The following is an 89,456-nucleotide window of genomic DNA, read 5'->3' as shown; positions in this document are numbered from 1 at the left end:
CCTCGGTAGCTCAATGGTGGAGCACTCGGCTGTTAACCGATAGGTTGGAGGTTCGAGTCCTCTCCGAGGAGCCATTTTTTTAAAAAGAGTTATTAAAGAAGATATGTATGTCTTTTTTAATAACTCTTTTTTTTATTTTAAAAGGAATTTTTAAATTTATGTGGAATAATAAAAATATAAAGAAATTGTAAATTTATATTATAGTTGTTAATTATTTAAATAATTATAATTATATATTTAATTTATACAAGTACTTTAAAGGGATATATATAGAAAGTTATATAATAATTTTTATATAAAAAGAATATATTTAGGTATAATAAGTTTTAACATGTTTTATAAAAAAATATTAAAATACTATTTTAAGCACTTTTAGAAATCAAAAGAGTATAAAGTGAGTTTATATTTATCTTAATTTTTTAATTAAGAATTTTAACTTAAAATAATTTAGGTTAATTTATTTAGTTTTTGCATAAGGGATTTAATAAAGTTTAAGGTGTATATTACTTTATAGTCAATAGGAATATATGCAGACATTAAAAATTTACTAATACTAATTTTCTAGAAAGGTGGTGAATGCTACTTATATTTTGATATGTAAACATTATCAAAGTTGTAGCAGAAATTATGAAAGGGTATAAAATTGAGAATTTAAGAAATATAGGCATTATAGGACATAGTGATTCTGGTAAAACTGCTTTATCAGAAGCATTACTTTATTATACAAAAACTACAGATAGATTAGGTACTTGTGAAGAAGGAAATACTATAAGTGATTATGATAATGAAGAAAAGAAAAGAAAAATTTCATTATCACTATCTATTATTCCTTTTGAATATGATAAAGTTAAAGTTAATTTATTAGATACTCCTGGATATTTTGATTTTATTGGAGAACAAATAGAAGGAATAAAAGCTTCTGATTCAGCAATAATTACTGTCTGTGGCGTTACAGGAGTTCAAGTTGGAACTGAAAAGGCTTGGGACTGTTGTGAAAAAGAAAAGTTGCCTAGAGCTTTCTTTATAAATAAGTTAGATAGAGAGAATTCTGATTTTGATAAAGTTTTAGAAAATATAAGAGAAATTTTTGGAAGTAAGGCTATTGCAACTCAATATCCTATTGGAAAAGAAAAAAATTTCAAAGGTATTATAAATCTTATAACTAATGAAGCTTATGAATTAGATAGAAAGACTTATAAAATAAAAAAAATAGATATTCCTCAAGAACTTCAAGATAAAGTAGTTGAATATAGAACTTTTTTAATGGAAGCTGTTGCTGAGACTAATGAAGATTTATTAGATAAATATTTATCAGAGGGAGAATTAACAAAGGATGAAATATATAAAGGACTTTCTATAGGTTTTGAAGAAGGTGATATAGCACCAGTTATGTGTGGAAGTTCTTTAACTACCGTTGGAATGAATAGTTTACTAGAATCTATTAAAGGATATTTTCCTTCACCAGATAAAAGTAGAGTTAAGGTAGCTATAAATGATAAGAATGAAGATATGTTAGTTAAAGCAGATGAAAATATGCCATTTTCAGCTTTTATTTTTAAAACTATAGCAGACCCATTTGTAGGAAAGCTTTCAATTTTTAAAGTTCAAACAGGTGAATTAAAAAATGATAAAGTAATATTAAATTCTAAAAATAATAAAATAGAAAAGGTTAGTTCCTTATGTTTTTTAAGAGGGAAGAAACAGATTCCAACTGATAAAATAGGGACAGGTGATATAGGGGCTATTACAAAACTTCAATATACTTCTACAGGAGATACTTTATGCGAAAGTAATTTTAAAGTAATATATGAAGCCTTTGAGTTTCCTAAAGCTGTTATGACTATGGCTGTTTTACCAAAGAGTAAGGGAGATGAAGAAAAAATATCTCAAGGTCTTTCAAAGCTTTTAGAAGAAGACCCAACTTTTAAGGTTTCTAGAGATAAAGAGAATGCAGAAACTTTAATTTCAGGAATAGGTGAAACTCATATTGAAGTTTTAGCTAGTAAATTAAAAAATAAATTTGGAATTGATGTAATTTTAAATGAGCCTAAGGTTCCTTATAGAGAAACAATTAAAGGTATTTCAGATGTCCAAGGAAAGCATAAAAAGCAATCAGGAGGACATGGACAATATGGAGATGTAAAAATTAAATTTGAGCCTAGAAAAGATGGAGAAAGCGATTTAGAATTTGTAGATAAGGTTGTTGGAGGTGTTGTTCCTAGAAATTATATACCAGCTGTTGAAAAGGGCTTAAGAGATTGTCTAAAAAAAGGAGTTTTAGCTGGCTATCCAGTTATAGGCATTAAAGCAACCTTGCATGATGGTTCATATCATCCTGTAGATTCATCAGAAATGGCTTTTAAAGTTGCAGCCTCTTTAGCCTATAAGAAAGGAATTGAAAATGCTAAGCCTACATTATTAGAGCCTATAATGAAGGTTGAGGTAATAATTCCAGATGAATATATGGGTGATATAATAAGTGATATAAATAAAAAGAGAGGAAGAGTAATGGGCATGGAACCTTGTGAAGGTAAGGAGAAAGTTGTAGCTTATATTCCTTTAGCAGAGATGTTTAAATATGCTACAGACCTACGTTCAATTACACAAGGCAGAGGAAGTTTTGATATGGAGTTTGAAAAATATGAAGAGGTGCCTTCTACAGAGGTAGATAAAATAATCGAAGAGGCAAGAAAGATGAAGGAAGCTAAAGAAGCTTAATTAAATATTAAAGTACCATCTTAAAATAAAAAGATGGTACTTTTTATGTATACAAGGAAAAAAATGTGGTTAAATTATTATTATTGTAGGTATTATCACCTTGATTTAAGGAAATAATTTAGAAAAAAGTAAAAAATAGAATAAAACTTTTTATAATAGAATATAAATTGTATATAAAATATGAAATTTAAAACTTATCATATAAAACAGTTTTTTTATTTATAAAATTCTTTTATATATTAACTAAATGAGGTGTAATTAATGTGTAATTATAGAATGGATATAAAGGGGAAAATAGGTTTAAGTGATTATAGCAATATATTTGATTATATAAATATTGTTGGTGTTTATGATAGATTTATGATATACATGTATTCTTTAGATGAGGATAATATAGGAATTATTTGTTCAATGCTTAAAGATAATAATTTTAATATAAAAAATCAAGGATACGATAAGGATGGAATCTATTATATTAATGCAAAAAAAATAGGATAAACAAAAATAATAGTATTTTTTATATAAATAATTGTAAAAATATATAATTTAAAAATGGTAGAACTTTAAATATGTAAAGGTAAGTACATTTATGATATAATTTACTTTGTGTTAAATAAATTTATTAATAAGTTATAATTTTAGTTGTCATACAATAATACATTAATTTGACAAGGTGAGTTCTAAGAGTAATTTTATCAAGAAAACACTTATAGTTGAATTAAACCATAAGAACATGGGGGAGGATTTTTTAAATGAAGAATTACGTTGTTGGAATAGATCTAGGAGGAACAAAAATTAGCTGTGCTCTTGCTGATCTAGAAGGAAATGTTAAAGCTCAACATACAACTCCAACTAATGCTCATGAAGGGGAGCAAGCAGTTTTAGATAGAATAATTAGCTGTGTTGAAACTGTAATATGTGAAGGTAAAGTAACTATTGATGAAGTAGAAGCAATAGGAATTGGATCACCAGGACCTTTAGATTCTAGAACTGGTATAATAATAACTACTCCAAACTTACCTTTTAAAAACTTTGATTTAGTTTCACCATTAAAAGCTAAATTCGGTATTCCTGTTTACTTAGATAATGATGCTAATGTTGCAGCTATAGGAGAATTTATGCTAGGTGCTGGAAAAGGTACTGAAAATATGATTTATATAACTGTAAGTACTGGTGTAGGTGGAGGAGCAATCCTTAATGGTAAAATATACAGAGGAAGTACTTCAAATGCATTAGAAATTGGACATACAACTGTTGCACCAGGAACTGTTAGATGTAACTGTGGTAATATGGGATGTTTAGAAGCTGTATCTTCAGGAACAGCTATAGGAAAAAGAGGAAGAGAAGCTGTTGCTACAAATGTAGAAACAAGTTTAAAAAATTATGACAATGTAACTTCATATGAAGTTTTTGTTGAAGCTAATAAAGGCGATAGAGTTGCAAAATCAATAATAAGTGAAGCTTTAAATTACTTAGGAATTGGTGTCGCAAATGCAATAGCAACCTTTGACCCAGATATGGTTGTTATAGGTGGCGGTGTTTCAAAGGCTGGAGATGTTGTTTTTGAAACAGTTCAAGATGTTGTTAATGAAAGATGCTTTAAAGCAATGAGTGAACATTGCAAAATAGTACCTGCTGGATTAGGAACTGATGCAGGTGTTATAGGTGCTGTAGCCTTAGCTTTATTAGAGTGTAAATAATTAAAATTTATATAAATAAGTTAGAAGTTAAAAGCTTCTAACTTTATTTTTTATTTAAAAATAAGAAAATGGTTATATAAAATGTTATAAATTTATAAACAGAGAAAATAAAATAATTAAATACTAGAAAAAAAGTTTATTTTATGATAAAACTATATTGAAAATGGTAAATATAGGTCATAACCACATATTGTGATTTCTAATAGAGACATTATATATTTTTATATAATGTCTCTAAATTTCACTTAGAAAATATTTATAATTTTTTAGGAAAAATTATAAATAACTATTGCTAAACAATAATTATTATTATATAATAATAACATAAGGTTGATGAAGATACATCAATAATAAATAATGAAATTTTTAAATTGAAATATAAATTGAAATTAGATAAATTGTTTGTTTTGTAGGAGGAATAAATTATGAAAAAATTTGTTTGTACAGTATGTGGATATGTTTATGAAGGAGAAAAAGCACCAGAAAAATGCCCAGTATGTGGTGTTGGAGCTGATAAATTCGTAGAGCAAAGTGGAGAATTAACTTTTGCTGATGAGCACAGAATCGGTGTTGCTAAAGGTGTTGACGAAAGAGTAATTGAAGGATTACAAGCTAACTTCGTTGGAGAGTGTACAGAAGTAGGAATGTACTTAGCTATGTCAAGACAAGCTGATAGAGAAGGATTCCCAGAAGTTGCAGAAGCTTATCAAAGAATAGCTTTCGAAGAAGCAGAGCACGCTGCTAAATTTGCTGAAATGTTAGGAGAAGTTGTAGAAGCTGATACAAAGGCTAACTTACAAGCAAGAGTAAATGCAGAGCATGGAGCATGTCAAGGTAAGAAAGACTTAGCTACATTAGCAAAACAATTAAACTTAGATGCAATCCACGACACAGTACACGAAATGTGTAAAGACGAAGCTAGACACGGAAGAGCTTTCGAAGGATTATTAAACAGATACTTTAAATAAGATATAAATTACACGCTTTATAAATTATAAATTTAGTTACTTCCTTAAAAAAGAGATACCAGAAGGTATCTCTTTTTACTTATTATTAAAAACTTTTATTATAAAAATTTAAAGATAAGTTATATAATTATTTAAGGTACTATAATGTTTTAAGAGGAGTAGAAGGGAGAAGGTTTTTAAATGAAGATATACTTTACAAGACATGGAGAAACTTTATGGAATTTAGAACATAGATTTCAAGGATGGAAGGATTCAGAACTTACTGAAAATGGTGTTAAGAGAGCTGAACTTTTAGGAAATAGATTTAAGGATATTAAGGTAGATAAAATTTTTACAAGTCCTATTAAGAGAGCTAAAAGAACAGCATATTTAATAAAAGGTGATAAAGATATAGAGGTTGAAGAAGTTTATGGATTAAAGGAAATAAGCTTTGGAGAATGGGAAGGAATGACTACAGAAGAGATAAAAAGTAATGAAAAGTATGTAGATGAATTAGATAATTTATTTAATAGACCTTTTTCATATGAAAGTTTTGGAGGAGAAAATATAAAAGAGTTTACAGATAGACTTTTTAAGGCTGTTGATGACATAATAAAAGAAAATGAAGATAAGGACATATTAATAGTTACTCATGGTATGTGTGTAAGATACTTAATAGCATATTTTAAAAAGCAGTTTGAGGAAAAAGAAATCATATCACAACCCATATTTCATCAAGCAAGTTATAATGAAGTACAATGGGATGGGAAGAATTTTGAAATAATAGATTTAAATAATATAGACCATTATGAATAAAAATTTAAAAGTTGCACATATTATTATTGAAATTTGTGCTACAATCTTAAATTTTAAGCTTAGGATTATTTAATCTATTTTCTTCATTTTATTGGGAAGAAGATATTAAGCTTAAAATAAGATTTTTAAATATTGAGGTGCCATAAAAGAGCACCTCCTTAACTCTAGTATTAATAAGTCTTAAAAGAAAACTTAAATAACTTTTCCTTTGTATAATTAAGGAGAAGAAATTACACTTTAAATACTATTATAAAAGCACATTAAAATAGGGATATCTCTATCCCTATTTTTTTATTTTTCATTTTCGCATATTTTTAGTTTTATATTATTGTTTTTGAAAAATTCTATGTACTCTTCACTAGGGAGAGAATCAGTTATAATGTAATCTAAATCATTAAGTTCACAAAAAGTAATTAAGGATACATGGTCAAATTTTGAGCTATCAGCTAAAAGAAAAGCTTTAGCACTTCTAGAAATAGCTATTTTTTTAAGCTTAACTTCCTCTTTGTTAGAATTAGTTACTCCTCTTTTTATAGATATTCCATTACAGGATATGAAACATTTATTTATATTATAGTTTTTTAAGATATCTTGACTATTAAGTCCTACAAAGGATTTAGTTCTTCTATTTAAAATTCCAGATAAGCAAACTATGTTTAAGTTTTCTAGTTGAATTCCTTTACATAAAGCTATAACATTGTTTGTAAATATAGTTATGTCTTTCTTGTCCTTTAAAAAATCAATAATATTAACTACAGTTGTACCAGAATCTAAAAATATACTATCTCCATCTTCTATAAATTCAGAGGCTATTTTTCCTAGATTAATCTTAGCCTTGCTATTTATACTACTTCTTTCATCAAAGGAGCCAGGGCTTTTAATATCATTAGCCACAACCCCTCCATAAACTTTTTTTATAGTACCTTTATCAACTAAAACATTTAAATCTCTTCTTATAGTATTTTTAGATACATTAAAGACTTCACAGAGTTTATCAATAGATACTGTTTTATTGTTAATTATATAATCTTCTACTAGTTCTATTCTTTTTGAACGCATAAGAAATTTTGTTGCTCGTAAATTTTAAGTTTAATTAATTACTATAAATTTAATCTAAATAATATGAACTTTACAAGGTATACGAAGACCTTAGACTTATATTTTTATAGTATAAGCAATGGATTAATTCATATGTAAGTTAAAATATTATAAGGATTAAACTATATCTCTTACAGCGAATACCTACTGCAACAAGTCTTCATCTCCTTTCTTTTTGTTATATTTTGTTATTTAATTATAAATTAAATTTTTAATAAATGAAAGGATTAAGCTTATTTATTTGAGTAAATTTTGGTTATTTTATTAATACATTATGAGTATATTATAGAATTTGATATGACAATTCAGATTTTAAAGCAATTATTTTTTTATTTATATAAAAATAAAGTAGCTAAAAATTAGCTACTTTATTTGAAGAATATTAACTTTGAATATTAACTTTATTTATTTAAAAAACTAAATTATGTACTATATAGACTAAAAATTATTAGTTATTTTCTTTTTCTTGTTTAGCTTCTTCTTTTGCTTCCTTTTTAGCTTCTTTAGCTTGCTCTTTAGCTTCTTTTTTAGCTTCTCTTTCTTTTTCTTTTTCTTCTTTAGCTTCTTCTTTAGCAGCTTTTTTAGCTTCTTTTTCTTTTTCTTTTTCTTTTCTTTCTTCTTCTTTAGCTTCTTCTTTCATTTGCTTTTTTAATTCTTTAGCAAAATCTTTTTCATTTCTTCTTTCTTCTTTTTCACTTTCTTCTATTTCATCATTTACAAGTTTTCCTACGTTGTCTTTTAATTTTTCTTCTAATCTTTCTTCTTTTTTAAGTTCGTGCTTTATTTCCATTTCTTTGATTTTTTCTTTTAAGCTCATTGTATGATACCTCCAAAACAAAACATCTTATAAGTACATTATATAACAAAAAAATTATGATTTTATTTAAAATATTTAAAACTTTCTATAAGTACATTTAGTTTAATGTTAAAAAATTTTTAATAATTACATAAAAAAATCTATGTCTTTGGACATAGATTTTAAGAAAATTTTAAAGGGTAGTGAGTTATGTTAAATTTTATGGCTTGATATATAAATATCCTTCTGATTGTTTTTCAGCAAGTTCAAGTATTCCAGCTGGAACTACTCTACAGAAAGAAAATAATTCATCTTTTGCTATATTGAACTTATCAAGAGAGTTGTTACATACTGCAAAAACTACTCCTTGTTCAGCTTTATCAATAATTTGATCTAAAAGATGAGTATTTCTAGCGATTAATTCTGTTAACTGAAAAACTGCCATAGAATTTGCTAGCACTTCTAATTCGTACTTTTTATTATTTTCTTTAGCGTTGTTTAATATATTTTTTAAATTTTCCAAGACCATAGGCCATTTATTTGGTTCATCAATATGAAATATAATTTTCAAACTAATCACTTCCAAAATCACATTAATTATTTTAAGATGTTATATCATATTAAATTTTATTTAAAGTTGTTGATGTTAGCTCTTTGTTCTATAACCACTTACAGAAGTGTACTACTTCTTAGTAAATAGATTGTTTTAGTCTAAATTTACTAAGCGAATTTAAACAATACTTTGAACAAAATTTATAACATCAACAACCTTGTCTTTAATATATTACTTTAATAAAAAATAATCAAATTAACTAAAAAATAATATTTTTAAAATTAAAGGATTATTTTAATAATTTTTATATTTATATTAAAATTAAATTTCTACTTTTCAATAAATTGTATTTAAAACTTAAATATGTGTATTTTTAGTATAATTGACAAAAAGCAATGAAAATTGTACTTTATTGAGTTTTATTTCTATAAAGGTTTTAAAAGTCCTATAAAATTATGTAAACTATTGCAAGAGGTTTATATTGTCCAATATTATATCAATAAACTTCAATGTAATAGTTTCCATAGAGGTTTATAATAGCATCATAAGATTTAGTAAAGATTTTAATTGAGGAGATGATTTTATGAGAAAGGCTTTTATATGCCCAACAAAATATGTTCAAGGGGAAAATGAATTACTTAATTTAGGATATTTTGTAGAGACTTATGGAAAATCAGCACTTTTAATAGCACATCCAGAGGATATAAAAAGAGTTAAAGATAAATTAGATAAAACAGCAGAGAAATTTAATATAAGCTTTGTAGAAGGTGGATTTAAGGGAGAATGCTCAAGACAGGAAGTTAAGAGACTTCAAAATCTTGCAAAGGAAATGAATTGTGATTGTACAGTAGGACTTGGTGGAGGAAAAGCTTTAGATACAGCTAAGTGTGTTGCTGAAGGAGAAAAGCTTATAGTAGTTCCAACAATAGCAGCTACAGATGCACCAACTAGTCATTCAGCAGTTTTATACACAGAGGATGGAGCTTTTGATGATTATGCATATTTCAAAGCAAGTCCAAGTGTTGTCTTAGTAGATACTGATGTTATAGCAAAGGCACCAACTCGTTTCTTAGTAGCTGGTATGGGAGATGCTTTATCAACTTATTTTGAAGCAAGAGCAACTTCAAGTTCTTTTACTAAGGTAAATGCAGGTTTACCATGTGGAGTAAGAGAAGGAAAATGTAGAGAAGCTATAGGAACAAATGCTTCTTTAGCACTTGCTAAACTTTGTTATGAAACATTATTAGAGGACGGAAAGAAAGCTAAGGATGCTTGTGATTGTAATTGTGTTACTAAATCCTTAGAGAATATAGTAGAGACAAATATATTATTATCAGGTTTAGGTTTTGAAAGTGGTGGATTAGCTGCTGCTCATGCTATACATGATGGATTAACAATATTAGAAGGTACACATGGATATTTCCATGGAGAAAAGGTTGCTTTTGGAACAATTGCTCAATTAGTTCTTGAAAATGCTCCAAAGAAAGAGTTATATGAAGTTTTAGATTTTTGTTTAGAAATAGGACTTCCTGTATGTCTTGAAGATATAGGAGTTACAGAGGTTTCAGAGGAAGAATTATTTGAAGTTGCTAAAAAGGCTTGTATAGAAGAAGAATCAATTTACTCAATGCCATTTGGAATAGAGGTTTCAGAAGTAGTATCAGCAATTAAATTAGCGGATAAGATAGGTAAAGACTATAAAAATAGAAGATAATTTTAGTAGCAAGGGAGAATTTTAAAATGAAAAAAATAATGAATTCAGCAGAAACACTAGTTAGAGAAATGTGCAATGGAATGGTTATGGCACACCCAGAGTTAGAATTTTTAAGCAAGTATAAGATTGTTAAAAAAAGAAATATAAACAAAGATAAGGTAACACTTATAAGTGGTGGTGGAAGTGGTCATGAGCCAGCTCATGCAGGATTTATAGGAAAAGGTATGTTAGATGTGGCTGTATGTGGAGATGTTTTTGCATCACCTTCACAAATACAAATTTATCAAGGAATAAAGTCAGCTGAGAGTAACAAGGGTACACTTCTTATAATAAAGAACTATAGTGGAGATATGATGAACTTTAAAAATGGAGCTCACCTTGCTACAGAAGATGGAATAAAGGTTGATTATATAAAGGTTGATGATGATATTGCTGTTGAGGATAGTCTTTATACTGTAGGACGTAGAGGTGTTGCTGGAACTGTTTTAGTACATAAAGTAGCGGGAGCTTCTGCTGAAAGAGGAAATAGCTTAGAGGAAGTTAAGAGAGTAGCTGAAAAAGCTGCAAAAAATGTAAAGAGTATAGGATTTGCTTTTACATCTTGTACTGTTCCAGCTAAAGGAACTCCAACTTTTGAACTAGGTGAGGATGAGATGGAGTATGGAGTTGGAATACATGGAGAACCTGGTATTCGTAGAGAAAAGATAGCTACAGCAGATGAATTAGCTGAAAGAATGGTTAATCAACTTATAAATGAATTAGAGTGTAATGGTGAGGAAGTAGTTGTTCTTGTAAATGGCTTTGGAGCTACACCACTTCAAGAGTTATACTTATTAAATAATTCAGTATTTAGAGAATTAAACAAAAGAGGAATTAAGGCTTGTAAAAACTTTGTTGGTAACTATATGACAAGTATAGATATGGCAGGGGCTTCACTATCAATAATGAAGCTTGATGAAGAATTAAAAGAGTTAATAAAAGATAAATGTGATGCTCCAGCTTTAAAGGTTTGTAATCATTTAGAGGTTCCTAAGTATGAAGAGGTTATAATTAAGGAAAAAGAAGGAAAGGTTTCATATAAAGTTGAAACTTGTGAAGAATTTAAGGAAATAAAAAATGAAAAGATTTCACTTAAAAATATGATTTATATATTAGATAAGATGAGTGAAGTAATAATTGATAATGAAGTTCCATTCTGTGAACTAGATTCTCATGCAGGTGATGGAGATTTTGGAATGAGTGTTGCTAAAGGTTTTAGAATACTTAAAAAGGAATGGAAAGACATATTAAATATAGAGAATTTAAATATATCAGAGTTCTTAAATGCTTGTTCATTAGTTATAATGGAGCATTGTGGTGGTGCTTCAGGACCAATATGGGGTTCAGCTTTTAGAGCGGCAAGTAAAAATGTTATAGGTAAAGATGAGTTAACAGTTAATGATTTTGCAGAAATGATGCAAGCTGCTGTACTTGGAATTCAAAAGACTGGAGAACGTTCTTTTGGAAGAGGAGCTGTAGTTGGTGATAAAACATTAATAGATGCTTTAGTACCTTGTGCAGATGCATGGATAGAAAGTGCAAAGGAAGGACTAAACTTTAAAGAAGCCTTTAAAAAGGGTGCAGAAGCAGCAGTTTTAGGAGCTAAGAAAACAGAGGAAATAGTTGCTCGTATGGGTAGAGCAGGTACAGTTGGAGAGAGAAGTATTGGATACCCAGATGCAGGAGCCTATGGATTAGGAGTAATATTTACTGAGATTTCAAAGGATATTAAATAATTAAATATACGTAAAAAATAAATATTTATATAGTATAAAGAATGTATTAAGGAATTAAACTTGTTTTAATAAGCATCTCACAATTGCCCTTAATACATTCTTTTTTTATTTTGCTTTATTTTTTTAGATTAATAAATTTATTAGATAAGTTGTTTTTTAAAAGTATTTTTTTATATGTTTATTTAAAATAATGTTTATATTAATTAATTTTATATTTAATAATAATTTTTTTATGCTTTGAATAATTTCATATTTTTTAACTTAAAAATAAAGTTTATGAAAGGAGATATAATATAGTTAAACTTATGAAAGGAGTTATGTTGTATGAAAGCTATAGTTAAAAGTAGTGGAAACAGTAAGGAAGGTAGCTATAATAAATGGGCTATATTGTTTTGTGTTGTAATTATGACATTTATGTCCTGTATAGACGGAAGTATAGTAAATGTAGCCTTACCTACAATTTCTTATGACTTAAAAAGACCAATATTAGATACTCAATGGATTGTAACTACATATCTTATGGTAATATCAGCTCTGGTTTTACTATGTGGAAGAATTGGAGACATAAAAGGTAAGTGTAAGGTATTTAAGGCTGGAGTTTTAATTTTTACAATTGGCTCTTTATTTAGTGGCTTATCAAAGGATTTAACACTTCTTATAGTTTCTAGAGCTATACAAGGTGTTGGTGGAGCCTGTGCAATGGCAACTGGAATGGGAATAATAACAGCTTTTTTTGATGAAAAAGAGAGAGGAAGAGCTATGGGGCTATCTGCAAGTGCTGTTGCTATGGGAGTAATGATTGGACCAGCTTTAGGAGGGATTTTGGTTTCTATAAGATGGGATCTTATTTTTTGGATTAATGTTCCTATTGGAATAGTAGCTTTAATTCTTTCTATGATATATCTTCCTAAGATGGAGACAAATTCAAAAGAAAAAATTGATATAAAGGGTACTATAGTTTTTGCAATCTTTATAGTATCTAGTATGTTATCCATAACTAAGGGAGAATCCTTAGGATATACAAATAAGTACATAATTTTAGGATTTATAATAGCTATAGTTTCTCTTTGTTTATTTATATATTTAGAAAAAACTGTTGAATCACCTGTGTTAGATTTAAATTTATTCAAAAATAAGTTATTTTCTTTAAGTATAGCTTGTTCTGCTTTATCATTTTTAGCTATAAGTAGTATGAATATTATTATTCCTCTTTATCTAGAACAAGCACTACAAATGAGTTCTTTATATGCAGGGTTATTTTTAATGATATATCCTTTATGTTTATCTTTAGTTGCACCTTTAAGTGGTTCTCTTGCAGATAGATTTAATGGAAGATTAATTTCCTTAATAGGAGTATCTATGTTAACTATTGCTCTATTTTTCATGGGAAGAATAAATATAAATAGTACCTTAATTTATTTAGGTATTTGTTGTGCTGTTATGGGTGTTGGAAATGGTATATTTAAGTCAACAAATAATGCTTTAGTTATGGAAAAGATACCTAAAAATAGACTAGGCATAGCAGGAAGTGTAAATTCTTTAGTATCTAACTTAGCCATGGCTTATGGTTTTACTTTTGCTACAACTATATTGTATGGAAGGATGAGTTATAAATTAGGCTATAGGGTTTCAAATTATGTGCAAGGACAAGAGAGTGCTTTCTTATATGGATTAGATTGTGTATTTTTTTCAGCTACAATAATGTGTTTAATTGCAACTTTTGTAGCCTTTATAAGATATAAAAAGAAGGATATATAAAATAAATTTTTAAAATTATACTCTTATTCTAGAAATTTGGAAATCTAAATTTTAAAAAAATAAATAGTACAGTTAAAAATTTTCAATTTTTTTTAGAAAATAGTGATAAATTTTAAGGAAATAGGGTTAAAATTGACGAAATAACAATTATTACTAAGAAGTATTTATTTCTTATTTTAGGAGTGCTATAATCAAGCTGTAAGAAGTATTAATATGAATTAATAAGAAATTGATTAATTATATTTGTTTTTAGGAGGGTTATAAAATGAGTAAAAAAGTTGAAGAATTAAAAAATGAAGTTATGGCTGATATAGAAGAGTCTTGCGTAGAAGAAATAAAAGCTCATATGATTAATAAATTAGAAGAAGATGTAAAGGTTCTTGACGAAGATAGCAAGGAATATAAAGAAGATGAAAAAGAAGCTGAAAGATTAGGAAAAGCTATCAATAAAGAAATAGACAGAGAAATCAAAGAAGAAGCTGAAAATGCAAAAGAATTTGCAAAAGAATTAAAAGCTGATATAGAATCAAGAGAATAATAAAAAGTATTTACGCTTTAAAATAGAGGGACTGTATGTATATTAAATAATTACATACAGTCTTTTTATTTTTTTATTTAGTTTATTCTCTCTTTTTTTCTTTTTTCATAATGTTTAAATGCTAAATATATTAAAAGCGCTATTAATAAAACCACAACTATTATTATTGAGTATTTTTTAAACATAGCATCTATGGCTTGATAGTTTTTAGCGTAAATTGTTCCAAGTTTAATAAGGGTAAAATCCCATATAGTCATTCCTAAGGCAGAGAAAAATAAGAATCTATCTAATTTCATTCCTATAATACCAGCTACTATTGAGGTAAAGGTTCTAGCTAAAGGAACTGTTCTAGAAATGAATACTCCAATATATCTATATTTAAAAAGTAATTTTTCTGCTTTTCCTAGGGATTCATCTAATTTGGCATGTTTTTTTCTTAATTTTTCAAGAAGATTTTTAAGTATGTACTTTCCTAATAAAAACATTATTAAAGAACCTAGTGTCCCTCCAAGAACACATACAAGTGTTAAAAAGTATATATTTTGGTTGTTACTTTTAGCTATAGCTCCAACAAAGGGGAGTATAACTTCACTTGGAATGGGAAGAGCTAGATATTCTAAGGTGCTTGTACAAAATATACTTATGGCACCATATTTTTGAATAAACATTTTGATTAAAAGTATGTAATTCATAAACAATCTCCATTCTATAAAATTCTTATATAAATTATATCAACAAAATTAAAATGTAAATAATTTAGTATAAAATTAAAATGTAAATAATTTATGTTTATTTTAATAAAATATACAAAAAAAGAACCTAAGGAAAAAATTTTTTTAATAAATTTCTCCTTTAGGTTCCTATGTTATTAAAAGGGTATGTATAAATTAAGGAATATAAATTGATTAGCATTGAAGCTAATTAATATTCAAATTTCTTTGAATATTAATTAATTTCAATGATTTTAAAATATACTAAGTAGCACTTAAGACTACTTAGTATATTTTTTTAAGCTAATTCTGAATTAGCTATATGACCTTTTAAAATTTCGGCTGATTTTATAAGGTTTTCTTTTTCTTCTTTTGATATAGGGACATCTAGAATTTGTCTAGCTCCACATCTATCGATTATTGTAGGCATTGCTAAATAAACATTATCAATTCCATACTGACCTTCAAATAGAGAAGAAACAGTTAAAATAGCATTCTCGTCACGAAGAATGGCTTCTACTATCCTTGTAACAGAAAGGGCCACGGCATAGTTAGTATATCCTTTACTGTTTATTATTTCGTAGGCAGCATTTTTAACTTTTTCTGGGAGGTCTTTTTTGAAGGAGCCATCACAGTTATCACAAACTGTTTTGCAGTATTCTTCTACATTAGCTCCTGCAATGTTTGTTAAACTCCAAGCTGTTATTTCTGAATCTCCATGCTCACCAATTATATATGTGTGAACATTTCTAGCATCTATTTTAAAGTGTTCTGAAAGCATATATTTTAGTCTTGAAGTATCTAAAACAGTTCCAGAACCTAAGACACGCTCCTTTGGAAATCCAGAAAGCTTGTAAGTTATGTAAGTTAAAATATCAACTGGATTTGAAACTACTAAAAGTATAGAATTTGGACTATATTTAACTACTTCAGGTACTATACTTTTAAATATTTTTAGGTTTTTGTTTATAATATCTAATCTTGTTTCGCCAGGTTTTGGTCCAACTCCAGCTGTTATTATTACTATGTCAGAGTCTTTTGTATCTTCATAGTCCCCAGCTTTTATATCAACAGATTTAACAAAGGCAGCACCTTGTGCTAAGTCCATAGCCTCAGCGTGAGCCTTATCTTTATTTATATCAACAATTACTATTTCTGATGCTAATCCATCTTGCATTAAGGCAAAAGCTGTTGTAGAACCTACAAAACCTGCACCTATTATTGAGATTTTATTTGTTTTTTCTCTTATCATATAATTTATCATCTCCTAAACTAATTCCTAGTTAACCACTCTGAATTACAAAGATATTATATAATAGATAATTATTATTATCAAGTAGTTTTTATATTATTTTTTAGAGTTATTAACTATAAAGGATTATTTTTCTCAAAATATACATAGTTAGCTTTTCAAATTAAATACTTATTTATTCAAGGGGGAAGGTTGAATTTTGTTATAGGTATTATGTTATATAGAAAATATATGTGAAATGAAATTTTATTAAAAATACTTAAGAAAAAGTTATAAAATTAAATAATTTTCTTAAAAAAACATCTTTTTTCTAAATTTTATATATAACTTTTTAATTATTATATAATTAATATAATAATATGCAATTATAAAGTGATATCTTGGGAAAAATAGTATATAATTGAATAGATAAAGGTAATTATAAATTTTAAAAGGAGTGAGCATCTTTGATAAATTTTAAAAAGAGAAAGATTGATGAAGATGCTGAAAAAAAGTGTGAGGTAAAATTTTATAGGTATTTAGTACTGATTTTAATCATTCTCTTTTCTTGTATATTTACTTTTAGCAATTTGATAAACCCTGAAGAAACTAGAGATTTAATATGGGAGTTAGTTAGAAGGGATTATAATGATTTTTTTAGATATGAAATAGAAAATAATGAAAGTTCTATTGATGAGATTTATGAGTTGTATTCTAAAAATAAAGATATAGAAGTTGAAACTCTTATGGCACTAAATACAATGTATTTTGGAAAATATGAAAACAGGTATTTAGAGGCATATATTAGACCGTACATAGATAGATTTGATTTAAAGCAGGATGAAAGAATTAAGCTTTATAAAAAGGTAAATACAGAAATTAAAAATATTGAAAGAAAATATACTTGTATATTAAGTTTTAAGAGATTTTTACCCTATATAGTATCTCTTATATTTTTAATAGTTCTTATGTATATATCTTCAATTATACATAAATTTGATAATAACAATAAGCGGATTATTACTCTTTTACTCTTTTTTATAGGAGGGCTTATTTGTATATTTTCAATTTTAAATTTAAAAGAAGGTATATGGATAAACATAGCTATTTTACTAGGGCTTATAGAATTTACTATTGAAAATAAGATTAATATAGTAAAGTATATGGGGGGAGCTTTAGCCTTAATTATTTTATCCTTAAGTATTTTTAGAATTCAATATGATAGAAATAACATTGCATCCTATGATGCAGATAACTTATTTTTATCAAGTAACCTTGAGAAGGTTGAGTTAGTTGAAGAGGAACAGGACATCCAAAGAGGCGGACAAGCATTATATTCTGAGATAAAAAAAGAAAAACTTATTTTAATAGGTAGCACCACAGAGGAATTAAAGAACTTAGTGGAGAATGAAAGTAAGGTTGTGTTTATAAGTAAAGAAGATAACATGCCTATTTTTTATTTATGTTTATATAACGGATTACCTGTATATAGATTAGTATTTGTTAAGGATGGATATATTGAAAGGGTATATGAAGGAGTTTTAAATCCCTATATGAAAAGCACACTTAGAAGTTTAGAAAAGTTTGATGATTCTGAGGAAATTACTCCCTTAAGTAAGTCTTTAAAAGATGAAAAATAGCTTTTAATTTTATGTAAATTAAGCTTAAAAAAAACATAAGGATATATTAAATAGAATATGAATATACTAAGAGAATTTTTTATCTTAGTATATTTTTTTTGGAGTGATTTAGGTGGAGTATAAAAAAGGTCAGTTTGATGAAAAGGTTTTAAATGACTTTATTACTAAAGAACAATGGGTTAGTATTTTAAAAGATGGTAATTTGGTTGGGTTAAAGGACATGAAGATACTACTTGATTTATATTCTAATTATGGAAAACCTATTAAGAGAGCTTTAATAGGAGAGGGACTAGAGTTTAGTGATGTTGATATGCGAATTCAAAATATGTGTAAAAGAATTGCTAAGGAATTAGATTATACTTTTTGTGAAAATGATATTGGTAGCTTTCAGTATAAATTTAGATATTGGTTTATTATGTTAGATGGAATGAATACAAAGGATGAAAAGGGAGAACCTTGTTTTGTTTGGAATTTAAAAAAGGAAGTTAAGGAGGCTATAGATAGTTTACTTTTTAATTAAAGAAAGTTTTATCCTTATAACTATAGATAATTAGAGATTTAAATCTTTATTTTTTTATAAAGGTTTTAAATCTCTTTTTTATTATATAAATATTTTAATTATTTGACATAATTTGTATTGGAATGTACTATTTTATTAAGTTTATAACTTAAGAAGGGAGAATACAAATGACTAGAAAAGAGATAAAAGCTTTATCAAAGTCTAAGTTAAAGGGAAGATGGTTAAATATTGTATTATTAACTTTAATAATTGCAATAATTGAATTAGTAGCAAGTGAAATAGTTCAAGAAACAGATGGAATGCTTTCAAGTATTTTAAGTATAGCTAATAGCTTTTTATTAATGCCTTGCCTTACAGCTTCAGGAATAATTTATACAATTAAGTTTGTTAAGGAAAAAGAAAAGGTTGCTTTAAAGGAAGCTATACCAAGTGTTAGAACTTGGGGTAGATTTATACTTAATATGCTAGTCCTTATTATATTTGGTATACCTATATTACTTGTTGCTTTTTTAGGAAATATATTCTTATTTATGTCAATAACTTCTTTGCATACTTCAATGCTTACAGGGGCTATAACAATAAATCCTATGATAATAATTTGGGGTATTGCAATTTTAATAATTTTAGTGGTTTTATTTTTAACTATGATAATGGGTATATTATTATTCCCTATGCCATATATAATGGCAGAGGAACCTCTTGGTGTTTTTGATGCTATTAGAAAAAGCTTTAGTATAATGAAAGGTCATAAAATAGAACTTTTTGTTTTAGGACTAAGCTTTATAGGATGGGGATTATTATCTTTATTAACTTTAGGAATTGGATTTTTATGGCTTCTTCCATATATTCAAGTTACTCTAAGAGTTTATTATCTTTCAATTACTGAAAGAGAAGATGAGTTAAAATAAGAGGATTTAGACTGTATCTTTAAGGTACAGTCTTTTTATTAGATTTACAAAATTGACATATATTTTGAGTAATGTTAATCTTTTATTAAAAATATAAGGATGTGAATAATAGATGACGAGAAAAGAGATAAAATCCTTAGCCTTAGATAAGTTAAGGAATAGATGGACAAACTTTATATTATTAGTATTAATAGTTTGGATTGTTCAAGCTTTAGCAAGTTTTTTAATATCATTGGTAGAGAATATAGAAATGAGCTCTATTTTAGGACTATGTAATACCTTTCTTTTAACACCCTTTTTAGAATCTTTAAGTATAATTTATGTAATTAAATTTATAGATAGGGATGAAAAAATCTCCTTAAAGGAATCTTTACCTTCCTTTAAAGTTTGGAGAAACTTTATAAAGAAAATGTTAGCCTTAATATTATTTGAATTACCAGGTTCACTTATTTCAGTAATTGCAATAATTATTATATTTATTAATTTATTTTCAAATCATATTTATGAATACTTATTTATTGGATATATTAACTACGATAGTATGATGAGTGAAACTTTAGGAATGTTTATTATAGTAATGATATTCTTATGTGTTTATAATATTATAATTTCATTATACTTTTTCCCAGTTAAATACATAATAGCAGAGGAAACAGAACTTGGAATATGGGAAGCTGTAGGTAAAGCTTTTAAAATGATGAAGGGACATAAATGGGAGTTATTCCTTTTAAATCTTAGCTTAATTGGATGGGCTATATTAGGTTTTATACCTGTAGTTTTAGGAATTATAATTGTTTTTGTTTTTAATTTAAGTATGTATATACTACCTATTTTCTTTATACCTTTATTATGGCTTATAGTTTATGTTTATACTATATATAGAGTTTACTATCTTTCAATTTCAGAAAGAGCTTTAGAAATTGGTAGAGACCAATTAAATAGAGAGATAGAAGTTCAAGAAGAGGACTTTGATATTAAAGAGTAATTTAAAAGCCTAAGAAATAAATTATATTATTTCTTAGGCTTTTTATAATTTTAATTTTTATTTTAAAGGTTCCATAACTCTGTCTAAGATGCTATTTATTTCAGCTATTGAAGTTCCGAAGTTTGTTATTGGAACTAAGGCATCATCACAGATGCTTATTCTATTCATTATTTCAGCTTTATTAAACATACAGCCACCACAATGTATTACAAGGGAATACTCACTAAGATTTTTTGGGAAGTCCTTACCTGAACAGTTATCAACTATTATTCCATTGCAGGTTTCTTCAAGCCAAGTAGGAAGCTTTTCTCTTGCTATATCTCCCTTTAGTTGATGGTGAGTACAAGCTTCGGCAATTAAAACTTTATCTCCAGCTTTAAGGTTCTTTATTGCTTTTGCTCCCTTATAAAATTTATCTAAATCTCCCTTATATCTAGCCATTAATATTGAAAAAGAGGTTAAAGGCACATCTCTAGATATTTTTGAATTAACTTGTTTAAAAACTTGAGAGTCTGTAATTACTAAATCTGGTTTTCCATTAAAAATCTTTAGTGCATCCTCTAGTTTATCAAGAGTAACCATAGTTGGTATTCCACCATAATCTAATATATCTCTTAAAACCTGTACTTGAGGAAGAATAAGTCTACCCTTAGGTGCTTGTATATCCTGTGGAGCTACTAAAAGTACTTTATCTCCAGGTTTAATTTTATCTCCAATTATAGGAGTTTCAGTTATTGATTCAGGAGAAACTGATACAAGTAAGTTTTTTAATTCTTGTATGTTTAAATTTTCTTTAGCACTTATACATACATAAGGTATGTTTAAAAGAGTTCCTATTTTTTCTAAAAGTTTATTTAAGTTATCATCAGAAAAATAATTTTTATTTATATTATTTTCTTTATTTAATTCTTTTAAATCAGTATTTGATTTAGGTAGATTATTTTTAGCTAAATCACTTTTATTAATTACTAATATAACTTTCTTTTTAGCTTTTTTTAATTTATTAAGCCATAGTATTTCCTTAGAAATAGCATCTTTAATATCTAAATTATTATTTAATATGTTTAGTATTTCTTTTAAAGAAATAGTTAAAAGGGCTACATCAGTTTTTCCTATAACCTCTTCAGTTTTTTCAACTCTAAGCTTACCTATGTCTCCTTCATCATCAAAACCAGCAGTATCAACAAAAACTACTGGTCCTAAGGGTAAAAGTTCCATAGCTTTATAAACTGGGTCTGTAGTTGTCCCTTTAAAATCTGATACTAGGGATATGTTTTGTCCAGTTAGGGAATTTATTATGCTTGATTTTCCTGAGTTTGTTTTTCCAAAAAGAGAAATATGAATTCTACTTCCTCTAGGTGTTTCGTTTAAATTGCTCATAAGTTCTTCTATTATTGCAAGATGTTAATAATAGAATTGCACCTCCTTACATTTATTATTATGTGAAAATATTTTCAGTTGTGAATAAACCTGTGGATAACTTTTTTGATGAATTTTAGCCTTCAAATTCTAATTAAATGATGAAAATAATTAAGTAAAAAAGTAAAAAAATTACAGGTTAAAAAGGCTATATTAAGCCATTTGTAGCAACTTTTAGCTTTTAGTTAAATCTCTTTTTTCATTAATAATTTTTATTAAAAAATAGCCGTAAAAAATATATTATTTTCATTTAATAATATAGTTATCCACATGGGGATGTGGATAACTTTTAAGTTATTCACAATATATAGTTGTGTCAAATTTATATACATACTAAATATTGATATGGTAAAAAATTAAAGTTTAATTTTTTGTAAAAAAAAGGTGTAAAAAATATTAATATTCTCTTTTGAGAATAAAAAAATATTATATTTATAATGTATAAAATAATATTTTGAATAAAAAGAAAGAAATATAAACTTAATATAAGATATTTTTATTAATAAATTTAGCTTTATTAAATTTTCTATATATAATTAAGTTTATTTTATCTTTTATATTATTAAATCCTATTCAAGAATAATTATATATTTTAAGAGAAAATATTAGAAGAAAAATTTTAATTAATAAAATTTATAAACTTAATTAGTTAAATCCTTGTTTATTTAAGGAATTAATTAATTAAAAGGAATACATTAAATTAATTCTCATATGTATTTTAGGGAAAACCCCTCCTATTTATATAATTTGGTATAAAGGAGAGGGGATAATATGATATAATTAATGGAATATTAGTTTATTTTATGTATTTTAATACATTTATAGAAAAATAAACTTTATAGTAATTTTTTTTAGTTATTTTCATTAAAATATTATATAAAATAAATATTTTATTATATAAATTTATGAAACTTAGGAGGACTGATGAATAACAGGTACGTAAGATTTTTGCTATTTACTTTAGCAGGTAAATTAATAAGCGAAATTATGGTTAAAGAAAAGAAAAAGAGCAAAAACTCATTGAATTTACCAAGTTTTATGGGGGTTATAGAAGTTAAACATAGCATAGAAGGAAGAATAAGACTTTATATACCTCTTTTAAAGAAGGATAAGTCTAGTAGTGAGATTTTACTTAATCAGCTAGGAAGAGTTGAGAGTATAAAACATATTGAAATAAATAATATTACAGGAAGCTTAACTATAATATATGACAAGGATAAGATAGAACCATCTTTATTAATTGGTGTTATAGCTAAGTTACTTCAGTTAGAGGGAGAACTTTTAAGAAAAAAAGAGTCCCTTGTAACTCGTGAACTAGGAAATATGAAGGAAGCAGTAAACTTAGCTATTTATAATAAGACAAAAGGTCTTTTAGATATGAAGGCTATATACATAATTGCTGTTTTATTCTTTGCTTTAAGAGGAATAAAATTAATGCCAAAAGCATTGCCAAATGGATATACTATGCTTAAATGGGCTTATTCAGATTTATAGGGAGGAACCTAAATAATGTTTAAAAAATTTATTATATCTCAACTAGCTAAAATAAAGGTATCTCATAGCATACCAGGAAGAATTAGATTTAAGGTTAATTCTTTAAAGATGATTCCAGAGGAGTATGTAGTTTATGAAAAGTTTCTTCATCAAGCACTTAAAAAGTTAGATGGTATAGAAACTATAGAGGTTAATACTGTAACAGGAAGTATATTAGTTACCTACGATATAAATAAAGTTTATGAAAAGAGAATTTTAAAGTGGGTAGATAAGATTAAGGAAATTGGAATAAAGAACTATGACTTAATTGAAAAGTATGGTGAAAGTAACTTAGACTATGTTGTTAAAACAATAGAGCAACAATTAGATGAAGCAATAAAAGAAATCTAATATAAAGGGAGTAGTGAATAGTATGAGAAAAAAGGATTTACTACTAAAGAGTACTGTAAAACATAGCATTTTAGGAAGAATTAGACTTAAGTGTGAAGGATTAAAGTATTTAGGTCAATATAAGAGGGAAATTGAAGATAAAATTGCTAATAGTAGAGCTATAAATTACTTAGAAATAAATACTACTACAGGTTCAATTTTAATAAATTATGATAAGAACACAAGTGAAGATAAAATAATACATAGAGTAGATAGCATCTTAGAAGAATACTCCTTAAAGGTCTTTACTTCTTTAAGGGAAAGACAAAAGATAAGTGTAGAAAGTAGTGAAAAGGATGAGGAAACTTCACTTGATATATTAAAAAGATTAGCTATAAATGTTGGTGTTTTAGGATATTCAGTAGTAAAAGAAAAGCTTAATTTAAAAGATTTATATAATGTGGACAAGTTTGGAGTTTTAGGTAAGTTTTTAACTATACCTGCTTTAGCTAGTATATATTTAAATAAGGGATTAATAAATAATGGAATTAAGGGTGCAATAAAGAATAAAAGACCTAATGCAGATACCTTAACTTTGACTTCTATAGTTGCAAGTTTGCTTTTAGGAAATGATAAATCAGCTCTTATGGTTACATTATTATCAGATGTAGCAGAACTTATGACTATATATACTATGGAGAAAACTAGAGATTCTATAAAGAATATGCTTTCTGTATCAGAGGAAGAGGTATGGAAAATAGATAATGAAGGAAACTTAAAGAAGGTTTCAATAGATACAATTGTAAAAGATGATAAGGTTGTTATTTATACAGGAGAAAAAATCTGTGTAGATGGTGAAGTTATAGAGGGAGATGCAGTTGTTGACCAAGCTTCTGTAACTGGAGAGTTTGTGCCAGTTATTAAGAAGAAAGGAGATAGTGTCTTTGCAGGTACTGTTATTAAAAGTGGTAGCATAACTGTTAGAACTGAAAAAGCAGGAGATGATACTGTTGTTTCTAGAATTATTCACCTAGTTGAAGATGCAGCATCTAAAAAAGCTCCTATACAAGATTATGCAGATAAGTTCTCAAGTTATTTAGTACCTTTTAACTTCTTATTTGCAGGGCTTACTTACTTATTTACAAAGAGTGCAAGTAGGGCTTTAAATATGATGATTATTGATTATTCTTGTGGAATAAAATTATCTACAGCTACTGCCTTCTCTGCTTCTATAAATAACGCTGTTAGAAATGGAGTTTTAGTTAAGGGTGGAAACTATTTAGAGGCTTTATCAAATTCAGATACATTAATTTTAGATAAAACAGGAACTTTAACAGAAGGAAAACCAGCTGTTACAGGTATAAGCATTATTGATGAAAAGTTTAAGGAAGAGGATGTTTTAAAGGTAGCTGGTGCAGCTGAAGAAACTTCTTCTCATCCTATGTCAACTGCAATAATGGCTAAGGTTATTGAAAAGGGAATTGAGGTTCCTAAGCATGGACCTGTTATAACTCATATTGCAAGAGGTATGGAAACTGATTTAGAGGGAAAGAAAGTCTTAGTTGGAAGTAAGGTTTTCTTAGAGGAGAATGATGTTGATACCTTAAAGGCTGAAATTTATGAGGAAGAATTAAGTAATAGCAGTTCAAATCTTATATATGTATCTTATGACGGAAACTTAATTGCAATAATATCAATTAAGGATAAGATGAGAGAAAATATGAGAAAATCAATAAATAATTTAAGATATCAAGGAGTAGATAATATCTTACTTTTAACTGGTGATTTAGAGGACCAAGCTAAAGAGGTTGCAATGCTTATGGGTGTTGATGGATATAAAGCTGAACTTTTACCTTCAGATAAGGCAGAGGAAGTTTTAAAATATCAAGCAAATGGCTCAAGAGTAATGATGGTTGGTGATGGAATAAATGATGCACCTGCCTTAGCTTATGCTGATGTTGGTATAGCTTTAGGTGGAGGAAGTACAGATGTTGCTATGGAAGCTGCTGATATAACAATACAAGGTGATAATCCAATGATGTTACCAACTATAATGGAACTTTCTAAGAAGACTATGAATGTTGTTAAACAAAACTTTGGTTTAGTTATAGGAATTAATAGTGCTGGTCTTATATTAAGTGCAGCTGGAGTTTTACCAGTATTTTTTGGAGCAGTTTTACACAACTCTAGTACAATATTAGTTGTGGCAAACTCTTTAAGACTTATGTTCTTTAATATGGAGAGAGGTGTTTAAATATGAATAACCCTACTATAGTGGTTGCACATAAAATTTTAGGGAGAGTTAGATTTAAACTTTCTCATCCAATTAAAAACAGCTTAGATACTATGGAGGAGTTAACTAAAAAAGAAGGAATAACTGAAGCTAGATATACAGATATAACAAAGTCTATTGTTGTTTCTTATAATCCTTATAAAATTCCAGAGGAGGAAGTTATAATGAGGGTTATAGCAATGTATTCAAAAAATTATGATTTAATACCTATTAGGCTTATTTATAATTCAAAGAAGAAGAATATGCCTCCTATGGCGTATTACTCACTTCTTACTTTGATAATAGGAGGAATTAGTAGATACATTCCTATGAATCCTAAAATCTCAGAGATTATTAACTGGGCTGTTGTGGGAACTACAATAGGTGCTATTGGAGAACATGCTTATAAGGAAATTAACGAGAAGGGATATTTTGACCCAGAGGTTGTTTCTGTTATGTATTTAGTAAATTCTATAGGAAAAGGAAAGTTTTTAATTCCCTCTGCAATTACATGGGGTGCTACTTTTGGTAGACACATATTAGAGATGTCTTATGGAAGAATGCTTATTTCAGTTAAGGAATTTAAGAATAAATATTCTAATGAAACTTATTATGATATTTCAGTAATGCCAGATAATGAATCATCTAAAAGTGCCAATATGATTAGAGTATTTTTAGAGAAATTTATAGAAACAGAAGGAAATACTATAGGAAAATCCTTTATGATTTCTAACAAGGGAATGTCAAAGCATGAAGGAAGTTTATTTGCAGGTTTTGAAAATGGACCTTCTTTTATGGGGATGAATGACAAAAGTAGAGAAATGTATAGAAATGCTATAAATTAAATTTAAATAAATTATAGAAAAACAAATCAAGGAGGAGTTTTGTATGATACAAGGGATAAATAAGGACCATATAACAGGAGCATTAGTTGGAGTTGGTATATGTGCAGCAGGATACTACATATATAAGAAAAACCAAGCTAAAGTTGATGATTTTTTAAGAAAGCAAGGAATAAATGTTTCTAATGATTTAGGAAAAGATTACGCTTCAATGTCTTTAGAAGAGTTAATGGAAACTAAGGAAAACTTAGAAGATTTAATTGCAGAAAGAGAATTAGCAATAACAAGTGCAGCTAATGAGGAAGCTATAATAGTTGAATAGTATTTATAAAAATAGGTGGCTTAAAAAGTTGCCTATTTTTTTATAAAAAAAAGCCAGCTTCGCTGGCTAATAATGAATATAAGTTTTTGTTACCGTTTCTTTAAATTAAGATTTTTACTAAAAGAAAGAACATAAATTATAAAGTGGAGTTAATTTATGTCTTTCTAAAAATACATGAATAAAATAATTTAAAATAAATAAAATTTTAGAATCTTAAATCTCTAGTTCCGTTACTTATTTTATTTATTTTCTCTTCAACTGATTTTTTAAATGCCTCATTATCTATTTCTTCTATAGATTTTTTGATTAATTTATCTCCAATTTCTCTTGTTCTGTCTGTTCCGTAATCGTCAATAAATTCTTTTAAAGTTATTAAAGCATTAGCTTCACATATTTTATAAAGCTCTCCGCTTTTAACTATATCCATAAATCTTTCGCCAGTTCTTCCTTCTCTATAACAAGCTGTACAGTAACTTGGAATATATCCAGCTTCCATAAGGCTTTCAATCATTTCAACTGGTGATCTATGGTCTCCCACCTCAAATTGTGGCTTCTCTTCAGGGTCGCTGTAAGTTTCTGAATATCCGCCAACACCTGTGCATGAACCCGTACTTACTTGAGATACTCCAAGAGCTATTATTTCGTCTCTTAAAGCTGGTTCTTCTCTTGTTGAAAGAATAAGTCCTGCGTAAGGAACTGCTAATCTTAATATAGCAACAATCTTTTTAAAGTCCTCATCATCAACTAAATAAGGATAGTTTTCTAAGCTAACATTTTCAGCAGGTCTTAATCTTGGAACAGATAAAGTATGTGGACCAACTCCTGTTGTTTCTTCTAAGTCCATAGCATGCATAAGCATTGCTAAAGTTTCATACTTATAGTCATAAAGACCATATAAAACTCCCATTCCTATATCATCTATACCAGCTTCTCTTGCTCTATGCATAGCAGTTGTGTGGTAGTTATAGTTATGCTTTGGACCACTTACATGTAATCTTTCGTAAGTTGGCTTGTGGTAAGTTTCTTGGAATAGGATATATGTTCCAATTTCAGCATCTTTAAGTCTCTTATAGTTTTCAACTGTTGTAGCTGCTATATTTACATTTATTCTTCTTATAGAACCATTGTCAAATTTAATTGAGTATATAGTTTTTATGCAGTCTAAAATGTAATCAAGTGGAGCATTTACTGGGTCTTCTCCAGCTTCAAGAGCTATTCTTTTATGTCCTAAACTTTCAAGAACTTTAACTTCTTCAATAAGTTGTTCCTTGTTAAGTTTTTTTCTTTTTAATTCCTCATTACAATGCTTATAACCACAGTAAGTACAATTGTTTACGCAGTAGTTACTTATGTATAATGGTGCAAAAACAACAAGTCTTTTACCATATAGTTTTTCTTTAACTTCTCTAGCTGCTTTAAACATCTCTTCAATAAGTTCTTTATCTTCAAGATTAAGAAGAATAGCAGTTTCTTCAGGAGTTAAACCCTCTGCATTTTTACTTTTTTCAATGATTTCTTTAACTAACTCTTTATCAGAAACAAGCTCCTCACCTTTTTTTATAAGGCTATTAATTTCATCATCTTTAATAAAATCTAAAGCATTATACTTTTCGTTATCTTTTAACATAAAAAATCTCCTTTAAAATTACTTTATATGTTAAAAAATAATATGAAATACTAAAATATACTTCTGGGAACTAAAGGATTAAGAATTTAAAGTTTTTAAAAACTTCTTTTAGATATGGCAGCTTTAACAGATACTCCCTTTAATTTGCCTATTTTTCCTGTTATCGCTGAGATTTCATCGGTGGTTCCATCTACTACAATGGATATAACTCTAATGTTTTTTTCCTTGTAGGGTAGTCCCATTCTTCCGACAATTAATTTATCGTATTCACTTAAGATAGAGTTTACTTCTTTTATATTATCAAGGCTTTCAATAACAATGCCAATTACGGCAATTCTAGTGCTCATCTTGTCATCAAACCTTTCTAAATTGGAAATTTTATTACCTTTTTGTTCAGAGAAAATTGTCCTTACAATTAGGAATTAAGTATATTCATATTATATTTTAACTGTTTCTCGGTTGAAAGAAATGGTTAAAATCTCGCAACAAAGAAAACATATTATAATTATACTACAAAATTTTAAAAAATATAGATTAAATTTCTAAGAGGAAAAAGTGAATTTTTCTAAGGATTTTATAACTGATTAGAAGGAAAAGAAGTATTTATATATTGAAGGGAGTTGATAAGTATGGCAAATGCAATCTTAACTAAGAAAAGCTTAATTTTAAAGTATCAAAATGGGGAGAGTGATTTAGGTGCTCCTAAGTTTTCTACACAAAGTTTTTCTAATATAAAGGTTGATGCAGAGGATGAAAGACTTTACGAAGTGGGACAAGCTTTGGGGGCTCTTTTAACATCAAGAGTTATTTCTGTTTTAAAGGAAGATAACTTTAATTTTGTGGAGGATGACCTAGTAATCTAATTTTATTAGAGAGAAGGTGAACTGCTGATTTTTTAGGCTTTAAAAAAATAAAAAGCTTTTTAAATCTTACATTAGTAGTTTTAAAAATCATAGAAAAAGCACTTATTTTTTTAAAGAGGTTTTTAGAGTACATTGAAAAAGTTTTTTTATATGTTTAAAGTACTTTTAAGATGACTTTTAGGAAAAGAACAAAAGATGCAACATAATAAATTTTTTTTTGGAGGTTTTAAGGTGGATATGGAGAAGGAGAAATATCTTGTTATGTCTTTTAAGAATGAAGGGGGAAGTACAAGTAAATTAACCCTTAAGCATATTAAGGATGAAGTTAGCGAAGAAGAAGTAGAGGCTTTAATGGATGCTATAATAAGTGCTAATATTTTTATATCTAAGGGTGGAGATTTAGTATCTAAAGTTAAAGGGGAAGTTGTTGAGAAGAATACAGAAAGCTTTGATATGCTTTAATATAAAAAAGGTGGAATTTATTCCACCTTTTTTATCTAGAAGCTTCAATTTCATTTATTAATTTTACATTTTCTACTTCATAATTATTTAGCTCGCTATCATTTCCTGTAAAGTAAGGGTCTGGTTTATACCATGATTTTGATTCAAAATATTTTTTAAACTTAGGCTCTTTAAAAACATATCCATGACGGGCATATATTTCATTTTTTATTAAGTCAAGAGTAGTATTGTTATAACTACATATATTATATTTTGCTAGGTATGCACTATCACTATCTGGCATTATAAAATCATAGGGATAGTCATATATATTTCCTGAAAACTCTGAAGGGCTTTCATTTTTGTAACTAAATATATTGGAAGAATTATTCTTTTTATTAGATGAAATATTTTTTTCTTCCTTTAGTTTCTTTTCTAAAGCATCATACTGTAAAAAGTCTTTTTTAGTGTAGCCATATTTTACAGCTAAGTTTAAGTTAGAATCACAACTTTTATAGTCTTTATTTTCAAAATCTAAGGAGGCTTTATTTACATATATCTTTGCCATTAACTTATTTTTTTCCAGTGCTTTTAAGTTTGATAGTATTTTAGCATTATCAACAAAGTCAGTATCTGCTTTTAAGGTTTCATAAATAGAATTTAGTAAGTCCTCATTTTTTGAGTAGGATAGAGCCTTATTATAATTTTCTAATTTTTCAATTACTGATGAAGATTTTAAGGCTGAGTTATAGTAATATTTATAAAGCACAGGATTTTTTAAAAAGTATATTGAACTTACTAGGAGTAAAAGAATTATAAATAAGAAAAATATTTTTATAATTCTTTTTATAACACCCTTATTTCTTGGCTTTTCATATTCCTCAAAGGAGGAAGGTTCTTTATTTAAATTCTTCACCTTTTCTTTTTTAAAGTTATTAAAAGAGGTGTCTATAATAGGATTATTGCTAATAGAATTTTTAGGTAAGACATCTTTTTTTGTTCCTAAGAGATTTTTATCCTTATCTAAATTTTCCTCTTCTTTATTTTCTTCTTTATTAAAAGGAACTAATTCACATCCACATTTATTACAAAATTTCATTGAGTTACTTAATTTGTTACCACAATTATTGCAGATTTTCATTTAATCACCTCTTACTCTTTTAAGTCAACAAGAACTAGAGAACCATTTGGAAGTCTTTTAAAGGTATAAACATTTTTAAATTCTTGACGTTTTGCAATATTTACTCCCTGTGCTACAGAGTAAATTTCATTACAAGTAACTTCTCCAAGGTCAGTATCATTGTTGAAGGTATAGTTTAATATTTCTGTGCTTTCAAATTTTTCTTTTATATCTTGGTTGTGTATATAAGGTACAACTCTTTTTTGTTTTTTATAAAGGGGACCATCAAATTCAAGATATCTTTCTATATAGTTAAAGTTATCTGCATTTACTGCATAGGCAAAGTCCTCTGAATAATTTTTTAGTAAGTAATAAAGCTCTTTTTGGAAATTAGCTTCTGTAGCCTTTGCTGAGGCAAAGTTTATATCTATATTTTTAGAGTTTTCTATATCATATTTGTTACTTATTATGTTTTTATCTCCATCCTTTGCAATGGCATAAATTATACTATTTGGGTCAATTGGATCAAGATTTTTGGCTTCTTTAACAGTTAGTCCTGTATCTTTATTGTTTACATATAATTCAGCATTTGGCATATCACTACTAATATTGACCTTAACAAAGTTTTTAAAAGGAGTTATTTCTTGATTTGAATCCTTAAAGGTGTTTACAGGAATATCTTCAGACTTGTTTATATATGAATTTGATACTTCTGCATGAATGTTATAACTTCCTGGCATTAAAGGTCCTAGTTCTTTTTTTTCTGATATGTCTACAAGGTTATTATCTAAGCAAGAAACCTTTAAATCCTTTAGGTATGTATTTACTTTTACAAAGCTTGGCTTTACAACTACTTTATAAACAGGGATTAGGAAGAAATCCTTTCTAACTTCTTCTATAGAAAGAGGAGAGTTTGTATTTTTATATTCTCCATTTTTAAAAGCTTCATTTATTGAAGAAAATTTAGAGGGGTTTTTGGTAAGGTAATCTATTAAAATATTAGAATTACTTTTGTTTATTGGTAAAGAACTATCATAACAGTAAAGTATTTTGCTAAGTTCTTCAGGTTTTGAAGATGAAATAGAATTTGAAAATGCAAGGGCTATTTCACTTTCTGATTTAGATGTTACTTTTAAATATAAAAATGTACCAGAAAAACCTAATGCTATTAAAATTAATAAGCTTATTAGGATTTTATGTTTTTTATTATTTTTTTTCATGCTTTTTTTTAGGCTTTTTGAGCAAGTTGGACACACTCCATTTATTAACCTAGAACCACATTTATTACAAAATTTCATTTTAAATCCTCCTTTAAAAATTAACAATTCAAAATATAATTTAACATTTTTTTAAACAATTTACAAATTTATTAACAAATATTTCTTAGTTTCAATGGGTGCTTATGGAGTGAATTTATATTTTATATACAATAATATAGCATCTATTATTTATAAGTCCTTGGACAGTATAATGTATTTTTAATATTTAAGTTTAGGAGATACCTTTTTTAGGTATCTCCTTTTAATTTTATATTTAATTGTTTTTTTGTATGATTTATTATGGTAGTTTTTTATAAAAGGGAATATTTGTGGTATTAATTTTAAGAGTTAAGTAAAAAACTAATTTTGTTATACAATTAAAGAGTATTTATTTTAAAGTTTTTATGATATTTTCTTTAGGTTTTAGGGTGTAAAATTTTAATAAGAGGTGAGGTATATGCAAAGGAATAAAATTTTTATTATTGAAGATGAGGAAAAGATAAGAGAGGAACTTACTAAGTTTTTAGAAAAGTATGGCTATTCAATTGAAACTTCAGAGGATTTTGAGAATATTGTTGAACTTGCTTTAAAGAGCAATTCAGATATGATTTTGCTAGATATAAATCTTCCATATTATGATGGATATTATATTTGTAGGGAAATAAGAAAGAGAAGTGAAGTGCCTATTATAGTGGTAACTAGTAGACAAAGTGAAGTTGATGAGCTTATGAGTATGAATTTAGGAGCAGATGATTTTGTAACTAAGCCTTATAATACTCAAATACTTTTAGCTAGAATATCTTCAATTATGAAGAGGGCTTATGGAGGAGTAAAAGAGGAGACAGAGGAATTTATTTTAAGAGGGTTAAAATATAATATGTCAACTAGTGAGGTTTCTTATAATGGGCAGGTTATGGAACTTACTAAAAATGAAAGTAAGATTTTAAATATATTAATGAGGAATAAGGGAAAAATAGTTTCTAGAGATAATATTATTAAGTTTTTATGGCAAAGTGATGAGTTTATAGATGACAATACCTTAACGGTAAATGTAAATAGACTTAGAAAAAAATTAGAGAGTATTGGTGCTTTAGGATATTTGCAGACTAAGAGAGGGCAGGGGTATATGCTAGCATGAGTTTGGTTGAATTTATTAAGGAAAGAATATTATTTATTTTTATAAATTTATTAATACTTGCTTTTACTGCTACCTTGCTTAAAAGTTTAGGAGTAAATAATTTTGCTATTTTGTTTATTTTTATTATAAATCTTATTGGTGTACTGGTTTTTCATGTTTTTGATTATTTTAGAAAGAAACAGTATTATAGTGAAATAATTAAAAATCTAGAGGCTTTAGATAAGAAATATTTAATATCAGAAATGATTGATGAAGGCTCTTTTGCTGAAAGCAAGATAGTATATGATGTTATTTGTAAAAGTAATAAGTCTATGAATGATGAAATAGGTGTTTTTAAAAATGATATAAATGATTATAAGGAGTATATAGAGCTTTGGGTTCATGAGATAAAGACACCAATTGCAACTTGTAAGCTTTTAATAGAAAATAATGAATCACCTCTTACAGAAAGTATTTTAGAGGAAGTTTGTAAGATTGAGAATTATATAGACCAAGCACTTTTCTATACTAGGAGTAATAATGTTGAAAAGGATTATATAATTAAGAAGATAAATTTATCCTATGTAGTAAATAATGTTTTAAAAAATAATGCAGATGCATTGATTAAAAATAGAGTTAAAATAACTTTAGGAGACTTAGATAAGGAGGTTTACTCTGATAATAAGTGGCTTGAGTTTATCTTAGGACAGATAATATCTAATTCTATTAAGTATATGAATAAGAGTTTTAAGGAACTTAAAATATATTCTGAAAACAATAAGGATTGTATTTTTTTAAATATTGAAGATAATGGAGTGGGAATCCCAAGTCAGGATATTGGAATGGTTTTTAATAAAGGTTTTACAGGAGAGAATGGGCGTAAGTTTAAAAAGTCTACAGGAATAGGACTTTATCTTTGTACTAAGCTTTGTACTAAGCTTGGCTTAGATATTAGTATATGTTCTGAGGAAGGGATTTTTACAAGGGTTTCAATTATTTTTCCTATAAATAAAATGATGACTTTTGATTAAGTTTACTTTAGAAATATTTTTTGTTATATACAATAGCTATAAAGCTATTGTATATAACAGGTTTATTATTTTTAATTAATAGATTTATTCAAATTCATAGCTTATAATTTCGCCATTAGTTGCATTAATTTCATATTTAAATTCTTTATTGTTATGATAAAACTCAATTTCATATTTTTCTATTCCGTCATCATGTTCTTTACTAGCTTTAACAAATGAAACTTCATCACTTGTTAGGTTAGCATCTTTTAAGGCTATTTCTTTAGCCTTGTCTAGTGATATAACACTTTCCTTTGAGCCTTTATTTGAATTATTAATATTAGAATTTTCTACATCACAACTATAATCAATAATATCTCCATTGTTAGCATTTATTTCATAGTCATATTCTTTATTATCATGATAAAATTCAATTTCATATTTTTCTATTCCGTCATCATGCTCTTTGTTTGTCTTACCAAAGGAAACCTCATTACTTGTTAAATTAGCATGTTTTAAGGCTATTTCTTTAGCTTCTTCTAGGGAGATGGTTTCCTTATTTTCTTTATTTTGAACCACTTCTTGACTGGTAGACTGTGCCTTTGAATGGTCTACATCATTACAAGATATTAAGCTTAAACTAGATATAATAAGTATTGTTCCTATTAAAAATTTTTTCATATATTCCTCCAAGCTAATAAAATTGTTATTTAAAAATATAAAAAATTTTTTTGCATATGTCAATTTTAAATTTTATTATTACATTTTTGTTAGTTTACTGTTATGTACTTCTATGGATTGAATTTTTTAAAAAATATAAACTAAGAGTGTAAAGAGAAAAGAACTACTTTAGTTTTAGCAAGAAATTTATTTTTAGTTTTTATTTTTAAGGAAGTAGTTAGTAAATTTAAGTTTAAGGAGTGTAATTTTATGAGTAGAGAAGTTTTGAATATAAGTAATATAGAAAAATATTATGGTAAAAAGGGGAATGTTACAAAGGCTATAGATAATATTAGCTTTACTGTAAAGGAGGGGGAATTTGTTGGAATAATGGGTGCTTCAGGAAGTGGTAAGACAACTCTTTTAAATTGTATATCTACAATAGATAAGGTAACTAGTGGACATATATATTTAGAGGGAGAGGATGTTACAAAGTTTAGCCAAAATAAGTTAGCTAAATTTAGAAGAGAAAAGATAGGATTTATATTTCAAGATTTTAATCTTTTAGACACTTTAACATCTTATGAAAACATAGCTTTAGCACTTACTATTCAAAGAGTTAATCCTAAGGAGATTGATAAGAGAGTTAGAAGTATTGCAGAGGCTTTAAATATAACTTCTGAACTTAATAAATATCCTTATGAAATGTCTGGTGGACAAAGACAGAGAGTTGCTTCAGCTAGGGCAATAGTTACAAAGCCTTCTTTAATTTTAGCTGATGAGCCTACTGGAGCTTTAGATTCAAAGGCAGCTACAAAGCTTCTTGAAAGTTTAGAGGATTTAAATAAAAATTTAAAGGCTACAATTATGATGGTAACTCATGATGCCTTTACAGCAAGTTATGCTAGTAGAATTTTGTTTATTAAGGATGGAAAGATTTTTAATGAACTTATAAGAGGAACAGATAGTAGAAAAGAGTTTTTTAATAGAATTATTGAGGTGGTAGCACTTCTTGGAGGTGATAGCAATAATGTATTTTAAATTAGCTTTAAAAAATATAAAGAATAGTTATAAAAATTACGTTATATACTTTTTAACCTTGATTTTTACTGTTAGTATATTTTATACCTTTAACTCTATAGAATCACAGAGTTTAATGATGTCTATTAATGAACAAAAGAGAGAAGCCTTTATTGTAGCAGATAGGCTTATGGGATATTTCTCTACTTTCATAGCTTTTGTCTTAGGATTTTTGATAGTTTATGCTAATAATTATTTAATAAAGAGAAGAAAAAAAGAATTTGGAGTTTATATGATTCTTGGAATGGAAAAGAGAAAATTATCAGGAATGATATTTTTAGAAAGCTTTATTATAGGAGCTATCTCTCTAGTTTTTGGACTTTTTTTAGGGATTATTTTATCTCAAGCTTTATCAGTTTTAACAGCTTATATGTTCCAAGTTGATTTTAAAAGCTTTAAGTTTGTTTTTTCTCCTAGTGGATTTAAAAAGACTGTTCTTTGTTTTTCCATTATATATATTGTTGTATTATTTTTTAACTACATAAGTGTTAGAAAGGTTAAGTTAATAGAGTTATTAAATGCTTCAAGAAAGAATGAAAAACCTACTATTAAAAATTTATGGTTTTCAGTAATACTTTTTGTACTTAGCTTAGTTATGTTAGTAGTTGCTTATTATACTGTTTTAGAAAAGGGCGTGGGACTTCTTGACTTTAAATCCATTGGATTACCTATAATACTTGGAATTTTGGGAACATTTTTGTTTTTCTATTCTTTAACAGGATTCTTTTTAAAGTTTATTCAAGGAAACAAAAGATTTTATTTAAGAGATTTAAATATGTTTGTTATGAAACAAGTAAGCAGTAGAATAAATACAACCTTTGTTTCACTTTCTTTTACATGTTTAATGTTATTTTTATCTATATGTATATTTTCAGGGGGACTTGGAATAAATAAAGCAATGAACTCTGACCTAGAAGATTTAACTAAGTTTGATGCTACTTTTTCTAATTATAATGAAGTAAATATTGGAGAGGTTTTAAAGGAAAAGAATATTGATATCTCAGAGTTCTGTAAGGGATATGCAAATTTAACTATGTATGATAGTGAGGTTAAATTTAATAAATTTTTAAGTGATAAAGCTTTAGAGAGTTTAAAAAATTATTACCAAGTTTCTAATGGGGCAGGAATTTTAGCAATTGGAGAAAGTGATTATAATAGTGCTTTAAAACTTCTTAATATGGAGCCTGTTACTTTAGATAAAAATCAATACTTAGCAGTTGGAAATGTTGGTGAAGCTAAGAAATGGGTTGAACAGAGTTTAGAAGAGGGAAAAGAAATAACTATTTCAGGAGAAAAATTATATCCTAAAAATAAAACCTATGAGGATATAACTCTTTATAACTCTACCATAAAGGGAGATATATTAATCTTTGTTGTGAAGGATTCTCTTCTTTCTAATTTAAAACCTGAGGCTAGTTATTTTGATGTAATGATGAAAGAGGGAGCAGAGGAAAAGGAAGAATTTAAAAAGATTCAAAAGGAGCTTGTAGAGGATGATATTTATTGTATATCAAAGAAAGATATATATACTAGTGCAACAGGCTTAGGAGCAACAATGGCTTATTTAGGAATATACCTAGGGCTTATATTTATAATTACATCAGCTTTAATCTTATCTATTCAACAACTTACAGAATCTACTGATAACATAGAAAGGTATAGACTTTTAAAGGAAATTGGTGTAGATAAGAAAATGATAAACAAGGCTATATTTACTCAAGTGGCTATTTATTTTATATTGCCATTATCTCTTGCTATAGTTCATTCAATAGTTGGATTAAAGGTGGCTTCAAACATAGTAAGTGTCTTGGGAAATTCTAATATTATGCCAAATATAATAATAACTTCAATAATCTTTGTTATAATTTACGGAGGATATTTCATAGCAACTTATTTAGGGTTTAAGAAAAATATAAATGAAAGAGCGTAAGTAGGGTTAAAAAATTAAATTTATGGAAATACTATAAGGTATCATATTTAACTCTCTATATAACTTAAATAAAAAAGGTAGAACTAAATTTAGTTCTACCTTTTTTAATTTTAATTTTAAAGTAAGTGTATAAAACTTATAATTTTAAGAAATATATTTTATTAATAATAAAGTGAGGAGTCTTTTTCAAAGAACTTTATAAGTTTATGGGCTCCTATTATTATTAAAACAACTGACACTATTATAAAAAGTACTTCCATAACCATAATTGGTGCAATTTCTAAGTATGAAAGGGTTAATGGAATTACAAGAAAAGAAAAAAACTTATATGTTATGTTAGCAACAAGGGAAGCATATAAGGAGTTTGTAGAATAAAAGAATATTCCTAAAAATAATCCTAATATAAAGGCGTAAATTCCCTGTATTAAGTTGCAATGACATATAGCAAAGATAAAGGCTTGTAAAACTAGGGCTAGGGCTAAGCTGTAATTATCTCTTAAAAATCCAAAAATAACTCCTCTAAAGAAAATCTCTTCAAATATAGGTATTAGTAAAATAACAACTACAAGAGATAGTATAGAGTTTTTAGTTAAGGCCATAGCACTTTCAACTATGGAGTAACTTTCAAAGATACTTGGAAATAAGGGTGTTAATATTACCATAGAAAATAATATTAGCATGGATAGTCCTATGGAAAAAATAATCATATAAAATAATACCTTTAGGTTAACCTTGTTAAACCTGCATACTTTAAATAAATTTTTCTTTAAAGCTAAAAATATAAAAAATACTATTATAAACATTATTAAGTCTGAAATTATGGTTAAGTTATAAATAACAGGAGTTAGGATTTCAAGTATATTGAAGGTATTTGGACCTACTTGATTTACGATATAATAAACTCCTACATAAACTCCCGAAACTAAAGTTGATAAAAAAATATAAAGTAGGGGTAGACCAATTACAAATCCTAATGTTTTTAAAACCTTTTTCATGAGTTTTCCCTCCTTTTTCATATCATTTAAATATTAGTATTCTAAAGAAAAATATCTATAAAAAGTAAAAAATATGAAATCGTTATTAATATTGTATCAAAAAAAACAAAATATGTATATAATGTAAACAAAGTTTAAAGAAAAAATTAATAAAATCTAATTTTTCGTGGTTTTTATAACTTTAAACTTATATATATTATAGAAGAAATGTATTTTAGCTTATTACAGAAATGGTATATAATAGAATTATCAAGTGAGTAGGATGTGATGATGGAACAGATGAAAAAGTATTTAGATAAGCTTCAAAATATGCCAATTGGAATCAGTGGGACTTGCTTGGCATTTATAACATTAAGTAACTCATGGAAATTAAAAGGAATAAATTACTTTAAACCAATAGCAATATTTTTAGCAGTCTGTATGCTTGCTTTAATGATTTTAAGAGTTATAAGATTTCCAAAGGTTGTGTATAATGAACTTAAAAATCCAGTAACAGGTACTTTTTACCCGACACTAGGAATGGTTCTTTGGTTAGTATCAGGATTCTTCTATCCATACTTCCCAGTATTATGTAGTTGGCTTTGGATAGCAGCTGTTATATATCATTATGGTATAGTCATATTCTATACAATAACAAGAATTAGAGAAAGAAAATTTGAAAATATAATGCCTACTTGTTTCATAGTTTATACAGGTATGATAACAGGTAGTGTGGCAAGTAAAGGAATGGATGGGGTAATACCTCAAATTCCACAAATAGCGCATTTTATGCTAATGTTTGGATTTGTATTCTATACACTTCTATTACCATTAGTTCTATATATAGTATTTAAGAGTGAAATCTTAGATGACCACAAGTTGCCAACAGTAGGTATAATTTGTTCACCAGCTCCCCTTGGAATAGTTGGTATATTAACAATTGAACCTAATCCTAATCCATACATGTTGGCTTGGTTAATAATAACAGGTTTAGTTTTACTTGTAGTTGTCTACGGATATATCTTAAAGTTATTTAAAGAAGGCTTTAAGCCATCTTATGCAGCCTTTACCTTCCCCTTAGCAATTGCCACTTTATCAGCATTTAAGTTATCAACTTATTTTACTGATTTAGGATATGCTAAGATGGCTAGCTTATTTAAATTCTTTGGAGATGTAGAAATATTCGTAGCAACATATGTAATATTCTTTATATTACTTAACTTCTTAAATATGTTCTTCAAAGCTATTAACCCTAGATTTGGAAAACATCTAGAAGAAGAAGAAGAATTAATAAGTGGAACTCTTTATTCAAAATAGTTTTTGGGTAGAGTTTATATAAATAAACCTCAGGCTTTATTCGCAGAGAATTTAGTCGGAAATTTCTAAAATAATGCTCAGATTTTAGAAATTAAACTCTTATATCTTTATTGTTATAAGATAAACTTTTAGTTAAACAACATAATAAAAATCTCAATCACTTTAAAGTATTTTATAAAAAAGATTATGGGTTAAGATTATTTAAACGTTAAGTCAAACTCCCACCGACTTTATAAATGATAAAATAGACAAATTAGCCTCATACGACTCATAATCTTTTTATAAGATGCTCCCAAAATAATGTGTCATGCTGTATTTTCTAGTTGAAAATATGAAAGATAAGTGGAAGGATTAGCCCCTTCCACTTATTTTTTTGTGTTTTTTTATTTTAGGGAAAGATATTTCTTTTAGAGAATTTAATTTTCTTTTAGGGCATATAACTTATAGATAGGGCGTTTTTAGGAGGGTTATTTATATGATACAAGAGGCTTTGAGATTTGGATATGAGCAATGTGCAAGTATTGGATACTCTATGGGCTTTGGAGCAAGAGAGGGGCTTATTTTAGAACTTGCTCTTTTAAGTGTATTTATAGTTAGGTTATATAATATGAAAGAATCTAAAAAATAAAGGGGGTATCAAGAAAATTAATAAATTATTAAATTGTTTAACATTGATTTTTATATGATAACAAATTATAATTAATTGATTTCATTATAAAATAATAATTATTTTTGCATTTACAAAAAAGAAAAAAAGCTGTTTTAAACAGCTTTTTTCTTTATAATTTTTTTAATCTAAAGAGGGAATTATTTCATTTCCTTCTTTTTTCTTTTTTTTCTTACCTCCTAAAATGTTTAGTATTGAGGAGCCAACTATTATTACATATCCAACAAAGGATAGGAAATCTGGTATTTCTCTAAAGAAAATAAATCCATAAAAGGCAGCTATTATTAATCCTATATAGTCATACATTGATATTTCTGAGGCAGGTGCATTTTTATAGGCTATGGTTAAGGAAACTTGTCCTAAAGTAAATGCTATACCAGCAGAAACAAGTAAAAGTACATTTTTTAGGGTTAAGGCCTCTGTGTTCATAAACATTGAAGGGAACATTACTATAGTTGCTATGGCTGTAAAGGAAAGGATTATTGTCCAAAAGTCCTCCTTATCTCCAAGCACTCTTATCATTGTGTATGCCATTCCTGCAAAGGCAGCAGATAAAACTCCTACAAGAGAAGGGATTATTGCTGTACTAAATTGAGGTTTTATTACAAATAAACTTCCTAAAAAAGCTATTATTAAAAGAGTAAATTGTTTTTTTGTAATTTTTTCTTTTAATAATAGGTAACAAAATATTATTGTGAAAAAAGGTGCTAATTTAGTAAGTATTGTGGCATCTGATAAGAACATTTTATCTAGAGCGTAATAGTTTGTTAGTATGGATAGGGTTCCAACTACCCCTCTAATTAATAAGTATTTTCTGCTTTCTTTTTTTCCAAAGAAGGAGCCTTTTTTATAAAATATTATAAAGCAAACAATTATTGTTGCTACTACATTTGTCAAAAAGGTTTTTTGATAGGAATTAACTCCTACAGCTAGCTTACTAAGAAGGTTCATAGTAGCAAAGGCTGCTGAGGCAAGTATCATAAAGATAATACCTTTAAATTTTGAATTCATTTTTTACCTCCTTAATTTTACTTGTTTTTTTATTTAGTTTTATTATTCTTTTAGAGGTTTTTAATATTTTTGCTTCATATTAAAAAGATTATTAAGAATAAACAAAGACTATTATAGAACTAAGCAAATAAGAGGTCAAATTTGTAATTGATTATTCATATAATAATTAGAAATTATAGAAAAAATATGTATAAAACTTAGGACATAGAGTGAAAAGTAGAGTAAAATTATTTCTTAGGGGATAATAATTTTATAGTGCAAAATTTAATTTTAAGAAGGTGATTTTTTGAAAGCTGAAATAATGGCAATTGGGACAGAAATACTTTTAGGAGATATTATAAATACTAATGCACAGTTTTTATCAAAGGAGATGGCAAACCTTGGTATTAATGTTTATAATCAATCTGTAGTAGGGGATAACCCTAAAAGAATATTGGAAGCTTTTCATAAGGCTTTTGAAAACTGTGATACCATAATTACTACTGGAGGTTTAGGACCTACAAAGGATGATTTAAGCAAGGAGCTGGCAGCTAAGTATTTTAATATGGAGCTTTCTTTAAGGGAAGATATTCTTTTAGAGTTAGAGAAGTATTTTAAAGATAATAATTTAGAGATGAGTGAGAATAATAAAAAACAATGTTATTTTCCAAAGGAAGCTATAATACTTAAGAATAATAATGGAACAGCACCAGGAGCTATTTTAGAAGGACCTAATAATAAGAGAATAATTCTTCTTCCAGGACCTCCAAGAGAAATGGAGCCTATGTTTAGAGATTATGTAGTTCCTTATTTAAGTAAGTTTAGTGATGGTGTTTTACTTTCTAAGGTTCTAAGAATTTTTGGCTTAGGAGAAAGTGAAATGGAGGTTTTAGTTTCTGACCTTTTAGATAGTGAAAATCCAACAGTTGCTCCTTATGCAAAGAATATAGATGTTATTTTAAGAATTACAGCTAAGGGAAAGGATGAAGAAGAGGCTAAAAGACTTATTGCTCCTATGGAGGAGGAAATAAGGAGAAGGCTTTTAGACAATGTTTATGGAGAAGGAGAAACTACCTTAGAAGAGGTTGTTGGAAAGCTTTTAGTTCATAAACATATGACAGTTTCTACAGCAGAATCCTGTACTGGAGGAATGGTTGCAAGTACACTTATAAATTATCCTGGAATATCTGAGGTCTTTATGGAAGGGGCTGTTACTTATTCTAATGAAGCTAAAATGAAAAGGCTTGGAGTAAGGAAGGAAACCTTAGAGAATTTTGGAGCCGTTAGTGAAGAATGTGCTAGAGAAATGGCAGAGGGTATAGCTAGAAATGCTAATACTAAAATAGGAATATCTACAACAGGAATAGCAGGTCCTGGTGGAGGAACTTTAGAAAAACCTGTTGGATTAGTTTATGCAGCCTTACATATTAATGGAGTAACAAAGGTTAGAAAGTTTAATTTTAAGGATGAAAGACAGGTAGTTAGAAGAAAAACTGTAATGTATGTTTTAGACTGGCTAAGAAGAGAACTTCAAGATATGAAATAGGGCTTAAAGGTATTTTTGTTTAAAAAATTACCCATTAAGAAAACTTAATGGGTAATTTATATGTGCTTAGTTTTATTTTAAAGCTATGCTTTAATATGTCTGAATTTTAAAAATGGAGAGAGTATTTTTCCATACTCTCTGCTTTTAAAACATGAAGAAAATTTATTACATTATAAGGGTTTTAAGGGGGAGACAGTTTCGTTAGACTGTATTCTATCGAAACTGTCAGTATAAATAAAATGGGGGAGAGGCTATTATAAGATTGAAGCTTATTGCCTCAGTAAATAGTATTGACCGTATTGATTTTTTTATACAATTTAAAATAAATATTTTTATTTTTTTATGGAGAATTTAATAAAGAGGTATGTCTATAAAACTTATAATTTTATCTTTCTTTTAATAAGTTTAATAGAAAGAACTTTAGAATAAAAAATGATTAATTAGTAATATGCGATTAAATATGTTATATTTTAAAATGATTAAGTATGTTTTAAGATAATTTATATTTTATAATTTATATTTTAGTAATGATTTATAGAAGGGAGAAATAAGATGAAGCCTATATTTAAAGTCGATCTATATTTTCTTATAGTATTAGTTTTATCTATAGTAGGACCTATGTTTGTAACGCCAATGCTGTATAGGATGGGGATTATACCACCTTTAGTTCTTATGGCAGTACATATAATATTTTTTATAGTTCCAGCAATTATTTATATATTTGTAACTAAGAGTAACTATAAAAGAGTTTTTAGTTTTAAAAAACCAAAGGGAAAAGATATATTTTATTCAGTTTTAATAGCTGCTTTAGCTTTACCTGTAATGACATTTTTTTCATATATATCAAGTTTATTTTCTACAAATGAGGTGGCTATAGCCTTAGAGCAAATGAGAAGTTATCCTTTATGGCTTATGATATTAGTAGTTGGAGTAACACCAGCTATTACAGAGGAGCTTACTATGAGAGGGATTGTTCTTTCTGGTTTTGAGTTTAAGAGCAAGAATGTAGCTGCAGTTATGACTGGTATAATGTTTGGTATTTTACATTTAAATGCTCATCAATTTTTATATGCTACAGTTATGGGTATAATTTTAGCCTATGTAGTTAGAGCTACAGGAAGTATATTCTTATCTATGATAATGCACTTTTTAATAAATACCTTTAACTTAATTCAGCAAAGAATTATGAGTGAAGGAATAAAGCCAGAGGATTTACTTCATTCTATAAATAATGTAAATACATTAGCTACTGGTATAAAGGTTGAGCTATTTTTATATTATTTAGTTTTAGCAGTAGTGGCTTCTTTCTTAATTATTTATTTAATAAGAAAGATGGAAAAGAGAAACTTTGATATAACTTTAGATGAGTTAGATGTAGCAACAAGAGTTTCTTATAAGGAAGAAAGAGTAATAAATATTCCTTTTGTATTAAGCGTTATAGTATTTATTGTTTATACCTTCTTTCTGGTCTAAATAGGCAAGGGTTAATTTTTAGAGAGGTATTTAATTTATTGCTTTTAGATTTTTAAAAAGAGGGAGAATTTAAATAGAATATTTTTAAAAAGAAAAAGGAACTGTTTTGGGATACAGTTCCTTTTTTATTAAGTTGTGTGGTTAACTTAAGAGTGTATTAAGCTATTTATATTATTAACTTAATCCTTAGGAAATATACATCTCTTAAAATTAATACACCTTAAATTTTTTTCCTAAGATAGTTCTTTTGTATTCTATAGTTGCATCAGTAAAAAAGTGAGAAATACTTTTATCTGCTACTATTTTTACTCCTCTATCTATGGAAACATCATCATTTTCACGCTGTTCATCCAGAACAACTTCAATATTTAAGCCTGCTCAACAAGATGAGTTAGCTTCTATTCTAAGGGCATCTTTTCCACTAGAAGATAACATATCTTTTACTTTTTCTATGGTGTTATCATGTATTTTAACCTTCATAAAGCCTATATCCTCCTTATAGTTTTTTTATTTAATTGTATAGATTTAGTTTATTAAGATAAAAAATAAATATTAAAAAAATAAAAGTTAAAGAAATCTTGTTTAGGTATATTATACCTAATAATTATTTTTAAATACAGAAAAGACTTTTATTAAAAAAACTTTAAATAATTATTATTTATGTAGAATAATATTTAATAAATTCTGAAATAATAAAAAAGAATGGTAAAAAGAAATAAACTTAACAAAAAATTCAAAGACTTATTGAATTTTCTTGGAAAAGTGATAATATAAAATATGTAAGAAATAATAGTTATTAATTAACATAACTTAAATATTATTTATTTGTGAAAATAATTTTAAAGTGTTTTTTCAAGTAAGTAATTGTAGGAGGTTTTTTATGAAAAGTTTAAAAGGAACTAAAACAGCAGAAAATCTAATGAAATCCTTTGCAGGTGAGTGTCAAGCTAGAACTAGATACACATATTTCTCTAGCATGGCTAAAAAAGAAGGATATGTTCAAATAGCAAATATATTTACAGAAACTGCAGACAATGAAAAGGAACATGCAAAAAGATTTTATAAATTCTTAAAAGATGACCTACAAGGAGAAGCTGTAGAAATAAATGCTGCTTATCCTGTTGAATTGCCTACAGATACTTTAACTAACTTAAAATATGCAGCTAGCGGAGAGCATGATGAATTAAGCAACCTTTATCCATCTTTTGCTGATGTAGCTGAGGAAGAAGGATTCCCAGAAATTGCAGTAGCTTTTAGAATGATAGCTAAAGCAGAAACAGCTCACTACAATAGATTTACTAAGTTAGCTAAAAATATGGAAGAAGGAAAAGTATTTAAAAAGGACGAAGTGGTTCTTTGGAAATGTGGAAACTGTGGATTTATCTTTGAAGGAGCAGAAGCACCTTTAAAATGTCCTGCTTGTTTACATCCACAAGGATACTTTGAAGTTTTTAAAGAAACTTATTAAAATTGTTTATTCATGCACAACTCATTTTATATATAAACTAAACTTTTTCAGAGAGAAAGAAATTTCTCTCTGATTTTTTTTCTTATGTTAGTGGGTAGTTAAAGACTACCATTTTACTTTCATCATTTATAGGTCTCCAAAATTGAATAGCATCAATTAAAAGTTCCCTATCAAAATGATAATCTTGAAGCTTTGTGTATGCTGATTCAAATTCATCTTCTCCCCAAACTCTTTGTGCAAAGTATGGGTTAGCTAAGGAAACATGAAGTTGCCATGTATCAGGATTTGAAGTTACCTTAAAGCCTGCCTCTACTAAGTCCTTATAAAGTTCTCTAGATAAATCCTTTATTATTCCACTTTCTTCATCTACCTTTAAATTTACAGACCTATAAGGGTCTCCAAATTTTATTAGTCCATTTAAATGAACCTCAAATTTTTTATATGATTTTAATGTGTTTTTTACCACTTCATTTAGTTTGTTCATATCTGGATCTTCAATTACGGCTAAGGTAATATGAAGCATTGGAAGATTCTCATAAAGCTTATATTCATTTGAAATGGATTCTTGTAATGGCTTTATTATTCCATAGGAATACTTATCAAAAAGTGCCACTAAGTAATACAGCATAAATAAACCCCTTTCTTACTAGTTTGTGTAATTTATACCAAAGTATTTAGTCTATTATAACATATTAAAACTTAGAAAGACTATAAGGGGTCTTTTCCATAAAGGCTTAAAGCCCTCTAATCTTTCCTCTTTCTTAAAATATATAATTAAAAAATAAGAAATATTTATTTAATTAAAAAATTTTAGAACAAATTTCTCTTTTTTGCATAAAGTACTTAGGGAGGATTTAATTCTTCTTTTGAAATTTTTTAGTAAAGACCTAGTAAAAAAGAAGTTAATTTTATTAATAGGAAGAAAAATATATTTGAAAAACTAAAGAGAGATAATATACTATATATAATGTATTAGATAGAATTAAAATTTTTTATAGATTTACTTAGAAATTTTGAAAGGTGGAGTAGGGAAATGGTAGAAAGCAGAGTGAGTAGATTAAACAAAAAGAAATCTTCTAGATTGTCTGTTTTATACAATGTAGTTGGTATTAGCTTTTTAGCTTTAATTTTATTTTTTGGTAGCCGTATATTTTTAAAATAAAGAATTTTAATTAAAGCTTTAGGAGTATTTCTAAAGAAAAATATTTTCTTTAGAAATATTTAAATACTTACATAGGGTAATAAATATAATTAAGCAGGAAGGGAGAGCTACTTTTTTGGTAGCGAAAATAGGAATTAAATGAGTATTTTAATAGTTAAGAATATGAATCATGGCTTTGGTGATAGAGCTATTTTTGAAGATGTTTCTTTTAGACTTTTAAAGGGGGAACATGTTGGACTTATTGGAGCTAATGGAGAAGGTAAGTCTACCTTTATGAATATAATAACTGGTAAGCTTATGCCAGATGAGGGCGATGTTCAATGGAGTAATAAGGTTAGAGTTGGTTATATGGACCAACATGCTAAGCTTGAGAAAGGAAAGACTATTAGAGAAGTTTTAAGAGAGGCTTTTCAATATCTTTTTGACATGGAAGCTGAGATGAATTCTCTTTATGAAAGAATGGGAGAAATGTCTGAAGAGGAGATGAATAAGGCTTTAGAGAGAACAGCTACAATTCAAGATATGTTAGACCATAATGGTTTTTATATGATAGATGCAAAGATTGAGGAAGTTGCATCAGGTTTAGGACTTAAAGATGTAGGACTAGATAAAGATGTTACTGATTTAAGTGGAGGACAAAGAACTAAGGTTTTATTAGCTAAGCTTTTATTAGAAACACCAGATATATTACTGCTAGATGAGCCTACAAACTATTTAGATGAAGAACATATAGAATGGCTTAAGAATTATTTAATAGGTTATGAAAATGCCTTTATTTTAATATCTCATGACATTCCATTTTTAAATAGTGTTGTAAATGTAATATACCATGTAGAAAATAGAGCCTTAACTAGATATACTGGGGACTATGATAACTTCATGAGAGTTTATGAAGCTAATAAGAAGCAGTTAGAGGCAGCTTATGAAAGACAACAAGCTGAAATTGCTAAGCTTGAGGATTTTGTTGCTAGAAATAAGGCTAGAGTTGCAACAACAGGAATGGCAAGGGCTAGACAGAAGAAGTTAGATAAGATGGATAGAATTGAACTTGCTTCTGAAAAACCAAAACCAGAGTTTAATTTTAAGCAAGGAAGAACTTCAGGAAAGCTTATTTTTGAGGCTAAGGACTTAGTTATAGGTTATGATGAGCCCCTTAGTAAACCACTTAACATAAGAATGGAAAGAGGACAAAAAATAGCCCTAGTTGGTGCTAATGGACTTGGAAAATCAACTCTTTTAAAAAGCTTAATGGGACTTATAAAGCCAATAAGTGGAGAGGTTGAAACAGGAGATTATCAAAGTATTGGATATTTTGAGCAGGAAATAAAAGAAGCAAATTACAATACTTGCATAGAGGAAGTTTGGCAAGAGTTCCCTGGATATACTCAATATGAAGTAAGAAGTGCTTTAGCTAAATGTGGATTAACAACTAAGCATATTGAAAGTTCTGTTGCTGTATTAAGTGGAGGAGAACAAGCTAAGGTAAGACTTTGTAAGCTTATAAATAAAGAAACAAATATACTTATACTAGATGAGCCTACAAACCATTTAGATGTTGAGGCAAAGGAAGAATTAAAGAGAGCCTTAAAGGAGTATAAGGGTAGCATACTTTTAGTTTGCCATGAACCTGAGTTTTATAAAGATGTAGTAACAGATATATGGAACTGTGAGGAGTGGACTACTAAAATAGTTTAATAAAAATAAAAGCTATGGATTTTATTCCATAGCTTTTTTATTATACCTTAATAAAGTTAGTAAATTTTTTTTATAAAGGTAATTTTATCAGTATTTTTATATTAGAGGAAGTTTTTTATAAAAGGGGAAGTTAATTAAATGTTCAAATTTAATGACTACTTTTAAGTTTTTTGCCAGACTTTCTAATTAAGATGCCAGAGTTAAAACCAGAGATTTTTTAGTTATTTCAAGGCTTTTGCCATAGTTGCCAGAGTTTTATTATTTCTATATATAGGGAGTTTTTTAAAAAAAATTTTTTTTTATTTTTTATAATTTTAGGAGAAGTGAAAAAGTAGGAAATCCAGTCATTTTTATAGAAAAAAGTGCCTTAAATCTAGTTATACCAAGGGTTTTAGCTAATGACTACTTTTTCTTTATTTTCCTAAAAGTCTGGCATTTTTAAGTTATTTAGGAGATTTTTTTTACAAGAGAGAAGGATTTTTACTTAGCAAAATAAAATTTTTTGTTAATTTTGTGATTTTATGGTGTTGATTTAGGATATTTCAGTTATTTTCTTGGGAAATTGTAAAAAAATTACTGAAATTTTGCTGGTTATAGTTTTATATTTTATCTTCTTAAATGAGGATTTTTTAAATGAGATATTATAATATTGGAATATTTATCTTATAAATTAAAATTTTTTATAGGTATTTATAGATTTTCAAGTACTACCCCCTGCATATTTTTTTATTTTAAATTTTTAATTTACTAATAAAAAATAGGGGGGAGAGGTAAGGGGATATGGCATTATTTTTTAGGTATATTTTATATTAATTGGTTATTTTTATTTATTCAATAAGTTTTGTTAAATGTGAATAATTATTCCAAAAATTCCATTTAAGAAGGAATAAAAAAGTAAAAAATAAAAATCTTATCTTTTAAGAATGTATTAATTTAACACTTGATAAATTAATAATTTATTAATATAATAGGTACTAAATTGTTAATTTATCTTTTCTTAAATTAAGGGAGTTTTGACAAAAAATTTAAAATACTGTAACATACAGAACGAAATGAAAATTTATTTTAAACAAATGATGAATTTAATAAGATACTAATAAAGATAAAAATATTGTAGAAACGTTGATATATATTCTGTATTTGGGCATCTGGAATATATTGAGTTAGTGATGCAACCGACTATGTTTATAAAGTTATAAATATAGTCGGTTTTTTTATTTCCATTTTTTAAGAAAGGAGGAGTAGGTTTCATGAAAAAGAGTAGATTTTCCTATGGTTTTGTTTTTCTTTTAACTTTTATTTTTATTATTACTACATTGCTTTCAAATACTAAAAGTGTTTTAGGAAAAGAGAGTAAGGATATTAAAAATGATGGAGCTGTTGAAATTACTAGTGCATCCTTTGAGAGTGAAAAGGTAGCTAAGGGTTTAAGAAACACTTTAAGAATTGATTATAAAATCTTAAATAAAGACAAGCTTAATGAAGGAGATGTTATTAGCATCACTTTACCAGAGGTCTTTAAGGAAATTTCTCCAAAGTATCCAGAACAGCATTTTAAAGATTTTGATTTAAAAGATGGCGTTCTTACTTTAACTTTTAATGAGAATGTTGATAAAGCTGTTAAGGGATATATGCTTGTATCTTTTGTTGGTGATGAAAATATAAGAAAAGGTGTAACCTACCCTCTTACAATTGATTTATCTGGAAAGAAAAAAACTTTTTATGTAGAAGGGGAAGAATATGACAAACCTAGTGAGGGAATGCAGTATCCCCTTATGTATAAAACTGCTGACCTACCTTTAGCTGCAACAGATACAAAGGATGGACGAGAGTATTATGGAGAAATCTTAGATAGAAATAAGCCTATAAAATATTTTGTTGAAATTAACTTAGGTGATGGAAAAAATCCTAATACAAGAAGTTATTTAAGTAATGCTACCTTTGTAGATACTATTCCAGAGGGCATGGCACTAGATGTTTATAGCCTTTGTATAAAGAGAGTTGATTACAACAATTCAAGCAGTGAAGATGTTACAGAGGATTTTATAAGAAGTTCAAGAGTTCGTTCAAGTTTAAATTCTTTAGAAATAGATTTTGGAGATATAAGATATGAAAGATATACAGTAAGTTATGAAACAAGAATAACCTCAACAAAGAAGGGTTATTCCAATGAGGCTAAATTAACTTATGATGATGGAAAGGAAGTACCAGCAAGACATTATTCAAAGCTTTCTAAGGAGGCTGGTGCCTTAAATGTTCATAAAGAGGTTGATAGAACTTCAGTAAGTAGCAGAGATAAAGACCAAAAGATTAAATATACCATTAGATTTGATTCCTATGGACAGTTTTTTAAGGACACAGTAACCATAAAAGATAATTTAGACAAGCTTTTAAAGGATATAAAGGTTACAACTACAAGTCAGTTTGAAAGTTACTTTAACAAGGATACAAAGGAGTTAATTGTAAAAAACACAAAGGGTGCTATAGATAGCAAAGAGGAAGCTTACATAACTATTGAGGCAAGTATGAAGGATGTAAAGCCTGGAAGTGTTGTTGATAATGTTGCTTATGTTAATGGAAATCCAACTAACAAGGTTTCAACTAAGAAAAATTCAGTAATTAAACTTGTTTTAGATTCTGCCTATTATGAAGAAGAATTTTACAACAGTTCTTCTTTTAGAATAACAACAAAAGAGGGAGAACCTGTTAAGGATATAAACAATGATAATATTGAATTTTTAAACTTTAAAAGGGGAGAAACAAAGCTTTTAGAACTACCTGTTGGAAGTTATAAAGTGGAGCAAGTAAAGTTTCCAGAGGGGCATGAGAGAAAGAAAAATACTGTTAAATTTGAGGTGAAAAAAGATTCAGGTAGTAAAACCGTAGTTATAAAGGGAAGTAAGAAAAAGCTTTCTACAAATCTTTTAATAGAAAAGGTTAATGAAAAGGGAAAACCTCTTAAGGGAGCAGAATTTAATATTTTTAAAGCTGAGGATTTAGAAAATCCCTTAAGTTTTTCTAAGGTTAATAAAAACTTCTCTCTTAAAGGGGAAGAAAATAACATTACAAATTTAGAATCTATAGAGGATTCAAACAAAATCAATATTAAAGATTTACCTTATGGAGAGTATGTATTAAGAGAAGTTAAAGCTCCTAAGGGATATAAGATTGGTAAAGATATTTATTTATATATAAATGAGGACAGATGTTTTTATAAGCTTGGAGAAGATGGAGAAGAAATATCTTTAAATAAAAACAAAAATGGCTATAAAATCTCAGTTAAAAATAGTAAGAGAATAGTCTTACCTAATACAGGAGGACTTGGTACTTATAAATTTTCATTCATCGGGGTTACTCTTTTAGCTGGAGCTTTAAGCTTATTAGGCAAAGAAATTGCCTTAAAAGAAAGGGAGAATTAAAAATATGAAAAAACATTCATTAAAAAGTTTTAGTTTTATTATGACATTTCTTATGTTCTTTGTTATAAGTGCAATGCCAGTATATGCATTAACAACACCTAAAGTAGATAAGAATGCTCAAACTCAAGGAAGTATTACAATAAATAAAGAAGGTGCTGTATTTGAAGCATATAAAATTTTAGATGCAGATAAGAGCATATATAACTATGATTATACAGTAAATGATAAATTTAAGAATTTCTTCGACAATTCTAATTATGGTTCTTATAAAAAAGATGCCATAAAAGATTTAAATAAAGATGACATAAAAGACTTTGCAGTTAATATACACAAATTTATTTTAGACAACAATATAGAAGGACAAAAACTTGAAAATGGTAAAAAGAATACTGTTGATTTAGGTTATTATATAGTTTTAGAAACTTCTGGGGATTCAAAGGGAGCCTTTGTTGCATCTACTCCTATGTTAGTTGCAGTTCCTACTGCCTTAGAAAATTCATGGAATTATGATGTTGAAATTAATCCAAAGGATAATACTGCAACCTTAGAAAAAAGAATAGTAATGGAGGATAATCGTAGAGTTAAAACTTCTTGTGCCTCTATAGGAGATACTATTAAATACGAAGTAAAAGCCTCAATTCCTTCTTATGAAAAGAATGCAAAAAATATAGTTTATAAGTTTACAGATAAAATGGGTAAGGGATTAACTTACAATGATAAGCTTGGTTTTAAGGTAACTTCAGGAAGTAAGACTTTTGAAAGTGGAAAAGACTATACTGTTGAAAGTAAAAGTGATGAAAATGGAACAACTATTACAATAAACTTTGTTTATGACAATATAAAAGATTATGCACAAAGTGGACTATGCTTAAATTATGAAGCTAAATTAAATGAAAAAGCTATTATTAATGATATAAACAAAATAGGAAATGAAAATAACATAGAGTTAGAATATACAAACAACCCATATGTAGAGGGAAGCACTAAGAAACTAAAGGATAAAGTTACTTCATATACTTTTGGTTTACAAATTGAAAAGATTGATGAAGCAACAAAAGGAGAAAAGAACAAGCTTTACTTAAAAGGTGCTGAATTTAGTTTAGCTCCTGTAATTAATGGAAAGATTGTTGAAGAAAATAAACATTCTTATGTAACAGATGAGAAAGGTATTATAACAATCTTAGGATTAAAAGAAGGGGAATATGAATTAAGAGAAGAGGAAGCACCAGAGGGATATAGTTTATTAAAAGACCCTATAAAAATAAAAATAGAAGCTTCTAAAGATTCAGAAGGTAATTTCACAGGAGAGGCAAGCTTTAAGATAATCAATAACAATAAGGCTGCAACAGAATTAGAAGAAGTTAAAAGTGATGAAAACACATTATTTAATATTGAGGTTTTAAACCGTAAGGGAGTTTCTTTACCTTCAACAGGGGGACTTGGAAACACAGGATTTATAAAAATAGCAATTACTTTATTAGGAGTAGTTTGTATCTTAGCTGCTGCTGGTATTATCTACAATAGAGTTGAACTTAAGAGAAACAAATAAAAAATAAATAAAAAAATTAAATAGATAAAATTAAAAAACTTCTTTTTATGATGAAACTTAAAAAGAAGTTTTTTTACTAAGACTTAGAAATTTCTTTTTTACTAAAATAAATTTTAGGAGGTGAAATAGTGTCTATTAACTTAATATGACACTAGATTCCGTTTGAAAAGGCTAAAGAAACTATATTTTTATACTCTAATTTTAATTACACTTACGGCAATTGGATTTTTAATATATCCTAGCCTTTCTAATTACATAAACAATAAGTTTGCAGTATCAACTATTTCAGATTATAAAGAAACAATAAACAATAAAGATGAGGATGAAATAAATTCCTTAAAGGAAAGATGTAAAACTTATAACAAAAATTTATTTTATGAAGATGACAAAGCCATGGAAGAAACTCTTCCTTTTAAGAAGGGCGATATGATTGGCTATATAGAAATTCCAAGCATAAAGGTTAATTTACCTATATATTACGGCACAGAGGATAGTATATTAAAAAAAGGTGTTGGTCTTTTAGAAGAAACTTCTATACCTATAGGGGGAGAAAATACTCATGGAGTTTTATCAGCTCACACAGGCTTATCAAATCAAAAGCTTTTTACAGATATAGATAAATTAAAAGAGGGAGATTTATTTTTTATACATAGCTTAAGAGAAAATCTTTCCTATAAAGTAAATCAAATAAAGATTGTTAAGCCAGATGAGGTGGAGGATTTAGAAATTAAAGAGGGAGAAGATTATATAACCTTATTAACTTGTTATCCTTATGGAGTTAATACAGAGCGTTTATTAGTAAGGGGAGAAAGATGTAATATAAGTGAGAAAATAGATAATACTATAGACAAGGAAGGAAATATATATGCTCATTCTAATGAAAAACTTATAATAGTAACTATTTCTCTAATTATTTTATTAATCCTATTACTTTTAATTTTTATATACATAAAAAGAAAAGAAAAAAGAATAAAAAATTGTAATAATAAACAAAATCACCTTAAAAACTAAATTTAGAGGATTATACAAAATTTCAAAAAAAATAAAATGCCACTCTTAAAGATTTATTAAGATTTTTCATATATAAATGTAATATAAATTTAAGAGTATTATAATATTTAAGTAGTACTATTAAAATAGGGGATAGTAAAAATGCAAGGGTTAAAAAAGCATTTTATTTTTTTTAGCAATTTAACAACTTTAAACAATAAAATTTACTTAACAATTTAATTATGAACCCTCTGTAATAAATTATGGAGAAAAATATTAAATATAAGTAAATGAAAAAACTGTTCAAGGAGGAAATTTAAATTTAGGTTTATTTATGAAAAAGAAAATTTTAATAATCTTAAGTATAGTGATTTTAATATTAGCGTGTATAACTTTATATTTAACAAGAGAACAAATAATGGAGTTTTATAAAATAATAACTAACGGAGAAATAGTAAAGGGCTATTTACAAAGATTTGGTCCCTGGTCTGCTGTAATATTCTTTATATTTCAAATATTACAGGTTGTTATCTTCTTCATTCCTGGAGAAGTTATCCAAGCTGCTGGAGGATATATCTTTGGAGCTTTCTGGGGAACTGTAATTTCATTCTTTGGAATTGCTATAGGTTCTGCCATTTTATTTTACATATGTCAAAGATTCGGAAGAAGATTAGTACAAAAATTTGTTCCTAAGGATCTTTACGATAGACTAGAGAATATTTTAAATAGTCCTAAGTTTAAGCTTATATTAGTTATTCTTTTCTTTTTACCAGGTGCACCTAAGGATTCCTTAATAATGGTTTGTGCACTAAGTAACATAACCCTATGGCATTTTATAGTATTTTCCATGATTGGAAGAATACCAGCCCTAGTTGCCTCTTCCTTTATGGGTTCAAATTTAGCAGAAGGAAACATTGGCGGAGTAGTTATAATACTTATTATAGCTATAGTAGCTTGTGCTTTAGGCATAATATTTAGAAAAGATGTATTTAAATACATGGAAAAACTTTAATATTTATCTAATGAAATTTAAAAATTCCCACAAGAGCTTTTTAGTTTTTGTGGGAATTTTTAATTTTTCTATTTTTATTCATAAGACCTTGTTCTCCTTAATAAATATATAAATAGAAAAAACATAAAAAAACTTTTATGTTAGACTTTTTTAAGGTATTAAAGAAAATTAAATGGTTAATATTGTAAATAGGCTTTGAAATAGTTTAATATTTAATACTTGGAGGTTTTATGAATAAAGAAAAGCTAAAAAAAATATTTACAAGCAAAATATCTATAGGAATAATTTCTTTTATTATTGGTGGAATTGCCTTCTCAGGAAGTGGTGGAGGAGTTAATTTAAGTGATGAAAGGTATAATCAATTATTAGAGTTTGAAAAATTAGCTCTTAAAGAGGGAGAAGAGGTAGAAACCTTAAAGGTTAAAGAAGAGGTAAAAGCTAAAGAAGGAAAAGCAGAGGAAAAAGAAAAGAAACTAGCCCTTGGAGAAACTGCTTATTTAAGTGATGAAAATGGTGTTAAGCTTATGTCAGTAACTTTAGATAGTGCAAAACTTATAGATGAAAGAAATGAATTTTCAGATAAGAAGGCAGAAAAAGTTGTTTTAATAGAATATACCTATGAAAACTTAGGTCTTGAGAACAATCTTCATTTATTTGAAGAAAATTTTAAAGTCTATGATGATTCAGGAAATATTTTAGAAACTTATCCAGCTACTAATAATATTAAATTTTCTAAGGCTATTAGTAAGGGGAAAAAATGCACAGCTACAATGGCTTTTGCCTTAAATAATGAGAAAAATAATTTAGAAATAGAATTTTATGAAAATATGTTTGATGAAAAACCCTCAAAAATTTTTAATATAGATGTTAATTAAAGTCTTTATAAAAATAAATTTAAAATATAAAAGCTGATTTTTATTTTATAAAAAATCAGTTTTTTTGTTTTTATTAAAAAATGTTTGATTTTTTTACAAATTAGTATAAAATATATAATAACTTTAATAATTTATACATAAATTACAAGAAAAAATATAAATAGCTATTTATAGAAAAAGGGTAATTTAAACAAAATTTAATAAGCAATAATATATTTTTATTGTAAATCACTAAGTAAAGCTTTTAAGAAAAGGTTTTTAAAAAAACTAAGGAGGAAAATTTATGCAAGTTTTAATTGGGGCAGGACTTTTATTAATAGTTTTAGGGTTGTTTACCTTATTTAGTTATAAGGCACCTCAGGGAATGAAAGCTATGGGGGCTTTAGCAGGGGCAGCCTGTGCAAGTTTTTTAGTGGAGGCTTTTCATTCATCTTTTTTTGGTAATGTTTTAAACATAGAATTTTTAAAGAAGGTTGGAGAGGCAAATGGAAGTTTAGGGGGAGTTGCAGCAGGGATACTTGTACCCTTAGCTTTAGGAGTTTCACCAGTTTATTCAGTATTAATGGGGCTATCTTGTTTAGGTTTAGGAATATTACCAGGATTTATTGCAGGATATTTAATGTCCTTTGTAGTTAAATTTTTAGAAAAAAAATTACCAAGTGGTTTAGATTTAATTGTAATAATACTTTTAGCTACTCCTCTTACAAGGGGAATAGGAGAATTTGTATCACCAGTAGTTGATTCTACTTTATTAAAAATAGGGCAAGTATTAATAGCTTCAGCAAATTCAAATCCTATAATAATGGGAATAATACTTGGAGGAATAATAACTGTAGTTGCCACAGCCCCTTTAAGTTCTATGGCTTTAACAGCAATGCTTGGCTTAACTGGTGCACCAATGGCTATAGGGGCTTTATCAGTTTTTGGTTCATCTTTTTTAAACTTTGTTTTATTTCATAAGATGAAATTTGGAAGTAAAAAAGATACTATATCTGTTGCTATAGAGCCTTTAACACAGGCAGATATAATAACTGCAAATCCTATACCTATTTACATAACAAACTTTATAGGAGGGGCTTTATGTGGAATTATAATTGTTTTAATGGGACTTACAAACATGTCTCCAGGAACAGCCACTCCAATTGCTGGTTTTGCAGTAATGTTTGCATATAATCCAGCTTTTAAAGTCTTAATGGCTTCTTTAGCTTGTATTATTATAAGTGCAGGAAGTGGTTATTTAGGTTATTTACTCTTTAAAAATCATAAAATACGTACTGTAGCAGAAATTCGTGGAGAATTTTAAAGGAGATTATAACCTATTACATAAAAAATAAGTAAAAATTTAAATAAAATAAATAGTAAATACATAAGATAAATATTGATGTATTAAAGAAAAATAAAGGGTAATGCTTAATTTTCTTAAGTATTACCTTTTCTTATAAAGATTTTACAAGAAATCAAATTAAAGTCTAATAAGGGATAAATTTCTTAATTTATTAAGGCAAAAATTAACATTTTAAAAGGAGAATGAGTTTTTAATTTTTTGCTTTAGAGTTATAATAAAATAAAGCTTAAAATGTTTTTAATATTGCTAAAAATAACTTATATATTATATTTATGGGGATAGAGAAGTTTATGAGGCCAAGTTTAATAAAGTTTTATTGGAGGAATTAAAATGAAACTAGCTGAGGCATTAATATTAAGAGCAGATCTTCAAAAAGAGTTATTTAGTTTACAAAACAGAATAAATCAAAATTTATTAGTTCAGGAAGGGGAAAAACCTTCTGAAAATCCCTACACATTATATGATGAAATATTACTAAAAATAAATGAGTTAGAGGAACTTATAATAAAGATAAATAAGACAAATAGTAGCTACATAACAAGTAGTAATGAAAGCATCTCTGACTTAATTGTAAAGAGAGATATGTTAGGGAAAAAAATAAAAATATTAAAAGAAGTAGCAGAAGAGGCTACTGTAAAGGTAAATAGATATTCTCAAACTGAAATAAAAATATTTTCAGCTATGAAGGTTGAACAAGTACAAAGGGAAATAAACAGATATTCTAAGGAGTATAGAGAACTAGATACTAAACTTCAAGGATTAAATTGGACTATAGACCTTATGGAATAAAAACTAAATTTTAATATTTTAATTACCTTTATTTAAAACTAAAGAATAAATAAATTAAAATTCTAAAGAATAATTATATATAAAATTAGATGGTAGCTTTTGTTAGGGAGGTCATAAACCCTAGCCTTAGGGAAAAAAGGCAATTGTGTTACATAGATGTATCTAGGAGCAGATACCTATTTTATAATTTATGCTCGCACAATTTACATGAGTACATTTTAAAGGGTATAATTTACAACCATATGGCTATTAGCAAAAGTGAGGTTTGGGGCTTTGGGGATAATTTTAAAAAGAGTTAAGAATTTTCTTAGCTCTTTTTTATTTTGTCTTTTTAAAGAATTTTTTTATTAATACTCTGTAAATTTTAATCTTACTTTTATAAGTGAAATTAAAATTGGTAAAAGTTTTAGTAATTCTTTTAGTGTAATATAATGCAATTTAAAATCGAAGAAAATAAAAGATTATAATTGGAATTTTAATATATACATAAAATTTTGGAGAATTTTTAAATAAAGATAAGTTATGAAATATAAGACAAAAGCAAGAATTTAATTTCAATATAATTCATAGAAAAATAGCTTAAAACCTTATCAAAAGACAAAGAGTAAACTTTAAGTAAAAAAATTAAAGAGTAGATTTAAGTTAAAATTTTACAAATAATAATAAGTTAATATAATAAGAAAAACAATAATAAATTATCAATAAAAACAAGATATTTAGATTATTTTGATAAAAAACCTTGTTTTACAAGGAAGGTAGCAAAAATATATAATGTTACGAAAGTTTTAATTAGATAAAATCAAGTAAAATTAATTAGTAAAATTATAGAATTTTTACTGATTATTCAAAATTTGTACATTAACATTAAGTAAAAAAATGATATTATAATGTCAGAAAACGTTTCCTACGGGAAATTTTTTAGTAAAAAAATAATAAAGATGAGGAGGATTTAAAGATGGGTGAGAGAAAAAGATCGCTGACTTCAGGGGCCTTAATGCTTATGACTTTCACGGCGGTGTTTTCATTTGGAAACATAATCGACAGTAGTGTTGAAATTGGACTGGCTACAATACCATCATATATATTTGGTACAGTATTTTACTTCCTACCGTTTGCTTTAATGATTGGTGAATTTGCATCTGCTAGTTCAGACTCTGAATCAGGTATAAACAGTTGGATAAAGAAATCTTTAGGAGCTAGATGGGCATTCTTAGGTTCCTGGTCTTATTTCTTTGTTAATTTGTTCTTCTTTACTTCATTACTACCTAAGACGTTAATATATGCATCTTATACTTTCTTTGGTAGAAACGTATTTGACGGAAAAACAGTACTAATCTCAATTATATCTATAATATTATTCTGGGGAGTAACTTTAATTTCTACTAAAGGTGTATCTTGGATATCAAAAATTACAAGTATCTCAGGTATCGCTAGAATTATATTAGGTTTAGGATTTATAGTATTATCTTTCGGGGTAGTATTCTTATTAGGAAAAGCTCCAGCACAAGAGTTTACAACTGAAACTATTATGCCAAAGTTTAACTGGTCATACTTCATGGTTTTAGCTTGGGTTTTACAAGCAGTTGGTGGTGCTGAAAGTATAGGTGTATACATAAAGGACGTTAAAGGTGGAAACAAGACCTTTATAAAAACTATGGTAATGTCAACAATCATAGTTGGTGGTTTATACGCTTTAGGAGCAGTTTCAGTAGGTTTAGTTGTACCATCTGATGTGTTACAAGGTAACTTCTCAAATGGTTTATTCGATGCTTTCGCTATATTAGGTTCTAATTACGGCGTAGGTAATATAATAACTAACATAGTTGGATTCATAATGATGCTTGCATCTTTAGGTTCACTAGTTTTATGGACAGCAGCTCCAGTTAAAGTATTATTCTCAGAAATTCCAGAAGGTATCTTTGGTAAGTGGATTGCTAAAACAGATAAAAAAGGAACTCCTGTAAATGCTTTATATGTACAAGCTGCAATAGTAACTGTATTATTATTAGTTCCAGCTTTAGGAATAGGTTCTGTTGATAACTTACTTCAAATGTTAATAAACATGACAGCTTCAACATCACTAATTCCAGTATTATTCTTCTTAGTTGGATACATTGTATTAAGAGCTAAGAAAGATGATATGCCAAGAACATTCAAAGTTGGACCAAGAAAATTTGGTATAGCAATAGGTATATTATTACTTGCTTTATTCATATTCGTATTTGTAATATCTTCAATACCAGCTCCACAAGACTTCATAGCATACTTTAACGGAACGTTAGAGCCAGGAGCAACAAATCCAGTCTTTGTACTTCTATACAATGTATTAGGATTAGTATTCTTCGTAGGATTTGCTGAAATCTGCTGGAGAAGATACGAAAAGAAAGTTGGTAAGGCAGTAGCTAACGAGTGGAATGTACCAGACGCTGACAAATAATTAATTTAATAATTAAATAAAAAAAGAGTATTTAGGAATAGGCTATACAAACTATAGCTTATTCCTATAACTATAAATTAGCTTAAAATATACAATTTACTTTATATATTAATGAGATTAAAACATTTAACTTATTAAAAATGGAGGGATTATTTTGAAAAATTTTGGACCAATAAGTTCTAAAGTAACAAAAATGCTTCATGGAGCAGATTACAACCCAGAGCAATGGATTGATATGCCAAGCATATGGGGGGAAGATGTTAGATTAATGAAGCTTTCTCATACAAATGTTGTAGCTGTGGGAATATTCTCATGGACAATGTTAGAGCCAGAAGAAGGTAAGTTTAACTTTGAATGGTTAGATGAAATCATGGATTTAATGCACAAAAATGGTAACTATGTAATACTTGCAACACCAAGTGGTGCTAAACCAATATGGATGGCTCACAAATATCCAGAAACTTTAAGAGTTGCTCCAAACAGAGTAAGAAATCTTTATGGAGAGCGTCATAATCATTGTTATACATCTCCTATATACAGAGAAAAAATAGGTATAATAGATAGATTATTAGCTGAAAGATACAAAGACCATCCAGCTTTAATCTTATGGCACATCTCAAATGAGTTTGAAGGTCAATGTTACTGTCCTTTATGTGAAGCTGCTTTTAGAGATTTCTTAAGAGAAAAATATAACAATGACATAAACAAGTTAAACAAAGCTTGGTGGACTAAGTTCTGGAGTCATACATATTCTTCTTTTGATGAAATAGAGGCACCAGCTCCTCACGGAGAACCAGCTCTTCATGGATTAAACTTAGACTGGATGAGATTTGTAACTCACCAAACTTTAGATTACTACAAGCATGAAAGAAGTATCTTAAAGGATATTACACCAGATATTCCTGTAACTACTAACTTCCATGATTACATCTCATTATTCAGAGGAATAGATTACTGGAAATTTGCTCCTTACCTAGATGTTGTATCTTGGGATAACTACCCTTACTGGCATGGAGAAAGAACTGATGACCATGAAGGAAGTAGAATAGGCTTTGTTCATGACTTAAACAGAGCAATATTAAATGGTAAACCATTCATGATGATGGAAAGTTCACCAAGTTCAACAAACTGGCAACCAGTTGCAAAACTTAGACGTCCAGGAATGCATGTATTATCTTCTCTTCAAGCTGTAGCTCATGGTTCAGATACAGTACAATACTTCCAATGGAGAAAGAGTAGAGGTTCATCAGAAAAATTCCATGGAGCTGTTGTAGACCATTGTGGACATGAAAATACAAGAGTATTTAGAGATGTAACTAAGGTTGGAGAAATATTATCAAAACTTGATGATGTAGTAGGAACTTCTGTAGAACCACAAGTTGCAGTTATATATGACTGGGAAAACTACTGGGCAATATATGATGCACAAGGTCCTAGAATAGAAAAGAAAGATTACTTTGAAACTTGTCAAAAGCACTACAAAGGTTTCTGGGATTTATCAATTCCAACTGATGTTATAAACATGGATTGTGATTTCTCAAAATATAAAGTAGTTGTAGCACCAATGCTTTACATGGTAAGACCAGGTGTTGGAGAAAGATTAGAAGAGTTTGTTAAAAATGGAGGAACTTTAGTTACAACTTACTGGAGTGGAATAGTTGATGAAAACGACCTTTGCTTCTTAGGTGGATTCCCAGGACCATTAAGAAAGGTTACAGGAATTTGGGCTGAAGAATTAGATGCACTTTATGATGAAGATGTAAACTATGTTTCAATGAAAGAAGATAACAACTTAGGAATGAAGGGTGAATATGAAGCTAGAATATTCTGTGATTTAATTCACTCAGAAGGTGCTGAAGTTCTTGCAACATACAAAACTGATTTCTACAAAGGAATGCCAGCTTTAACTTGCAATAGCTTTGGAAACGGACAAGCTTACTATATAGCATTTAGAAATAATGATGAGTTCTTATCAGATTTCTATGCAAGCTTAGCTAAGAAGTTAGACTTAAAGAGAGCTATAAATCTTGACTTACCAAAAGGAATAAATGCACAAGTTCGTATGGATGAAAAGAATGAATTTGTATTCTTTATGAACTTCTCAGCAGAAGATAAGGTAATAGACATTAAAGACTTTGACTTAACAGATATGGTAAGTGGAGAAAAAATAGAAAAAGAAATCAAAATGGAACCATATGGAGTAAGAATAGTTAGAAAAAAATAAGATATTAAAAAAATAGAGAAGTATCTTGTTTGCAAATCACTTTAAAAATATAAAATTTAAATACTTTTATTAAAAAAATCCTATTAATGTATCAAACAGGCAAAGAAATTTGCCTGTTTTTTTGTCGTTAAAAAAATTTTTTTAAGAAATTTATTCGTTAATTATACATCAAATATGCATTATATTCTTAAAAAATACAGTAACTGGATACCTTGAAATATTTAATTTTAAAGAATAATTCTTAAAATTTTAAAAAAAAATTCATTAAATTGATGAATAAAAATAATTTCAGTATACAATATTTTACCAAATAGGGATTTGAAAACGTTTTGAGAAAGGTGTATAAAGAATGTGTAAGCAATATTAAAAATAAAAAGTTTAGAGGAGGAGTAAGTCTTATGCGTGATGACAGAGCTTTAAATGTTACTTCCGAAATTGGAAGATTAAAAACAGTTCTACTACATAGACCTGGAGAAGAAATTGAAAATTTAACTCCAGATTTATTAGATAGGTTATTATTTGATGATATTCCATATTTAAAGGTTGCGAGGGAAGAGCATGATGCTTTTGCACAAACTTTAAGAGATGCGGGAGTAGAAGTTCTTTATTTAGAAGTTCTTGCTGCTGAAACTATGGATACTGATTGCGAAGTTAAAGATAAATTCATAAGAGAATTTATAGACGAAGCAGGAGTACAAAGTGAAGGATTAAAAGAAGCATTAGTAAAATATTTTAAATCTTTTAGCACTAATAAAGAAATGATAGATAAAATGATGGCAGGAGTTAGAAAGGAAGAACTTAAAGATTATCACAGAGAATCTTTATATGAACAAGTAAATGATGTTTATCCATTCATATGCGACCCTATGCCAAACCTTTACTTTACAAGAGATCCATTTGCAACAATTGGACATGGTATAACTTTAAACCATATGAGAACTGATACAAGAAATAGAGAAACTATTTTTGCTAAATATATATTTAGACATCATCCAAGATTTAAAGGAAAGGATATTCCATTCTGGTTCAATAGAGAAGAAAATACTTCCCTTGAAGGTGGAGATGAATTAATTCTTTCAAAAGAAATCTTAGCAGTTGGTATATCTCAAAGAACAGATTCAGCATCTGTTGAAAAACTTGCTAAAAAATTACTTTACTATAAAGATACAACTTTCAAAACTGTACTAGCATTCAAAATACCAGTATCAAGAGCATTTATGCATTTAGATACAGTATTTACTCAAGTAGACTATGACAAGTTTACAGTTCATCCAGGAATTGTAGGACCTTTAGAAGTTTATGCAATAACTAAAGACCCTGAAAATGATGGAGAATTAATTGCAGTTGAAGAATGCGATACTTTAGAAAATATCTTAAAGAAATATCTAAAGAGAGATATTGAATTAATAAAATGTGGTGGCGGAGATGCAATAATAGCTGCTAGAGAACAATGGAACGATGGTTCAAATACTTTAGCAATCGCACCAGGAGAAGTTGTAGTTTACTCAAGAAACTACGTAACTAATGCAATATTAGAAAAGAAAGGTATCAAATTACATGTAATACCATCCTCTGAGTTATCAAGAGGTAGAGGGGGCCCAAGATGTATGTCAATGCCTTTAATAAGAGAAGATTTATAATTTAAATTTCATAATAAATTGAAATATTTATAATATAAAAATTTATTAACTATTTAGGAGGAATTCAAAATGGCAGTTAACTTAAAAGGAAGAAGCTTTTTAACTTTAAAAGATTTTACACCAGAAGAAATTAGATATTTATTAGATTTATCACATGATTTAAAGGCTAAAAAAAGAGCTGGAATACTAGGAGATAGCTTAAAAGGTAAAAACGTGGTTTTATTATTTGAAAAGACATCAACTAGAACAAGGTGTGCATTTGAGTGTGGAGCTGCTGAAGAAGGTGCTCATGTAACATTTTTAACTAACTCTCAAATGGGTAAAAAAGAATCTATTGAAGATACTGCAAAAGTTTTAGGAAGAATGTATGACGGTATTGAATTTAGAGGATTTAAGCAATCAACAGTTGAAGAACTTGCAAAATATGCAGGAGTTCCTGTATGGAATGGTTTAACTGATGCTGACCACCCAACTCAAATACTAGCAGACTTCTTAACAATAGAAGAACATGCAAGCAAACCATTAAGAGAAATAAAATTAGTATTTGCAGGAGATACAAGAAACAACATGAGCTACGCTTTAATGTATGGTGCTGCTAAAATGGGAATGCACTTTGTAGCTTTAGGACCAGAAAGCTTAAGACCAGATGAAGCAATTCTTAAAGAAATGCAAGAATATTCAAAAGAAACTGGTGCAATCATAGAATTCTGTTCAGATGTTGATGAAGCTGTTAAAGGTGCAGATGTTATCTATACTGATATATGGGTATCAATGGGTGAAGATGAAAGTCTATATCCAGAAAGAGTTAAATTATTAACTCCATACAAAGTTACAAGAGAAATGATGAATAAAACAGGAAATAAACATACTTTATTCATGCATTGCCTACCTTCATTCCATGATGAAGATACAGAAGTATGTAAAGACATGATGGATAGATTAGGTCTAGACATAAGAGAAGTTGAAGATGAAGTATTTAGAAGCAAAAATTCAGTTGTATTTGATGAAGCTGAAAATAGAATGCATACAATAAAAGCAGTAATGGTAGCAACTGCTGGTAGATAATAAATTTTATTAAAGGCTGTATTTATAATATTAATCTAAGGAATTATTAAAATTTAAAGTTTAGGCTTAATAACTGAATTTTCCTTTCATTATATTATAAATACTGTCTTTCTTTAATTGAATAAAAAGAAAGCAGGTGAAAGTATATGTCAGAAAATAGAGAACCTCATAAATTGAGTTTTGCTCAACTAGCTGCTTTAATAGTTGGTTCTATGATTGGTGGAGGAGCCTTTAACCTTCCTTCAGATATGGCAAGGGGAGCAGGTACTGGAGCCATTATAATTGGATGGATTATAACAGGTATTGGTATGATTGCTTTAGCTTTTGTTTATCAATCTTTAGCTAATAGAAAACCTGAATTAACAGGTGGTGTTTATAGTTATGCAAAGGCTGGTTTTGGAGAGTACATAGGCTTTAACTCAGCTTGGGGATATTGGCTAAGTGCATGGATAGGAAATGTATCTTATTCCGTTCTTTTATTTGGAGCAATAGGTTATTTCATACCTATGTTTGGAGCAGGAAATAACGTTGCATCTATTATTGGAGCATCAATATTACTTTGGGCATTTACATTATTAATCTTAAATGGTGTAAGTGGAGCAGCACTTATAAATCTTATCACTACAATAGCTAAATTAGTTCCAATATTCTTATTTATAGTAATATTATTGTTCTTCTTTAACTTTCACAAATTTACTTTTGAGTTTTGGGGAACAAGTGATTTAGGAAGCATTGTTGATCAAGTTAAGAGTACAATGCTAGTAACTTTATGGACTTTCATAGGTATTGAAGGTGCAGTAGTTGTTTCAGGAAGAGCTAAAAAACAAAGTGATGTAGGTAAAGCTACAGTTATGGGTCTTGTTGGAACATTAATAATCTATATGATAATAACATTAATGTCTTTAGGAGTTATGGATAGAGTTAAACTTGCAGGTCTTGATAATCCATCAATGGCTTATGTTCTTGAATTTGCAGTAGGTAAATGGGGAGCAGTTATTATAAATATAGGATTAATAGTATCTTTATTTGGTTCACTTCTTGGATGGGCATTACTTGCAGCAGAAATCCCTTACGTAGCAGCTAATGATGGTGTTTTACCTAAGATTTTTGGTAAATTAAACAAAAAAGGAACACCATATGGTTCATTAATTATAACTAATTTATTAGTTCAGGCATTTTTAATATTAACTTTAGTTGCAAACAGTACTTATCAAGCTCTATATTCAGTAGCTAGTACAGCAATATTAGTTCCATATCTTTTAAGTGCTATGTATGGATTTAAGTTAGCCTTAACAGGAGAAACATATGATTTAAATCCTTCAGGAAGAACAAGAGATAAAATTTTTGGTGGTATAGCAACCGTTTACGCTATCTGGTTATGCTATGCAGCTGGACTTAAATACTTATTATTATGTTTCATCTTATATGCAGTAGGTATTATATTCTTCTACATTGGTAAGAAGCAACATAATAAAGATGCAAAAGTATTTGTAGGAAAAGAAAAAATACTAGCAATAATTGTTGTAATCATAGCTATTATAGCAGTAGTTATGTTATTTAACGGGTCAATAAGTATATAAAATATTTAAAAATACAAGCTTTTAAAATCAAGGAGGAATAAAATTATGAAAATAGTTTTAGCATTAGGAGGTAATGCTCTACAAAAAGATTCAAAGGATAAAAGTGCAGAAGGTCAATTAGAAACATGTAGAAAAACAGCTGTTTCAATAGCTGATTTAATAGAAGAAGGCCATGAAATATCTATAGTTCATGGAAATGGTCCTCAAGTTGGACAAATATTAGCTAGCATAGAATTAGCTCATCAAACTGACGAAGCAAATCCATTATTTCCTTTTGATGTAGTAGGTGCTTTCTCAGAAGGATACATTGGATATCATCTTCAAAATACTATTAGAGAAGAACTATTAAAAAGAGGAATAAATAAATCAGTAGATACAATTGTAACTCAAGTAATCGTTGACAAAGATGACCCTGGTTTTAAAAATCCAACAAAACCAATAGGTTCATTCTACAACAAAGAAGAAGCTGAAAAGCTAGAAAAAGATAAAGGATATGTAATGAAGGAAGATGCAGGTAGAGGATATAGAAGAGTAGTTGCATCACCAAAACCTTTAGATATAGTTGAGAAAGAAGCAATACAAACTATTGTTGATAATGGTTTTGTTGTAATAGCTTGTGGAGGAGGTGGAATCCCTGTTATACAAGAAGGAAACAGATTAACTGGAGTTCCTGCAGTTATAGACAAGGATTTCGCAGCAGAAAAATTAGCTGAAATATTAAAGGCAGATGCTCTATTAATATTAACTGCCGTTGATAGAGTTTGCATAAACTTTAATAAACCAAATCAAGAAGAACTAAAAGAAATCAACTTAGAACAAGTTGATAAATATATAGAAGAAGAGCAATTTGCAAAAGGAAGTATGCTTCCTAAGGTTGAAGCTTGTAAGAAGTTTGTTCAAAGTGGAGACAATAAAATTGCAATAATAGCTTCCTTAGACAAAGCTAAAGAAGCATTAAAGGGAGAATCAGGAACAAAAATAGTAAGATAAATTAAAAAAATACCTTATTTTTAATTTATATAGTATTAAAGATGGTAAAGGGGAGATTATTATCAGTACAGAAAAATCTTTAAGGCATCAAATAATATTAGATATAATTGAAAACAAGTGTATAGGAAAGCAAGAAGAACTAATGATTGAACTTAAGGAAGCTGGGGTAAAGGTAGCACAAGCTACTTTATCAAGGGATCTTCACGAACTGAACATAAGAAAAAAATCCGTTGCCAATCATGAACAAAGATATGTTGTTTTAAAAGAAGATGATTTCATAAAGAAGTTTAAAAATATATTTAAAAGTTCGGTAAAAAGGCTTTCTATGCAGGAAAATTTCATAGCCGTTGATACTTCAGATGGCATGGCTAGTCTGATTGGAAGGTTTATAGAGAAGCTTGAAGAAAATAGGATAGCTGGTACTATAGCTAGAAAAAATCATATTCTAGTCTTGTGTAGAAGCGCAGAGGCTACCCACCAAATTCTTAAGGAGTTAGATTCTTTAAGAGCTTAAATTAATTTTATGAAATTAACTCTTAGGAGTTAATATAAATTGCTTAAAGTTTTAGTGTATAACAATAGTGTTTATACAAAAAATTCCCTGAGTTTAAACAATTACCTAAGTTACCATTAAATATTACGCTTAAATAGCTTTGAAAAATTTAAAGCTATTTGGCGTAATATTTTTTTGCAATTAATAAACTTTAATTTTAATTATTAGTGAATTAAAAAATATATTTAGAAAAATTAAAAATAATAGGATAAATTAGAAATTAAACATAAAAAATTACAAATTTTATGTTATAATTTAGATGTTAATAAAATAATAACAAGTGGTGAATAAATTTTAAATGTGTAGGGTTATTTTAAATTAATGTGTATAGAAAGAACCTATTTAAAAATATAAATTAGGTTTTTTATATAAATATTATTTAAAATATAGGAGGCATTTAAACATGAAAAAAAACTTAATAAGGGGAGAGCTTACAAAAATTAAGTTAGTTGAAAGATTGTCGGCAACTTTTGCTTTATCAGCATTTATTTTATTTAACAGTTCCTTTAGGGTACTTGCAGCTGATAAAAAGGGGGAGCCTAGTGATAATGGACAGATTACTAGAGAGATAACATCTTATGACAATTGTAAAAATCAATTAAAAGATGAGGTAGCTACAGACAATAATAGACCTTTAGGGCCTAAAAATGCTTTAGAGAGAGCAGAGAATAAAAAGATTTATACCTTTGATGAACTTAATAGAATGAATTATAGCGATTTAGTTGAACTTATAAAAACTATAAATTATGAAAATGTACCTGATTTATTTAATTTTAATGACGGTTCATATACTTTTTTTAGTAATAGAGACCGTGTTCAAGCTATAATATATGGTTTAGAGGAAAGTGGAAGAACTTATACAGCAGAGGATGATAAAGGTATTCCAACTTTAGTTGAATTTTTAAGAGCTGGATATTATTTAGGTTTTTATAATAAGGATTTAGCTTATTTAAATACAACACAATCAAAAAATCAATGTTTACAAGCTATGAAAAACATTGAGTATAATAGTTATTTTAGACTAGGAACAAAGGTTCAAGATGGAGTTGTTGAAGCCTTAGGAAGATTAATAGGTAATACCTCAGCAGATACTGAAGTTATAAATAACTGTATATATATATTAAGTGATTATAAAGATAACATAGATACTTATGGAAAAAGCTATAGTAAGGGAAATGCAGTATACAATCTTATGAAGGGTATTGATTATTACACAAATTCAGTAATATACAATACAAAGGGATATGATGCTAAAAATACTGAGTTTTACAATAGAATAGATCCATACATGGAAAAATTAGAAGGACTATGCACAATAGGTGATAAGTTAAATAAAGATAATGCCTGGCTTGTAAACAATGCTTTATACTATACAGGTAGAATGGGGAAATTTAGAGAAAATCAATCAATTTCTCAAAGAGCTTTAGAAAAGGCTATGGAAGAGTATCCTTATTTATCATATCAATATATTGAGGCAGCTAATGATTTAGACTTAAACTTTAATGGAAAAAATTCCGAAGGAAATGATATAGATTTTGATAAAATAAAGGAAGATGCAAGAGAAAAATATCTTCCAAAGACATATAATTTTGATGATGGAAAATTTGTGGTAAAAGCTGGAGATAAGGTAACAGAGGAAAAAATTAAAAGATTATACTGGGCTTCAAAGGAAGTTAAGGCTCAATTTATGAGAGTAGTTCAAAATGACAAGCCTTTAGAAGAAGGAAATCCAGATGATATTTTAACTGTTGTTATTTACAACTCACCAGAAGAATATAAATTAAATCGTATAATAAATGGATTTAGTACTGATAATGGAGGAATATATATTGAGAATATAGGAACTTTCTTTACTTATGAAAGAACACCAGAGGAAAGTATATATACTTTAGAAGAATTATTCCGTCATGAGTTTACTCACTATCTTCAAGGAAGATATGTAGTTCCAGGAATGTGGGGACAAGGTAAGTTTTATGAAGATGGAGTATTAACTTGGTATGAAGAAGGAACAGCAGAATTTTTTGCAGGTTCAACTAGAACTGATGGAATAAAACCAAGAAAATCAGTTGCTCAAGGACTAGCATATGATAGAAATAACAGAATGTCTTTATACTCAGTACTACATGCTAAGTATGGTTCTTGGGATTTTTATAACTATGGCTTTGCATTATCTAACTATATGTATAACAATAACATTTCAATCTTTAACAAGATGACAGATTATATAAAGAAAAATGATGTAAATTCTTATAAAAATTACATTGCATCTCTTAGTAGTGATTATAATTTAGATGATAGTTATGAATCTTACATAGATTCCTTACTAAATAATATGGATAACTTAGATGTACCTTTAGTTTCAGATGAATATGTAAATGGACATGAACCTAAGGATATAGAAGAAATAAAAAATGATATAAAAGAAGTTTCAAATATAAAAGACCTTTCTAGTAATGTAGAAAAATCTCAATTCTTCACAACTTATGATATGAAAGGAACATATGTAGGGGGAAGAAGTCAAGGAGAAGAAAATGACTGGAAAGATATGAACTCTAAGCTAAACGATATACTAAAAGAATTAGCTAAGAAAAAATGGAATGGATACAAAACTGTTACTGCATACTTTGTAAATCATAGAGTAGATGAAAATGGAAATTATCTTTATGATGTTTCATTCCATGGTATGAATACAGATACAAATACAGAGGTTCATCTTAATAAAGAACCTAAAGCTATTATAGAATCTAATTCATCTGTAGTTGTTGGAGATGAAATAAACTTTGATGGAACAGCTTCAAAGGATGAAGATGGAGAAATAAAAGCTTATGAGTGGGATTTTGGAGATGGAGAAAAATCTAAGGATGCTAAGGCTACTCATAAATTTAACAAGGTAGGAGAATATGAAGTTAAATTAACAGTTACAGATAATAATGGTGCTTTAAATACTGAAAGTAAGAAGATAACTGTTACAGAGGATAAGCCTGTTGAGGTTATGAATGAAAGTGAACCAAATAATGATTTTGAAAAAGCTAATCAAATACCTAAATCTAATATATTAGTTAAGGGGACTTTATCAGAGGAAGACTATTCAGATAAATATTACTTTGATGTTGATAAGAGAGGAAATGTTAAAATAACTCTTGATAATTTAAATTCCGTTGGCATAACTTGGACACTTTATAAAGAAGGAGATTTAAGTAACTATGTAATGTATGCCACAGGAAATGAAGGAACAGAATTAAAAGGTGAAAAAACTTTAGAACCTGGAAGATATTATTTAAGTGTATATACTTATGATAATCAAAAGGGTGCTTATACAGTTAATGTAAAAGGAAATCTTAAAAATAATGTTAAAGAAGTAGAAAAAGATGCTATAGAAGAAGTTGAAAACAATAATGAATTTAACAAGGCTATGAAGGTTAATAGCAATAGCAAGATAAATGGAACTTTAGGAAATGATGACCTTAAGGACATTTATAGCATAGATATAGAAAAGGATAGTGATTTAAATATATTAGTTGAGAATTTAGACAATATACAAATGAACTGGTTATTATATTCAGCTGATGATTTAAATAATTATGCAGATTATGCAATTGCTGAGGGAAATAAGTTAAGTAATAATTGCAAAGTAAAAGCAGGAAAATATTATTTATGTGTTTATACCTTTGGAAATTCAGGTACAGGAAAGTACACAGTAAACTTAAAAAATAAATAGATTTTTATAGGCTGTATAAAGGGCTTAAAGATAAAAAATAAAATCTTTAAGGTCTTATACAGCCTTATTTAGTATTTATGTATTATGTTTTGCTTATTTTTTAGCTTCTTCTAAAATAGATGTACAGTTAGGACATCTAGTAGCTTTTATATCTATTTTAGTGAAACAGTAAGGACAAGTTTTTTCTGTAGCTTCAACTTTAGCATCATCTTTTTTAGTTGCAAAATCTTTAATTTTATTTATTTGTTTTACAACTATGAAAATGGAAAAGGCTATTATTAAGAAGTTAATTAAATTATTTAAAAATAGTCCGTAATTTATTGTAGCAGCTCCAGCTGCTTGAGCCTCTTGTAAAGAGTTAAAATGTTTACCACTTAAATTTATGTACAAGTTAGAGAAGTCAACCTTTCCAACTAAACTTCCAACTACAGGCATTATAATATCATTAACTAAGGATGTTACTATTTTACCAAAAGCACCACCTATAATAACACCTATAGCTAAGTCTATTACATTTCCTTTCATGGCAAATTCTTTAAATTCTTTCCACATAATTTTTCCTCCTTTTAGAATGAATTTATTAAGAATTATGTTAATATAAATTATTTATTAATAATATGTATCAAAAAATAAAAAAATTTATTAAAATAATAAACAAATTGCAACAGAAATTTGTATAAAAAGTCAATTAATAAAATTTATATTAAAAAATTCTCTTGAAAAATACTTTGTAGAAATTATTGGATATAGATTTTATATTATGCAATATTACAGAATATATACATTAAATAGTAAATTTAATAAGTTTAAAAGTTTATTATTATAATTAAGGTTAAATTTCTTTAGTTTTTATAATAAATCTAATTATTTATCTTTTTGGAAAAAATAATTATCTATACTAAAATAAATATATATTTTTTATTTAAGGGAGTAAAAATCACAGAAAGAAATAAAGGCTTAAGAAGGTGATAAAATGTGGTTTAGAAAGTTACAGGGAAAATTTATGTGCCTTTTATCTAATTTATTAGAGTTTTTTGTAAGCTTTAACTTAGCCTATAGAGTTTATAGATGGGTATTTCAGTTGGGTGTTTTTAAGGGACCAAAGGATTTTAAGGAAAGAGAGAAGAAGGTTAATATATTAAAAGAAATAGAATATGCCTCAAAAATTTCAGAAAATAATAAGTTAGATGTTTATTATCCTAAGGGATTAAAAGAAAAGGCACCAGTTTTAATGTGGATTCATGGGGGAGGGTATATAGCAAATAGCAAGGAAACTGTTGAAAGCTATATGATAACCTTGGCAAGTTATGGTTTTGTTGTATTTAATATAAATTATGTTTTAGCACCTAAGTATAAATATCCAAGTCAAATTATTCAAAGTAATGATGCTTTAAAATATGTATATTTAAATGCAGATAAATTTATGGGAGATAAGGAAAGAATTTTTATAGGGGGAGATTCTGCAGGAGCTCAAATTGCAAGTGAACTAGGAGCAATTATAAGCAATGAAGCTTTAGAAAAAAGGATGAAAATAAAAGCTTCAATAAAAAATTCTTTTTTAAAAGGTATTATATTATTTTGTGGTCTTTATAATATGGAAACTTTAAGAAGCACTAAATTTCCAGGAATACAAACATATATGGAAGCTTTAACAGGAAAAAGTGATTTTGAATCCTATGAAAATATAGAGGAGTTATCAACTATAAAACATATTACAGGTAACTATGCAAGTACCTTTATAACTGTAGGAGATATTGACCCTTTTTTTAATGAAGGAAAAGAATTTGCTAATTCTCTAGAAAAACTAGGAGTTAAGGTTTATAGAAATTTTTATGAAAATAGAGGGCTTTGGCATGAATATCAATTTAAATTTTCCTTTAAAGAGGCTTATGAAAATCTTGATTATGTAGTGAAGTTTTTAAAAGAAAATAGTAAGTAAAAATAACTTTAAAGACTTATAGAAATATTTATATATTATTACTTCTTAAAAGTAAGGATATATAAGTATTTCTATTTTTTATTTAATAGAAAAAATAGTGTTTTATTTTAAGTGTCGAAATTATTATTAAAATAGTAAAAAGTCTTACTTTTAAAAGCATTTAACTTTTTAAAATTCTAAATTTATTACATATATTTTAAGATTTCAACTTAAAAATATTACTATGAAAACTTTTTGAAGATTAAATTTAAAGTGAAATAAATTTTCAAAAATCGAAATTTAGCTAAAAGTGTTTGAAAAAAATATGAGAAAAAACCCTATAAAAACTGCTCTGTTAAAGAGTGTAGAAAGAAATCGAAGATAAAAAAGAAAAATATTTTCAAAAACTATTGAAATATTTTTAGAAAAGGATTACAATAAAAATGCAAAGAAAATAATTTTCAGAAAAAAGGTGATAAAATGTTAGACGTGGTAAAAGGAAATTTAATAGTTTCTTGCCAAGCTTTATCAGATGAACCTTTGCATAGTTCTTTTATTATGGGAAGGATGGCAGTAGCTGCTAAAGAAGGTGGAGCGGTTGCTATAAGAGCACAAGGCGTTGATGATATTAATGAAATAAAAAAAGTTACTAAACTTCCTGTTATCGGAATAATAAAAAGAAATTACGATGACTCAGAGATTTATATAACTCCTACTATGAAGGAAGTGGACGAGCTTCTAAAGACTGATTGTGAAATGATAGCTTTAGATGCAACAAATAGAAAAAGACCTAACAATGAGGACATTAAAGATTTGGTTTCTGCAATACATGAAAATGGAAGATTAGCTATGGCAGATATCTCAACTTTAGAAGAGGGTATAGAGGCTGAAAAGTTAGGTTTTGATTGTGTATCTACAACACTTGCAGGATACACTCCATACTCTACACAAAGTAATAGTGTAGACTTTGAACTTTTAGAAAAGTTAGTAAAAGCGGTAAAAATTCCAGTTATTTGTGAGGGAAGAATAAATACTCCTGAAGACCTTAAAAAGGCTTTTGATTTAGGAGCATATTCAGCTGTAGTTGGAGGAGCTATAACAAGACCACAACAAATAACTAAGAGATTTACTGATATTTTAAAATAAAAGAAATATTAAAGGCATTTTGAGAGGAGAATAAGAACATGAAAGGTATATATTCAGCATTATTAGTTTCATTTGACAAGGATGGAAACATCAATGAGAAGGGATTAAGAGAAATAATAAGACACAATATTGATGTATGTAAAATAGACGGTCTTTATGTAGGTGGAAGTACAGGAGAAAACTTTATGCTTTCAACTGATGAAAAGAAAAGAATTTTTGAAATAGCTATGGATGAAGCAAAGGGACAAGTTAAATTAATTGCTCAAGTAGGTTCAATTAACTTAAAAGAGGCTGTTGAATTAGCTAAGTTTACAACAGATTTAGGATATGATGCAATTTCAGCAGTTACTCCATTTTATTATAAATTCGACTTTAGCGAAATCAAAAACTACTACGAAACAATAATAAACTCTGTTGATAACAAACTTATAATTTACTCAATTCCTTTCTTAACAGGAGTAAATATGTCAATAGACCAATTTGCTGAACTATTTAAAAATGATAAGATTATCGGTGTTAAATTTACAGCAGCTGACTTCTATTTATTAGAACGTATGAGAAAAGCATTCCCAGATAAATTAATATTTGCTGGTTTTGATGAAATGATGTTACCTGCTACAGTTCTTGGAGTTGATGGTGCTATAGGTTCAACCTTTAATGTAAACGGTGTTAGAGCAAGACAAATTTTTGAGGCTGCACAAAAAGGAGATATTAAAACAGCTTTAGAAGTTCAACATGTAACTAATGATTTAATAACTGATATCTTAAATAATGGTCTTTACCAAACAATCAAGATAATTCTTCAAGAACAAGGGGTAGATGCAGGTTACTGTAGACAACCTATGAAAGAAGCTACTGAAGAGATGATTGAAAAAGCTAAAGAAATAAATAAAAAATATTTCTAGGTTTTAAAATAAAATGGATATGTTTTTAGGCTAGCTTTAATTAAGCTAGCCTATGTAAAAATTGAAAAAAAGGGGGAGAATTGGTATGCAAGGATTTACGAAGTTTGATTTAGTTGTTCTAGTTGTTTACTTAGGAGCTGTTCTTTATGCTGGGTTAAAGTTCTCTAAGAAAGAGATGAAAGGTAAAGAGTTCTTCAGAGGTGATGGAACTATACCTTGGTGGGTTACTTCAGTTTCTATATTTGCAACTTTATTAAGTCCAATTTCATTTTTATCACTAGCTGGTAATTCTTATCAGGGTACTTGGATAATGTGGTTTGCTCAACTTGGTATGTTTGTAGCAGTACCTCTTACAATAAGGTTTATTTTACCTGTTTATAGTAGATTAGATATAGATACAGCCTATGAATATTTACAAATAAGATATAAAGATAAAGGTCTTAGAGTTCTTGGTGCTGTAATGTTTATAATTTATCAAATAGGACGTATGGCAATTATAATGTACTTACCATCTATGGTATTAGCAAATCTTACAGGAATAAATGTTTATCTACTTATAATAGCAATGGGTGTAATAGCTATAATTTATTCATACACAGGTGGATTAAAGTCAGTTTTATGGACAGACTTCATTCAAGGTTGTGTACTTATAGCAGGTATCGTATTCGCATTAATATTTTTAATTTGTACAATAAATGGTGGCTTTGGCGCTATTATGAGTGAGTTAACTGAAGGCGGAAAATTCTTAGCTTCACAAGAACCAATTTTTGATGCTAATATCTTTAAAACAAGTGTATTCTTATTAATAGTTGGAGGAGGATTAAATACTTTCTCTTCATATATCTCAAGTCAGGATGTAGTGCAAAGGTTTACTACTACTACAGATATAAAACAATTAAAGAAAATGACTTATGGTAACTTAGTATTATCATTATTTGTAGCAACAGTTTTCTATTTAATAGGAACAGCTTTATATGTTTTCTATAAACAAAATCCACAGTTATTACAAACTGCTCAACAAGACCAAATATTTGCATCATATATAGCATTCCAATTACCAGTTGGTATTACAGGTATAGTTTTAGCAGCTATATATGCAGCAGCTCAATCAACACTTTCAACTGGATTAAACTCAGTTGCAACAAGCTGGACTTTAGACATTCAAAACTTTATAACAAAGGATATGTCTATGGAAAAGCAAACTAAGATTGCTCAGTATATATCTTTAGGTGTTGGGATAGCTGCAATAGCAATGGCAGTAATACTTGCAAATGGTGGAGTAAACTCAGCTTATGAATGGTTCAATGGATTTATGGGACTTGTTCTTGGTGTACTAGCTGGAATATTTGTACTAGGAATATTCTTTAAAAAGGCTACAAAAGCAGGAGCATATGCTGGATTTATAGCATCAGCTATTGCAGTTATAGCATGTAAGTATGGCGGATTTGATGTAAGCATATGGTCATACTCAATTATATCAATAGGTGTTTCAATTGTAGTTGGTATGATAGTTTCATTAATGACTCAATCTCAATTAGCAGATGAAAAAACATTAAATGAAGCAACAATTTACTACAATAAAAATGAAGGTGAATTAGTTAATAATTAATAGAATAATTTTTAGTTAAAGATAGTGTTGACTTTTAGAAGAAATATTTTTCTAAGGGTCAGCACTACTTTAAAATTATAGATTTTAGAGGTGAAAAAAATGATATTTGGGAATTTATTAAATTTAGAGGCTTATGATTATTTACCAAAGCTTGTCAAAGAAGCTTTATTACATGCAAAAAATAATAAGGTAATAGATTTTGAAGCAGGTACTCATGAAATAAAAGGTGATGAACTTTTCTTTAATAGAGTTAATTATACTACAAAGGATAAGGAAGATCGTTTTTGGGAAGGACATAAAAAGTATATAGATGTTCATGTAGTTTTTAGTGGAAAAGAAAGAATAGATTTAAATTTCAAAGAAAATTTAGATTTTAAAGAATATGTAGAGAAAGATGATTTCTTATCCTTTGATGGAGAGGCAAATTCTACAGTAGTATTAGAAGAAGGTGATTTTCTAATTTGTTATCCTGAGGATATACACATGACTTGTTTAAAGGCTGATAAGGAGCCTTCAGAGGTTAAGAAAGCTATTTATAAAGTTATTTTATAATACATTTTTAAGGTTGTACCTGTTGCTTAAAAAATAAACAAAATTAAAATTTTAGTTTATGAATTATAGGCATTTTTAGGTACAGCCTTTCTTGCATATAAAAATTAAAATAAAAATAGAGGTGATTTATATATGAGTTTATTTGCAGTTATAGATATAGGTGGAACTAGCATAAAATATGGAATAATAAATGAAGAAGGAATTTTAGTTGAGACTAATGATAGAGATACTGAAGCTGAAAAAGGTGGCTTAAGTATTATAGAAAAGGTTAAAGAAATAATTCACGAAATGATTAAGAAAAATAAAATAGAGGGTATAGCCGTATCAACAGCTGGAATGGTTTGTCCTAAAGAAGGGAAAATAGTTTTTGCAGGACCAACTATACCTAATTATACAGGGGTTGAAGTAAAAAAAATCTTAGAAGAAGAATTTAATTTACCTTGTTTCGTTGAAAATGATGTAAACTGTGCAGCTTTAGGAGAATTTTCTTATGGTGCTGGAAAGGGAACTAGGTCAATGGCTTGTTTAACAATTGGAACAGGAATTGGGGGAGCTTTAATTATAGATGGAAAGATACTACATGGTTTTAGCAACTCAGCTGGAGAAATTGGTTATATGATAGTTAGAGGAGAGCAAATTCAAGATATTGCATCTACAAGTGCTTTAGTTAAAAATGTAGCCTCTAGAAAAGGTCTTGATACAAGCTTTATAGATGGAAGGTATGTTTTAGATAACTATGAAAAAGGAGATGTAATATGCAAAGAAGAGGTTGAAAAATTAGCAGATAATTTAGCTTTATGTTTATCAAGTGTAGTTTATTTAATAAACCCTGAGGTAGTTGTTTTAGGGGGAGGAATAATGGCTAGAGAGGAAATTTTTAGACCTTTAATTGAAAATAGTTTAAAAAAATACTTAATAGAATCTGTTTATAAAAATACAAAAATAGCCTTTGCAGAGTTAAAAAATACTGCTGGAATGAAGGGTGCTTATTACAACTTTAGATTAAACTATAAACTTTAAAATTAATTTAAAGTTTGTATACTAATATATTTATATAAATTATGGAGCTTATATGACAAGAATGATATACTTAAAATATTATGCTTAACTTAATTTTAAAGGATTTTGCTTTAAATAAGTTTTTAGTATTCCTATAAAATTAAGTTTAATTACTAATAGAATAAGAGGTACTTTATGGGAATATTAGAGCAATTAGAAAATCCAAAATTTAAGGCAACTAAATCAGAAAAAAATTTAATTGAATATATAGAATCAGATTTAGACAATATTATATATAAATCAATTTCTGTAATAGCAAAGGAATCTAGTGTAGGGGAAGCAACAATAACAAGATTTACTAAGAAATTAGGATTTAATGGCTTTCAAGACTTTAAGGTAACTTTAGCTAAGGAAATTTCAAATAAAAAGAATACAAGTATAATAAATTTACATGTTCATAGAGATGAAAGTTTAAAAGAAACTGCTAATAAAATGCTTAAATCTTCTATAAACATATTAGAGCAGACTGTAAAAAATATAGATTTAAATTTAATGTTTAAATGCAAAGATTTAATTATGAATGCTAAGAGAGTGTATTTTATAGGAATAGGATATTCTGGAATTGCAGCTATGGATATAAATTATAAATTCATGAGAATTGGGTTTACAACTATACCAGTAACAGATAGTCATACAATGGTTATAATGTCTTCAATTACAAATAATGATGATGTTATGGTTGCAATATCAAACTCTGGTACAACTAAAGAGGTTTTAAAAACTGTAAAACAAGCTAAGGAAAATGGAACTAAAATAATAAGCTTAACAGAGGATAGTAAAAATCCATTAAGAGAATTAGCTGACTATGCCCTAACATATACTTCAGCTGAAACTATCTTTGAAACTGGTTCTATATCATCAAAAATTCCTCAAATATTTTTACTTGATTTACTTTATACAGAAGTTATTAAGGAAATGTTTAGTGAGGCAGTTGAGAAGAAAATTAAAACAACAAGTGCTATTTTAGATTAAGAGAATAGGTCACAGTGATTTAACTGTGACCTATTTTATTTTGGTCTTTTTGATAAAGCTATATCAAAACAGGTTATTCCAAAAGCAAAAATAAGAGAAGAAGGTAAAGTTCTGCTTAATCTTAAATCTGGTAAAGGTAAAAATAAATCACCAATAAATCTAAGGATTAATAAACCTACAAATAAAATAAAAAATTTAACTCCTTCTTTTTTTACATCTGAAAAGGTAAAGTGTTTTACAGTACACAAAACTCTTATTAATATATATAAAGGAATAATAATTGCAAAGATAGCATAGGCAGTAACGAAGTTTAAAGTAGCTTTGCTTGGAATGTCTCTATATATTACAAAGAGAGTTGCTATAGTCATCATTATAAATAAAGAGTAAATGATTCCATCTAAAGTACGTACATTTCTTTTTTTCAATTTAATTCCCCCTAAATAAATTTTTTCTTTATTATGATTATACACAAAATTTTAACAATTGAACAACTGAATATATTTACAGAGAGGTTACTACTACCTTAAATTAAGCTAAAATCTACTTTTAATTATAATATTTAATAGTATTTATATAAAAAAATTAATAGATTAATTGTAAATAAAGCATATATGCTATATAATGTTAAAGTATTGTAAAAATAAATATTTAAAAATAGGTTAAAAGTTCATAATTATGAACTTTATTAAAAGGGAAGTTGGGTTTAAATCCCACGCGGTCCCGCCGCTGTAAGAGAGGAGTTTTTTTGTATTTTAAGCCACTGAAATTTATTTTGGGAAGGCAACAAAAAAATTATGATACTTGAGCCAGAAGACCTGCCTATTTTAAAACATCAGTATCCTACGGGAAATAGGAGATGTTGTGCTTTGGTAAGTTATATTTTTATAGATTTGTTATAACCCCCTAGACGCAATGTCTAGGGGTTTTTATATGAGATGAAATTTTTAACAAAACTTTATACTTACAAAACAATAATCAATTTAACTTTTAAATCTAAAAATACATATTAAATTTTAAAGTTATGTTAGAAATATTTTTCTCAATATCACATACAAGTGGGGGACACAAAACAAAATATAATTTAAGGAGTAGAGTTATTATGTCAAAAAGAAATCAAGTATTTATAGGATTCTTATTAATGTTCTTATTAATACCAAGAAGTGTTTTAGCTATGCATATTATGGAAGGTTTTTTACAACCTAAATGGTGTATAGCATGGGGAGTTATAACAATACCATTTATAGTATTAGGATTATTTTCTATTAGAAGTAAAGTTAAAAATAACCCAAGATTAAAGATTTTATTAGCTATGGCAGGGGCTTATGCTTTTGTACTTTCTGCATTAAAGCTTCCATCAGTTACAGGAAGTTGTTCACACCCTACAGGAGTTGGACTTGCAGCTATATTATTTGGACCTACAGCAGCCTCAGTTTTAGGTGTTATTGTACTTTTATTCCAAGCCTTACTTTTAGCTCATGGTGGTCTTACTACTCTTGGTGCTAATACTTTTTCAATGGCTGTAGTTGGACCTTTAGTATCTTATGGACTTTATAAATTAGTGAAAAAACTTAATGGACCAACTTGGTTAGGAGTATTTTTAGCTTCTGCACTAGGAGATTTAGCTACTTACATGGTTACTTCAGTTCAATTAGGACTAGCTTTCCCAGCTGAAGTTGGTGGAGTTATGGCTTCAGTTATGAAATTTATGAGTATATTTGCAATAACTCAAATTCCTTTAGCTATAAGTGAAGGAATATTAACAGTTATAATTTTTAACACTATAGAAAATTATGCAAAAGAAGACTTAATGGAACTTAATATTTTTGCAAAGGGGGTAAAATAATGAAAAATAAAACAGCATCAAAAAATATTATATTATTATTATTAGTTGTATTTATAACTATAATACCTTTCTTTGTAGCTAGTAATGGAGAGTTTGGTGGTTCTGATGACCAAGCAGAAGAGGCTATAACTCAAATAGATGAAAGTTATGAACCTTGGTTTTCTCCTTTATTTGAACCTGCAAGTGGAGAAATAGAAAGTTTATTATTTGCTCTTCAAGCTGCAATTGGAGCAGGAATAATTGGTTTTGGAATAGGTTACTTAAAGGGAAAAAAGAAAGTGGAATTAGAATTAAATGATGAATATAGATAATTATGCTTATTCATCTAAACTAAAAAATATTAATCCTACAGAGAAGATATTTTTTGCATTAACTACCTTATTTGTTTGTCTTTTTGCTAATAATTTTCTAGTATCTATATGCACAATAGCTATTATGAGTTTTTTAATAATTAGAATAGGCAAAACTAAAGTTAAAGTTTTTTTAAGGTTAATGACTGTACCTATAACTTTTTTAATAATTGGAATACTAACAATTGTTATAAGTTATTCTTTAAACAAAGGACAATTTTTAATATCCTTTAGATTTTTTAATGGATGGATTGGAGTTTCAAAAGAAGGTATAAATCAAGGAGCTAATATGTTTTTAAAAGTAATGGGTTCTTTAAGTTGTTTATACTTTATATCTTTAACAACTCCAATGATAGATGTAATATCTGTTTTAACTAAGATGAAAGTACCTAGTTTTTTAATAGAACTTATAGGGCTTGTTTACAGGTTTATATTTATAATATTAGAAACATCAGAAATGATGTTTATATCTCAAAATTCAAGACTTGGATATAGGGATATAAAAACATCTTATAAATCTCTAGGAGCCTTAGCATCAACTTTATTTATCCGTTCCTTTAAAAGAGCTAATGATTTATACACAGCTTTAGAAGCTAGAGGGTATAATGGAGAAATTAAAGTTATTGAAGAAGAGGTTGAAAAGAGAAATTACATATATATAATAACTATATTAATTAATCTTATTTTTATAGGAATAGCTATATTTTTTAAATAGAGTAGGAGGATTTTATGGAAGAGTATATATTAAAAGTAGAAGAGCTTAATTATAATTATTCAGATGGAACTCATGCTCTAAAAGGTATAAATATGAATATAAAAAGAGGAGAGGTTACAGCTATATTAGGGGGAAATGGTGTTGGAAAATCAACTTTATTTCAAAATTTTAATGGCATATTAAAACCCTCTTCAGGAAGAATACTCTTTAACAATAAGGAAATAGATTACTCAAGAAAAGGAATAATGAAACTTAGAGAAAACATAGGAATTGTTTTTCAAGACCCTGATAATCAACTTTTTTCAGCTAGTGTATATAAAGATGTTTCCTTTGGTGCTATTAATATGAAGTTGCCAGAGGAGGAAGTGAAAAAAAGAGTACATAAAGCTTTAAAAAGAACTGGAATAGAGCATTTAAAAGACAAACCTACACATTGCTTAAGTTTTGGACAGAAAAAAAGAGTAGCAATTGCTGGGGTTTTAGTTATGGAACCTAAGGTATTAATATTAGATGAGCCTACAGCAGGATTAGATCCTCTTGGAGTATCAGAAATAATGAAATTATTATTAGAGATGCAAAAAGAATTAGGAATAACAATAATAATAGCCACTCATGATATAGACATTGTTCCGTTATATTGTGATAAGGTTTTTGTTATGAAAGAAGGAAAAGTTGTACTAAGTGGAAATCCTAAGGAGGTATTTTCTAAGAAGGATACCATAAGAAAGGTTAATCTTAGATTACCTAGAATAGGGCATCTTATGGAGATTTTAAAAGAAAAGGATGGATTCTCCTTTGATGAATTAGACTTAACTATAGGACAGGCAAGAAAAAGAATAAGTTCTTTTAAGAGTAAAATTTTTAAAGATTAATATTTAATTTAGATTTATTTAAGCATTTAGACACCTATCAAAGTATTTTGATAGGTGTCTTTTTTAGTAAATAATAATAAAATAAATAAGTTTATTTTATTGTTATAAATATTAAAATGATAAAATATACTTAATATTTCTATTATAAATTAAATTTGTGCATATGAAATAATTTTGATAAGATAAAATAGTTACTTTTATGGGATATAAAATAAAAAATACTAATTTTCTAAAAAAAATTCAGTAAAAATTTTTACTGATTTATTTTACTATTTTTAATTTGAAAAAGAAAAAGTTTCATTATTTAAAAGTAAAATTTCAAAATAATTACATTACATAAAAAATTTCTAAAATAATGAAATTTTATAATTTAAAAATATTTTCTATCTAATAAATATATAGAGTAAAATTAAAAATATATAATAAAAATTAGTCCATTTAGTAAAAAATACATAATAATAAGAAAAAAATCATGAGAAATAGAATATATTGTATAAAAAATCATAACTCTGTAATAAAAAATTATGGTCGAATTTTGTAATTCTAAAATTATTTACTAATTATGAAAATGATTTTAGAATATATATAAGGCTATTTGTTATATTTTTAAATACATAGAAATAATGTGATGAATTGTCTAAAAAATAACATATTAAATTTTAGGGGATGATATTAAAAGATTAAAGAGGGAGAGTATGATAAAATGTTTACTAATGAGTTAAAAGATTTATTATCAGGTTTATATCAGAAATATGGCTGTACTAAGGAAGTGCTTCAACTTAGTGTAATGGTAGATGAGCTTATTGTTAAAGAACAAAGAGACAGACTAAAGGAATATTATAAATCAAAAAAAAATAATATTTAATTTCAAGGATAGTAAAACATATAAATTGTTATTAACTCTAAAAAAATAAAGTATTTAAAATTTGAATTATTAATTTTAAATTAGTTTTATGGGGAAGAATTACTTAAATTAGTCAACATATTTAAAATATGTTAGTCTTAGTTTAAATTTATTATAGAATTTTTTAAATTAAAAAGAGATAGCTTAAAAGCTATCTCTTTTTATATAGTTTAACTTATATAATTCATAGGATTTACATGTTGTCCATTAACTCTTATTTCAAAGTGAGCATGAGGACCAGTACTATATCCTGTAGAACCTACTAGAGAAACTACTTGTCCTTGTTTTACTCTTTGACCAGCTGATACCTTTAATTGAGATGCATGTGCATATAATGTGCTAATTCCATTACCATGGTCTATTATTACCATATTACCATAAGCAGGATGATATTCAGCTGCAGTTACAACTCCATCTTGAGCAGCTAAGAATGGTTCACCCATAGATGCTGCAAAGTCTACTCCAGTATGAACTTTATATTCTCCTGTTACAGGATGAACTCTAGGACCATATGGACTAGTTATAGAAGAAGACGCAACAGGTCTTATAAATCCACTAGATGAGTGGCTGTTTGAAGAAGAACCACTATTTTGTGATGGAGCAGAGCTACCACCAGAACTAGAGTTACTACTTCCTCCATTACTACTTGAAGAACTTTCGCTTTTAGCAGGAGCAGGAGCTGGTTTAAAGTAGGATTGAATTTCCTTCTCTATTTCATCTTCTCTTTCTGCTAAAGATTTAAGTTCAGCATTTTTTTGACTCTCTAACTCTTCTAATTCACTTAACTGTGATTTATAATTGTTTAAAGTATTTTCATGTTCTGTTTTTGTCTCAGTAAGAGACTTTTCTTTAGAAAGAAGTTCATTTTTCTTTTTGTCTAAAGTATCTTTAGACTCCTCAAGTTGTTCACTTCTAATTTCTAATTCTTTCTTTAAATCTTTTATTTCATCAATTAATTTATTATCTGTTTTAACAAGTGTTGTTATATTAGCTATGTTAGATAAAAGCTCGCCAAAACTTTTAGATTCAAGAATCATGTAAAGAAATCTATCACTTAAATTAGATTTATAAACATTTCTAAGTCTCTCACCTAAAATTTCTTGCTTTTCGTCTTGTTCTTTTTTAGCTTTTTTAATTTCACCAGTATTTTCTTCTATTGAATCTTGTACTTTAGTTATTTCAGAATCAGTAGATGAAATTTCGTTATTTAAAGTTTGTATTTTTTCTTCATATTCAGTAACTTTTGCTTGAGCTGAGTTTACTTCAGATTGTTTAGATTCAATTTTATCTTTAATTTCGTCTAATTTTCCCTTTTTAGCTTGCTTTTCTTCGTTAATTTGTTTTTTCTCCTCTTCTAATTTATTAACCTGGGGATTTGCTTTTGTTATTAGTGGAGCAGAAAAAGCACTAACCACTAAAAAACTACTCATAAACAAAGATACAATTTTAAGTTTGTTCATTTAATCACCTATCTTTAATATATTTTTTCGAGAGTTTTGTTTTATTTTCAACAAATTATACCTTAAATCATAGAGGAATATCCACAGATAATTTGAAAATTTTAAGTTAACTTTTAAAAGAAAAGTTAACAAAAGGCATAAAAAATTATTTTTAATAGAAATAAAAACCAATTATTAAAAAAATAATTTAACGATTAAAAGAATTAAATAGATAAAATTATAAAAAAATATTACTTAGGTTATTTGTGATTAAAAGAAAAAAATATGGCCATAATTAAACTAAGTTTATGATTTAGGGGGAAGGGTTAATGGCTAGAAAATCATCTAAGAAATATTCAAAAGAAGTGAATGCAAAAATAATCTTATTTGTATTAATAATGATAATAATGAGAATTGCAGTTCTAAATTTTATTAGTGAGGTTTCTGAAATAGAGTTTAATGAGTTATCTAGAGCTAGAATTTATAATGGAAATATAAATTCTACTCTTTTATTAGAAAGCTTAGTAAACTTCTTTGGAACTTCAATATTAGAATCTTATAAGGGGATATTCTTAATTGCAATAATAAATGTATTTATTGCTTCTTATATATTAAAGAAGAAAGAGTTTACTAATAATTTCTTTTTCAATCTTATAATTGCATACTTATTTTCATCTATAATAACTATATTTTTAATATTAGCAGGTATACTTATATTTTTTGCCATTATACAATGTATGGTTTTTGTTAATTCTTTAAAAATAGAAGCCTCATCACAATTGTTATGGCTAGTTATATCTATATTAGGTGGACTTTTATTTATAAAGTATTTAAACAAAAGTGTTATATTTTCATTAGTAGCTTTTTTAGTTTTATCAACTTATATAGTTTATTCAACAGATATAGGCAAAAATGCAGCGGATATTAAAGTTTCAAAATATAGCTTAGAGGAATTTACTAATAACTTAAATACACTATCAAAGAAATAATCTAAAGATTTAAAAATATAATTAAGCTATTTTAAATAAATTATATTAAAAATACTATAGAAAATATTGTATAAACTAAACAAAAGATTATTTTTACACTAAAAAATTCTATAATATTATATAAAAATAAATAATTACAAATAAAAATAATACAAATTTATACAAAAAAACAATAAAAATCAATTATTATAATAAACACTTAACCTAGTGTATCAATACAGTTAATTCATAGTAATTTAGAGTAAATAAAGGTAATTATAATATAATTTAAAAAACAAAAGAAATAATAATAAAATTTATTCATATAACATGGTAAGATAAATTTCGTCAGCAAGAGACAGGGCAACAACATAACAAATAAAATTTTGAAAAAAGTTGTTGACAAAGTTTCGAAGTGATGTTAAACTAAGAAAGTCGCTTGAGGGCGACAAAGAAATGGTCTTTGAAAATTAAACAGAAGATATTAACATAAA

The 89,456-nt window shown here is 27.6% G+C and carries 77 protein-coding genes and 2 riboswitches; of the genes, 59 read left to right on the top strand and 18 right to left on the bottom strand.

All coding sequences use genetic code 11. The features are described from left to right. Positions 1–627: 627 nt before the first annotated feature. The 5 genes from fusA (at position 628) to AC4FQV_RS10080 (ending at position 6,181) form a co-directional block, all read left to right on the top strand. A complete protein-coding gene (gene fusA, locus AC4FQV_RS10100) occupies positions 628–2,718 on the top strand; it encodes an elongation factor G (RefSeq protein ID WP_491165430.1) in 2,091 nt (696 codons plus the stop codon). 261 nt (positions 2,719–2,979) lie between these two features. Continuing rightward, on the top strand, positions 2,980–3,216 hold the full coding sequence (locus tag AC4FQV_RS10095) for a hypothetical protein (RefSeq protein ID WP_491140250.1): 237 nt from the start codon (positions 2,980–2,982) through the stop codon (positions 3,214–3,216). A gap of 254 nt (positions 3,217–3,470) precedes the next feature. Further along, positions 3,471–4,418 (top strand): ROK family protein, encoded by a 948-nt coding sequence (locus tag AC4FQV_RS10090; RefSeq protein WP_491140248.1) that lies wholly within the window; start codon positions 3,471–3,473, stop codon positions 4,416–4,418. 425 nt (positions 4,419–4,843) lie between these two features. Further along, positions 4,844–5,386: an NADH peroxidase gene (locus AC4FQV_RS10085; protein ID WP_491140247.1), complete on the top strand. Its 543-nt coding sequence runs from the start codon at positions 4,844–4,846 to the stop codon at positions 5,384–5,386. Positions 5,387–5,566: 180 nt separating this feature from the next. Then, complete coding sequence (locus AC4FQV_RS10080; protein WP_491140245.1) at positions 5,567–6,181, top strand: histidine phosphatase family protein; 615 nt, start codon at positions 5,567–5,569, stop codon at positions 6,179–6,181. A 291-nt stretch (positions 6,182–6,472) separates the two neighbouring features. Here AC4FQV_RS10080 and AC4FQV_RS10075 read toward each other — a convergent pair whose 3' ends face one another. The 3 genes from AC4FQV_RS10075 to AC4FQV_RS10065 form a co-directional block, all read right to left on the bottom strand. Beyond that, positions 6,473–7,240 (bottom strand): DeoR/GlpR family DNA-binding transcription regulator, encoded by a 768-nt coding sequence (locus AC4FQV_RS10075; protein WP_491140244.1) that lies wholly within the window; start codon positions 7,238–7,240, stop codon positions 6,473–6,475. A 487-nt stretch (positions 7,241–7,727) separates the two neighbouring features. After that, positions 7,728–8,096, bottom strand: a complete 369-nt coding sequence (locus tag AC4FQV_RS10070; RefSeq protein ID WP_491140243.1) for a hypothetical protein — start codon at positions 8,094–8,096, stop codon at positions 7,728–7,730. 199 nt (positions 8,097–8,295) lie between these two features. Then, positions 8,296–8,655, bottom strand: coding sequence for a DsrE family protein (locus AC4FQV_RS10065; protein WP_491140242.1), 360 nt, complete (start codon positions 8,653–8,655; stop codon positions 8,296–8,298). A 556-nt stretch (positions 8,656–9,211) separates the two neighbouring features. Between AC4FQV_RS10065 and AC4FQV_RS10060 the strand changes: the two genes are divergently transcribed. From AC4FQV_RS10060 to AC4FQV_RS10045, 4 genes are all read left to right on the top strand, one after another. Continuing rightward, positions 9,212–10,342: a glycerol dehydrogenase gene (locus AC4FQV_RS10060; protein ID WP_491165429.1), complete on the top strand. Its 1,131-nt coding sequence runs from the start codon at positions 9,212–9,214 to the stop codon at positions 10,340–10,342. 26 nt (positions 10,343–10,368) lie between these two features. Next, positions 10,369–12,117, top strand: a complete 1,749-nt coding sequence (gene dhaK / locus AC4FQV_RS10055; protein ID WP_491165428.1) for a dihydroxyacetone kinase subunit DhaK — start codon at positions 10,369–10,371, stop codon at positions 12,115–12,117. A 324-nt stretch (positions 12,118–12,441) separates the two neighbouring features. Further along, a complete protein-coding gene (locus AC4FQV_RS10050; protein WP_491140236.1) occupies positions 12,442–13,875 on the top strand; it encodes an MFS transporter in 1,434 nt (477 codons plus the stop codon). 265 nt (positions 13,876–14,140) lie between these two features. Further along, positions 14,141–14,413 carry a hypothetical protein gene (locus tag AC4FQV_RS10045; protein ID WP_491140235.1) on the top strand — a complete coding sequence of 91 codons (273 nt, stop codon included), beginning with the start codon at positions 14,141–14,143 and terminating at the stop codon, positions 14,411–14,413. 77 nt (positions 14,414–14,490) lie between these two features. Here AC4FQV_RS10045 and AC4FQV_RS10040 read toward each other — a convergent pair whose 3' ends face one another. After that, positions 14,491–15,105, bottom strand: a complete 615-nt coding sequence (locus tag AC4FQV_RS10040; protein ID WP_491165427.1) for a DedA family protein — start codon at positions 15,103–15,105, stop codon at positions 14,491–14,493. Positions 15,106–15,421: 316 nt separating this feature from the next. Next, positions 15,422–16,375 (bottom strand): L-lactate dehydrogenase, encoded by a 954-nt coding sequence (locus AC4FQV_RS10035; protein ID WP_491140231.1) that lies wholly within the window; start codon positions 16,373–16,375, stop codon positions 15,422–15,424. A 446-nt stretch (positions 16,376–16,821) separates the two neighbouring features. Between AC4FQV_RS10035 and AC4FQV_RS10030 the strand changes: the two genes are divergently transcribed. The 4 genes from AC4FQV_RS10030 (at position 16,822) to AC4FQV_RS10015 (ending at position 20,407) form a co-directional block, all read left to right on the top strand. Beyond that, positions 16,822–17,994, top strand: coding sequence for a hypothetical protein (locus tag AC4FQV_RS10030; RefSeq protein ID WP_491140230.1), 1,173 nt, complete (start codon positions 16,822–16,824; stop codon positions 17,992–17,994). Between the two features lie 112 nt (positions 17,995–18,106). Further along, on the top strand, positions 18,107–18,514 hold the full coding sequence (locus AC4FQV_RS10025) for a hypothetical protein (RefSeq protein ID WP_491140229.1): 408 nt from the start codon (positions 18,107–18,109) through the stop codon (positions 18,512–18,514). Positions 18,515–18,681: 167 nt separating this feature from the next. Continuing rightward, a complete protein-coding gene (locus AC4FQV_RS10020) occupies positions 18,682–19,422 on the top strand; it encodes a DUF975 family protein (RefSeq protein WP_491140227.1) in 741 nt (246 codons plus the stop codon). Positions 19,423–19,534: 112 nt separating this feature from the next. Beyond that, entirely contained in the window at positions 19,535–20,407 is an 873-nt protein-coding gene (locus AC4FQV_RS10015; protein WP_491165426.1) for a DUF975 family protein, read from the top strand. Between the two features lie 57 nt (positions 20,408–20,464). On the opposite strand, the gene hydF is transcribed toward AC4FQV_RS10015, so the two are convergent. Further along, positions 20,465–21,787, bottom strand: a complete 1,323-nt coding sequence (gene hydF / locus AC4FQV_RS10010; protein WP_491165425.1) for a [FeFe] hydrogenase H-cluster maturation GTPase HydF — start codon at positions 21,785–21,787, stop codon at positions 20,465–20,467. Positions 21,788–22,750: 963 nt separating this feature from the next. Between hydF and AC4FQV_RS10005 the strand changes: the two genes are divergently transcribed. From AC4FQV_RS10005 to AC4FQV_RS09985, 5 genes are read left to right on the top strand one after another with little or no spacing between them, the layout of a single operon-like run. Beyond that, complete coding sequence (locus tag AC4FQV_RS10005; protein ID WP_491165424.1) at positions 22,751–23,320, top strand: HMA2 domain-containing protein; 570 nt, start codon at positions 22,751–22,753, stop codon at positions 23,318–23,320. A 15-nt stretch (positions 23,321–23,335) separates the two neighbouring features. Further along, positions 23,336–23,710 (top strand): HMA2 domain-containing protein, encoded by a 375-nt coding sequence (locus AC4FQV_RS10000; protein ID WP_491140220.1) that lies wholly within the window; start codon positions 23,336–23,338, stop codon positions 23,708–23,710. A gap of 22 nt (positions 23,711–23,732) precedes the next feature. Further along, entirely contained in the window at positions 23,733–25,943 is a 2,211-nt protein-coding gene (locus AC4FQV_RS09995; RefSeq protein ID WP_491140219.1) for a heavy metal translocating P-type ATPase, read from the top strand. Positions 25,944–25,945: 2 nt separating this feature from the next. Next, positions 25,946–26,806: a hypothetical protein gene (locus AC4FQV_RS09990; RefSeq protein WP_491165423.1), complete on the top strand. Its 861-nt coding sequence runs from the start codon at positions 25,946–25,948 to the stop codon at positions 26,804–26,806. Between the two features lie 43 nt (positions 26,807–26,849). Then, on the top strand, positions 26,850–27,125 hold the full coding sequence (locus AC4FQV_RS09985; protein WP_491140216.1) for a hypothetical protein: 276 nt from the start codon (positions 26,850–26,852) through the stop codon (positions 27,123–27,125). A 205-nt stretch (positions 27,126–27,330) separates the two neighbouring features. On the opposite strand, the gene hydG is transcribed toward AC4FQV_RS09985, so the two are convergent. Next, complete coding sequence (gene hydG, locus AC4FQV_RS09980; protein WP_491140215.1) at positions 27,331–28,752, bottom strand: [FeFe] hydrogenase H-cluster radical SAM maturase HydG; 1,422 nt, start codon at positions 28,750–28,752, stop codon at positions 27,331–27,333. A gap of 95 nt (positions 28,753–28,847) precedes the next feature. After that, positions 28,848–29,099 (bottom strand): TM1266 family iron-only hydrogenase system putative regulator, encoded by a 252-nt coding sequence (locus AC4FQV_RS09975; RefSeq protein ID WP_491140213.1) that lies wholly within the window; start codon positions 29,097–29,099, stop codon positions 28,848–28,850. A 282-nt stretch (positions 29,100–29,381) separates the two neighbouring features. Between AC4FQV_RS09975 and AC4FQV_RS09970 the strand changes: the two genes are divergently transcribed. Continuing rightward, entirely contained in the window at positions 29,382–29,615 is a 234-nt protein-coding gene (locus AC4FQV_RS09970; protein WP_491140212.1) for a DUF1659 domain-containing protein, read from the top strand. Positions 29,616–29,852: 237 nt separating this feature from the next. Continuing rightward, positions 29,853–30,077, top strand: a complete 225-nt coding sequence (locus AC4FQV_RS09965) for a DUF2922 domain-containing protein (protein WP_491165431.1) — start codon at positions 29,853–29,855, stop codon at positions 30,075–30,077. 31 nt (positions 30,078–30,108) lie between these two features. On the opposite strand, the gene AC4FQV_RS09960 is transcribed toward AC4FQV_RS09965, so the two are convergent. Both AC4FQV_RS09960 and AC4FQV_RS09955 read right to left on the bottom strand, forming a co-directional pair. Then, complete coding sequence (locus tag AC4FQV_RS09960) at positions 30,109–31,197, bottom strand: YARHG domain-containing protein (protein WP_491165422.1); 1,089 nt, start codon at positions 31,195–31,197, stop codon at positions 30,109–30,111. A gap of 11 nt (positions 31,198–31,208) precedes the next feature. Then, positions 31,209–32,474: a TcaA NTF2-like domain-containing protein gene (locus AC4FQV_RS09955; RefSeq protein ID WP_491165421.1), complete on the bottom strand. Its 1,266-nt coding sequence runs from the start codon at positions 32,472–32,474 to the stop codon at positions 31,209–31,211. A 418-nt stretch (positions 32,475–32,892) separates the two neighbouring features. On the opposite strand from AC4FQV_RS09955, the gene AC4FQV_RS09950 reads away from it, so the two are divergent. Then, positions 32,893–33,573, top strand: coding sequence for a response regulator transcription factor (locus tag AC4FQV_RS09950; RefSeq protein WP_491165420.1), 681 nt, complete (start codon positions 32,893–32,895; stop codon positions 33,571–33,573). Then, positions 33,570–34,583: an ATP-binding protein gene (locus AC4FQV_RS09945; protein WP_491140207.1), complete on the top strand. Its 1,014-nt coding sequence runs from the start codon at positions 33,570–33,572 to the stop codon at positions 34,581–34,583. The genes AC4FQV_RS09950 and AC4FQV_RS09945 overlap by 4 nt, the downstream gene beginning before the upstream one ends. Positions 34,584–34,667: 84 nt before the next feature. Here AC4FQV_RS09945 and AC4FQV_RS09940 read toward each other — a convergent pair whose 3' ends face one another. Further along, the gene (locus AC4FQV_RS09940) at positions 34,668–35,243 is read right to left on the bottom strand and encodes a PepSY domain-containing protein (RefSeq protein WP_491165419.1); all 576 of its coding nucleotides are present in this window, start codon (positions 35,241–35,243) and stop codon (positions 34,668–34,670) included. 249 nt (positions 35,244–35,492) lie between these two features. Here AC4FQV_RS09940 and AC4FQV_RS09935 point away from each other — a divergent pair, with 249 nt between their 5' ends. Continuing rightward, positions 35,493–36,263, top strand: coding sequence for an ABC transporter ATP-binding protein (locus AC4FQV_RS09935; protein WP_491140205.1), 771 nt, complete (start codon positions 35,493–35,495; stop codon positions 36,261–36,263). Further along, positions 36,253–38,232, top strand: coding sequence for an FtsX-like permease family protein (locus AC4FQV_RS09930; RefSeq protein ID WP_491165418.1), 1,980 nt, complete (start codon positions 36,253–36,255; stop codon positions 38,230–38,232). The genes AC4FQV_RS09935 and AC4FQV_RS09930 overlap by 11 nt, the downstream gene beginning before the upstream one ends. A 161-nt stretch (positions 38,233–38,393) precedes the next feature. Here the strand turns inward: AC4FQV_RS09930 and AC4FQV_RS09925 are convergent, their stop codons facing one another. Beyond that, positions 38,394–39,227 carry a CPBP family intramembrane glutamic endopeptidase gene (locus AC4FQV_RS09925; RefSeq protein WP_491165417.1) on the bottom strand — a complete coding sequence of 278 codons (834 nt, stop codon included), beginning with the start codon at positions 39,225–39,227 and terminating at the stop codon, positions 38,394–38,396. Between the two features lie 270 nt (positions 39,228–39,497). Here AC4FQV_RS09925 and AC4FQV_RS09920 point away from each other — a divergent pair, with 270 nt between their 5' ends. Further along, the gene (locus AC4FQV_RS09920; protein ID WP_491140201.1) at positions 39,498–40,523 is read left to right on the top strand and encodes a TDT family transporter; all 1,026 of its coding nucleotides are present in this window, start codon (positions 39,498–39,500) and stop codon (positions 40,521–40,523) included. A 475-nt stretch (positions 40,524–40,998) separates the two neighbouring features. Beyond that, positions 40,999–41,151, top strand: coding sequence for a hypothetical protein (locus AC4FQV_RS09915; protein WP_491140200.1), 153 nt, complete (start codon positions 40,999–41,001; stop codon positions 41,149–41,151). Positions 41,152–41,313: 162 nt separating this feature from the next. On the opposite strand, the gene AC4FQV_RS09910 is transcribed toward AC4FQV_RS09915, so the two are convergent. Then, positions 41,314–42,201 carry a DMT family transporter gene (locus AC4FQV_RS09910; RefSeq protein WP_491165416.1) on the bottom strand — a complete coding sequence of 296 codons (888 nt, stop codon included), beginning with the start codon at positions 42,199–42,201 and terminating at the stop codon, positions 41,314–41,316. Positions 42,202–42,487: 286 nt separating this feature from the next. Here AC4FQV_RS09910 and AC4FQV_RS09905 point away from each other — a divergent pair, with 286 nt between their 5' ends. Together AC4FQV_RS09905 and AC4FQV_RS09900 are read left to right on the top strand one after the other, a co-directional pair. Next, positions 42,488–43,726: a competence/damage-inducible protein A gene (locus AC4FQV_RS09905; protein WP_491165415.1), complete on the top strand. Its 1,239-nt coding sequence runs from the start codon at positions 42,488–42,490 to the stop codon at positions 43,724–43,726. A 552-nt stretch (positions 43,727–44,278) separates the two neighbouring features. Further along, a complete protein-coding gene (locus tag AC4FQV_RS09900) occupies positions 44,279–45,199 on the top strand; it encodes a CPBP family intramembrane glutamic endopeptidase (RefSeq protein WP_491140197.1) in 921 nt (306 codons plus the stop codon). Positions 45,200–45,409: 210 nt separating this feature from the next. Here AC4FQV_RS09900 and AC4FQV_RS09895 read toward each other — a convergent pair whose 3' ends face one another. Continuing rightward, positions 45,410–45,679 (bottom strand): iron-sulfur cluster biosynthesis family protein, encoded by a 270-nt coding sequence (locus AC4FQV_RS09895; protein WP_491140195.1) that lies wholly within the window; start codon positions 45,677–45,679, stop codon positions 45,410–45,412. 400 nt (positions 45,680–46,079) lie between these two features. Here AC4FQV_RS09895 and rbr point away from each other — a divergent pair, with 400 nt between their 5' ends. Then, positions 46,080–46,667 carry a rubrerythrin gene (rbr, locus tag AC4FQV_RS09890; protein WP_491140193.1) on the top strand — a complete coding sequence of 196 codons (588 nt, stop codon included), beginning with the start codon at positions 46,080–46,082 and terminating at the stop codon, positions 46,665–46,667. A gap of 82 nt (positions 46,668–46,749) precedes the next feature. Here the strand turns inward: rbr and AC4FQV_RS09885 are convergent, their stop codons facing one another. Continuing rightward, complete coding sequence (locus tag AC4FQV_RS09885) at positions 46,750–47,295, bottom strand: 2'-5' RNA ligase family protein (protein WP_491140192.1); 546 nt, start codon at positions 47,293–47,295, stop codon at positions 46,750–46,752. A 405-nt stretch (positions 47,296–47,700) separates the two neighbouring features. Between AC4FQV_RS09885 and AC4FQV_RS09880 the strand changes: the two genes are divergently transcribed. The 17 genes from AC4FQV_RS09880 to AC4FQV_RS09800 all read left to right on the top strand — a co-directional run bounded on the left by AC4FQV_RS09880 (position 47,701) and on the right by AC4FQV_RS09800 (position 73,710). Next, positions 47,701–47,829 (top strand): hypothetical protein, encoded by a 129-nt coding sequence (locus AC4FQV_RS09880; RefSeq protein WP_491140191.1) that lies wholly within the window; start codon positions 47,701–47,703, stop codon positions 47,827–47,829. 138 nt (positions 47,830–47,967) lie between these two features. After that, positions 47,968–49,524: a ribosomal protection-like ABC-F family protein gene (gene abc-f / locus AC4FQV_RS09875; RefSeq protein ID WP_491140190.1), complete on the top strand. Its 1,557-nt coding sequence runs from the start codon at positions 47,968–47,970 to the stop codon at positions 49,522–49,524. Between the two features lie 1,106 nt (positions 49,525–50,630). After that, a riboswitch (cyclic di-GMP riboswitch) is annotated at positions 50,631–50,714 on the top strand. A gap of 60 nt (positions 50,715–50,774) precedes the next feature. Continuing rightward, positions 50,775–52,943: a SpaA isopeptide-forming pilin-related protein gene (locus AC4FQV_RS09870; protein WP_491165414.1), complete on the top strand. Its 2,169-nt coding sequence runs from the start codon at positions 50,775–50,777 to the stop codon at positions 52,941–52,943. A gap of 4 nt (positions 52,944–52,947) precedes the next feature. Continuing rightward, a complete protein-coding gene (locus tag AC4FQV_RS09865) occupies positions 52,948–54,492 on the top strand; it encodes a SpaH/EbpB family LPXTG-anchored major pilin (RefSeq protein WP_491165413.1) in 1,545 nt (514 codons plus the stop codon). Between the two features lie 162 nt (positions 54,493–54,654). Beyond that, positions 54,655–55,503, top strand: a complete 849-nt coding sequence (locus tag AC4FQV_RS09860; protein ID WP_491165412.1) for a class C sortase — start codon at positions 54,655–54,657, stop codon at positions 55,501–55,503. A gap of 397 nt (positions 55,504–55,900) precedes the next feature. Then, entirely contained in the window at positions 55,901–56,494 is a 594-nt protein-coding gene (locus tag AC4FQV_RS09855; protein ID WP_491140182.1) for a TVP38/TMEM64 family protein, read from the top strand. Between the two features lie 230 nt (positions 56,495–56,724). After that, positions 56,725–57,369, top strand: a complete 645-nt coding sequence (locus AC4FQV_RS09850) for a DUF5067 domain-containing protein (protein WP_491165411.1) — start codon at positions 56,725–56,727, stop codon at positions 57,367–57,369. Between the two features lie 283 nt (positions 57,370–57,652). Next, positions 57,653–58,672 carry a PTS sugar transporter subunit IIC gene (locus tag AC4FQV_RS09845; protein WP_491165410.1) on the top strand — a complete coding sequence of 340 codons (1,020 nt, stop codon included), beginning with the start codon at positions 57,653–57,655 and terminating at the stop codon, positions 58,670–58,672. A 372-nt stretch (positions 58,673–59,044) separates the two neighbouring features. Continuing rightward, complete coding sequence (locus tag AC4FQV_RS09840; RefSeq protein ID WP_491140177.1) at positions 59,045–59,503, top strand: DIP1984 family protein; 459 nt, start codon at positions 59,045–59,047, stop codon at positions 59,501–59,503. A 955-nt stretch (positions 59,504–60,458) separates the two neighbouring features. Further along, positions 60,459–61,940, top strand: a complete 1,482-nt coding sequence (locus AC4FQV_RS09835; protein ID WP_491140176.1) for an amino acid permease — start codon at positions 60,459–60,461, stop codon at positions 61,938–61,940. 154 nt (positions 61,941–62,094) lie between these two features. After that, complete coding sequence (locus AC4FQV_RS09830; RefSeq protein WP_491140174.1) at positions 62,095–64,164, top strand: beta-galactosidase; 2,070 nt, start codon at positions 62,095–62,097, stop codon at positions 64,162–64,164. 398 nt (positions 64,165–64,562) lie between these two features. Further along, positions 64,563–65,804 (top strand): arginine deiminase, encoded by a 1,242-nt coding sequence (arcA, locus tag AC4FQV_RS09825; RefSeq protein WP_491140172.1) that lies wholly within the window; start codon positions 64,563–64,565, stop codon positions 65,802–65,804. A 69-nt stretch (positions 65,805–65,873) separates the two neighbouring features. Beyond that, a complete protein-coding gene (gene argF, locus AC4FQV_RS09820) occupies positions 65,874–66,869 on the top strand; it encodes an ornithine carbamoyltransferase (protein ID WP_491140171.1) in 996 nt (331 codons plus the stop codon). A gap of 146 nt (positions 66,870–67,015) precedes the next feature. Next, complete coding sequence (gene arcD / locus AC4FQV_RS09815; protein WP_491140169.1) at positions 67,016–68,449, top strand: arginine-ornithine antiporter; 1,434 nt, start codon at positions 67,016–67,018, stop codon at positions 68,447–68,449. Positions 68,450–68,494: 45 nt separating this feature from the next. Next, the gene (gene arcC, locus AC4FQV_RS09810; RefSeq protein WP_491140168.1) at positions 68,495–69,439 is read left to right on the top strand and encodes a carbamate kinase; all 945 of its coding nucleotides are present in this window, start codon (positions 68,495–68,497) and stop codon (positions 69,437–69,439) included. Between the two features lie 16 nt (positions 69,440–69,455). Further along, complete coding sequence (locus AC4FQV_RS09805) at positions 69,456–69,953, top strand: arginine repressor (RefSeq protein WP_491140252.1); 498 nt, start codon at positions 69,456–69,458, stop codon at positions 69,951–69,953. 442 nt (positions 69,954–70,395) lie between these two features. Next, the gene (locus AC4FQV_RS09800) at positions 70,396–73,710 is read left to right on the top strand and encodes a collagenase (protein ID WP_491140166.1); all 3,315 of its coding nucleotides are present in this window, start codon (positions 70,396–70,398) and stop codon (positions 73,708–73,710) included. 93 nt (positions 73,711–73,803) lie between these two features. Here AC4FQV_RS09800 and mscL read toward each other — a convergent pair whose 3' ends face one another. After that, the gene (gene mscL / locus AC4FQV_RS09795) at positions 73,804–74,262 is read right to left on the bottom strand and encodes a large conductance mechanosensitive channel protein MscL (RefSeq protein ID WP_491140165.1); all 459 of its coding nucleotides are present in this window, start codon (positions 74,260–74,262) and stop codon (positions 73,804–73,806) included. Between the two features lie 421 nt (positions 74,263–74,683). Here mscL and AC4FQV_RS09790 point away from each other — a divergent pair, with 421 nt between their 5' ends. The 7 genes from AC4FQV_RS09790 (at position 74,684) to AC4FQV_RS09760 (ending at position 81,871) form a co-directional block, all read left to right on the top strand. Further along, positions 74,684–75,649: an alpha/beta hydrolase gene (locus AC4FQV_RS09790; protein ID WP_491165409.1), complete on the top strand. Its 966-nt coding sequence runs from the start codon at positions 74,684–74,686 to the stop codon at positions 75,647–75,649. Positions 75,650–76,108: 459 nt separating this feature from the next. After that, positions 76,109–76,774, top strand: a complete 666-nt coding sequence (locus tag AC4FQV_RS09785) for an N-acetylmannosamine-6-phosphate 2-epimerase (RefSeq protein WP_491140163.1) — start codon at positions 76,109–76,111, stop codon at positions 76,772–76,774. A 38-nt stretch (positions 76,775–76,812) separates the two neighbouring features. Beyond that, positions 76,813–77,679, top strand: a complete 867-nt coding sequence (locus AC4FQV_RS09780) for an N-acetylneuraminate lyase (protein WP_491165408.1) — start codon at positions 76,813–76,815, stop codon at positions 77,677–77,679. Positions 77,680–77,764: 85 nt separating this feature from the next. Continuing rightward, positions 77,765–79,288: a sodium:solute symporter family protein gene (locus AC4FQV_RS09775; RefSeq protein ID WP_491165407.1), complete on the top strand. Its 1,524-nt coding sequence runs from the start codon at positions 77,765–77,767 to the stop codon at positions 79,286–79,288. A 99-nt stretch (positions 79,289–79,387) separates the two neighbouring features. Further along, on the top strand, positions 79,388–79,840 hold the full coding sequence (locus AC4FQV_RS09770) for a NanQ anomerase/TabA/YiaL family protein (protein WP_491140160.1): 453 nt from the start codon (positions 79,388–79,390) through the stop codon (positions 79,838–79,840). Between the two features lie 132 nt (positions 79,841–79,972). Then, positions 79,973–80,860, top strand: a complete 888-nt coding sequence (locus AC4FQV_RS09765; RefSeq protein ID WP_491140159.1) for an ROK family protein — start codon at positions 79,973–79,975, stop codon at positions 80,858–80,860. A 174-nt stretch (positions 80,861–81,034) separates the two neighbouring features. Next, positions 81,035–81,871 carry a MurR/RpiR family transcriptional regulator gene (locus AC4FQV_RS09760; protein ID WP_491165406.1) on the top strand — a complete coding sequence of 279 codons (837 nt, stop codon included), beginning with the start codon at positions 81,035–81,037 and terminating at the stop codon, positions 81,869–81,871. Between the two features lie 35 nt (positions 81,872–81,906). Here AC4FQV_RS09760 and AC4FQV_RS09755 read toward each other — a convergent pair whose 3' ends face one another. Further along, a complete protein-coding gene (locus AC4FQV_RS09755; protein ID WP_491140157.1) occupies positions 81,907–82,296 on the bottom strand; it encodes a hypothetical protein in 390 nt (129 codons plus the stop codon). A gap of 214 nt (positions 82,297–82,510) precedes the next feature. Next, positions 82,511–82,708: riboswitch (cobalamin riboswitch) on the top strand. A 262-nt stretch (positions 82,709–82,970) separates the two neighbouring features. Between AC4FQV_RS09755 and AC4FQV_RS09750 the strand changes: the two genes are divergently transcribed. The 5 genes from AC4FQV_RS09750 (at position 82,971) to AC4FQV_RS09730 (ending at position 86,516) form a co-directional block, all read left to right on the top strand. Beyond that, positions 82,971–83,714, top strand: coding sequence for an energy-coupling factor ABC transporter permease (locus AC4FQV_RS09750; RefSeq protein ID WP_491140156.1), 744 nt, complete (start codon positions 82,971–82,973; stop codon positions 83,712–83,714). Continuing rightward, entirely contained in the window at positions 83,714–84,025 is a 312-nt protein-coding gene (locus tag AC4FQV_RS09745) for an energy-coupling factor ABC transporter substrate-binding protein (RefSeq protein ID WP_491140155.1), read from the top strand. The genes AC4FQV_RS09750 and AC4FQV_RS09745 overlap by 1 nt, the downstream gene beginning before the upstream one ends. After that, the gene (gene cbiQ, locus AC4FQV_RS09740; RefSeq protein WP_491140154.1) at positions 84,009–84,779 is read left to right on the top strand and encodes a cobalt ECF transporter T component CbiQ; all 771 of its coding nucleotides are present in this window, start codon (positions 84,009–84,011) and stop codon (positions 84,777–84,779) included. The genes AC4FQV_RS09745 and cbiQ overlap by 17 nt, the downstream gene beginning before the upstream one ends. A gap of 14 nt (positions 84,780–84,793) precedes the next feature. Beyond that, on the top strand, positions 84,794–85,651 hold the full coding sequence (locus tag AC4FQV_RS09735) for an ATP-binding cassette domain-containing protein (protein ID WP_491140153.1): 858 nt from the start codon (positions 84,794–84,796) through the stop codon (positions 85,649–85,651). Positions 85,652–86,354: 703 nt separating this feature from the next. Further along, positions 86,355–86,516, top strand: coding sequence for a hypothetical protein (locus AC4FQV_RS09730; RefSeq protein ID WP_491140152.1), 162 nt, complete (start codon positions 86,355–86,357; stop codon positions 86,514–86,516). 209 nt (positions 86,517–86,725) lie between these two features. Here the strand turns inward: AC4FQV_RS09730 and AC4FQV_RS09725 are convergent, their stop codons facing one another. Further along, positions 86,726–88,015 carry a murein hydrolase activator EnvC family protein gene (locus AC4FQV_RS09725; protein ID WP_491140151.1) on the bottom strand — a complete coding sequence of 430 codons (1,290 nt, stop codon included), beginning with the start codon at positions 88,013–88,015 and terminating at the stop codon, positions 86,726–86,728. A gap of 308 nt (positions 88,016–88,323) precedes the next feature. On the opposite strand from AC4FQV_RS09725, the gene AC4FQV_RS09720 reads away from it, so the two are divergent. After that, on the top strand, positions 88,324–88,983 hold the full coding sequence (locus tag AC4FQV_RS09720; RefSeq protein ID WP_491140150.1) for a hypothetical protein: 660 nt from the start codon (positions 88,324–88,326) through the stop codon (positions 88,981–88,983). Positions 88,984–89,456: the final 473 nt, after the last annotated feature.

This window comes from Clostridium sp. TJA038, from assembly GCF_058310255.1.
Note: the sequence above shows the minus strand (reverse complement) of the source record. Positions and strands in the feature narration are given on the sequence as shown.

Bases quoted from the DNA above. Each gene is read 5' to 3' on its own strand.
- AC4FQV_RS09840 (WP_491140177.1), top strand. From the start codon at position 59,045: ATGAAACTAGCTGAGGCATTAATATTAAGAGCAGATCTTCAAAAAGAG.
- AC4FQV_RS10050 (WP_491140236.1), top strand. From the start codon at position 12,442: ATGAAAGCTATAGTTAAAAGTAGTGGAAACAGTAAGGAAGGTAGCTAT.
- AC4FQV_RS09735 (WP_491140153.1), top strand. From the start codon at position 84,794: ATGGAAGAGTATATATTAAAAGTAGAAGAGCTTAATTATAATTATTCA.
- arcC (WP_491140168.1), top strand. From the start codon at position 68,495: ATGAAAATAGTTTTAGCATTAGGAGGTAATGCTCTACAAAAAGATTCA.
- AC4FQV_RS09800 (WP_491140166.1), top strand. From the start codon at position 70,396: ATGAAAAAAAACTTAATAAGGGGAGAGCTTACAAAAATTAAGTTAGTT.
- AC4FQV_RS09975 (WP_491140213.1), bottom strand. From the start codon at position 29,099: ATGAGCACTAGAATTGCCGTAATTGGCATTGTTATTGAAAGCCTTGAT.
- AC4FQV_RS09845 (WP_491165410.1), top strand. From the start codon at position 57,653: ATGCAAGTTTTAATTGGGGCAGGACTTTTATTAATAGTTTTAGGGTTG.
- AC4FQV_RS09720 (WP_491140150.1), top strand. From the start codon at position 88,324: ATGGCTAGAAAATCATCTAAGAAATATTCAAAAGAAGTGAATGCAAAA.
- fusA (WP_491165430.1), top strand. From the start codon at position 628: ATGAAAGGGTATAAAATTGAGAATTTAAGAAATATAGGCATTATAGGA.
- AC4FQV_RS09775 (WP_491165407.1), top strand. From the start codon at position 77,765: ATGCAAGGATTTACGAAGTTTGATTTAGTTGTTCTAGTTGTTTACTTA.
- cbiQ (WP_491140154.1), top strand. From the start codon at position 84,009: ATGATGAATATAGATAATTATGCTTATTCATCTAAACTAAAAAATATT.
- AC4FQV_RS09995 (WP_491140219.1), top strand. From the start codon at position 23,733: ATGAGAAAAAAGGATTTACTACTAAAGAGTACTGTAAAACATAGCATT.
- AC4FQV_RS09760 (WP_491165406.1), top strand. From the start codon at position 81,035: ATGGGAATATTAGAGCAATTAGAAAATCCAAAATTTAAGGCAACTAAA.
- AC4FQV_RS10075 (WP_491140244.1), bottom strand. From the start codon at position 7,240: ATGCGTTCAAAAAGAATAGAACTAGTAGAAGATTATATAATTAACAAT.
- AC4FQV_RS09750 (WP_491140156.1), top strand. From the start codon at position 82,971: ATGTCAAAAAGAAATCAAGTATTTATAGGATTCTTATTAATGTTCTTA.
- AC4FQV_RS09765 (WP_491140159.1), top strand. From the start codon at position 79,973: ATGAGTTTATTTGCAGTTATAGATATAGGTGGAACTAGCATAAAATAT.
- AC4FQV_RS09915 (WP_491140200.1), top strand. From the start codon at position 40,999: ATGATACAAGAGGCTTTGAGATTTGGATATGAGCAATGTGCAAGTATT.
- AC4FQV_RS09835 (WP_491140176.1), top strand. From the start codon at position 60,459: ATGGGTGAGAGAAAAAGATCGCTGACTTCAGGGGCCTTAATGCTTATG.
- AC4FQV_RS10095 (WP_491140250.1), top strand. From the start codon at position 2,980: ATGTGTAATTATAGAATGGATATAAAGGGGAAAATAGGTTTAAGTGAT.
- AC4FQV_RS10000 (WP_491140220.1), top strand. From the start codon at position 23,336: ATGTTTAAAAAATTTATTATATCTCAACTAGCTAAAATAAAGGTATCT.
- AC4FQV_RS09940 (WP_491165419.1), bottom strand. From the start codon at position 35,243: ATGAAAAAATTTTTAATAGGAACAATACTTATTATATCTAGTTTAAGC.
- AC4FQV_RS10085 (WP_491140247.1), top strand. From the start codon at position 4,844: ATGAAAAAATTTGTTTGTACAGTATGTGGATATGTTTATGAAGGAGAA.
- AC4FQV_RS09945 (WP_491140207.1), top strand. From the start codon at position 33,570: ATGAGTTTGGTTGAATTTATTAAGGAAAGAATATTATTTATTTTTATA.
- AC4FQV_RS10005 (WP_491165424.1), top strand. From the start codon at position 22,751: ATGAATAACAGGTACGTAAGATTTTTGCTATTTACTTTAGCAGGTAAA.
- rbr (WP_491140193.1), top strand. From the start codon at position 46,080: ATGAAAAGTTTAAAAGGAACTAAAACAGCAGAAAATCTAATGAAATCC.
- AC4FQV_RS09745 (WP_491140155.1), top strand. From the start codon at position 83,714: ATGAAAAATAAAACAGCATCAAAAAATATTATATTATTATTATTAGTT.
- dhaK (WP_491165428.1), top strand. From the start codon at position 10,369: ATGAAAAAAATAATGAATTCAGCAGAAACACTAGTTAGAGAAATGTGC.
- AC4FQV_RS09885 (WP_491140192.1), bottom strand. From the start codon at position 47,295: ATGCTGTATTACTTAGTGGCACTTTTTGATAAGTATTCCTATGGAATA.
- AC4FQV_RS09790 (WP_491165409.1), top strand. From the start codon at position 74,684: ATGTGGTTTAGAAAGTTACAGGGAAAATTTATGTGCCTTTTATCTAAT.
- AC4FQV_RS09930 (WP_491165418.1), top strand. From the start codon at position 36,253: ATGTATTTTAAATTAGCTTTAAAAAATATAAAGAATAGTTATAAAAAT.
- mscL (WP_491140165.1), bottom strand. From the start codon at position 74,262: ATGTGGAAAGAATTTAAAGAATTTGCCATGAAAGGAAATGTAATAGAC.
- AC4FQV_RS10015 (WP_491165426.1), top strand. From the start codon at position 19,535: ATGACGAGAAAAGAGATAAAATCCTTAGCCTTAGATAAGTTAAGGAAT.
- hydG (WP_491140215.1), bottom strand. From the start codon at position 28,752: ATGTTAAAAGATAACGAAAAGTATAATGCTTTAGATTTTATTAAAGAT.
- hydF (WP_491165425.1), bottom strand. From the start codon at position 21,787: ATGAGCAATTTAAACGAAACACCTAGAGGAAGTAGAATTCATATTTCT.
- AC4FQV_RS09880 (WP_491140191.1), top strand. From the start codon at position 47,701: ATGGTAGAAAGCAGAGTGAGTAGATTAAACAAAAAGAAATCTTCTAGA.
- AC4FQV_RS09855 (WP_491140182.1), top strand. From the start codon at position 55,901: ATGGAGTTTTATAAAATAATAACTAACGGAGAAATAGTAAAGGGCTAT.
- AC4FQV_RS09725 (WP_491140151.1), bottom strand. From the start codon at position 88,015: ATGAACAAACTTAAAATTGTATCTTTGTTTATGAGTAGTTTTTTAGTG.
- AC4FQV_RS09965 (WP_491165431.1), top strand. From the start codon at position 29,853: ATGGAGAAGGAGAAATATCTTGTTATGTCTTTTAAGAATGAAGGGGGA.
- AC4FQV_RS09950 (WP_491165420.1), top strand. From the start codon at position 32,893: ATGCAAAGGAATAAAATTTTTATTATTGAAGATGAGGAAAAGATAAGA.
- abc-f (WP_491140190.1), top strand. From the start codon at position 47,968: ATGAGTATTTTAATAGTTAAGAATATGAATCATGGCTTTGGTGATAGA.
- AC4FQV_RS10070 (WP_491140243.1), bottom strand. From the start codon at position 8,096: ATGAGCTTAAAAGAAAAAATCAAAGAAATGGAAATAAAGCACGAACTT.
- AC4FQV_RS10020 (WP_491140227.1), top strand. From the start codon at position 18,682: ATGACTAGAAAAGAGATAAAAGCTTTATCAAAGTCTAAGTTAAAGGGA.
- argF (WP_491140171.1), top strand. From the start codon at position 65,874: ATGGCAGTTAACTTAAAAGGAAGAAGCTTTTTAACTTTAAAAGATTTT.
- AC4FQV_RS09785 (WP_491140163.1), top strand. From the start codon at position 76,109: ATGTTAGACGTGGTAAAAGGAAATTTAATAGTTTCTTGCCAAGCTTTA.
- AC4FQV_RS10045 (WP_491140235.1), top strand. From the start codon at position 14,141: ATGAGTAAAAAAGTTGAAGAATTAAAAAATGAAGTTATGGCTGATATA.
- AC4FQV_RS09985 (WP_491140216.1), top strand. From the start codon at position 26,850: ATGATACAAGGGATAAATAAGGACCATATAACAGGAGCATTAGTTGGA.
- AC4FQV_RS10035 (WP_491140231.1), bottom strand. From the start codon at position 16,375: ATGATAAGAGAAAAAACAAATAAAATCTCAATAATAGGTGCAGGTTTT.
- AC4FQV_RS09960 (WP_491165422.1), bottom strand. From the start codon at position 31,197: ATGAAAATCTGCAATAATTGTGGTAACAAATTAAGTAACTCAATGAAA.
- AC4FQV_RS10060 (WP_491165429.1), top strand. From the start codon at position 9,212: ATGAGAAAGGCTTTTATATGCCCAACAAAATATGTTCAAGGGGAAAAT.
- AC4FQV_RS10090 (WP_491140248.1), top strand. From the start codon at position 3,471: ATGAAGAATTACGTTGTTGGAATAGATCTAGGAGGAACAAAAATTAGC.
- AC4FQV_RS09780 (WP_491165408.1), top strand. From the start codon at position 76,813: ATGAAAGGTATATATTCAGCATTATTAGTTTCATTTGACAAGGATGGA.
- AC4FQV_RS09955 (WP_491165421.1), bottom strand. From the start codon at position 32,474: ATGAAATTTTGTAATAAATGTGGTTCTAGGTTAATAAATGGAGTGTGT.
- arcD (WP_491140169.1), top strand. From the start codon at position 67,016: ATGTCAGAAAATAGAGAACCTCATAAATTGAGTTTTGCTCAACTAGCT.
- AC4FQV_RS09900 (WP_491140197.1), top strand. From the start codon at position 44,279: ATGAAGCCTATATTTAAAGTCGATCTATATTTTCTTATAGTATTAGTT.
- AC4FQV_RS09990 (WP_491165423.1), top strand. From the start codon at position 25,946: ATGAATAACCCTACTATAGTGGTTGCACATAAAATTTTAGGGAGAGTT.
- AC4FQV_RS09850 (WP_491165411.1), top strand. From the start codon at position 56,725: ATGAATAAAGAAAAGCTAAAAAAAATATTTACAAGCAAAATATCTATA.
- AC4FQV_RS09935 (WP_491140205.1), top strand. From the start codon at position 35,493: ATGAGTAGAGAAGTTTTGAATATAAGTAATATAGAAAAATATTATGGT.
- AC4FQV_RS09910 (WP_491165416.1), bottom strand. From the start codon at position 42,201: ATGAATTCAAAATTTAAAGGTATTATCTTTATGATACTTGCCTCAGCA.
- AC4FQV_RS09730 (WP_491140152.1), top strand. From the start codon at position 86,355: ATGTTTACTAATGAGTTAAAAGATTTATTATCAGGTTTATATCAGAAA.
- arcA (WP_491140172.1), top strand. From the start codon at position 64,563: ATGCGTGATGACAGAGCTTTAAATGTTACTTCCGAAATTGGAAGATTA.
- AC4FQV_RS09770 (WP_491140160.1), top strand. From the start codon at position 79,388: ATGATATTTGGGAATTTATTAAATTTAGAGGCTTATGATTATTTACCA.
- AC4FQV_RS10080 (WP_491140245.1), top strand. From the start codon at position 5,567: ATGAAGATATACTTTACAAGACATGGAGAAACTTTATGGAATTTAGAA.
- AC4FQV_RS09925 (WP_491165417.1), bottom strand. From the start codon at position 39,227: ATGAAAAAGGTTTTAAAAACATTAGGATTTGTAATTGGTCTACCCCTA.
- AC4FQV_RS09970 (WP_491140212.1), top strand. From the start codon at position 29,382: ATGGCAAATGCAATCTTAACTAAGAAAAGCTTAATTTTAAAGTATCAA.
- AC4FQV_RS10040 (WP_491165427.1), bottom strand. From the start codon at position 15,105: ATGAATTACATACTTTTAATCAAAATGTTTATTCAAAAATATGGTGCC.
- AC4FQV_RS09865 (WP_491165413.1), top strand. From the start codon at position 52,948: ATGAAAAAACATTCATTAAAAAGTTTTAGTTTTATTATGACATTTCTT.
- AC4FQV_RS09870 (WP_491165414.1), top strand. From the start codon at position 50,775: ATGAAAAAGAGTAGATTTTCCTATGGTTTTGTTTTTCTTTTAACTTTT.
- AC4FQV_RS09920 (WP_491140201.1), top strand. From the start codon at position 39,498: ATGGAACAGATGAAAAAGTATTTAGATAAGCTTCAAAATATGCCAATT.